Source organism: Phenylobacterium sp. (genome assembly GCF_046463815.1).
GTDB lineage: Bacteria > Pseudomonadota > Alphaproteobacteria > Caulobacterales > Caulobacteraceae > Phenylobacterium.
In genome coordinates this window covers 53841-162607 of record NZ_JBKBRO010000003.1, presented here as the reverse complement: position 1 = coordinate 162607, position 108767 = coordinate 53841, and the positions used below count along the sequence as shown (strand labels likewise).

The 108767-nt window shown below is 70.4% G+C and carries 118 protein-coding genes and 2 pseudogenes (2 of these 120 cut by a window edge); 80 read left to right on the top strand and 40 right to left on the bottom strand.

What is annotated here, in order from left to right; all coding sequences use genetic code 11:
- From ACK4TT_RS03045 to thiS, 4 genes are all read right to left on the bottom strand, one after another.
- Positions 1–183: the start of a TonB-dependent receptor gene (locus ACK4TT_RS03045; protein ID WP_410212377.1), read on the bottom strand. Its footprint begins 1821 nt before the window's first position; the window shows 183 of its 2004 coding nt (coding positions 1–183); its start codon is at positions 181–183; its stop codon lies off the left edge, out of view.
- Between the two features lie 98 nt (positions 184–281).
- Positions 282–1085 (bottom strand): SDR family oxidoreductase, encoded by an 804-nt coding sequence (locus ACK4TT_RS03040; protein ID WP_409638501.1) that lies wholly within the window; start codon positions 1083–1085, stop codon positions 282–284.
- Positions 1085–1873: a thiazole synthase gene (locus ACK4TT_RS03035; protein WP_409638504.1), complete on the bottom strand. Its 789-nt coding sequence runs from the start codon at positions 1871–1873 to the stop codon at positions 1085–1087. The genes ACK4TT_RS03040 and ACK4TT_RS03035 overlap by 1 nt, the downstream gene beginning before the upstream one ends.
- Position 1874: 1 nt before the next feature.
- Positions 1875–2075: a sulfur carrier protein ThiS gene (thiS, locus tag ACK4TT_RS03030; protein ID WP_409638506.1), complete on the bottom strand. Its 201-nt coding sequence runs from the start codon at positions 2073–2075 to the stop codon at positions 1875–1877.
- A gap of 80 nt (positions 2076–2155) precedes the next feature.
- Between thiS and aroQ the strand changes: the two genes are divergently transcribed.
- Genes aroQ through aat form a run of 4 tightly spaced genes read left to right on the top strand, consistent with a single transcriptional unit; the run spans position 2156 to position 5269 of the window.
- Positions 2156–2593: a type II 3-dehydroquinate dehydratase gene (aroQ, locus tag ACK4TT_RS03025; protein ID WP_409638509.1), complete on the top strand. Its 438-nt coding sequence runs from the start codon at positions 2156–2158 to the stop codon at positions 2591–2593.
- Positions 2594–2623: 30 nt separating this feature from the next.
- Positions 2624–3112 carry an acetyl-CoA carboxylase biotin carboxyl carrier protein gene (accB, locus tag ACK4TT_RS03020; RefSeq protein WP_409638512.1) on the top strand — a complete coding sequence of 163 codons (489 nt, stop codon included), beginning with the start codon at positions 2624–2626 and terminating at the stop codon, positions 3110–3112.
- A gap of 4 nt (positions 3113–3116) precedes the next feature.
- Positions 3117–4472: an acetyl-CoA carboxylase biotin carboxylase subunit gene (gene accC / locus ACK4TT_RS03015; RefSeq protein WP_409638515.1), complete on the top strand. Its 1356-nt coding sequence runs from the start codon at positions 3117–3119 to the stop codon at positions 4470–4472.
- 41 nt (positions 4473–4513) lie between these two features.
- On the top strand, positions 4514–5269 hold the full coding sequence (aat, locus tag ACK4TT_RS03010; protein ID WP_410212376.1) for a leucyl/phenylalanyl-tRNA--protein transferase: 756 nt from the start codon (positions 4514–4516) through the stop codon (positions 5267–5269).
- 35 nt (positions 5270–5304) lie between these two features.
- Here aat and ACK4TT_RS03005 read toward each other — a convergent pair.
- Together ACK4TT_RS03005 and ACK4TT_RS03000 are read right to left on the bottom strand one after the other, a co-directional pair.
- A pseudogene (locus tag ACK4TT_RS03005) lies at positions 5305–5577 on the bottom strand (DUF2155 domain-containing protein); the annotation flags it as partial.
- Positions 5578–5843: 266 nt separating this feature from the next.
- Complete coding sequence (locus ACK4TT_RS03000) at positions 5844–6248, bottom strand: NADH:ubiquinone oxidoreductase subunit NDUFA12 (RefSeq protein WP_410212375.1); 405 nt, start codon at positions 6246–6248, stop codon at positions 5844–5846.
- 178 nt (positions 6249–6426) lie between these two features.
- Here ACK4TT_RS03000 and ACK4TT_RS02995 point away from each other — a divergent pair, with 178 nt between their 5' ends.
- Together ACK4TT_RS02995 and ACK4TT_RS02990 are read left to right on the top strand one after the other, a co-directional pair.
- Complete coding sequence (locus ACK4TT_RS02995; protein ID WP_410212374.1) at positions 6427–8892, top strand: ribonucleotide reductase; 2466 nt, start codon at positions 6427–6429, stop codon at positions 8890–8892.
- Between the two features lie 85 nt (positions 8893–8977).
- The gene (locus ACK4TT_RS02990; protein ID WP_410212373.1) at positions 8978–9964 is read left to right on the top strand and encodes a pentapeptide repeat-containing protein; all 987 of its coding nucleotides are present in this window, start codon (positions 8978–8980) and stop codon (positions 9962–9964) included.
- Positions 9965–9970: 6 nt separating this feature from the next.
- Here ACK4TT_RS02990 and aspS read toward each other — a convergent pair whose 3' ends face one another.
- Positions 9971–11749, bottom strand: a complete 1779-nt coding sequence (aspS, locus tag ACK4TT_RS02985; protein WP_410212372.1) for an aspartate--tRNA ligase — start codon at positions 11747–11749, stop codon at positions 9971–9973.
- Between the two features lie 146 nt (positions 11750–11895).
- Between aspS and ACK4TT_RS02980 the strand changes: the two genes are divergently transcribed.
- Positions 11896–13326, top strand: coding sequence for an amidohydrolase (locus ACK4TT_RS02980; protein WP_409638533.1), 1431 nt, complete (start codon positions 11896–11898; stop codon positions 13324–13326).
- Positions 13323–14675 carry an amidohydrolase family protein gene (locus tag ACK4TT_RS02975; protein ID WP_410212371.1) on the top strand — a complete coding sequence of 451 codons (1353 nt, stop codon included), beginning with the start codon at positions 13323–13325 and terminating at the stop codon, positions 14673–14675. The genes ACK4TT_RS02980 and ACK4TT_RS02975 overlap by 4 nt, the downstream gene beginning before the upstream one ends.
- 191 nt (positions 14676–14866) lie before the next feature.
- Here the strand turns inward: ACK4TT_RS02975 and ACK4TT_RS02970 are convergent, their stop codons facing one another.
- Positions 14867–16207: a serine hydrolase domain-containing protein gene (locus ACK4TT_RS02970; RefSeq protein ID WP_409638539.1), complete on the bottom strand. Its 1341-nt coding sequence runs from the start codon at positions 16205–16207 to the stop codon at positions 14867–14869.
- A gap of 110 nt (positions 16208–16317) precedes the next feature.
- On the opposite strand from ACK4TT_RS02970, the gene ACK4TT_RS02965 reads away from it, so the two are divergent.
- Positions 16318–16809 (top strand): NAD(P)H-dependent oxidoreductase, encoded by a 492-nt coding sequence (locus tag ACK4TT_RS02965; RefSeq protein WP_409638542.1) that lies wholly within the window; start codon positions 16318–16320, stop codon positions 16807–16809.
- Here ACK4TT_RS02965 and ACK4TT_RS02960 read toward each other — a convergent pair.
- Positions 16806–17327, bottom strand: coding sequence for a MauE/DoxX family redox-associated membrane protein (locus tag ACK4TT_RS02960; RefSeq protein WP_409638545.1), 522 nt, complete (start codon positions 17325–17327; stop codon positions 16806–16808). The genes ACK4TT_RS02965 and ACK4TT_RS02960 overlap by 4 nt on opposite strands.
- Before the next feature lie 363 nt (positions 17328–17690).
- Here ACK4TT_RS02960 and ACK4TT_RS02955 point away from each other — a divergent pair, with 363 nt between their 5' ends.
- Together ACK4TT_RS02955 and ACK4TT_RS02950 are read left to right on the top strand one after the other, a co-directional pair.
- Positions 17691–18755: a hypothetical protein gene (locus tag ACK4TT_RS02955; protein ID WP_409638548.1), complete on the top strand. Its 1065-nt coding sequence runs from the start codon at positions 17691–17693 to the stop codon at positions 18753–18755.
- A 126-nt stretch (positions 18756–18881) separates the two neighbouring features.
- Positions 18882–20597: a hypothetical protein gene (locus tag ACK4TT_RS02950; protein WP_409638551.1), complete on the top strand. Its 1716-nt coding sequence runs from the start codon at positions 18882–18884 to the stop codon at positions 20595–20597.
- A gap of 4 nt (positions 20598–20601) precedes the next feature.
- On the opposite strand, the gene ACK4TT_RS02945 is transcribed toward ACK4TT_RS02950, so the two are convergent.
- A complete protein-coding gene (locus ACK4TT_RS02945; protein WP_409638554.1) occupies positions 20602–21141 on the bottom strand; it encodes a hypothetical protein in 540 nt (179 codons plus the stop codon).
- A 372-nt stretch (positions 21142–21513) separates the two neighbouring features.
- On the opposite strand from ACK4TT_RS02945, the gene ACK4TT_RS02940 reads away from it, so the two are divergent.
- The 8 genes from ACK4TT_RS02940 (at position 21514) to ACK4TT_RS02905 (ending at position 28680) form a co-directional block, all read left to right on the top strand.
- On the top strand, positions 21514–22935 hold the full coding sequence (locus tag ACK4TT_RS02940) for a circularly permuted type 2 ATP-grasp protein (RefSeq protein ID WP_409638557.1): 1422 nt from the start codon (positions 21514–21516) through the stop codon (positions 22933–22935).
- Positions 22936–22940: 5 nt separating this feature from the next.
- Positions 22941–23882, top strand: coding sequence for an alpha-E domain-containing protein (locus tag ACK4TT_RS02935; protein ID WP_410212370.1), 942 nt, complete (start codon positions 22941–22943; stop codon positions 23880–23882).
- Between the two features lie 6 nt (positions 23883–23888).
- The gene (locus ACK4TT_RS02930) at positions 23889–24704 is read left to right on the top strand and encodes a transglutaminase domain-containing protein (protein ID WP_410212369.1); all 816 of its coding nucleotides are present in this window, start codon (positions 23889–23891) and stop codon (positions 24702–24704) included.
- Positions 24705–24722: 18 nt separating this feature from the next.
- Positions 24723–25457, top strand: coding sequence for a peptidase (locus tag ACK4TT_RS02925; protein WP_410212368.1), 735 nt, complete (start codon positions 24723–24725; stop codon positions 25455–25457).
- Positions 25458–25881: 424 nt separating this feature from the next.
- The gene (locus tag ACK4TT_RS02920) at positions 25882–26322 is read left to right on the top strand and encodes a hypothetical protein (protein ID WP_410212367.1); all 441 of its coding nucleotides are present in this window, start codon (positions 25882–25884) and stop codon (positions 26320–26322) included.
- Positions 26319–26501, top strand: coding sequence for a hypothetical protein (locus ACK4TT_RS02915; RefSeq protein ID WP_409638571.1), 183 nt, complete (start codon positions 26319–26321; stop codon positions 26499–26501). The genes ACK4TT_RS02920 and ACK4TT_RS02915 overlap by 4 nt, the downstream gene beginning before the upstream one ends.
- Before the next feature lie 171 nt (positions 26502–26672).
- Positions 26673–27542 carry a hypothetical protein gene (locus ACK4TT_RS02910; protein ID WP_410212366.1) on the top strand — a complete coding sequence of 290 codons (870 nt, stop codon included), beginning with the start codon at positions 26673–26675 and terminating at the stop codon, positions 27540–27542.
- Between the two features lie 94 nt (positions 27543–27636).
- Positions 27637–28680, top strand: coding sequence for an ETX/MTX2 family pore-forming toxin (locus ACK4TT_RS02905; protein WP_410212365.1), 1044 nt, complete (start codon positions 27637–27639; stop codon positions 28678–28680).
- 62 nt (positions 28681–28742) lie between these two features.
- On the opposite strand, the gene ACK4TT_RS02900 is transcribed toward ACK4TT_RS02905, so the two are convergent.
- Positions 28743–29471 carry a crotonase/enoyl-CoA hydratase family protein gene (locus ACK4TT_RS02900; protein WP_409638580.1) on the bottom strand — a complete coding sequence of 243 codons (729 nt, stop codon included), beginning with the start codon at positions 29469–29471 and terminating at the stop codon, positions 28743–28745.
- Between the two features lie 115 nt (positions 29472–29586).
- Here ACK4TT_RS02900 and ACK4TT_RS02895 point away from each other — a divergent pair, with 115 nt between their 5' ends.
- Positions 29587–30168, top strand: coding sequence for a TetR/AcrR family transcriptional regulator (locus ACK4TT_RS02895; protein ID WP_409638583.1), 582 nt, complete (start codon positions 29587–29589; stop codon positions 30166–30168).
- Positions 30169–30173: 5 nt separating this feature from the next.
- Here ACK4TT_RS02895 and parC read toward each other — a convergent pair whose 3' ends face one another.
- The 7 genes from parC to lepB all read right to left on the bottom strand — a co-directional run bounded on the left by parC (position 30174) and on the right by lepB (position 37181).
- A complete protein-coding gene (gene parC / locus ACK4TT_RS02890; protein WP_410212364.1) occupies positions 30174–32426 on the bottom strand; it encodes a DNA topoisomerase IV subunit A in 2253 nt (750 codons plus the stop codon).
- 149 nt (positions 32427–32575) lie between these two features.
- A complete protein-coding gene (locus tag ACK4TT_RS02885) occupies positions 32576–33001 on the bottom strand; it encodes a hypothetical protein (protein ID WP_410212363.1) in 426 nt (141 codons plus the stop codon).
- A gap of 178 nt (positions 33002–33179) precedes the next feature.
- Complete coding sequence (recO, locus tag ACK4TT_RS02880) at positions 33180–33911, bottom strand: DNA repair protein RecO (protein ID WP_409638592.1); 732 nt, start codon at positions 33909–33911, stop codon at positions 33180–33182.
- A gap of 12 nt (positions 33912–33923) precedes the next feature.
- The gene (locus tag ACK4TT_RS02875) at positions 33924–34727 is read right to left on the bottom strand and encodes an arylamine N-acetyltransferase family protein (protein ID WP_409638595.1); all 804 of its coding nucleotides are present in this window, start codon (positions 34725–34727) and stop codon (positions 33924–33926) included.
- Positions 34728–34745: 18 nt separating this feature from the next.
- Positions 34746–35675, bottom strand: a complete 930-nt coding sequence (gene era, locus ACK4TT_RS02870) for a GTPase Era (protein ID WP_409638598.1) — start codon at positions 35673–35675, stop codon at positions 34746–34748.
- Entirely contained in the window at positions 35672–36388 is a 717-nt protein-coding gene (gene rnc / locus ACK4TT_RS02865; RefSeq protein ID WP_409638601.1) for a ribonuclease III, read from the bottom strand. Before rnc ends, era begins: the two co-directional genes overlap by 4 nt.
- Positions 36389–36401: 13 nt before the next feature.
- On the bottom strand, positions 36402–37181 hold the full coding sequence (gene lepB, locus ACK4TT_RS02860) for a signal peptidase I (RefSeq protein ID WP_410212362.1): 780 nt from the start codon (positions 37179–37181) through the stop codon (positions 36402–36404).
- Positions 37182–37343: 162 nt separating this feature from the next.
- On the opposite strand from lepB, the gene ACK4TT_RS02855 reads away from it, so the two are divergent.
- A complete protein-coding gene (locus ACK4TT_RS02855) occupies positions 37344–38264 on the top strand; it encodes an EamA family transporter (RefSeq protein ID WP_410212361.1) in 921 nt (306 codons plus the stop codon).
- A gap of 65 nt (positions 38265–38329) precedes the next feature.
- Here ACK4TT_RS02855 and acpS read toward each other — a convergent pair whose 3' ends face one another.
- From acpS to pyrE, 3 genes are read right to left on the bottom strand one after another with little or no spacing between them, the layout of a single operon-like run.
- Positions 38330–38728, bottom strand: coding sequence for a holo-ACP synthase (gene acpS / locus ACK4TT_RS02850; protein ID WP_409638609.1), 399 nt, complete (start codon positions 38726–38728; stop codon positions 38330–38332).
- On the bottom strand, positions 38725–39486 hold the full coding sequence (locus tag ACK4TT_RS02845; RefSeq protein ID WP_409638612.1) for a pyridoxine 5'-phosphate synthase: 762 nt from the start codon (positions 39484–39486) through the stop codon (positions 38725–38727). Before ACK4TT_RS02845 ends, acpS begins: the two co-directional genes overlap by 4 nt.
- Complete coding sequence (pyrE, locus tag ACK4TT_RS02840) at positions 39486–40070, bottom strand: orotate phosphoribosyltransferase (RefSeq protein ID WP_409638614.1); 585 nt, start codon at positions 40068–40070, stop codon at positions 39486–39488. The genes ACK4TT_RS02845 and pyrE overlap by 1 nt, the downstream gene beginning before the upstream one ends.
- An 87-nt stretch (positions 40071–40157) precedes the next feature.
- Here pyrE and ACK4TT_RS02835 point away from each other — a divergent pair, with 87 nt between their 5' ends.
- Positions 40158–41075, top strand: a complete 918-nt coding sequence (locus tag ACK4TT_RS02835) for an alpha/beta fold hydrolase (protein WP_410212360.1) — start codon at positions 40158–40160, stop codon at positions 41073–41075.
- On the opposite strand, the gene ACK4TT_RS02830 is transcribed toward ACK4TT_RS02835, so the two are convergent.
- The 4 genes from ACK4TT_RS02830 to folK all read right to left on the bottom strand — a co-directional run bounded on the left by ACK4TT_RS02830 (position 41072) and on the right by folK (position 45057).
- A complete protein-coding gene (locus tag ACK4TT_RS02830) occupies positions 41072–43276 on the bottom strand; it encodes a RelA/SpoT family protein (protein WP_409638620.1) in 2205 nt (734 codons plus the stop codon). The genes ACK4TT_RS02835 and ACK4TT_RS02830 overlap by 4 nt on opposite strands.
- Before the next feature lie 107 nt (positions 43277–43383).
- Entirely contained in the window at positions 43384–43743 is a 360-nt protein-coding gene (rpoZ, locus tag ACK4TT_RS02825) for a DNA-directed RNA polymerase subunit omega (protein ID WP_409638623.1), read from the bottom strand.
- A 300-nt stretch (positions 43744–44043) separates the two neighbouring features.
- Complete coding sequence (locus ACK4TT_RS02820) at positions 44044–44460, bottom strand: YciI family protein (RefSeq protein ID WP_410212359.1); 417 nt, start codon at positions 44458–44460, stop codon at positions 44044–44046.
- 84 nt (positions 44461–44544) lie between these two features.
- Positions 44545–45057 carry a 2-amino-4-hydroxy-6-hydroxymethyldihydropteridine diphosphokinase gene (gene folK, locus ACK4TT_RS02815; RefSeq protein WP_410212382.1) on the bottom strand — a complete coding sequence of 171 codons (513 nt, stop codon included), beginning with the start codon at positions 45055–45057 and terminating at the stop codon, positions 44545–44547.
- Here folK and ACK4TT_RS02810 point away from each other — a divergent pair.
- The 5 genes from ACK4TT_RS02810 to ACK4TT_RS02790 all read left to right on the top strand — a co-directional run bounded on the left by ACK4TT_RS02810 (position 45056) and on the right by ACK4TT_RS02790 (position 48635).
- A complete protein-coding gene (locus ACK4TT_RS02810; protein WP_409638628.1) occupies positions 45056–45661 on the top strand; it encodes an NYN domain-containing protein in 606 nt (201 codons plus the stop codon). The two genes, folK and ACK4TT_RS02810, sit on opposite strands and share 2 nt — an antisense overlap.
- Positions 45648–46307 carry a uracil-DNA glycosylase gene (locus ACK4TT_RS02805; RefSeq protein ID WP_409638630.1) on the top strand — a complete coding sequence of 220 codons (660 nt, stop codon included), beginning with the start codon at positions 45648–45650 and terminating at the stop codon, positions 46305–46307. The genes ACK4TT_RS02810 and ACK4TT_RS02805 overlap by 14 nt, the downstream gene beginning before the upstream one ends.
- A 153-nt stretch (positions 46308–46460) precedes the next feature.
- Entirely contained in the window at positions 46461–46772 is a 312-nt protein-coding gene (locus tag ACK4TT_RS02800) for a hypothetical protein (RefSeq protein WP_409638633.1), read from the top strand.
- 7 nt (positions 46773–46779) lie between these two features.
- A complete protein-coding gene (locus tag ACK4TT_RS02795) occupies positions 46780–47157 on the top strand; it encodes a hypothetical protein (RefSeq protein ID WP_410212358.1) in 378 nt (125 codons plus the stop codon).
- A gap of 95 nt (positions 47158–47252) precedes the next feature.
- Positions 47253–48635, top strand: coding sequence for a M20/M25/M40 family metallo-hydrolase (locus tag ACK4TT_RS02790; protein ID WP_409638639.1), 1383 nt, complete (start codon positions 47253–47255; stop codon positions 48633–48635).
- Positions 48636–48638: 3 nt separating this feature from the next.
- On the opposite strand, the gene ACK4TT_RS02785 is transcribed toward ACK4TT_RS02790, so the two are convergent.
- From ACK4TT_RS02785 to dapA, 3 genes and pseudogenes are all read right to left on the bottom strand, one after another.
- Positions 48639–49370 (bottom strand): GNAT family N-acetyltransferase, encoded by a 732-nt coding sequence (locus ACK4TT_RS02785; RefSeq protein ID WP_410212357.1) that lies wholly within the window; start codon positions 49368–49370, stop codon positions 48639–48641.
- Positions 49366–49825: pseudogene (gene smpB / locus ACK4TT_RS02780) on the bottom strand (SsrA-binding protein SmpB); the annotation flags it as partial. The pseudogene smpB and the gene ACK4TT_RS02785, both read right to left, overlap by 5 nt.
- A 1-nt stretch (position 49826) precedes the next feature.
- Entirely contained in the window at positions 49827–50711 is an 885-nt protein-coding gene (gene dapA, locus ACK4TT_RS02775) for a 4-hydroxy-tetrahydrodipicolinate synthase (protein WP_410212356.1), read from the bottom strand.
- A 159-nt stretch (positions 50712–50870) separates the two neighbouring features.
- Between dapA and ACK4TT_RS02770 the strand changes: the two genes are divergently transcribed.
- A complete protein-coding gene (locus ACK4TT_RS02770) occupies positions 50871–52970 on the top strand; it encodes a transglycosylase SLT domain-containing protein (protein ID WP_409638648.1) in 2100 nt (699 codons plus the stop codon).
- 4 nt (positions 52971–52974) lie between these two features.
- On the opposite strand, the gene ACK4TT_RS02765 is transcribed toward ACK4TT_RS02770, so the two are convergent.
- Genes ACK4TT_RS02765 through ACK4TT_RS02745 form a run of 5 tightly spaced genes read right to left on the bottom strand, consistent with a single transcriptional unit; the run spans position 52975 to position 56525 of the window.
- On the bottom strand, positions 52975–53346 hold the full coding sequence (locus tag ACK4TT_RS02765; protein WP_409638651.1) for a hypothetical protein: 372 nt from the start codon (positions 53344–53346) through the stop codon (positions 52975–52977).
- A gap of 14 nt (positions 53347–53360) precedes the next feature.
- Positions 53361–54122 (bottom strand): ABC transporter ATP-binding protein, encoded by a 762-nt coding sequence (locus ACK4TT_RS02760; protein ID WP_409638654.1) that lies wholly within the window; start codon positions 54120–54122, stop codon positions 53361–53363.
- Positions 54119–55105 carry a FecCD family ABC transporter permease gene (locus tag ACK4TT_RS02755; RefSeq protein ID WP_410212355.1) on the bottom strand — a complete coding sequence of 329 codons (987 nt, stop codon included), beginning with the start codon at positions 55103–55105 and terminating at the stop codon, positions 54119–54121. Before ACK4TT_RS02755 ends, ACK4TT_RS02760 begins: the two co-directional genes overlap by 4 nt.
- Positions 55102–55833, bottom strand: a complete 732-nt coding sequence (locus ACK4TT_RS02750; RefSeq protein WP_409638660.1) for an ABC transporter substrate-binding protein — start codon at positions 55831–55833, stop codon at positions 55102–55104. Before ACK4TT_RS02750 ends, ACK4TT_RS02755 begins: the two co-directional genes overlap by 4 nt.
- Positions 55834–55889: 56 nt before the next feature.
- On the bottom strand, positions 55890–56525 hold the full coding sequence (locus ACK4TT_RS02745; protein ID WP_409638663.1) for a TetR/AcrR family transcriptional regulator: 636 nt from the start codon (positions 56523–56525) through the stop codon (positions 55890–55892).
- Positions 56526–56706: 181 nt separating this feature from the next.
- On the opposite strand from ACK4TT_RS02745, the gene ACK4TT_RS02740 reads away from it, so the two are divergent.
- The 4 genes from ACK4TT_RS02740 (at position 56707) to ACK4TT_RS02725 (ending at position 60583) form a co-directional block, all read left to right on the top strand.
- Positions 56707–57609 (top strand): class I SAM-dependent methyltransferase, encoded by a 903-nt coding sequence (locus tag ACK4TT_RS02740; protein WP_409638666.1) that lies wholly within the window; start codon positions 56707–56709, stop codon positions 57607–57609.
- A complete protein-coding gene (locus ACK4TT_RS02735) occupies positions 57606–58391 on the top strand; it encodes a TrmH family RNA methyltransferase (protein WP_409638669.1) in 786 nt (261 codons plus the stop codon). Before ACK4TT_RS02740 ends, ACK4TT_RS02735 begins: the two co-directional genes overlap by 4 nt.
- Before the next feature lie 162 nt (positions 58392–58553).
- Positions 58554–60146, top strand: a complete 1593-nt coding sequence (locus ACK4TT_RS02730) for a flavin monoamine oxidase family protein (RefSeq protein WP_409638672.1) — start codon at positions 58554–58556, stop codon at positions 60144–60146.
- Positions 60147–60148: 2 nt separating this feature from the next.
- Complete coding sequence (locus tag ACK4TT_RS02725) at positions 60149–60583, top strand: c-type cytochrome (protein ID WP_409638674.1); 435 nt, start codon at positions 60149–60151, stop codon at positions 60581–60583.
- 7 nt (positions 60584–60590) lie between these two features.
- On the opposite strand, the gene hrpB is transcribed toward ACK4TT_RS02725, so the two are convergent.
- Positions 60591–63023, bottom strand: a complete 2433-nt coding sequence (hrpB, locus tag ACK4TT_RS02720; RefSeq protein WP_409638677.1) for an ATP-dependent helicase HrpB — start codon at positions 63021–63023, stop codon at positions 60591–60593.
- Positions 63024–63149: 126 nt separating this feature from the next.
- Here hrpB and ACK4TT_RS02715 point away from each other — a divergent pair, with 126 nt between their 5' ends.
- The 5 genes from ACK4TT_RS02715 to ACK4TT_RS02695 all read left to right on the top strand — a co-directional run bounded on the left by ACK4TT_RS02715 (position 63150) and on the right by ACK4TT_RS02695 (position 68089).
- Positions 63150–64664 carry an amino acid permease gene (locus ACK4TT_RS02715; RefSeq protein WP_409638680.1) on the top strand — a complete coding sequence of 505 codons (1515 nt, stop codon included), beginning with the start codon at positions 63150–63152 and terminating at the stop codon, positions 64662–64664.
- Positions 64665–64737: 73 nt separating this feature from the next.
- Positions 64738–65415, top strand: a complete 678-nt coding sequence (locus ACK4TT_RS02710; protein ID WP_409638683.1) for an MBL fold metallo-hydrolase — start codon at positions 64738–64740, stop codon at positions 65413–65415.
- Positions 65416–65469: 54 nt separating this feature from the next.
- Positions 65470–66219 (top strand): response regulator, encoded by a 750-nt coding sequence (locus ACK4TT_RS02705; RefSeq protein WP_409638686.1) that lies wholly within the window; start codon positions 65470–65472, stop codon positions 66217–66219.
- The gene (locus tag ACK4TT_RS02700) at positions 66216–67553 is read left to right on the top strand and encodes an ATP-binding protein (RefSeq protein WP_410212354.1); all 1338 of its coding nucleotides are present in this window, start codon (positions 66216–66218) and stop codon (positions 67551–67553) included. Before ACK4TT_RS02705 ends, ACK4TT_RS02700 begins: the two co-directional genes overlap by 4 nt.
- Before the next feature lie 302 nt (positions 67554–67855).
- A complete protein-coding gene (locus tag ACK4TT_RS02695) occupies positions 67856–68089 on the top strand; it encodes a general stress protein (RefSeq protein ID WP_409638692.1) in 234 nt (77 codons plus the stop codon).
- On the opposite strand, the gene egtB is transcribed toward ACK4TT_RS02695, so the two are convergent.
- Positions 68086–70293, bottom strand: a complete 2208-nt coding sequence (gene egtB, locus ACK4TT_RS02690) for an ergothioneine biosynthesis protein EgtB (protein WP_410212353.1) — start codon at positions 70291–70293, stop codon at positions 68086–68088. The genes ACK4TT_RS02695 and egtB overlap by 4 nt on opposite strands.
- 269 nt (positions 70294–70562) lie before the next feature.
- On the opposite strand from egtB, the gene ACK4TT_RS02685 reads away from it, so the two are divergent.
- On the top strand, positions 70563–71102 hold the full coding sequence (locus ACK4TT_RS02685; RefSeq protein WP_409638698.1) for a sigma-70 family RNA polymerase sigma factor: 540 nt from the start codon (positions 70563–70565) through the stop codon (positions 71100–71102).
- Between the two features lie 167 nt (positions 71103–71269).
- On the top strand, positions 71270–72829 hold the full coding sequence (locus tag ACK4TT_RS02680) for a long-chain-fatty-acid--CoA ligase (RefSeq protein WP_410212352.1): 1560 nt from the start codon (positions 71270–71272) through the stop codon (positions 72827–72829).
- Here ACK4TT_RS02680 and ACK4TT_RS02675 read toward each other — a convergent pair.
- On the bottom strand, positions 72826–73440 hold the full coding sequence (locus tag ACK4TT_RS02675; RefSeq protein ID WP_410212351.1) for a glutathione S-transferase family protein: 615 nt from the start codon (positions 73438–73440) through the stop codon (positions 72826–72828). The genes ACK4TT_RS02680 and ACK4TT_RS02675 overlap by 4 nt on opposite strands.
- 108 nt (positions 73441–73548) lie before the next feature.
- Here ACK4TT_RS02675 and ACK4TT_RS02670 point away from each other — a divergent pair, with 108 nt between their 5' ends.
- Positions 73549–73779 carry a hypothetical protein gene (locus tag ACK4TT_RS02670; RefSeq protein WP_409638707.1) on the top strand — a complete coding sequence of 77 codons (231 nt, stop codon included), beginning with the start codon at positions 73549–73551 and terminating at the stop codon, positions 73777–73779.
- Between the two features lie 9 nt (positions 73780–73788).
- On the opposite strand, the gene ACK4TT_RS02665 is transcribed toward ACK4TT_RS02670, so the two are convergent.
- From ACK4TT_RS02665 to ACK4TT_RS02655, 3 genes are read right to left on the bottom strand one after another with little or no spacing between them, the layout of a single operon-like run.
- Positions 73789–75276, bottom strand: coding sequence for a flavin-containing monooxygenase (locus ACK4TT_RS02665; RefSeq protein ID WP_409638710.1), 1488 nt, complete (start codon positions 75274–75276; stop codon positions 73789–73791).
- Between the two features lie 51 nt (positions 75277–75327).
- Positions 75328–75903, bottom strand: coding sequence for a TetR/AcrR family transcriptional regulator (locus tag ACK4TT_RS02660; protein ID WP_410212350.1), 576 nt, complete (start codon positions 75901–75903; stop codon positions 75328–75330).
- Between the two features lie 27 nt (positions 75904–75930).
- Complete coding sequence (locus tag ACK4TT_RS02655; protein ID WP_410212349.1) at positions 75931–76335, bottom strand: DUF4442 domain-containing protein; 405 nt, start codon at positions 76333–76335, stop codon at positions 75931–75933.
- Between the two features lie 201 nt (positions 76336–76536).
- Between ACK4TT_RS02655 and ACK4TT_RS02650 the strand changes: the two genes are divergently transcribed.
- Positions 76537–78066: a flavin-containing monooxygenase gene (locus ACK4TT_RS02650; protein WP_409638719.1), complete on the top strand. Its 1530-nt coding sequence runs from the start codon at positions 76537–76539 to the stop codon at positions 78064–78066.
- Positions 78067–78116: 50 nt separating this feature from the next.
- Here ACK4TT_RS02650 and ACK4TT_RS02645 read toward each other — a convergent pair whose 3' ends face one another.
- Positions 78117–78524 (bottom strand): group II truncated hemoglobin, encoded by a 408-nt coding sequence (locus ACK4TT_RS02645; RefSeq protein WP_410212348.1) that lies wholly within the window; start codon positions 78522–78524, stop codon positions 78117–78119.
- 942 nt (positions 78525–79466) lie between these two features.
- On the opposite strand from ACK4TT_RS02645, the gene ACK4TT_RS02640 reads away from it, so the two are divergent.
- The 39 genes from ACK4TT_RS02640 to ACK4TT_RS02450 form a co-directional block, all read left to right on the top strand.
- Complete coding sequence (locus tag ACK4TT_RS02640) at positions 79467–79721, top strand: hypothetical protein (RefSeq protein WP_410212347.1); 255 nt, start codon at positions 79467–79469, stop codon at positions 79719–79721.
- Complete coding sequence (locus ACK4TT_RS02635; RefSeq protein ID WP_410212346.1) at positions 79721–79942, top strand: hypothetical protein; 222 nt, start codon at positions 79721–79723, stop codon at positions 79940–79942. The genes ACK4TT_RS02640 and ACK4TT_RS02635 overlap by 1 nt, the downstream gene beginning before the upstream one ends.
- A gap of 155 nt (positions 79943–80097) precedes the next feature.
- Complete coding sequence (locus ACK4TT_RS02630; RefSeq protein WP_410212345.1) at positions 80098–80424, top strand: hypothetical protein; 327 nt, start codon at positions 80098–80100, stop codon at positions 80422–80424.
- A 429-nt stretch (positions 80425–80853) separates the two neighbouring features.
- Positions 80854–81084 carry a hypothetical protein gene (locus ACK4TT_RS02625; protein ID WP_410212344.1) on the top strand — a complete coding sequence of 77 codons (231 nt, stop codon included), beginning with the start codon at positions 80854–80856 and terminating at the stop codon, positions 81082–81084.
- Positions 81085–81259: 175 nt separating this feature from the next.
- Positions 81260–83785, top strand: a complete 2526-nt coding sequence (locus ACK4TT_RS02620; RefSeq protein WP_410212343.1) for a DNA-directed RNA polymerase — start codon at positions 81260–81262, stop codon at positions 83783–83785.
- A 30-nt stretch (positions 83786–83815) separates the two neighbouring features.
- Positions 83816–84067 (top strand): DUF6440 family protein, encoded by a 252-nt coding sequence (locus tag ACK4TT_RS02615; protein ID WP_410212342.1) that lies wholly within the window; start codon positions 83816–83818, stop codon positions 84065–84067.
- A gap of 174 nt (positions 84068–84241) precedes the next feature.
- A complete protein-coding gene (locus ACK4TT_RS02610; protein ID WP_410212341.1) occupies positions 84242–84820 on the top strand; it encodes a Bro-N domain-containing protein in 579 nt (192 codons plus the stop codon).
- Between the two features lie 83 nt (positions 84821–84903).
- Positions 84904–85095, top strand: coding sequence for a hypothetical protein (locus ACK4TT_RS02605; protein ID WP_410212340.1), 192 nt, complete (start codon positions 84904–84906; stop codon positions 85093–85095).
- A 27-nt stretch (positions 85096–85122) separates the two neighbouring features.
- The gene (locus ACK4TT_RS02600; protein WP_410212339.1) at positions 85123–85404 is read left to right on the top strand and encodes a hypothetical protein; all 282 of its coding nucleotides are present in this window, start codon (positions 85123–85125) and stop codon (positions 85402–85404) included.
- A 33-nt stretch (positions 85405–85437) separates the two neighbouring features.
- On the top strand, positions 85438–85821 hold the full coding sequence (locus ACK4TT_RS02595) for a hypothetical protein (RefSeq protein ID WP_410212338.1): 384 nt from the start codon (positions 85438–85440) through the stop codon (positions 85819–85821).
- Complete coding sequence (locus ACK4TT_RS02590) at positions 85821–85988, top strand: hypothetical protein (protein ID WP_410212337.1); 168 nt, start codon at positions 85821–85823, stop codon at positions 85986–85988. Before ACK4TT_RS02595 ends, ACK4TT_RS02590 begins: the two co-directional genes overlap by 1 nt.
- A gap of 29 nt (positions 85989–86017) precedes the next feature.
- The gene (locus ACK4TT_RS02585) at positions 86018–86698 is read left to right on the top strand and encodes a hypothetical protein (protein ID WP_410212336.1); all 681 of its coding nucleotides are present in this window, start codon (positions 86018–86020) and stop codon (positions 86696–86698) included.
- Positions 86685–87107: a RusA family crossover junction endodeoxyribonuclease gene (locus tag ACK4TT_RS02580; protein ID WP_410212335.1), complete on the top strand. Its 423-nt coding sequence runs from the start codon at positions 86685–86687 to the stop codon at positions 87105–87107. Before ACK4TT_RS02585 ends, ACK4TT_RS02580 begins: the two co-directional genes overlap by 14 nt.
- The gene (locus tag ACK4TT_RS02575) at positions 87104–87586 is read left to right on the top strand and encodes an N-acetylmuramoyl-L-alanine amidase (RefSeq protein ID WP_410212334.1); all 483 of its coding nucleotides are present in this window, start codon (positions 87104–87106) and stop codon (positions 87584–87586) included. The genes ACK4TT_RS02580 and ACK4TT_RS02575 overlap by 4 nt, the downstream gene beginning before the upstream one ends.
- 34 nt (positions 87587–87620) lie before the next feature.
- Positions 87621–87878, top strand: a complete 258-nt coding sequence (locus tag ACK4TT_RS02570) for a hypothetical protein (RefSeq protein WP_410212333.1) — start codon at positions 87621–87623, stop codon at positions 87876–87878.
- Positions 87879–87891: 13 nt separating this feature from the next.
- The gene (locus ACK4TT_RS02565; RefSeq protein WP_410212332.1) at positions 87892–88104 is read left to right on the top strand and encodes a hypothetical protein; all 213 of its coding nucleotides are present in this window, start codon (positions 87892–87894) and stop codon (positions 88102–88104) included.
- Positions 88101–88586 carry a hypothetical protein gene (locus tag ACK4TT_RS02560; RefSeq protein WP_410212331.1) on the top strand — a complete coding sequence of 162 codons (486 nt, stop codon included), beginning with the start codon at positions 88101–88103 and terminating at the stop codon, positions 88584–88586. Before ACK4TT_RS02565 ends, ACK4TT_RS02560 begins: the two co-directional genes overlap by 4 nt.
- On the top strand, positions 88586–90289 hold the full coding sequence (locus ACK4TT_RS02555; RefSeq protein ID WP_410212330.1) for a toprim domain-containing protein: 1704 nt from the start codon (positions 88586–88588) through the stop codon (positions 90287–90289). Before ACK4TT_RS02560 ends, ACK4TT_RS02555 begins: the two co-directional genes overlap by 1 nt.
- The gene (locus ACK4TT_RS02550) at positions 90267–90824 is read left to right on the top strand and encodes an AAA family ATPase (protein ID WP_410212329.1); all 558 of its coding nucleotides are present in this window, start codon (positions 90267–90269) and stop codon (positions 90822–90824) included. The genes ACK4TT_RS02555 and ACK4TT_RS02550 overlap by 23 nt, the downstream gene beginning before the upstream one ends.
- On the top strand, positions 90821–91297 hold the full coding sequence (locus tag ACK4TT_RS02545; RefSeq protein ID WP_410212328.1) for a dATP/dGTP diphosphohydrolase domain-containing protein: 477 nt from the start codon (positions 90821–90823) through the stop codon (positions 91295–91297). Before ACK4TT_RS02550 ends, ACK4TT_RS02545 begins: the two co-directional genes overlap by 4 nt.
- A gap of 49 nt (positions 91298–91346) precedes the next feature.
- A complete protein-coding gene (locus ACK4TT_RS02540) occupies positions 91347–93311 on the top strand; it encodes a DNA polymerase (protein ID WP_410212327.1) in 1965 nt (654 codons plus the stop codon).
- A gap of 16 nt (positions 93312–93327) precedes the next feature.
- Positions 93328–93672 carry a hypothetical protein gene (locus ACK4TT_RS02535; RefSeq protein WP_410212326.1) on the top strand — a complete coding sequence of 115 codons (345 nt, stop codon included), beginning with the start codon at positions 93328–93330 and terminating at the stop codon, positions 93670–93672.
- Positions 93669–93911 (top strand): hypothetical protein, encoded by a 243-nt coding sequence (locus ACK4TT_RS02530; protein ID WP_410212325.1) that lies wholly within the window; start codon positions 93669–93671, stop codon positions 93909–93911. The genes ACK4TT_RS02535 and ACK4TT_RS02530 overlap by 4 nt, the downstream gene beginning before the upstream one ends.
- 12 nt (positions 93912–93923) lie before the next feature.
- Positions 93924–94148 carry a hypothetical protein gene (locus tag ACK4TT_RS02525; RefSeq protein ID WP_410212324.1) on the top strand — a complete coding sequence of 75 codons (225 nt, stop codon included), beginning with the start codon at positions 93924–93926 and terminating at the stop codon, positions 94146–94148.
- Positions 94145–94369, top strand: a complete 225-nt coding sequence (locus ACK4TT_RS02520) for a hypothetical protein (protein ID WP_410212323.1) — start codon at positions 94145–94147, stop codon at positions 94367–94369. The genes ACK4TT_RS02525 and ACK4TT_RS02520 overlap by 4 nt, the downstream gene beginning before the upstream one ends.
- Entirely contained in the window at positions 94354–95181 is an 828-nt protein-coding gene (locus tag ACK4TT_RS02515) for a hypothetical protein (protein ID WP_410212322.1), read from the top strand. Before ACK4TT_RS02520 ends, ACK4TT_RS02515 begins: the two co-directional genes overlap by 16 nt.
- A gap of 121 nt (positions 95182–95302) precedes the next feature.
- A complete protein-coding gene (locus ACK4TT_RS02510; protein WP_410212321.1) occupies positions 95303–95503 on the top strand; it encodes a hypothetical protein in 201 nt (66 codons plus the stop codon).
- Positions 95504–95513: 10 nt separating this feature from the next.
- Positions 95514–95636, top strand: a complete 123-nt coding sequence (locus ACK4TT_RS02505) for a hypothetical protein (RefSeq protein WP_410212320.1) — start codon at positions 95514–95516, stop codon at positions 95634–95636.
- A complete protein-coding gene (locus ACK4TT_RS02500) occupies positions 95629–95820 on the top strand; it encodes a hypothetical protein (RefSeq protein WP_410212319.1) in 192 nt (63 codons plus the stop codon). Before ACK4TT_RS02505 ends, ACK4TT_RS02500 begins: the two co-directional genes overlap by 8 nt.
- Positions 95820–97337 (top strand): portal protein, encoded by a 1518-nt coding sequence (locus ACK4TT_RS02495; protein ID WP_410212318.1) that lies wholly within the window; start codon positions 95820–95822, stop codon positions 97335–97337. Before ACK4TT_RS02500 ends, ACK4TT_RS02495 begins: the two co-directional genes overlap by 1 nt.
- The gene (locus ACK4TT_RS02490; protein WP_410212317.1) at positions 97334–97534 is read left to right on the top strand and encodes a hypothetical protein; all 201 of its coding nucleotides are present in this window, start codon (positions 97334–97336) and stop codon (positions 97532–97534) included. Before ACK4TT_RS02495 ends, ACK4TT_RS02490 begins: the two co-directional genes overlap by 4 nt.
- The gene (locus ACK4TT_RS02485) at positions 97534–98415 is read left to right on the top strand and encodes a capsid assembly protein (RefSeq protein ID WP_410212316.1); all 882 of its coding nucleotides are present in this window, start codon (positions 97534–97536) and stop codon (positions 98413–98415) included. The genes ACK4TT_RS02490 and ACK4TT_RS02485 overlap by 1 nt, the downstream gene beginning before the upstream one ends.
- A 263-nt stretch (positions 98416–98678) precedes the next feature.
- Positions 98679–99629 carry a hypothetical protein gene (locus ACK4TT_RS02480; RefSeq protein WP_410212315.1) on the top strand — a complete coding sequence of 317 codons (951 nt, stop codon included), beginning with the start codon at positions 98679–98681 and terminating at the stop codon, positions 99627–99629.
- A 150-nt stretch (positions 99630–99779) separates the two neighbouring features.
- Entirely contained in the window at positions 99780–100394 is a 615-nt protein-coding gene (locus ACK4TT_RS02475) for a hypothetical protein (protein ID WP_410212314.1), read from the top strand.
- Positions 100391–102589 carry a hypothetical protein gene (locus ACK4TT_RS02470; RefSeq protein ID WP_410212313.1) on the top strand — a complete coding sequence of 733 codons (2199 nt, stop codon included), beginning with the start codon at positions 100391–100393 and terminating at the stop codon, positions 102587–102589. The genes ACK4TT_RS02475 and ACK4TT_RS02470 overlap by 4 nt, the downstream gene beginning before the upstream one ends.
- Positions 102586–103098: a hypothetical protein gene (locus ACK4TT_RS02465; protein WP_410212312.1), complete on the top strand. Its 513-nt coding sequence runs from the start codon at positions 102586–102588 to the stop codon at positions 103096–103098. Before ACK4TT_RS02470 ends, ACK4TT_RS02465 begins: the two co-directional genes overlap by 4 nt.
- The gene (locus tag ACK4TT_RS02460; protein ID WP_410212311.1) at positions 103071–103604 is read left to right on the top strand and encodes a hypothetical protein; all 534 of its coding nucleotides are present in this window, start codon (positions 103071–103073) and stop codon (positions 103602–103604) included. Before ACK4TT_RS02465 ends, ACK4TT_RS02460 begins: the two co-directional genes overlap by 28 nt.
- The gene (locus ACK4TT_RS02455; protein ID WP_410212310.1) at positions 103604–105250 is read left to right on the top strand and encodes a hypothetical protein; all 1647 of its coding nucleotides are present in this window, start codon (positions 103604–103606) and stop codon (positions 105248–105250) included. The genes ACK4TT_RS02460 and ACK4TT_RS02455 overlap by 1 nt, the downstream gene beginning before the upstream one ends.
- A gap of 14 nt (positions 105251–105264) precedes the next feature.
- Positions 105265–108767, top strand: partial view of a hypothetical protein gene (locus tag ACK4TT_RS02450; RefSeq protein ID WP_410212309.1) — the 5' portion only. Its footprint extends 349 nt past the window's final position; the window shows 3503 of its 3852 coding nt (coding positions 1–3503); the start codon lies at positions 105265–105267; the stop codon falls past the right edge of the window.

Below are 108767 nucleotides of genomic sequence, written 5' to 3'. Positions count from 1 at the left end.
CCGCACGGTCAGGTCGGCGCCGGCCAGCGAGCCCTCGCTGGCGGCGGTCGCCTGGCCGATCTTCTGCTCCCCGCGGCCGAAGACGACGACCGCCTCGACCTGATCGGGGGCCGCCTCCTCTGCGGACGCGGCTGCCGCGTGGGCCGCCATGGCCAACGCGAGCAGGCTGATGGGAGCCCTCACGCCATACCCTCCATTCGAAATCGGGAGCTAGGTAGACGACATTGCTCCGCTTCGCGACTGCGAATCGGTTGCAGGACAGTCACGCGGGGTGTGGACGCTCAGTCCGGCTTGCGGTCGGTGGGGCCTGAGAAGAACGCGCCACCGGCCATCTGTTCGCGCACCGCCTCGGGAGCGGCCGCCGAGGCCCTATCGAGCTCCGCCAGCTCCTCGGGCACGTACCAGTGGAGCCTGTCCGAGTGGTAGGCCTCCCAGACCACCTTGGCGACTTCCGACGGATGCATGGCGCGGAACATGCCCTCCTTCGGCGCGGCCTCGACGGCGCCCGGCGGCAGGATGGGCGTGTCGATCAGGCCCGGCAGGACGTCGGCGGCCCGGATGCCCAGGGCCCTGAACTCCACCGATAGGGCCTCGGTCAGCCCCTTCACCGCGTGCTTGGTGGCCGAATAGACGGCGATGCCCGGCATGCCGAAGGTGGCCGACGACGAGGAGGTGGTGAAGCAGAGCGAATTCGGCGTCGCCTTGAGCAGCGGGATGGCCTCGTAGATGCCGTTCAGCACCCCGATGAAGTTCACCTGCACCACCGCCAGGATGTCCTCGAACGGCTGCTGGTCGAAGGGCCCGCCCCGGCCGATGCCGGCGTTGTTGTAGAGGATGTCGAGCCGCCCGCCCGCCGCCGGCGCGAAATCGTCCAGGGCGGCGCGGTAGTCGGCCCGGTCGGTGACGTCCAGGCGGCGGATCAGGCAGTTGTCCGCGCCGAGCTCGTCCTGCAGGTCCTTCAGGCCCTGCTCGTTGACGTCGTAGGCCCCGACGAACCAGCCCTTATCGGCGAACAGCAGGGCCGTCTCGCGCCCCATGCCCGAGGCGGCGCCGGTGATGAAGATGGATTTGCGGCCCTTCGCCATCAGATCAGCCCCGAGAGCGGCGAGGACGCCTCGGCGTACATGCGCTTGGGCATCCGCCCCGCCAGATAGGCCTCGCGGCCGGCGATGACCGCGTGCTTCATGGCCCGGGCCATTCGGATCGGGTCCTGGGCCTGGGCGATGGCGGTGTTCATCAGGACGGCGTCGCAGCCCAACTCCATGGCGACCACGGCGTCCGAGGCCGTGCCGACGCCGGCGTCCACCAGCACCGGGACCTTCGCCTGTTCGATGATGAGCGCCAGGTTGAGCGCGTTCTGGATGCCTCGGCCTGAGCCGATCGGCGCGGCGGCCGGCATGATGGCGGCGGCGCCCGCCTCCTCCAGCTTCACGGCGTACACGGGATCATCCGAGCAGTAGACCATCACCTGGAAGCCGTCGGCCACCAGGAGTTTGAGCGCCCGCAGCGTTTCCTCCATGTCCGGCAGCAGGTGCTTGGTGTTGGAGAGCACCTCGAGCTTCACGAGGTCCCAGCCGCCGGCCTCGCGGGCCAGGCGGAGCGTGCGCACCGCCTCCTCGCCCGTGAAACAGCCCGCCGTGTTCGGCAGGTAGGTGAAGCGGTCGGGCTTCACGTAGTCCACAAGCATGGGCTGGCTGGGGTCGGACAGGTTCACGCGCCTGAGCGCCACCGTGACGATCTCGGCCCCGGCCGCCTCGGCGGCGGCGGCGTTCTGGGCATAGTCCTTGTACTTGCCGGTGCCGACGATCAGGCGCGAGCGAAAGGTGCGACCGGCGACCGTCCACGTGTCCTCGGTCTGGACAGACCCATCCATGTCAGCCGCCTCCAATGAAATGCACGATCTCGATCCGGTCGCCGTCGGCGATCGCCGTGGCCGCGTAGGCGGACTTCGGCACGATCTCCAGGTTGCGCTCCACGGCCACCTTGCGCGCGTCGAGCCCGAGCTCGGCCACCAGCGCCGCCACGTTGGGCGGGCCCTGGAAGCTGCGGGGCTCTCCGTTCACTGTCAGCTGCATGGATGCGTGCGCTCCGGTCGGCTTGCTTGTGGCCTCCGCCGCTGACCGTTACAAGGGCGCGGAATCGACGGCGGAGCCGAATGTCGAAACCGATCTATGTGCTGAGCGGGCCCAACCTCAACCTCCTGGGGACCCGCGAGCCGGAGATTTACGGACATCAGACCCTGGACGACGTCCGCCGTCTCTGCGAGGCCCGGGCGAAATCTCTGGGGCGCGAAGTCGTGTTCCGGCAGTCCAACCACGAGGGCGAGCTGATCGACTGGATCCAGGAGGCGCGCGAAAACGCCTGCGCCCTGGTGATCAATCCGGCTGGCTACGGCCACACCTCGGTCGCCATCCTCGACGCGCTGAAGATGCTGAGCATCCCCGTCGTGGAGTGCCATCTGTCGAACCCCGCCGCGCGCGAGGCGTTCCGCCGCCACACCTACGTTTCCCTCGCCGCCACCGGCGTCGTTTCCGGCTTCGGGGCAGCGAGCTATGAACTGGCCGTCGAGGCCGCCGCGGGCCTCGCCCGCTAATCCGACAATACGAAGAAAAAGGGTCGTTCCATGGCTAGCAGTCCGAAGGCGCCCGCCGATCCGTTCGACGCGCGCCTGGTGCGCAAACTGGCCGACATCCTGACGGAGACGGGCCTCTCGGAGATCGAGGTCGAGCACGGCGAGCTGAAGATCCGGGTCGCCAAGACCCTCACGGCCGCGCCCGTCCACGTGGCGGCGCCGGCCCCGATGGTCCACGCCGCGCCCGCCGCTGCGGCCCCCGCCACAGCCGCCGAGCCCCCTGCCGCCGCCCCGGCCCGCGCCAAGGGCGACGAGGTGAAGTCGCCGATGGTGGGCACCATCTACCTGCAGCCGCAGCCCGGCGCCGATCCGTTCGTCAAGGTGGGCGACACCGTCCAGGCCGGCCAGACCCTGTTCATCGTGGAAGCGATGAAGACCATGAACCCGATCCCGGCCCCGAAGTCCGGCAAGATCGTGGAGATCCTGGTCGAGGACGCCCAGCCGGTGGAGTTCGGCGAACCGCTCGCCATCATCGGGTAGCGCGATGTTCGACAAGATCCTGATCGCCAACCGCGGCGAGATCGCGCTTCGGGTCCACCGGGCCTGCAAGGAGATGGGCATCGCGACCGTGGCGATCCACTCCGAGGCGGACTCCGGCGCCATGTGGGTGCGCCTGGCCGACGAGAGCGTCTGCATCGGCCCCCCGCCGGCCGCCAAGAGCTACCTGAACATCCCGGCCATCATCGCGGCGGCCGAGATCACGGGCGCCCAGGGCATCCATCCGGGCTACGGCTTCCTCTCGGAGAACGCCCGCTTCGCCGAGATCGTGAACGCCCACGGCTTCACCTTCATCGGCCCCAAGCCCGAGCACATCAAGCTGATGGGCGACAAGATCACCGCCAAGCAGGCGGTGAAGGACGCCGGCATTCCCGTCGTTCCGGGCTCCGATGGGGCGGTGACCACCGAGGAGGAGGCCTTCGCTGCGGCGAAGGAGATCGGCTTCCCCGTGCTCATCAAGGCGGCCGCCGGCGGCGGCGGCCGGGGCATGAAGGTCGCCCGCACCGAGGAAGAGCTGATCGAGGCGGTGCAGACCGCCCGTTCGGAGGCCAAGGCGGCCTTCGGCGACGACGCCATCTACATGGAGCGCTACCTCCAGACGCCCCGCCATATCGAGCTCCAGGTCGTCGCCGACAGCCACGGCAACGTCGTCCACTTGGGCGAGCGGGACTGTTCGCTCCAGCGCCGCCACCAGAAGGTGCTGGAAGAGGCCCCCTCGCCCGTCATCGACGCCGCCGCCCGCGCCAAGATCGGCAAGGTCGTCGTCGATGCGGTGAAGGCCATCGGCTACCTCGGCGTCGGCACCATCGAGTTCCTGTACGAGAACGGCGAGTTCTTCTTCATCGAGATGAACACCCGCCTGCAGGTGGAGCACCCGGTCACCGAGGCCATCACCGGCATCGACCTGGTGCGCGAGCAGATCCGCATCGCCGCGGGCGAGCCGCTGTCGTTCCGCCAGGAGGACGTGGTCTTCGAGGGCCACGCCATCGAGTGCCGGATCAACGCCGAGAATCCCAAGACCTTCGCCCCGTCGCCGGGCCTGGTGACCGACTACCACGCCCCCGGCGGCCTGGGGGTGCGCATGGATAGCGCGCTCTACGCCGGCTATTCGATCCCTCCCTACTACGACAGCCTGGTGGGCAAGCTCATCGTCCACGGCCGCGACCGGGAGGAGTGCATCGCCCGCCTCTGCCGCTGCCTGGGCGAGGTGGTGGTCGGCGGCATAGACACGAACATCCCGCTCTTCCAAGAGTTGCTGACCCAGCCGGACATCGTCCGCGGGGACTACAACATCCATTGGCTGGAGCGCTGGATGAAGGCGCAGGCCGAGGCGGCGGCGTAAGGGCCTTCGACCCGCCCGCCTTACTACGCTAGATCGGTCGCATGGCCGATTTCGACGCCCGGGACCTCCTGGACTGCTACGCGCGCGGCGTCTTTCCCATGGCCGACACGCGCGACGACGCGCGGGTCTTCCTGATCGATCCCGAGCGCCGGGGAATCATCCCTCTGGACGCCTTCCATGTGCCCAGGCGCCTGGCGCGCACGGTGCGCGCCGACCCGTTCGAGATTCGCATCGACACCGCCTTCCACGAGGTGGTGCTGGCCTGCGCCGCCTCAAGTCCCGGCCGCACCGAGACCTGGATCAACCGGCCGATCGAGGCGCTCTACCTGCGCCTCCACGAGCTGGGTTTCGCCCACAGCGTCGAGTGCTGGAAGGATGGCAGGCTCGTGGGCGGGCTCTACGGCGTGTCGCTGCAAGGGGCGTTCTTCGGAGAGAGCATGTTCTCGCGGGAGCGGGACGCCTCGAAGGTCGCGCTGGTCCATCTGGTCGCGCGACTGATCGCGGGCGGGTTCGTCCTGCTGGACGCCCAGTTCCTCACCGAACACCTGACGCAGTTCGGAGCCCAGGAGATCCCCCGCCTCGAATACCACCGCCGCCTCGGGCGGGCGCTGGCGGTGGACGCCGACTTCTACGCCTTGGGGGCCGGCGGCGGCGAGATCACCGGGACCGGCGCTGGCGCGGCGGCCTTGGGCGCTGGCGCCTCCACCTTGGGAGCCGGGGTCGCCGCCGGCGCCGGAGCCGTCGGCGCGGCGGTTTCCGGCCGGCTCGCCCTGCAGCTGATCACCCAGGCGTCGTAGGTCGCGTGCTCCAGCGGGTTCAGGCCCGGCGAGGAGGCGTACATCCAGCCCTTGAACGCCTGGCGCGGCGGCGGTGTCGGCTTGCCCGGCTGCGGCCGAGGCTGGGAATCGATGGTGAGGTAGACGATCGAATCATCGACCGGCTCGTCCGGCGCGGAGCGTTCGCAGGCGCGCACGGTGAAGATCAGGCCCTTCCAGCGGACCGGCCGACCCACGGGCGCGGCGAAGGTCAGGGTCTCGGCCGTCACCTTGTCGAGGGCCTGAAGGACAGCGACGTCGTAGCGCGCGCGGCGGGTCGGCGCCTCCATGGACTTCTCGATCACCTTGGCCTTGGGCGGCGCGGCCGGCTCGACCTCCTTCTGGTCTACCGGCGGGACGGGCAACGGCGTCGGCGCGGGCACGACGGCGGGGGGAGCCTCCTCCGAGACCGGCCGCTGGGCAGGCGCATCCTCGAGCAGGATCGGCTGCGCCGGCTGGGCGGCGACCATGGTCGACAGCAGGCCGGCCGCGAGGAATGCGATCGTGGCCGAGCGTCGGACGAAAGGGGGCGCGGACGGGCGGCGGGCCACGGCGCTTATTCCGGGGTCCAGGCCTCGTAATCGCCGGTGGCGCGCTGGCGTTCGCCCCCACGCGCCAGCGAGCCCTTCGGCCGGTAGGCGTGGATGGTGCCCGTCAGGTTCGGACGGTGCTCCTTCTCCCAACGCTTGCGGGGCAGCGGCGCGGAGGTCGGCGGCTCCTCGAAGGTGTGATGCAGCCAGCCGTGCCAGTCGGGCGGGACCTTGGACGCCTCTGCGTAGCCGTTGAACGTCACCCAGCGGCGCTTGCGCTTCGGGTCGTAGCTGTCCCGGGTGTCCTTCGCCTCGTAGTAGCGGTTGCCGAACTCGTCCTGACCGACGAAACGGCCGCGCTTGGCGATGGTGAAGCGGATTCCGTAGGTGGAGCCGTTCCACCAGGTGAAGATGCTTTTGAGGACGGACACTTGGGGCTCTCGGGGCTCCTGAACGCGGGCGGACTATAGGCGGGCGCCCCTGGAGCGTCCAGCGCCCGGAGACGATCCGTCATCCTGCAATATGTTGGGGATGAATCGCGAGCCGACCCCAACATCTATTGGCGCCACCCTCGAACGCCGCCTACCCTTGCCCCGCAGGGAGTCGCTCATGGGCAGTGAAGCGTCGGGCGTGGGAATCGAGGGCCGGATCCTCGAACGCGCCGGAGGGCTGATCGAGGTGGAAGCGCCGACGCATTGGACGGGCGCCAGGACCGAGGCCTGGCTCGATTGGGCTGATGGCCGCACCGACCTGGCCGAATCCATCCGCGAGCATGCCCGAGCGCTCACCGACGCGGCCCAGGCCAAGGGCCTTCTGCCCGACCTGCGGGCCCGCAGGCGCTTCGAGGACGGCCTGGCCGAAGCCCAGCTCCTGGGCGCGCTCGCAATCGGGCGCGGCGGCGAACCGATCCCGGCGCTCGTCGAGCCCGACGCCGCCGCGCTCAACGCCCACGAGGCCGCCCATCGCGCCCGCCAGGCCGCCGAGGCGGCGGCCCAGACCCTCGCGGCCCGGCTGCAGGCCGTGATGGACGCCATCCTGCGGTGCGAGGGCGACGCCGAGGCCTGCGCCGACCCGCGGAAGAACGCCAGCCTGACCCGGGCCGCCGAAGCCGCCCGCGCCGCCGGCGCGCCCGATTCCCTGATCCTGGAGGCGATCGCCCTGGCCCGCGCCGGCGAGACCTCGTGGGCGGAGTGCCCGAGGGAGCCGCCCGCGCCGGGCCTGATCGTCTCGGCGGACGCCGACCTGCTGGCCGGCCCGATGGGGGCGGCGTTCGCGCGCGTCGCCTGGGCCACGGGCGACCTCCGCATCGCGCCCTCGGGGGAAGCCGCCCTCGCCCTCGCCGAAGCGAGCCATGCCGCCCGCGGCGGCGTGGACCTGATGGCCTTCTGGCGCGACGACCGCTTCGACGCCGAGGCCTTCGAAGGCGCCGTCCATCTCGCCGCCCTGGCCCTGGGCGCCCAGGACGGCCCCGCGATCCTCGGTCTCGCCGGCCTGGGCGACTGGCTCGTGGCCCATGGCCTCGACTACGACAGCGACGCCGGCCGCGCGACGGCGCTGGCCCTCTACGAGACGGCCGCCCGGGTGATCGCGGAGACCGGCGCGGATTGCCGCCTCGCCGCGTTCGCCGATCCGGAGCTCGCGCTGCGTCTAGGCGGCCGCCTGGACGCCGGCCCCTGGACTGGTCCCGTGGTTCTGGCCGAGACCTCCGAAGGCGAGGCGGTCCGCACGCTCTCCGAAGCGGCGCTGCGGGGCCTGGCCGCGGCCGGGATCGAGCGGACCGAGGCCGAGGCCTGGCTGCTCGGCCGTCGCAGCCTGGCCGACGCGCCCGGCGTGAACCACCAGACCCTGGCCGCGCGCGGCTTTTCCGAGCACGAGATCGCCGCCGCCGAGGCCGAGCTGCCCTTCGTCACCCGCCTGGCCGACGCCTTCGCGCCGGCGCTGCTGGGCGACGGCTTCCTGCGCGACGTCCTGGGGGCGAGCCCCGAGCAGGTCGCCGACCCCGCCTTCGACGTCCTGGCCTTCGCCGGCTTCACCTCGGACGACGTCGAGGCCGCCGAACGCCACGCCTTGGGCCACGACGCCCTGGCCGGCGCCGAGCACCTGGACGACGCCCGCCAGCGGATATTCCGCACGGCCGCCGAGACGCCGCCCGCGGCAGTCGCCGCCATGCTGGAGGCGATCGCGCCCGTGCTGTGCGTCCCGCCCCTGCTGGAGGTCGCCCTGTCCTGGGACGCCTCGCCCGAGGCGGTGCTGGACGCGCTCCGGGCGACGGCCCTGCCCGTCCGGATCCGCCGGGAGGCCGCGTCCGCCCACGCCGTGCTGGACCTGCCGCCCGTCGCCGACCTGCCGGAACGCCGCGAGGAACCGGTCCAGGCGGACGAGCGCATCGTCGAGCGGATTGTCGAGCGCGACCGCACCCGCCGCAAACTGCCCGACCGCCGCAAGGGCTACATCCAGAAGGCCTCGGTGGGCGGCCACAAGGTCTACATCCACACCGGCGAGTACGACGACGGCGAACTCGGCGAGATCTTCATCGACATGCACAAGGAAGGCGCCGCCTTCCGCTCGCTGATGAACAACTTCGCCATCGCGATCTCCATCGGCCTGCAGTACGGCGTGCCGCTGGACGAGTTCGTGGACGCCTTCGTCTTCACGCGCTTCGAGCCCGCGGGGCCCGTGACGGGCAACGACTCCGTGAAGTCGGCGACCTCGATCCTCGACTACATCTTCCGGGAGCTCGGGATCAGCTACCTGGGCCGCGCGGACCTGGCGAGCGCCGATCCCGGCGAGCTGAACGCCGACGGCCTCGGCCGGGGCAAGGCAGACGGCGATCCCGAGCCCGAGGAGCTGCAGCCGGCGGCGCGCTTCATCTCCCGCGGCTTCTCGCGCGGCGCGACACCCGACAACCTGGTCTTCCTGCCGAGCGCGGGGCGCAAACCGGGACCGGCCGTGCTGGATGCCGCGGACGTCTGCGCCGCCTGCGGCGACATCGCCGTCGTCCGCAAGGGCCAGGCCCTGATCTGCGAGAGCTGCGGCGCGCGGGCGGGGCGCCTCGACGAGGACCGAACCGGCTAAGTCCCTAGAAGTTACCGCGATTTAAGTGGCGCGGCAGGGCCTTACAGAGCAGAGGTGGCCCCCTGAGCTTGCGAGGATTGCCCCAGTGACGTCGCGTATCGCCCGCCTGATCGCCGCCGCGGCCCTCGTGGCCGGCAGCACCGTGGCCGGCCAGGCGCTGGCCTTCGGCGATAAGGAAGTCGCCCGCCAGACCGCCTTCGGCGGGTCCTGTGTGAAATGCGAGCTGTCGGGCCGGAACCTGGCCGGCGCCCGCATCATCGGCGCCAACTTCTCCGGCGCGGCCCTGGTGGGCGCCAATCTGAAGGAGGCCCGCTTCCACGCCTCCAATTTCGTGGGCGCCGACCTCTCCCGCGCCGACCTGAGCGACGCCGGCATGAGCGGCGCCAACTTCCAGGGCGCGAACCTGTCGAGCGCCAAGCTGCGCGCCTCGGACGCGCAGGGGGTGATGTTCGGCGGAGCCAACCTCAGCCGGGCCGACCTGTCGGACGTCAACGCCACCGGCGCCAACTTCAGCAAGGCCACGATGTCGAACGCCGTGCTGCGCGCCGGCGACTTCCGCGGCGGGCAATTCGACGGCGCCGACCTGACCCGGGCCATCCTCAACGACATCGAAGGCACGGCGGCCCAGTTCCGCTCGGCAAGGCTTCAGGGAGCCAGCCTCCGGTCCGCGGACCTGAGGACGGCCAACTTCATAAAGGTCGACGCCCGGGAGGCCAACTTCACCGACGCCGACCTCACCGGCGCCATGCTGGGCTGGGGCCGCTTCGAGCGGGCCTCGTTCCGGTCGGCGGACCTGAGTTCGGCCAACCTGTCGGGCGCGAGTTTCGACGGGGCCGATTTCCGCGACGCCGATCTCCGGCGGGCGATGATCGCCGGCGCCGACTTCTCGGGCGCCCGGGGCCTGACCCAGGACCAGGTGGACGAGGCGTGCAGCGATTCCCGGACCAAGCTGCCGGGCGGCCTCGTCCCCAAGAGCTGCAATGGCGTTCGGGTGATCGTGAAGCCGCCGCGGCCGCCGGCGCCCCCGGCCCCGCCGGAGACGCCGCGCTACTTCGTGTCGCTGGGCGAGTAGCCCCGCCTACGCCTTGATGGGCGGGGCGAGCCGGATGTGCAGCTCCTTGAGCTGCTTGTCGGTCACCTCGGACGGCGCGTTCATCATCAGGTCCTGGCCCTGCTGGTTCAGCGGGAAGGCGATGACCTCGCGGATGGCGGTCTCGCCGGCCAGCAGCATGACGATCCGGTCGATGCCGGGCGCCAGGCCCCCGTGCGGCGGCGCGCCATGGCGGAAGGCGTTGAGCATGCCGCCGAACTGCTCCTCGACCACTTCCGGACCGTAGCCGGCGATCTCGAACGCCTTGATCATGATCTCCGGCAGGTGGTTCCGGATGGCGCCCGAGCACAGCTCGTAGCCGTTGCAGACAATGTCGTACTGGTAGGCCAGGATATCGAGCGGGTCCTTGGTGTTCAGGGCTTCCAGCTCGCCTTGCGGCATCGAGAACGGGTTGTGCGAGAAGTCGACGCGCTTCTCGTCCTCGTTCCACTCGAACATCGGGAAGTCGACGATCCAGACGAACTCGAAGCGGTCCTCGTCGACCAGCTTCAGGTCGGTTCCGACCTTGGTCCGGGCCGAGCCGGCGAACTTGTAGAAGACCTTCGGGTCGCCCGCGACGAAGAACGCCGCGTCGCCCTGGCCCAGGCCCAGGACGCCCATCAGGCCGTCGGTCTTCTCCGGGCCCAGGTTCTTGGCGATCGGGCCGCCCCAGCCTCCCTGGTCGTCGGACCAGAAGATGTAGCCCAGGCCCGGCTGACCCTCGCCCTGCGCCCACGAGTTCATGCGGTCGCAGAAGGCCCGCGAGCCTCCCTTGGGCGCGGGGATCGCCCAGACGGCGTTCTTGGCGTCCTCCAGGATGCGCGCGAAGAGGCCGAAGCCGCCGCCGCGGAAGTGGTCCGAGACGTCCTGCATGACGATCGGGTTGCGCAGGTCGGGCTTGTCCGAGCCGTACTTGGCGATCGCCTCGCGATAGGGGATGCGCGGGAACGGGTACGGCGTCACCGGCTTGCCTTGGCCGAACTCGGTGAAGACCCCGTGCATCACGGGCTCGATGGCCGCGAAGACGTCCTCCTGGGTGACGAAGCTCATCTCCACGTCGAGCTGGTAGAATTCCAGCGAGCGGTCGGCGCGCAGGTCCTCGTCGCGGAAGCAGGGCGCGATCTGGAAGTAGCGGTCGAAGCCCGAGACCATCAGCAGCTGCTTGAACTGCTGGGGCGCCTGGGGCAGCGCGTAGAACTTGGTCGGGTGCAGGCGCGAGGGCACCAGGAAGTCGCGCGCGCCTTCCGGCGAGCTGGCCGTCAGGATCGGCGTCTGGAACTCCAGGAAGCCCTGCTCGATCATCCGGTTGCGGATCGACTGGATGACCTTGGACCGCAGCACGATGTTCCGGTGAAGGGTTTCGCGGCGCAGGTCGAGGTGACGGTTCTTGAGGCGGATGTCCTCGGGGTATTCCGGCTCGCCGAACACCGGCAGCGGCAGCTCGGCGGCTTCCGACAGCACCTCCACCTTGCGCACCGCGATCTCGATCTCGCCGGTCGGCAGGTTCGGATTCCGGGTGTCCGCCGAACGGGCCACCACCTCGCCGTCCACGCGGATCACGCTCTCGGCGCGGACGTGCTCGACAAGGTTGAAGCCGGGAGTGGAAGGGCTGACCACCAGCTGCGTCAGACCGTAGTGGTCGCGCAGGTCGATGAAGATCAGGCCGCCGTGGTCGCGCTTGCGGTGGACCCAGCCCGAAAGGCGCACGGCCTGGCCGGTGTCGGAAGCGCGGAGCTGGCCGCAGGTGTGGGTGCGGTAAAGATGCATGAAATAAGGCGGAAATCGGCTGATTTGCGAGGCGCGGAAGGGCGCATGGGCGTCCCGGCTTGTCAAGCGCGCGGACGGCCGGGCGGGCGCTTGACACCCGCCCCCGGCGGATCGTCAAACTGCCGCCGGACTGTTCGGGGGACTGAGTGTCACACATCTTGAGGGCCGCCCTGGCGGCCGCTGCGGCGGTGAGCCTCGCCGCCTGCGCCACCACCGCGACCGAGAAGCCCAAGCCCGAGACGGCGGCGGCGCCCAAGCCCCTGCCCCGCGGCCTGGAAGCCGATCCGGGCGCCTTCGCCAGCACCTACAAGCCCCTGCCCGGCCGCCCCACGGCGATCGTGGGCGGCACGGTGCTGACCGCCACGGGCGCGCGGATCGAGGGCGGCATGGTGCTGATCCGCGACGGCCGCATCGAGGCCGTAGGCCCCGCCGCGGCCCCGCCCGACGGGTACGAGGTTGTGGACGCCCGCGGCCGCTGGGTGACGCCGGGCGTGATCGACGCCCACTCGCACCTGGGGGTCTATCCCTCGCCGTCCGTGCCGGCCCACTCCGACGGCAACGAGATCAGCGACCCGAACACCGCCCAGGTCTGGGCCGAGCACTCCGTCTGGCCGCAGGATCCGGGCTTCAACCTGGCCCGCGCGGGCGGGGTGACAACGGTCCACATCCTGCCCGGTTCGGCCAACCTGTTCGGCGGTCGGGGCGTCACGCTGCGCAACGTGCCGGCGCGCACGACCCAGGGCATGAAGTTCCCGGCCGCGCCCTACACCCTGAAGATGGCCTGCGGCGAGAACCCCAAGCGGGTCTATGGCGGCAAGGGCCGCTCGCCCTCCACGCGCATGGGCAATGTGGCCGGCTACCGCGCCGCCTGGATCAACGCCGCCGACTACGGCCGCAAGTGGGACGACTACCGCGCCAAGGTGAAGCGCGGCGACAAGGCCGACCCGCCGAAGCGCGACCTCCAGCTCGACACCCTGCTGGGCGTGCTCAAGGGCGAAATCCTCGTCCAGAACCACTGCTACCGGGCCGACGAGATGGCCCAGATGATCGATATCGCCGACGAGTTCGGCTACCGCATCACCTCGTTCCACCACACCATCGAGGGCTACAAGATCGCCGACATCCTCGCCCAGAAGGACATCTGCGCGGCGACCTGGGCGAACTGGTGGGGCGGCAAGCTCGAACAGTTCGACGGCATCGAGGCCAACGCCGCCCTGGTCCACGCCGCTGGCGGGTGCGCCATTATCCACTCGGACGATCCCGACCTGATCCAGCGGCTGAACCAGGAGGCCGCCGAGGCCCTGGCGGCCGGCCGCGCCGCGGGTCTTTCGATCAGCGAGGCCGAGGCGATCAAGTGGATCACCGCCAATCCGGCCAAGGCGCTGGGCATCCTGAAGGAGACCGGCACACTGGAGCCCGGCAAGCGGGCCGACGTGGTGCTGTGGGACAAGGACCCCTTCTCGGTCTACGCCCGCGCCGAACGCGTCTGGATCGACGGCGCGGTGACCTACGACCGGACGAACCCGGCCTTCCAGGCCAAGTCGGACTTCGAGCTCGGCCTGGGAGGCCTGCGATGAGACGTTCCCTCGCCGCCACTGCGGCCGTCCTGGCGCTCGCGGCCGGCTCCGCCCAGGCCGCCACCGTCGCCGTGACCAACGCCCGCATCCTGACCGCCGGTCCCGCCGGCGAGATCGCCAAGGGCACGGTCCTCGTCCGCGACGGCAAGATCGCGGCGGTCGGTCCCTCGGTCGCCGTTCCGGCCGGCGCTCAGGTGGTCGACGCCAAGGGCGGGATCGTCACGCCCGGCTTCGTGGCCGCCAACAGCATCCTGGGCGCGGTCGAGGTGGGCGCCCTGGGCACGGACGCCAGCGTCGACAACGCCGAGCTCAGCGCCGCCTTCGACATCCAGTACGCGTTGAATCCCGACTCCTTCGTGATCCCGGTCGCGCGCCTGGGCGGTATCACGAGCGCGGTCGTCACCCCGCGTCCCGCGTCGCGCGGGAACGGCGACGACGGCCACAGCCACGACGGGGCCGAGGACCTGACCGCCGGCGGCGGCGCTTCGGAGCGCACCCACGGCCTGTTCTCGGGCCAGGCGGCGGTGATCCAGCTCACCCAGGGCGAGGACCCGCTGGTCCGCGCCAAGGTGGCCATGGTCGCGCCGTTCGGCGATCGCGGCGCGAACCTGGCCGGTGGAGCGCGCGGCGCCCAGATCGTCCTGCTGAAGACCGTCATCGAGGACGTGCGCGCCTACGCCCGCAACCGGGCCGCCTACGAACGCGCCGGCTACCGCGACCTGGCCCTCTCCAGGGCCGACCTGGAGGCCCTGGTCCCGGTGGTCGAGGGCCGCATGCCGTTGATCGCCGTGGCCGACCGCGCCTCGGACATCCGGGCGATCCTGCGGTTGGCCCGCGAGGAGAAGCTGAAGGTCATCCTGTCGGGCGCCGCCGAGGGCTGGCGCGTGGCCGACGAGATCGCCCGCGCGGGCGTGCCCGTCATCATCAATCCTATCCGGGACCGCCCCGAGGGCTTCGAGAGCCTGGGTTCCACGCTCGAGAACGCCGCCCGCCTGGAGGCGGCGGGCGTGACGGTGGTCATCGAGGGCCAGGGCGGCGCGCACCGGGCGCACGAGACCCGCTACAACGCCGGCAACGCGGTGGCCTATGGCATGTCGCCGGCCGCGGCGCTCAAGGCGATCACCATCAACCCCGCCAAGGTGTTCGGAGTCGCGAACCGGGTCGGTTCGCTGGAGCCCGGCAAGGACGCCGACCTCGTGCTGTGGTCGGGCGACCCCTTCGAACCGCTCTCGCGGCCCGAGCTGATCCTGGTGCGCGGCGAGGCCCAGCCCCTGACGTCCCGCCAGTTCGAGCTGCGGGATCGCTACAAGGACCTCAACACGGCCTATCCGCCGGCCTATTCGAAGTAGCGCCCGCACGCTCCCTTCCCGCTCGCGGGAAGGTGGGGACCGTCGGCCGAGGCCGGCGCACGCCGGCCGGAGAGCGGACGGTGGGAAGGGCGAGCCGCAGGCGCGGTGCGCGCCGCCTTCCCTCTCCCCCACCCGCTCTGCGGCGGGCGGTCCCCCTCTCCCGCGGATCGGGAGAGGAAAGACTCAGCTCGTCACTTCTCCGGGTGCGTGAGCGCCTGGTAGGTGAGCGTCCGGGCCATGGTCCCGAGGTCGTCGCCGCCCGTGCCGCCCATCCGCTGGATCATGCCCACGAAGACGAGGTCGTTGGTCGGATCCACCCAGAACCAGGTGCCGGCCGCCCCGCCCCAGCTCATAGAGCCCTTGCCTTCGAGCGTCCCGGCGGCGCGGGGATCGTTGACCACCATGAAGTCGAGGCCGAAGCCCACGGCCTCGTTGAAGCGCGCGCCGGTCGTGCCGTTGGACGAGACCAGCACCTCCTTGGGGATCATGTTCGTGCCCATCATCTCCACCGAGGCCGGCGAGAGGATGCGCACGCCGTCGAGTTCGCCCTTGTTGGCGATCATCTGGGCGAAGCGGGCGTAGTCCATGGTTGTCGAGACCAGGCCGCCGCCGCCGGACTCGAAGGGTGGCGGGTCGAGGTAGGTCGGCATGTCGAAGCCGAAGAGCTGCTTGGCCTCCTCGATCCTGCCGGTGTCCTTGTTGCCCATATAGACCGCCGCCAGCCGGTCCGCCTTGTCCTTGGGGACGTAGAAGGCGGTGTCGGTCATCTTCAGCGGCTTGAAGATCCGCTGCTCCATGAACTGGCCCAGCGTCTGACCGGTCAGCTTCTCGACGATGTAGCCCTGGATGTCGACTGAGCTGGAGTAACGCCACTGGGTTCCGGGCTGATAGACCAGCGGGATCTGCGCCGTGCGCTCGATCATCTCGTGGGTGCTGGAGGCTCCCAGAACCTCCTTCTCGCGATAGAGCTTGTCGACAGGATGGTCGTCCTGCAGGCCATAGCCGAAGCCCGCCGTGTGGCTCATGATCTCCCGCATGGTGGGCGGGCGTTTCATGTCCTCCAGGATCGGCTTCCCGTTGCCGTCCACGCCGGTCATGACCTTCAGCGTCTTGAACTCGGGCACGTAGCGGGTGACCGGGTCGTCCAGGCGCCAGCGTCCCTCCTCGAAGAGGATCATCATGGCCACGCCGGTGATCGGCTTGGTCATCGAATAGATGCGGAAGATGGTGTCCTCGGTCATCGGCTTGCCCGTGGCCAGGCTCTGCTGCCCATAGGTCCGGAACGCCACCACCTTGCCGTGGCGCGCCAGCAGCGTCGTCATGCCGGCCACCCGGCCGTCCGCCACCACCTTGGCCATATAGGCGTCTAGCCGCGCGAGCCGCTCGGCGTCGAAGCCCGCCGCCTCGGGCGAGACGCGCTGCGTCAGCGCCGCCGCGGCGGATGGCTTGGGCGCGGCGTAGGAGGCCTGGACAGGCGCCAGGACCAGCGCCACGGCCGTCATGGCCGCGGCGAAACGACGGTTCACCCGCATCGGAATTTCCCCCAAGGATCTTGTTTGAGGCGGAGCTTAGGCCGCCACCGGGCGCACGCAAGCACGGTTGCGTTTCACCTTCGCAACGCCCGCCGGCTAGTCTGCCGCTGATGAAGCGACTCCTGATCGTCTGGCATTCCCGCACCGGCGCGGCCCGGGCCATGGCCGAGGCCGCCGCGCGCGGAGCCGGCGCCGAAGCCGGCGTGGACGTGCTGCTCCGGCGGGCCGAGGATGCGCAGGCCGCCGATCTCCTGGCGGCTGACGGCTATCTCTTCGCCTGCCCGGAGAACCTCGCGGCGATGTCCGGCGAGATGAAGGCGTTCTTCGACCGGACCTATTACACCGTGCTCGACCGCCTGAACGGCCGCCCCTACGCCGCCATGATCGCCGCCGGCAGCGACGGGACGGCGGCCGCGCGTCAGCTCGCCCGCATCGTCACCGGCTGGCGGCTGAAGCCGATCGCCGAACCCCTCATCCTGAACACAGCCGCCCAGACGCCCGAGGCGATCCTGGCGGAAAAGCACCCCACCGACGCCGACCTCGCTCCTTGCGCGGACCTCGGCGCCGCCATGGCCGCCGGCCTGGCCATGGGGCTGTTCTAGGGCCTTCTCTTCCCCCGCGCGCCGAGCATGCGGCCGAGCTGAAGCGTGATCAGGGTGGCGAGGCCCGCGAAGGCCACGAGCGCCGGATCGTGATCCTGCGACGGCGCGACCGCTCGGGGCGCCAGGGCCAGGTAGGCCGCGCAGGCGGCGACCAGCAGGGCGTTGCGCAGGAGATCCCAACGCGAGATCACGTGTCCCGAGGCGCCGAAGCAGCTGCACCGGACCTCGCGCCTGTCGATCAGCCCCTTCGCCACGACCGCCGAGAAGGCCAGGAACAGCGACAGCGCCGCCGCGGCCGCTCCGTAGGCCAGCTCCTGCCCGGCCATCAGCAGGGCCGCCAAAAGCGCCTCGGCCGCCATGACCGCGACGGCGCCGAGCTGGACCAGCGGCCCCCAAGTCGGCAGAAGCTCGCCCAGGCCGCGGCGGAAGGCGCGCCACGACAGCGCCTTGCCCGTGAACGCCAGCACCAGGATGAACAACACATAGAGGCGACAGACCTCGGCGAGATACGCGGTCATCCGCCGCCGTCCGCCGCGGCCTTCTGGCCACGCTCGCCCACCAACGCCCACTCCCCGATTCATCGGCGGGATCGCCCGCCCGCCGAACCGTTGCGCCGCACGCCCCTCATTTGCAACTTTTCCGCGATCCTTACAGTCGACAACCCAGCCGTGTTTTTGGCGGGTGTTGCCCCCATGCCTCAGGAACCTGCCCTCCGCGGACCGTGCAGGGCGCCATTGCCCCGGCTCGCCAAGAATCGTAAGTTCGGTATGCACGCCGCGTGGACTGCGGCGAAACAAATCATCGGGGAGCCCATCGTGAAACGCGCCGCCACTCTCTTGCTCGGAACAGCCCTGCTCGGGACCGCTCTGTGTGGCGCGCCCGTGGCGCTCACCGGAAGCCTGGACGCGGCGGCCCAGGCCAAGGCCGCCAAGGCCGAAGCGTACAAGGCGCCCCGCACCGCCTTCGGCCAGCCAGACCTCAGCGGCTACTGGACCAACAACACCATGACTCCGATGACCCGGCGTCCTGGCGTCTCCTCCCTCGTCTATACCGAGGACGAGGTGAAGAAGATGGAGGCCGAGGCCGAGGCCGAGGTGGAGGAAGGCAACGCCCCCACCGATCCCAACGCCGGCGCCGAGGCGGCCAAGCCCGCGGCCAGCAGCCTGCGTCCGGAGTTCGCCGCGGCCGGCGGCGACGTGGGTGGCTACAACCGCGGCTGGCTCGATCCCGGCCATACGGTGATGCGGGTGCGCGGCGAGCCCCGCTCTTCGCTGATCACCACCCCCAACGGCCAGATCCCGCCCCGCAAGAAGGGCGCGCCGCCGCCGCCCGGCTTCGGTCGCGGTCTGGGCTCGTTCGACAGCTACGAGACCCGCTCCCTGGGCGAGCGCTGCATCATCGGCTTCGGGCGCAACGGCGGCCCGCCGATGTTCCCCAACGGCTTCTACAACAACAACTACCAGTTCATTCAGACGCCCGACCACTTCGTCATCGAGGTGGAGATGAACCACGACCTGCGGATCGTGCGGCTGAACGCCAAGCACCGCACCGACGATGTGCGACCCTATTTCGGCGACTCCATCGGCTGGTGGGAGGGCGACACCCTGGTCGTCGAGACCACCCACATCCCGCAGAGCCAGGGCTTCATGGGCTCGTGGAAGGATCTGAAGGTCACCGAGCGCTTCACGCGCGTCGGGCCCCAGCGCGTGCACTACGCCTTCACCATCGACGACCCAACCGTGTGGGATGCGCCGTGGGGCGGCGAGTACGAGTTCGCCCCCCTGAACGGCCGGATATTCGAATACGCCTGCCACGAGGGCAACTACGCCCTGCCCGGCATCCTGGCCGGCGCCCGGGCCGAGGAGCAGGCCGCCGCCGAAGCCGCAGCGGCCAAGGCCGCCGAGGCCGCAAAGAGCAAGGCCAAGGACAAGAAGGCTGGCGACTGATCGGGGCGATCCGCCCGCGACCTTGACTTTGAACCTCCCGCGCGCCGGAATCCCGGCGTGTGGGAGTCGGGTTTCGGGGGACGATCCAATGGACGGGACGCAGCGGAACGCGGGCGGCGTGCGCGCGTGAGGCGTTTTCCTGCCCTGGCGGCGCTCGCTTGCCTGTCGCTGGCCGCGCCGGCGGCCGCCAACCCCCACATCGGCGAATGGTCCGAAGGCCGCGCGGCCGAGCCGCAGACGGCCCGCGAGCGCGCCGCCCTGATCGCCGAGCTGCGCCTGCGCCCGCAGGACGCCCATCACCACCTCGCCTACGCCCGGCTGCTCGCCAAGGAGTTCCTGGACCGGCGCAACGCCGACTGGCGCCCGGCCGCGGCGGCCTACGAGTTCGCGCTCCAGCTCGACCCCAGCCTCTCGGCGGCGCGCGCCGAGCTCGGCCGTCTTTACGCCGCCGCCGGCCGGCCGCACCTCGCGGTGCAGCTCCTGGCCGAACACGTGGCCGTGGCGCCGAGCGACGCCCAGGCGCTCACCGACCTGTCGCTCACCGCCCTGCGCACGGGCGACCTGGCCCTGGCGCTCTGGGCCGGACGCAAGGCCGCCACGCTCTCGGGCGACATCCCCGCGCTCGAAGCCGCCGCGCTGAGCGCCGGCGCGGCGGCGGCGCCAGACGCCGACAGCCTGCTGGCCCGTCTGCGAGCCGCCCAGCCGGCCAAGGCCGAAGCGGTCGCCCGCGACGCGGCGAGCTGGCGCCAGGCCGCGACCCTGGCCCAGGCTTCGCTTCCCCAGCCGGCCGCAGCGGCGCCGGCAGCCCTCCCGGCTCCCGGGAGCGCGCCAGCCGACTGGCGCGCGTGCCAGGCCGCCAGTCCGTCGGCCTCGTCGGGCTATCCCGCCTATCCCGGCCAGACGACCCAGACCCTGGGCCCGCAGCCCATGGCCGCCCTGCCCGCCCCCTGCGTCGGGGTCGAGCCGCCGATGGCGGTCATCGAGGCGGTGATCGTGCGCCAGCGGGACGAGGCCCAGTCCGCCAGGGGCGTGAACCTTTTGAATTCGCTGGAGCTGGTGGCCCGCGGCCGGCTGCGGATCTCCGAGGAGACCGCGCCCGGCGGTCAGCCGATCAACACCAACTACCTGACCGTCTCCCTGCCGGACAACGGCATCACCTACCTGCTCGACATCCTCGACGACCAGGCCTTCCGCACCGAGGTGCTGGCCAAGCCGTCGCTGGTGGCCCTGGACCGCACGCCCTCGGTGTTCTTCTCGGGCGCCACCATCACCATCCCGATCAGCGGCCAGTACTCGGGCAGCCTGCAGGAGAAGGCGGTGGGCGTGTCGCTGGCGGTGACCCCCACCTTCGTCTCGGACGACGAGATGCTGCTGGCCGTGAACGCCGGCCGCTCGTTCCTGGAACCCGGTCTGGAAGCCGAGCTGGAACAGGGCATCCAGACGACCACCAACAGCGTCAGCGCCAACGTCCGCCTGCGCTTCGGCGAGACCCTGGTGCTGTCAGGCCTGGCCGAGCGCGAGGACTCCCGCGATTCCACCGAGGTCCCCGGCCTGTCGCGCATCCCCGGCCTGAACCTGTTCCTGGCCAGCCGCCAGACCCGCAGGCTGCGCAACAACATGGTGGTCCTGCTGACCCCGCGGCGTCCCAACGAAACCAGCCGCCGCGACTCCGACGACAGTCTGCTCCCGCGCCGCTACGATCGGCGCCTGGCCGAGGCCGTGGGCCGGCTGGCCCGGCAGGAGACGCCCGAGGCCGCCGCCCTCGACACGCTGTCGGCCCAGCTCGCCGCCGCCGACCTCACCGACAAGCTGCCGGTGACGCCGCTCGCGGAGGGGCGCTGAGCCGCTATTCCACCACCGCGCCGGACCCCGCCTGAGACTTCTTCCAGCGCTCCTCGCAGGCGATCAGCGGATTGCGTCGGCCGTCCACGATGCGCTCGGTGATCCGCTCGCCGGCGTAGCCGTCACAGAGGTTTCGCGCCGCGCCGCGGGCCGAGCGGGCCGCGCCGCCGGGAACCAGCTCGATGTGCAGGTGCGGCCCCTGCCCGCCCCGTGCGGGCTCGGCCACCACGCGCCGGAACGGATGGCCGGCGCGCTCCAGCCGGGCCTTGGCAGCCGCGGCCGCCATCCCGTCCACCACGACGTCGTACGCGCCCGGCGCGGCGTGCGAGCCGACGGAATGGGTCGAAAGCCGGCCGGGCCGGACGGTCCCGGCGCCCTGGCGGCGCAGAGCATCCTCGTGGGCGGGGCTCCGGTAGCCGCTGGTCACCCGCCAGCCGCCGGGGCCGAACACCCGGTCCAGCGTCCCGTGGAACGTCTCGGCATGGGCCGGGGTCGAGAGGAAGCCCAGGAGGGCGGCCGCGATCGGTCCGAGGAGGCGGGTCATCGCGTCGCACCCTGGCGGCCCCGGACGTCCTCCGCCTTGAGATGGCGCAATCGCAGCCCCATCTGGACCCGGCGCGAGCGAGCCTCCGCGGGGCAGTACAGCCCGCCTGATCACCGGGCGACCCCGTGGACGAACTCGCGACCGCCAGAACGACACGCAGCGGTGGCCCCGCCCTTGTCCCCGCCCAGGGATGCGTTCGTTCTGGCAAGCGCCCCCTTGGCAAGCGCCCTGCCCAAACAAGAGGCGCCTTCCGCCCGGATTGCGCGCGATACGGGCGTCCGGACGGCGCCGCCTCCCCACGGGGTGAGCGCGGCTGTGCGCGCGGCGCGCCATCGCCTTGGCTGGCCCAAGTGCAGTTAAAAGCGGGTGGCGATGGCGACGCCCTTCGACGAGATGGACGGCTGGCCGGGCGGGGCGCCGCCGGAGGCCTACGCCCAGGTGCGGGCCTGGCTGGAGACGGTCCCGCCCGAGCTGCTCCAGACCCGCAAGGCTCAGGCCGAGCTCCTGTTCCGGCGGACCGGCGTCACCTTCAACGTCTATGGCGATCCCGGCGGGGCCGAGCGACTGATTCCGTTCGACATCGTGCCGCGCGTGCTGACCGGCGCCGAGTGGAGCCGCATCGAGCGCGGGCTGGTGCAGCGGGTCGAGGCGCTGAACGCCCTGCTGCGCGATCTCTATGGCCCACAGGAGATCCTGAAGGCCGGCGTGATCCCCGAGGAGCTGGTGCGGCTCAACCCGCAGCACGAGCTGGCCGTCATGGGCCACCGGCCCAGCAAGGGCGTCTTCGTCCATGTGGCCGGGGTCGACCTGGTGCGCACCGGGCCGGACGAGTTCCACGTGCTGGAGGACAACGCCCGCACGCCATCCGGCGTCTCCTACATGCTCGAGAACCGGGAGATGATGCTCCGGCTGTTCCCGGACCTCGTGGCCCGATCGAACGTGGCGCCGGTCGAGACCTATCCCGACCTGCTGCTGGAGACCCTGCGGTCGGTGGCGCCCGAGGGGCCGGAGGCCGAGCCCACCATCGTCGTCCTGACGCCCGGGCCGTACAACTCGGCCTTCTACGAGCACAGTTTCCTGGCCGACAAGATGGGCGTCGAGCTGGTCGAGGGCGCGGACCTCTTCGTCCGCGACAACCTCGTCTACATGCGCACCACCGAGGGGCCGCGGCGTGTCCACGTGATCTACCGGCGGATCGACGACGCCTTCCTCGACCCGCTGTTCTTCCGCCCGGACTCGACGCTGGGCGTGCCCGGCCTGCTGCAGGCCTACCTGGCGGGCAACGTGGCGCTGGCCAACGCCATCGGCACCGGTGTCGCCGACGACAAGGCCATGTACAGCTACATGCCCGAAGTCATCCGCTTCTACTCGGGCCAGGAGCCGATCCTGGGCAACGTGCCCACCTGGCGCTGCCGCGAGCCCGAGCACCTGGCCTATGTCCTCGACCACCTGGCCGAACTGGTGGTGAAGGAGGTCGACGGCTCGGGCGGCTACGGCATGCTGGTCGGCCCTCACGCCACCCAGGCCCAGGTCGCCGAGTTCGCCGCCAAGCTGCGCGCCGCGCCCGAGGGCTTCATCGCCCAGCCGACGCTGGCGCTCTCCACCTGCCCCACCCTGGACGGCGACCAGCTCGCAAGGCGCCACGTGGACCTGCGGCCCTTCGTACTGACCGGGGCGGACGGGGTGAAGGTGACGCCCGGCGGCCTGACGCGGGTGGCGCTCACCCCCGGCTCGCTGGTGGTCAACTCCAGCCAGGGCGGCGGCACCAAGGACACCTGGGTGGGCGGCTGCTGACGCCCATGCTGTCGCGCACCGCCGCCAACCTCTACTGGACGGGCCGCTACGTGGAGCGGGCCGACTTCCTGTCGCGCCTGCTGGACGCCACCGCGAGGCTGGCCGCCCTGCCCACCACCTACGGCGGCGACCCGGCCGCCTGGTCCGGCGTGCTGGCCGCCGCCGGCGCCGCAGAGGCCTTCGCCGCCGCTCAGGGCGAGGCGAGCGAGGCGGCGGTCGTGCGCTTCCTGACCGTCGATCCGGCCAACCCCTCGGCCATCTGCACCTGCGTCGAGCACGCCCGGGGCAACGCGCGGGCCGTGCGCACCGGCCTGACCCGCGAGGCCTGGGAGGCCATCAACGCCGCCTGGCACGAGGTCCAGCGCCTGCGCCAGCAGGACCCGGTCAAGGCCGAGGTCCGCGAGTTCACCGAGGCCGTCCAGCGGGCGGTCGCGGCCTTCGACGGGGCGGCCCAGCGGACCATGCTGCGCGACGACGCCTACTGGTTCCTGCAGCTCGGCGCGGCGGTGGAGCGGGCCGACAACACCGCCCGCCTGCTGGACGTGAAGTACCACCTGCTGCTGCCCAAGGACGAGCCGGTGGGCGGCAGCCTGGACTACTTCCAGTGGTCGACCATCCTGCGCACCGTCTCGGCGGCCACGGCCTACCGCTGGGTCTATCGCGACGCCATCAAGCCCTGGCTGGTCGCCGACCTGCTGATCTTCAACGACCGGATGCCCCGCTCGCTGGCCTGCTGCTACGACACGGTGGTCGAGCTGCTGGACTACCTGAGCGCCGGCACGGGCCGCCGCGGCCCGGCCCACCGGCTGGCCTCGCGCATCCAGCTCCAGCTCCGCGAGAGCGGCGTCGAGCAGGTCTTCGCCTCGGGCCTGCACGAGTTCATCGAGGCCTTCATCGTCGACAACAACCGGCTGGGCGTGGCCATCGCCGAGCAGTTCGCGTTCTGAAGAGCCATGCGCATCCGGGTCCGCCACGCCACCACCTACGCCTACGACGCCCCGGCCCATGGGGTGATCCAGGCCCTGCGCGTCACGCCCGCCCCGCACGAGGCCCAGGCCGTGCTCGCCTGGCGGGTCGACGTGGACGTGGACGGCCTGCTGCGCGAGACCCGCGACGCCTTCGGCAACGTGCTCCACCTCTTCTACGCCGAGGGGCCGGTGACCGACCTCACCATCCGGGTGACCGGCGAGGTCGAGGTCACGGACGCGGCCGGGGTGGTGCGCGGCGCGCCCGAGCCCTTCGCGCCCGCCGTCTTCCTGCGCCCCACCCCGCTGACGGCGGCCGACGCGGCGATCTGCGCCTGGGCCGACGAGACGCCGGACGGCCCGCCGCTCGACCGCCTGCACCGGCTGATGGACGGCCTGCACCGGCGCCTGCGCTTCGACACCGCCGCGACCGGGGTCGAGACCACGGCGGCCCAGGCCTTCGCCGCCGGCCACGGGGTCTGCCAGGACCACGCCCACATCTTCATCGCCGCAGCCCGCCGCCTGGGCCTGCCCGCCCGCTACGTCTCGGGCCACCTCTCGCGCCCGGAGGCCCACGACCAGGAGGCCGCCCACGCCTGGGCCGAGGCCTTCGTCCCCGACCTGGGCTGGACCGGCTTCGACCCGGCCAACGGCGTCTGTCCCGACCCGCGCTATCTTCGTGTGGCCGTGGGACTCGACTATCTTGACGCCGCCCCGCTGCGGGGCGCGCGGCGCGGCGGCGGCCAGGAGCGGCTCCGCGTGGCGGTGCTGGCCCGCGAGGCGGCGCGGCAGCGGCAAGACTAGGAACGTGAGGAAGACGCCTTGACCTATTGCGTGGGCCTGCTGGTCAAGGAGGGGCTGGCCATGCTGGCCGACACCCGCACCAACGCCGGGGTCGACAACATCTCCACCTACCGCAAGCTGCGGATCCACGGGAACGACGGCCAGCGGCTGATCGCGGTGGCTTCGGCCGGCAGCCTGTCGACCACCCAGGCGGCGCTGGAGCGCGTGCGCCTGGGCTTCACCGCCCCCGACACCGGCGAAACCGAACGCCTCGGCACCGTCCCCTCGATCCACCGCGCCGCCTACCTGCTGGGCCAGGCGGTGCGCTTCACCGCCGACGAGATGGAGGGGCTGAAGCAGGGCGACATCAATTTCGACGCCACCCTGCTGGTGGGCGGCAGCGTGGGCGGCGAGCCCACCCGCCTGTTCCTGGTCTACGGCGCCGGCAACTTCATCGAGTGCGGCCCCGACACACCCTATCTCCAGATCGGCGAGACCAAGTACGGCAAGCCGATCCTCGACCGGGCGCTGACCTACGACACCCCGCTGGACGAGGCGGTGAAGATCGCCCTGATCTCGTTCAGCTCGACCATGCGCTCGAACCTGGCCGTCGGCCTGCCGATCGACATGATGACCGCGCGCGCCGGCGAGAGCCGCGCGACCCTGGTCCACCGCATCGACGACCACGACGCCTACTACCGCGACCTCAACGACCGCTGGTCGGCGGCGCTCCGGGCCGCCCAGGCCTCGATCCCCCAGCCGCCGTACCGGTGAGGTTCTGGCCCCGACGCGTCGTCCTAAGGGCCGCCACGAAAAGCACGAAGGACACGAAAGGCGGGGTGGATCAGACCCGGAGGATCAGGCCGGCGGGTCGGGACCCGACGGGCGGGGTTTAGGGGGTCAGGTCAATCAGCCTCTCCGGGCGTCCCTCCCGGGTCGCGCTCCGCGCGCCCGAGGGCAGGCTCTCCGCCGAACCGTCCCACGGTCGGATCGGATACCGGTTGTGGGGTCGCAATCGGTCGTTCCTCACCCCTCTCCCAATCGCGTGGGAGAGGAAGTTCGGGGGCTTCAACCCTCCACCCGCCTTCGCCCTACGGGCTTCGGACGGTCCCGCCCCGTGTGGGGGAGGATTCATGGGCGCCACACGGACCATCAACCCTGGCGTGGCAGGGTGGCGGCGGGTCCAAAGGAGGCGGCGATGGTCAGGGGTTGGCTGGCGGCGGGCGGGATCGTTCTCGCGCTGATGGCGACGCCGGCGGCGGCGTGCCGGTTGGGCGGGGACGTGCTGATCTTCGAGGCGGCGGCGCCCGAGACGCCGCCGGGCGAGCGGTTCGCCACCGTCGCCAGGGTGCGGCTGGAGGGCGAGCGGCCCGACCTGAAGGCGAACCTTGCGGACCTGGCCGATCCCCGGGGCTTCCCGGTGGGGACGGCGCGGGTGCTGGAGGTGGTGCGCGGGCCCGCGCCGCCGCCCGAGCTTCCGGCCTATATCGCGGCGCTGACCTCCTGCTCGGACCCGTTCGTGGGGCCGCCCGGACCGTTCGTCGTCACAGGCTACGTCGTGGGCCAGGTCATGCGGGACGCGCGCGGCCCCTACCTGCTGCTCGCCGAGCGCAACGACGTGACGGGGCGCTGGAAATGACGCCGGCCCGCCGCCTGGAGGGCCCCGGCGCCGAGGAGCGGCTGCGGACGCTGCGGCGCCGCTTCGCCCGGACGCATCGCGCCGCCGCGCGCGCCGGGCGCTTCTCCTGGCGGCTAGCGCTGATGTGCCTGGCGACATTCGCGGGCGTCGTCGCGGGCGGGTGGATGCTGGTGCGGTAGGGTCAGGGCGACGCCGTGGGGCCGTTCGCCCCCTCCACCACTTCGCGGTCCCCCTCCCCCATGAAGGGGGAGGAAAGGAATGCGGCGGCCCATTGACATACAGACAGTATGCCTGCAACAAGAAGGCGGCTCGCGCTCGGGGTGCAGGCGCACAATCGCAGGGGGTGGTTCATGGGCAAGATTCACAACACGGCCTTCGGGCTGGCCGCCGCGCTGGCGTTGGGGGCGGCGTCGCCGGCGGCGGCGGGGACGGTCATCCAGTTCGGGATCAACGGCGGCCAGCTTCGCGAGCCGGTGTTCATGCTGACCACCGGCGCGGGGACGAGCTGCTGGGAGAAGGGCATCCCGGCCACCACCTTCCAGCCCAATGGGATCAGCGCCCAGCTCGAGACCCAGCCGCTGGAGACCTGCCCCGGCATGGCGGCGTTCTCGCGCCACCAGTTCCAGACGGCCGTCGGGGGCCAGCCCCTGCTGGGCTACATCACCATCACCGTGAAGGTGGTCGACGGCCTGAAGGTGATCAGCGTCGACCAGGACTTCCCCCCGGGGTTCTCGTTCGACGTGTCGGGCAAGCTCGCCATGAAGCCATGGGAGGACGGCGAGCTCGTCCTGACGCCCGAGTGCGGCGCCCTCTGCCCGGCCCGCAGGACGGCCACGGTGGCGGTCTATAACGGCACGTCCCAGCCCCAGACCCTGGGGCTGAACCTGAGCTGCGCGACGGTGACCCAGGGGACGGCTCGACAGGACGTGCCGCCGCGCAGCGAGGCGACCGTGATCCTGGACGCCACGGGACCGGACGGGAGCGCGGCCTGCACCGCCGACCTCAGCACCGCCGCCATCGCCTTCGGGCCGTCCGCAGCGGCCACGCTGCGGTTCGGGTCGGTCCCGGCCCAGACCGCGCTCACCGTCACCGGCCAGGCGCCGGCCGGCCTGAGGATGACCGCCGAGACGGCGTCGCGCGAGAGCAACGCCGCCGTCAACGACGTCCTGGTCAACCTGCGGCTCGACGCCTGCCCGCCCGACGGCTGCGGGGCGCCCTGACGGAGCCGGATATGCATTGACATACCGTCTGTATGTTTGTAACAATGTTCTCAAGGCCCGCACGGGGTGTCGCGGGACAACCGGAGAGAACACCATGGTCAAATCCCGCACCGTCGCCGGCGCGCTGTGCGTCCTGCTGGCGGCCGGCGCCGCCCAGGCCCAGGACCCGAACATCGACCCCGGCCAGAAGTACAGCAACCAGCTGGCCAAGAGCGTCACCAACGTCGACCAGTTCGCGAGCCTGCTCTACGGCCTGAACGGCGACGCCCCGGCCGTGGCGATGACGGGCGGCCAGCCGATGCCCGCCTCCCCGGCCCAGTTCAAGCAGATGGTGGCCCAGGGCCAGATCGCCCACTTCGACGTGCAGGGGGTGTTCATGACCCAGCCGCTGCACGCCGGCCAGATCCAGTACGCGCAGCCGACCCTGACCGACGACATCCTGGCGGTGCCGGCGGGGACGGTGACCAACTGCTCCCAGACGTCGCAGACCTCGGACTTCAACTTCACCCATTCCACGTCGGACACCACCACCCTGACGGTGGCCTCGACGACCGGCGCCAGCATCACCGGCACCTTCGGCTTCTCGCCGCCCTCGCTGACCGGCGGGCCGAGCGGCTCGGTGTCGGTCAACATCAACACGTCCGAGACCGACACCACGGCCACGGCGACGACCAACACCAACACCTGGTCGGTGACGGCCCACCCGGTGGTCCCGGCCCGCTCGGCCGCCGACGTGCAGATGGTGATCATGCAGAAGCGCTACGACGGGGTGCCGTGGTCGGCCGACGTGTTCGCCGATCCGGGCCAGGCGTTCACCGCCCTGCTCTACTTCCGGGGCCCCTACCAGCCGGCCCCGGCGCCCGAGTGGATCGCCCAGCCCAAGCGCACCCGGCTAGGCGCCTACCTGACCCAGGACCAGCTCAAGCTGGGCCAGGTGAGCGGAACGTTCAACGGCGTGGAGGGCTATCGGGCCGAGCTGCGCTACGGCAACGTGCGGCCGGTGACCGACGTGGAGTGCGGCGGCCTGGGGGCTAGTCAGGGCGCGGGCGTCAGGGTCGCCGCCCCGATGCTGGCGGCCGGCGCCAAGGTCGCGCCCATGGCCAACCCGGTGGCGGTGTTCCCGGCCACCCGGCGGTGACGGCCTAAGGGGAGGCCGAAAGGGAGGCGAAGGGGTGACCCGGGCCTCCCCCTGGCTGTCCCCTAAGCCACCGGTTCGGGCCGGTGGCGGGCGGCGTAGGCGGCGGGGGTGAGTTCGGCGTCGATGGCCGCGCGGATCCTGGCGGCCGCCTCGCCGCGCAGACGCTGCTTCACGAGGGCGTGGGACGGTCGATGGACCTGCTTCAGCGCGGCGACGGCGGTCTCGGCCGCCGCATCGAGGTCGGTCGCCGGGACCAGGCGGTCGAGGAAACCCGCCCGCACGGCGTCGGCGGGGCCGTACATCTCGCCGGTCGTCGCGGTGCGGTTCAGCCAGGCCGGATGCAGGCGGGCGCGGGCGAGTTCCAGCGCGAAGCTGGGCACGGCGATGCCGATGGCCACCTCGTTCAGCCCCATGCGGTAGTCCCCCGCCTCGCCCAGGCGCAGGTCCGAGCCAAGCAGCAGGAAGGCGCCCATCGGGAAGGCGTGCCCCCGGCATACGCCCAGGATCGGCTGGGGGAAGGTGAAGAGCTTCAGCGCCAGTTCCGCCCCGGCGCGCACCATGGCGAGGCTGGCCCCCGGATCGCCCGCGGCGAAGACCTTCAGGTCGAACCCGGCGGAGAACACGCCCGGCCGCGCGGAGGAGAGCACCACGATCGCCCGGTCTGCGGCGGCGCGGTCGAAGGCGGCGTCCAGCGCCTGAAGCATGGCCAGCGACATCACGTTGGCCTTGCCATCGTCCATGACGATGCGGGCCACGCCGTCGTTGAGTTCGTAGCTGACGATCCCGGTCATCCCCGCCTCTCCATCCGTTGACGAATGCGATATAGACCGGTCTTTATAATCGATGCAAGTTGCGTCGGCCGCGCGGTTCTGGCGCAAGGGGACGAAGACCTAGGGGGATCGCCGATTGCCGCCGCCGCCCAAGCATCGTGACGCCATCGTCGACGCGGCCGTGCGCCTGTTCCGGCAGAAGGGCTACGCCGCCACGGGTCTGGCCGACATCGTGGCCGCCAGCGGAGCGCCCAAGGGGTCCGTCTACCACTACTTCCCGGGCGGCAAGGCCGAGATCGGGGCCGCCGCCGTGCGGGAAGCCGGACGCCGGGTGGTGGAGACGGTGCGCGAGCTCTCGGCCGCCTCGGCCTCGGCGGGCGAACTGGTGAAGGGCCACGCCCGGCTGCTGGGCGAATGGATGGCGGCCTCGGGCTACCGCGACGGGGCGCCGATGACGACGGTGCTGCTTGAGAACGCGCCGGCCGATGACGCCATCACCCGCGAGGGCCGCGCGGCCCTGGACGCCTGGGCGGGCGAGGTGGCGGGCAGGCTCATGGCCGACGGCGTGGAGGCGACCCGGGCGGCGAGCCTGGCGTCCCTCACCCTCGCGGCCCTGGACGGGGCGCTGGTGCAGGCCCGCGTGGCCCAGTCCTCCCGGCCGCTGGAAACCGCCGCAGAGGAGCTGGTCGCCCTGTTCGCGGCGGCGACGCGGGGCTGACCGCCCTACCCCTTCGGCCGGAACCGCTTGGTCGCGGGGAAGCCCTTCGGGGCGAGCTTGCCGGCGCCGGCCCGGCGGCCCTGCCAGGCCTGCCAGTCCTCCCACGCGCGGGTGCGGCCGGCGGCGTCGATCCAGGCGGCGCCCTCGGCGGCGTTGAACACCAGGGCGTCCCTGAGGCCGCCCTCGCGATACGACTGGAGCTTCACGCCCTTGCCACGCGGCATCTCGGGCAGCTCGGCGGTCGGGAAGATCAGGATCTTGCCGTTGTCGCCCACGACGGCGACCTGGTCGCCCGTCACGGGCAGGCAGACGGCGGCGCCCTCCCCCTTCTTGGCGGGATCGCCGGCGTTCAGCACCTGCTTGCCGGCCCGGCGGAAGGCGATGGCCTCCTCTTCCGGCAGGATGAAGCCGTAGCCCTGCTTGCTGGCCAGCAGGCGCTTGGTCCCCGGCCGGTGCGGGAAGACATCGACGATGCCCACCTTGTCGTCGAGGTCGATCATCAGGCGCAGCGGCTCGCCGTGGCCCCGCGCGCCCGGCAGCTTGTCGCAGCCGAGCGTGAAGAACCGGCCGTCCGAGGCGAAGATCAGGAGCTTGTCCGTGGTCTCGGCGGGGACCAGGAAGGCCAGCTTATCGCCCTCCTTGAACTTCAGTTCCGAGGGGTCCTCGACGCGGCCCTTGGCGGCGCGAATCCAGCCGCGCTCGGACAGGATGATGGTGATCGGCTCGCGCACGATCATGGCTTCCAGCGCCGCCTCGGTGTCGATCTGCGGCGCCTCGGCGAAGGTGGAGCGGCGGTCGTTGAGCTTGCCGAGCTCGGCCTTCACGTGGCGCAGGCCCTCGCCCACCAGCTTCCACTGGGCCTTGTCGGAGGCCAGCATCTGGAGGATGCCGTCGCGCTCCTCCGACAGCTCGGCGTGCTCGCGGCGGATCTCCATCTCCTCCAGCCGGGCGAGCTGGCGCAGGCGGGTGTTGAGGATGGCGTCGGCCTGGATCTCGGAGAGCTCGAAGGCGGCGATCAGCTTGGCCTTGGGCTCGTCCTCGTAGCGGACGATGCGGATCACCTCGTCCAGATTGAGGTAGGCGATCATCAGGCCGTTGAGGATGTGGAGGCGGGCCTCGATCTTGTCCAGGCGGTGGCGGGCCCGGCGGACCAGCACCTCGCGGCGGTGGTCGAGGAAGGCCTTCAGCGCCTGGCGCAGGTTCATCACGCCCGGCGTGCCGCGGGCGTCCAGGACGTTGAGGTTGACGGAAAAGCGGGTCTCGAGGTCGGAGAGCTTGAAGAGGCTCTCCATGAGGACCTCCGGTTCGACGTTCCGGCTCTTGGGCTCAAGGACGAGGCGCACGTCCTCGGCGCTCTCATCGCGCACGTCGCCCAGCAGCGGCGCCTTCTTGCCCTCGATCAGCTCGGCGAGCTGTTCGACCAGATCGGCCTTCTTCACCTGGTAGGGGATCTCGGTGACGACGATCTGGTAGGTCCCCTTGCCGAGGTCCTCCTTCGTCCAGCGGGCCCGCACCCGCACCCCGCCCCGGCCGGTGGCGTAGGTCTCGATCAGGTTGGCGCGCGGCTCGACGATGACGCCGCCGGTGGGGAAGTCGGGGCCCTGGACGTGGGCCATCAGGGCCTCGGTCGAGGCCTCGGGCTGATCCAGCAGCAGCAGGCAGGCGTCGATCAGCTCGCCGGCGTTGTGCGGCGGGATGGAGGTGGCCATGCCGACGGCGATGCCCGTCGAGCCGTTGGCCAGCAGGTTCGGGAAGCCGGCCGGCAGCACCACCGGCTCCTCGTCGGAGCCGTCGTAGGTGGGCTTGAAGTCGACGGCGTTCTCTTCGATCCCGTCCAGCAGGAGGGTCGCGGCCACCGTCAGCTTGGCCTCGGTGTAGCGCATGGCCGCGGCGTTATCGCCGTCGATGTTGCCGAAGTTGCCCTGGCCGTCGACCTGCGGATAGCGCTGGGCGAAGGACTGGGCCATGCGCACCAGGGTGTCGTAGATCGACTGGTCGCCGTGCGGGTGGTAGCCGCCCATCACCTCGCCGACCACCTTGGCGCACTTGCGGGCCGCCGCGTCGGGGTTCAGCCGCATCTCGCGCATGGCGTAGAGCACGCGCCGCTGCACGGGCTTCAGGCCGTCGCGCACGTCGGGCAGCGCCCGGTCGGTGATGACGGACAGCGCATAGGCGAGATAGCGGCGCGACAGGGCCTCGGAGAGCGGCTCCTCGATGATGCGGTCGGGCTCGCCGGGCGGGGCGGTATGGACGGTCATGGGGCCGTCTTAGCGCGCGGCGGGATTCGACGCGACCGCCCGGCGCGCCGCAGGCGATGGAACGAACCGCAGAGAACGCGGAAGGACGCAGAAGGGATTCTGCGTCTTCTGCGTTTTCCGCGGTTATCCGATGGCGCTTCGCCCGGGGGTCAGAACGGCAGGGGCGAAAGGTCCGGATCGAGCCAGGCGCGCCTCGCCTCGGGGCTGAACAGGCGGGGCCTGGACCAGTAGGCCAGCGGCCAGTCCGAGCGGCCGAACGGGCCGGCGAGGAGTTCGGCGAGCGCAGCCGAGAGGCTCGTGTTCGGACGGGCGACCAAGTGGGCGCGGGCGGCCCGGAGCGAGGCGAGCGTGATGGTCTCGTGGTAGCCGCTGGTGTCGGTGTTCGGAACGCCGGTGGCTTCGTTGTAGGCGCGGATCAGCCCCGGCATGTCGCGGAAGGCGTCCACGCCCGGCCGGGTCAGCAGCCAGAACGCCGCGGCCCAGTGGGCGGCGTGGGTCCACTCGGGCTTCGGCAGGGTGCGGTGGGTCACGCCCTCGCCGATGCGGGCGATGTCGAGGTCGGTGTAGGCCGTCACGGTCGAGCTCCTTAAGGGGCTCAGGCGGGGCCGCGCGCAGCAAAAACCCCGCCGGAGCGGGGTCTGCGGGACTGTGCGTGAGGGAAGGCTCAGGAACAGGCGCGCGCAGACACCGCCGCGGGGCGGGCCTGGGTTTGCTGGGCCTGATTGAGCGTCCTGGTCACGGGCGGGGCTTGTATCAGAGCCGCCCCGCCTCGGACAAGCGATCCAGCAGCCAGAGCCTCGCCGGCGGCAGGGGGCGGTTCAGGGGGCCGAAGATGAAGGCTTCCAGGAAGTGGCCGGTGAGCGCGAGCCCCGCGGCCACGTCGCCCGTGTTCAGCCCGTACTGGGCGGCCAGCAGGAACGGCGGCAAGGCCAGCAGCCGGTCCCTGTAGGGCTCGCCCGCCGCGCGGCTGACGGCGCGGCCGGTTCGGGGGCTGACATAGACGAGGTCGTCGGTGGTCCCGGTGGCGGCGCACTTGGAGAGGTCCAGGCCGAAGCCCAGGTCCTGCAGCAGGCCCGCCTCGAAGCGGACGAAGACCGCCGGCCAGACGTCGGGATGGGTGAGCGCGCCGGTCAGGGCCTCGAAGGCCAGGTAGGCGCCGGGATGCGGTTCGCGCTCGGGCAGCGCGCCGGCGGCCACGGCGGCGGCGGCCTGGAGCCCCGACAGCGCCAGGGGATCGTCGAACAGGGCCGCTGGCCCCTCCCCCACCGGCTCGATGGCCGCCGAGCCGAGCTGGTCGGAGACGCGGGCGCGGTAGCGGCAGATCACCCGCGCGCCCGGCTGGAGGAAGGGCCGCGCCTTGCGCGAGCCGCCGCCGGCCACGTGGGCGGCGTACTTGCCGTGGGCCGAGGTCAGGAGTTCGACGATCGCCCCGGACTCGCCGTGGAGGCGGGCCGAGAGCACGAAGGCGTCGTCCTCAAATTCCACGGGGAAAATCCATCAGCGGCTCGCGGCCGCCTCGATGATCGGCCGCCACTCCGGCTCGACCGGCAGTTTGAAGACCTCGCGCAGCACGCGCTCGATGCCGGCGGCGTCGAGCATCTCGTGGGCCGTCTCGCCGCCGCGCGGGCGGATGGTGAGGCGGTTGAACAAGAGGCCGTAGCGCGCCTCGGGGGTCGTCCGCGCCGCCAGCAGGTTGTGCCGGAAGTGGCTGGTCGGATGGGTCGAGGTGAACCAGTTGGCCATCTCGTAGTCGCGCTGGACGCAGGGGCTGAGGCCGATGTCGTAGGCCGGGACCCAGCCCGCCTCGCGCAACACCTCCAGGCGCAACTCCTCGCCCACGGGCGTCAGGCGATAGCGGTCGTGGTCGGTCTGCTGCTCCAGGCCGGGCTCCAGGCGCAGCGGCGCGGTCAGCACGCAGCCGCCGAAGCCCACGTCGACCATCCAGGGCGCGCCCCCGACCAGAACCTTCAGCACCATGTGGGTGCGAGGCTGAGGCGGCGCGTCGTCGGGCATGTTCCAGCGGACCCGGGCGGCCAGCCCCTCGACCGGAAAGCCCAGGGTGGTCAGCACGCGCCGGAAAAGGCCGTTGTGCTCGAAGCAGTACCCGCCTCGGCCGCCGTGGATCAGCTTGGCGTCCACCGCCTCGGGAGAGATGTCGATCCCCCGGTCCAGCAGGCAGTCGATGGCCTCGAACGGAATGGCCGCGGGATGCAGGGCGTGGAGCGCGCGCAGCACCTCCAGGGTGGGCTCGCGGGGCCCCTGGTAGCCGATGCGGGCGAAGTAGGCGTCGAGGTCGACCATGCCCTGAGACCTAGGCGCTCAGGCGTCGTAGTCCAGCCCCAGGGGGCCGTAGAACTCGCGCTTGTCGGCCCATTTCTCGTCGACGGCGACGTGCAGGAAGAGATGGACGGGCTGGCCGAGCAGTTCGGTGAGCTCCTCGCGGGCCTTCTGGCCGATCCACTTCAGGGTCTGGCCTCCCTTGCCCAGGATGATCGGCCGCTGGCTCTCTCGCTCGACGAAGATGGTCTGTTCGATGCGCAGGCCGTTCTTCTGCTCCTCGAACTTCGTGGTCTCGACGGCGGCGGCGTAGGGCAGCTCCTCGTGGACCCGCAGGTAGAGCTTCTCGCGGGTGATCTCGGCGGCGAGCAGCCGGGCCGGCAGGTCGGCGGTCTGGTCCTCGGGGTAGAACCAGGGGTTCTCGGGCATGAGCTGGGCGATGCGCGCCTTGAGGTCGCCCACGCCCGAGCCGTCCTTGGCCGAGATCATGAAGACCTCGGAATAGACCCCGGTCTCGAAGAGGCGCTGGGAGAGACCCAGGAGCTTCTCGCGCTTCAGGCCGTCGATCTTGTTGAGCGCCAGGATGGCCTGCTTGCCGGCCGCCTTCAGCCCCTCGACGATGGACTCCACGTCGATGGCGGCCTTGCGGTCGGCGGCCGATCCGCCCTTCTCGGCGACCGCGATCTCGGCGGCGGAATCGACCAGGTGGACGATGGCGTCGGCGTCCTCGATCCCGCCCCAGGCGGCGCGGACCATGGCGCGGTCGAGGCGGCGCCGCGGCTGGAAGATGCCGGGGGTGTCGACGAGCACGATCTGGGCGTCGCCCGCGATGGCCACGCCGCGCACCGGGAAGCGCGTGGTCTGGACCTTCTGGGTGACGATGGACACCTTGGCCCCCACCAGGCGGTTGGTCAGGGTGGACTTGCCCGCGTTGGGCGCGCCGATGATGGCGCAGAAGCCGGCGCGGCTCATTGTCCGGCCCTCGCGGCGGCGGGGCCCTCGCGCTTGAGCAGCATGGCCAGGGCCGCGGCCTTCTCGGCGGCCTGGCGCGACCCGCCCTCGCCGCGCTCGGCGCCCAGGCCCTTCACCTGCACCTCGACGACGAAGCAGGGCGCGTGCGCCGGCCCCTCGCGGGAAACGATCTCGTATGTCGGCAACGGCAGGCCCATGCCCTGCACCCACTCCTGAAGCTGCGTCTTGGGATCCTTCGCCCGGGGCTCGTCCAGCCGGGCGAACTCCTCCTCCCAGAACTTTTCGAAGAACGCCCGGGCCGTCTCCAGGCCGCCGTCGATGTAGAGCGCCGCGATCAGCGCCTCGCAGGCGTCGCCCAGCACGGCGTCGGACTTCCGCGCGCCGACCTTGGTGGCCGAGGCCGACATGCGCAGCGCCGCCTGCAGGCCCGCCCGATGCGCCGCCCGCGCGCAGGCGTGGTAGTTCACGAGGCTGGCGAGCAGCCGGCTCATCTCCCCTTCCCGCGCGTCCGGGTCGAGGGCCATCAGCCGCTCGGCCGCGCACAGGTTGAGCACCCGGTCGCCCAGGAACTCCAGCCGCTCGTTATGGCGCACGGAACGGGCGCCGTCGCCGACGCTGGCGTGGGTCAGGGCCCGCTCGAGGAGCTCGCGGTCTTGGAACCTGTATCCGATGCGGCGTTCGAGCTCGGCGACCGCCGCCGCCCTCGTGTTCATTGGAGGGCGAGGCTCACTGGAGGATGTTGAAGAACCGGCCAGGCCGGGCGTCGAGGACCCAGGTCCACGGCTTGAAGATCGAGGCCTCGGGCTTCCACGACAGCATGATGATCCGGGCCTTGCCGACCAGGTTCTCGGCCGGGACATAGCCCACCCCGCCGGCGCCGGGCGGCACGCGGCTGTCGGAAGAGTTGTCCCGGTTGTCGCCCATCATGAAGTAGTGGCCTTCCGGCACCACGTAGACGTCGGTGTTGTCGAGGTCCCCGTCGGTCCCGAAGTCCTGGGTGACGTACGACTTGCCGTCGATGGTCTCGCGGTAGCGGGCGACCTCGCGGACGAAGCCGTAGCCGGTGTCCATCTTCACCGGGCTCATCGGCTCGCGCTTCACCGGCTGGCCGTTGAGGTAGAGCAGGCCCCGGCGCATCTGGATGCGGTCGCCCGGCAGGCCGATCACCCGCTTGATGTAGTCGGTGCGGTTGTCGCTGGGCAGCTTGAAGACGACGATGTCGCCCCGATGGGGCTTCTGCTCGAACAGGCGGCCTTCCAGGATCGGCGGGCTGAACGGGACCGAGTGCTTGGAATAGCCATACGACCACTTGGAGACGATGATGTAGTCGCCCTCGTAGAGGTTCGGCTCCATCGAGGCCGAGGGGATGGTGAAGGGCTGGAAGAAGATCACGCGCAGGAACAGCGCGATCAGCAGCGCGTAGACCACCGTCTTGATGATCTCGACGAATTCGTTGGCCGCGCCGGACTTGTCGGGGCTGTGCGCGCTCTGCACGTTCTCGCTCATGGACGATCCCTGGGACCCCGGGCGAACCGGGACGAAGCGTTGGGTTAGACGCTGGATACCCCGGGGGCAAGCGCCGCGCCCGTGAACTCTGCGTCACGGAGGCATGCCCCTTCGTCGCAACTGGACTGGTGACGCCCCCTGGACCGGGCCTATGTAGCCTCCATGACCCGCCCCTCCCTGCCGCCGCTGCACGCCCTGCTGGCCCTCGCGGTGGTGGCCGTGTGGGGGACCAATTTCGTGGTCATCCGCTGGGCGCTGGACGACCTGCCGCCGCTGACCTTCGCGGCCCTGCGGTTCACCTTCGCCCTCCTGCCGGCGGTGTTCTTCCTGAAGCGGCCGAACGTGGCCTGGTGGAACCTGGCGCTATACGGCGTGCTGATCGGGGTCGGCCAGTTCGGCCTGCTCTACATCGCCATGACCCACTGGATCTCGCCGGGCCTGGCCTCCCTGGTGGTGCAGATCCAGGCGTTCTTCACGGTGGGCTTCGCCATGATGCTGGCCGGCGAGAAGATCCGCCGCTTCCAGATCGCCGCCCTGAGCCTGGCGGCGGCCGGCCTCGCCTGGCTGATGGCCCACACCAGCGCCGACGCCACGCCGCTGGGCTTGGCCCTGGTGGTCGGCGCGGCCCTGGGCTGGGCCGGCGGCAACACCGTCGCCCGCACGGCGGGCCCGGTGAACATGCTGGCCTATGTGGTGTGGTCGAGCCTGTTCGCCGCCCCGCCCCTCTTCGCCCTGGCCTTCGTGTTCGAGGGCTGGCCGGCCGTGAGCCAGGGGATCGCGAACGCCGACCTCGGCACCTGGGCCTGCGTGCTCTGGCAGTCGGTGGGCAACACGATCTTCGGCTATGCGAGCTGGGCCTGGCTGCTGGCCCGCCATCCGACCGCCACCATCGCGCCGCTCTCCCTGCTGGTGCCGGTGTTCGGCATGGGCGCCTCGGCCCTGCTGCTGGGCGAGCCCCTGGCGCCCTGGAAGCTGACGGCGGCGGTGCTGGTGCTGGGCGGGCTGGCGCTCAACACCCTCTATCCGGCCTGGGAACGGCGGCGGGCGGCGGCGGCCGCGGCCTCTGCCTCTCCCCCCGCCTAGAGCCTTGAGCGCGATCTGATCGCAAAACCGGCGCCCACTCTTGCGGATCGCGCTCCAGCGGCGAATCAGGCCGGCAGGGCCTCGATGATCACGAAGGCCTGGGCGTAGGGGTGGTCGTCGGTCAGCGACAGGTGGATCACGGCCTTCATGCCGGGCGGGGTGATCTCCTCCAGCCGCTTCAGCGCGCCGCCGGTGAGCGCCATGGTGGGCTGGCCCGAGCGCATGTTGACCACGCCCATGTCGCGCCAGAAGACCCCGCGCCGCATGCCGGTGCCGAGCGCCTTGGCGCAGGCCTCCTTGGCGGCGAAACGCTTGGCGTAGGAGGCCGCGGCGTCGGTCTTGCGGTCCGAGCGCGTGCGTTCGAGGTCGGTGAAGACGCGGTGGCGGAATCGATCGCCGAAGCGGTCCAGGCTCGCCTGGATGCGGCGGATGTCGGACAGGTCCGAGCCGATGCCGACGATCATGCGGCCCGGGTCCGCCGCGCCTCGTCCATCAGGGCCCGCATCCGCTGGATGGCGGGGCCGAGGCCGATGAAGATGGCCTCCCCGATCAGGAAGTGGCCGATGTTGAGCTCCATCACCTCGGGGATGGCGGCGACGGGCTTCACCGTCTCGTAGTCGATGCCGTGGCCGGCGTGGACCTCCAGGTCCAGGCGCGCGGCCTCCGACGCGGCGGCCTTCAGGCCCTCCAGCAGGCGGGCGGCGTCCTCGGCGCGGCCCTGGCGGACGGCCTCGCAGTAGGCGCCGGTGTGCAGCTCGACCACCTGGGCGCCCACGGACTTCGCCGCCGCCACCTGGGCCGGGTCGGCGTCGATGAAGCAGGAGACGCGGATCCCCGCCTCGGCCATCCGCTTCACCACGGGGGCGATGACATTGTGGCCGCGCACGACGTCGAGGCCGCCCTCGGTGGTCACCTCCTCGCGCCGCTCGGGCACCAGGCAGGCGGCGTGCGGGCGGTGGGCCAGCGCGATGGTCTCCATCTCGGGCGTCACGGCGCATTCGAAGTTCAGGGGGCGGCCCCGCTTGCGGCAGGTGGCGGCCAACGCCTCGATGTCGGCGTCCGAGATGTGGCGGCGGTCCTCGCGCAGATGGGCGGTGATGCCGTCGGCCCCGGCGGCCAGCGCGACTTCCGCCGCGCGGACGGGATCGGGATAGCCCTCGCCCCGGGCGTTCCGGACGGTCGCCACATGGTCGATGTTCACGCCGAGGCGCAGCTTGGTCATCAGCCCTTCAGCCTCCGGCTGCCGGGGTCCTCGATGGGGATGGCCGCCAGTTCCGGCGGAAGCTGGTCGGCGGGATAGGCCGGCACGTCCAGGCGGGCCAGCGCCACCAGCGGGGCGCCGGGATCGGCCCGGCCGCCCGAACGGTCCACGATGCAGGCGGCCACGACGACGTTGCCGCCCGCCTTGCGGATGGCCTCGACGCACTCGCGCGACGACAGGCCGGTGGTGACGATGTCCTCGACCATGGCGATGCGGGCGCCCTCGGGGATCGAGAAGGCCCGGCGCAGCTTGAACTCGCCCCCTTCCCGCTCGACGTAGACCGACGGGCAGCCCAGGTGGCGGGCTGTCTCGTAGCCCGGGATGATGCCGCCCACGGCCGGGGAGACGCAGAGGTCCACCTGACCCACCGCCTCGGTGATCTTCGCCGCCAGGGCCTTGCACAGGCGCTCGGTGCGGTCGGGATGCTGGAAGACCAGGTTCTTCTGCAGGAAGACGGGCGAGTGCAGGCCCGACGACAGGACGAAGTGGCCTTCGCGCAGGGCGCCGGCGCCGCGGAACTCGTTGAGGACGTCTTCGGTGTTCATGAGGCCCGGAGATAGTCGCGTTTCGCCACGGGCGGAAGATGCCAGGCGTTGCGGGCTGGCCCCCGGCCCCGCTACGACGGAGCGATGGTGAAGGTGCTGATCGGCCTGGCCCTGGCGCTGGGCGCGTGGATCGCGGCGGGGCTCGTGATCGTGGCGACGGCGGCGAACGCCAAACCGCGCGGCGAGTTCGTCGACATCGGCGGGCGGAAGCTGCGGCTCGTGTGCGATGGCCCGGCGGGCGGCGGGCCCACCGTCTGGCTGGAGCACGGCGCGTTCGGCGCGGCCACCGACTTCGCGGCCATCCAGCGGAAGCTTTCGGCCAAGGGCTTGCGGAGCTGCGCCTACGATCGGGCGGGGATGGGCTATTCCGATCCGGGACCGAAGCCGCGTGACGGCGACGCGGCCCTGGCCGACCTGGAGGCGCTGATGACGGCCGTGGGCGACGACGGCCCCGTGGTCCTCGTGGGCCATTCGATGGCGGGGCTGCACGTCCGGCGCTTCGCCACCGCCCATCCCGAGCGGACGGTGGGCATCGTGCTGGTGGACGCCACCACCCCGGAGGCCATCGACGACCCGGGCACGCGCAAGTTCGTCGGCGTCTTCAAGGCCGTGGCGCGCACGGCGGCGGTGGCGGGGACCCTGGGCCTGACCAAGCCCTTCTACTACGCCGCCGAACGGATCGGCCTGCCGCCCGAGGCGGTGACCGAGAAGCGGCGCATCTGGGTCTCGGGCCGCCACGCCCGGGGGTCGGCCGCCGAGGGGCTGCAATGGGAGCGCGCCGCGCGCCAGGCGATCGCCGCGGGGCCGCTACCGCCGGAGCTGCCGGTTTCGGTGATCGTGGCCGGGGACCGAAGCGAGGACTCGCCGCGCGCCCTGCCCGCCCGGCGCTCGGGCCACGGCTATTTCGAGGCGGTCCCGGGGGCGACGCACACCAGCATCCTGGGCCTCACCCACGGGGACGCCGTGGTGCGCGGGGTCGAGCACGTGCTGGCGGCCGGCGCCTAGCTCTTCGTCCGCTCCACCGTCTCGACGCTGGGATTGGCCCGGAGCGCGGCGGCGATGTGGGTCAGGTGCTTGGCGTCGTTGACGTCGATGTCGAAGTCCACGTCGAAGAAGTCCTGCTGCCGGTGATGCATGCGCAGGTTCATGATGTTGCCGCCGGCCTCGCCGATGATGCCGCAGACTTGGCCCAGCACGCCCGGCGCGTTGCGGATGGTGGCGGTGACCCGGGCCCGGGCGATGGCGTTGCGCTCGGCCTCGGGCGTCCATTGAAGGTCGCGCCAAAGCTCCTCGCGCTCCTCGAATTCGGCCAGCCGCTCGCAGTCGATGGTGTGGACCGTGAGGCCCCGGCCATCGCTCTCCAGGATGCCCACGATGCGGTCGCCGGGGACCGGCGAGCAGCATTCGCCGAAATGGATCGAGACGCCGGGCGTCAGGCCTCCACCGCGCACGTAGAGCTTGGCGCTCGCGCCATCCTCGATGTGGCGGCGGGCGGCGGCGGCCTCGCGCTCGGCGGCCTTGAGGCCCGGGAAGACCGCCTCCAGCACCTGGGCCGGCGGCGCGCGGCCCCGCCCCACGGCCTCGAACAGGTCCTCCTCGGACGTTACGGCGAAGCGGTCGAGGGCGGGCCGGAGCGACACGTCCTTTCGCGTCTTGCCGGCCGCCTCGAACATCTGGTCGACCGTGGCCCGGCCCAGGCGCACGAACTCCTCGCGCTCGGTCTGGCGGATGTGGCGGCGGATGGCCGAGCGGGCCCGGCCCGTGACCGTGAGCGAGCGCCAGTCCGGCGGCACCACGGGCTTGCCTCCGCGGATCACCTCGACCACGTCGCCGTTCTGAAGAACCGTCCGCAAAGGCTTGAGTTCGCCGTTGATTTTGACGCCGATGGTGGTGTCGCCGATGTCGGTGTGGACGGCGTAGGCGAAGTCCAGCGGCATGGCTCCGCGCGGCAGGCTGACCAGCCGGCCCTTGGGCGTGAAGACGAACACCTGGTCGAGGTACATCTCGAGCTTGGCGTGCTCGACCAGTTCCTCGGCGTCGCCGCCATGCTCCAGCACCTGGACAAGGTGGCGCAGGTTGACCAGCGGGTCGCGGCCGCCGGCGGCGGCCTGGTGCTCGGCGTCGAAGCCGTAGCTCTCGTTCTTGTAGCGCCAGTGGGCGGCCACGCCCTCCTCGGCCACGCGGTCCATGGCCTCGGTGCGGATCTGCATCTCGATACGCATGCCCTTGGGCCCCACCACCGTGGTGTGCAGCGAGCGATAGTTGTTCCGCTTGGGCGTCGAGATGAAGTCCTTGAACCGCTCGGGCACGCTGGGCCACGACCGGTGGATGACGCCCAGGGCGCGGTAGCAGTCGTCCTCGGTGTCGACGATCACCCGGAAAGCGTAGATGTCGGAAAGCTGGGAGAACCCGATCGATTTGCGCTGGAGCTTCCGCCAGATCGAGAACGGGTGCTTCTCGCGGCCGAACACGCGGCTGGGGACGCCAGCGGCGTGGAGCCGGCTTGTGATCTCCTGGCTGACCAGGGCGACCGCCCCGCCCTGCTGCTGGCGCAGCACTTCCAGCCGGCGGATGATCGCATCGCGCGCCACCGGGTTCAGGTGGGCGAAGGCGAGTTCCTCCAGCTCGGCGCAGATGCGGTGCACGCCGATGGAGCGCGCCAGCGGGGCGTAGATGTCGAGCGTCTCGCGCGCGATCCGCTCCCGCTTGGCCGGGCTCTTGATGAAGTGGAGCGTGCGCATGTTGTGGAGCCGGTCGGCCAGCTTCACGAGCAGGACGCGCACGTCCCTGGAGATCGCCAGGATGAACTTCCGGAGGTTCTCGGCCTGGCGCAAGTGCTCGGAGGAGAGCTCCAGCTTGGAGAGCTTGGTGACGCCCGCGACCAGTTCGGCCACTTCGGCGCCGAACAGGCGCTCGATATCGGCGGGGGTGGCGTCGGTGTCCTCGATGACGTCGTGCAGCAGCGCCGTGACGATGGTCGCGGTGTCGAGCCGGTAGTCGGTGAGGATGCCCGCCACCTCGATGGGATGGGCGAAATAGGGGTCGCCCGAGGCCCGCTTCTGCGAGCCGTGCTGGCGCATGGCGTAGACGTAGGCCCGGTTCAGCAGCGCCTCGTCGGCGCTGGGATCGTACGAGCGGACCTTCTCGATCAGCTCGAACTGGCGCAGCAGCTTGGGCCGCTTGGCCGAGACGGGCGTCTCGCCCACGGGCGTGGGCGCGGGCTTGAAGTCGGCGGGCTCGACGGGACGAGCTTCCGGTGGGGCGGCGGGGTCGGACGCCGCCTCTTGAAGGAGTGGTTCTGCGCCTTCGGGGCTCAGTACCGCTCCTCCTGACCGCCGTCACGGTCGCTCTGCAGGGCGCGAACCAGCTCCAGCTCGCTCATCTGCATGTGGGTGGGATCGGCCAGCAGGGCGAGGGTTTCGGCCTCTTCCTCGGCTTCCGACCGCTCGTCGACGCGCTGCAGCGTGCCGATGAGGGTTTCCTTCAGTTCCTCGGCGTCGACCACGTCGTCGGCGATCTCGCGAAGGGCCACGACCGGATTCTTGTCGTTGTCGCGGTCGACCATGATCTGCGAGCCCGCCGAAATGGCGCGCGCGCGGTGGGCCGACAGCAGGACGAGCGCAAAGCGGTTCGGGACCTTTTCGATGCAGTCTTCGACGGTGACGCGGGCCATGGAGTCCTCAAAGCGGGGATAGAACCGGTGAAAATAGAGGTTCAGGCCCCATTGTGCAACGCCGCATGGCAAGGGTCGTGGGGTCAGTTTGAAAAACAGCCGACTACATCGCGTCGAGCATGTTCCAGCCGATGTGGAAGAAGAAGCCGATGGCGATCACCAAAACACAGCCAACCGCAATCAAAATCAGCCAGCCGCCGCACCCTATGTCGTCCATGACAAAGCTCCTGGTTGCAGCGACAGCGTATCAGGCCGCGCGTTTCATGTAAGTCGGGGGCCGGTACGGCGTCGCGGCCAGGCTTATTCGCGGACCATCACCCGCTCGGCCTGCTCGCGAAGGTCGCCGGTGAAGACGTCGCCGAAGTCCTCCAGCTCGTAGACCTGGCGGATCTCCAGAGTGGCGTTGGCCTCCTCGAGGATGCAGGGCCACTTCTTCGCCCACTCCAGCACTTGGTCCCAGCCGTCGGCCTCGACCAGGGTGTAGCCGGCCACCAGCTCCTTGGTCTCGGCGAAGGGGCCGTCGATGACCACCGGCTTGCCGTGCTTGAAGGTCACCCGCTTGCCGCGGATCGAGGGATGCAGGCCGTCGCCGCCGAGGATCTTCAGATGGCGGCCCATCTGCTCGTGGTAGTCCATCATCGCCTGGGCGAGTTCGCGGCTGGGCATGACGCCGGCCTCGGTGGCCTCGTCGGCCTTGCGGATGAGCATGAAGCGCATCTGAGGTCTCCTGTCTGCGGGCCGCCGGGAGGGCGGCCTTCCGCCCAAGGACGCGGGGCGCCCCCGCATCCCGACAAAAAATGACTACTGGGGCCGGGCGTCCAGGCCGACGCGGGCCCGGCGGGCGAGCTCGGCGGCGGTCAGGCCCGAGACGGGATGGCGCCACTCCGGCGCGACCTGGGCCAGGGGCCCCATCACGAACAGCCGCTCGTGGGCCCTGGGGTGCGGCAGGACCAGGCCGGGTTCGTCGCGGACCTCGCGGCCGTGGGCGATGAGGTCGAGGTCCACCGTGCGGGGCGCGTTCTTCACCGAGCGACGGCGGCCGAACTCCGCCTCCAGGGCGAGCAACGTGGACAACACCTCTTCGGGTGGCGCGCTCGCCTCGACAAGCGCGACGCCGTTGCGGTACTCAGGCCCCATTGGGTCGGGCCAGGCGGCCGAGCGCCACCAGGACGACCGAACGAGGATTTTCAGACCCGCGTCGGGGAACCGCGCCAGAACCGCCTCCAGCAGCGCCTCGGACGAGCCGTAGCCGGCCGCCACGTTGCTGCCCAGGGCGATGACGACGGCCCGATCGATATCCAGGATTTCGCTGATGACCTTCTACCCCACGGACCGGCTGGCGCTGTTCATCGACGGGGCCAACCTCTACTCGGCCGCCAAGGGCCTCGGCTTCGACATCGACTACCGCAAGCTGCTCGAGGAGTTCCGCAAGCGCAGCGTGCTGGTCAGGGCCTACTATTACACCGCCCTGGTTGAGAACGAGGAATACTCGCCCATCCGGCCGCTCGTCGACTGGCTGGACTACAACGGCTACCGGCTCGTGACGAAATCGGCCCGGGAGTACGTCGACAGCCAGGGCCGCAAGCGCTGGCGCGGCGACATGGACGTGGAGATCGCCGTCGACATGCTGGAGATGGCGGCCCACGCCGACCACCTGGTGCTGTTCTCGGGCGACGGCGACTTCCGCGCGCTGGTCGAGGCGGTGCAGCGCAAGGGCTGCCGGGTGACGGTGGTCTCGACGCTGAAGTCCCAGCCGCCCATGGTCTCGGACGAGCTGCGGCGGCAGGCGGACAGCTTCGTGGATCTCGCCGACCTCGCCGACATCATCGGCCGGCCCTCGCGCCTGCCGCGCTTCATCCAGGAAAGCCACGCCCAGCGCGTGGACCGCGACGCCGACCAGGCCGATGCGGACGCCTGAGGCCGTCGTGGAGATCACGCCCGAACCGCCCCACGACTGCCCGCTCTGCCCCAGGCTCGTGGCCTACCGAGAGGCCAACCGCGCGGCCCATCCCGACTGGTTCAACGGCCCTGCCCCCTCGTTCGGGGACGAGAACGCCCGCCTGCTGGTGGCGGGCCTGGCCCCCGGCCGGACCGGAGCGAACCGGACCGGCCGGCCCTTCACCGGCGATTTCGCGGGCGTGCTGCTCTACGAGACCCTCCTTAAGACCGGGTTCGCGACGGGCCGCTACGAGGCCCGGGCCGACGACGGGCTGACGCTGACGGACTGCATGATCACCAACGCGGTGCGCTGCGCCCCGCCCGGCAACAAGCCCGAGACGGTCGAGGAGGCCAACTGCCGGCCGTTCCTGGCGGCCAGGCTCGCGGCGCTTCCCCGGCTGAAGGTGATCGTGACCCTGGGCGACGTGTCGCGGCGCAACGTGCTCCGGGCCCTGGGGCTGAAGGCTTCGGCCGGGATCGCCGGCCACGGGACCGAGTTCCAGGCCGGACCCTACACGGTGCTGAACAGCTACCACTGCTCCCGGCTCAACACGAACACCGGCCGGCTGACGGCGGCGATGTTCGAGGCGGTGTTCCAGCGGGCCCGGGCGCTGATCGGCGTGTAGAAATGTTTTGATGTTCCTATTTTGTTCTGTTACGAATTAGGTATGATTAGGCGAAACATCTATCCATCCCAGCCCACGACCGATGAACCTTCGGAATGGGCCAAGGCGCAGCCGCTAGATGGCTCCTTCCAGGTGGCGGGGACGGCCGGCTGGATGGCCCGGCGCGCCATGCAGAAGAACCCGGAGATCGAACAGAACCTTCGATCCACGCTGAAAAGCATGTTTCCCTCGTCCTTCACGGATGGGGAGATCACGACCTTGCAGGATCGGGCGTTGGACGCAGCCGAATGGAAGGATCTGCTCGTCCTCCAGGGAATCGAAGCCGGCTCCACTGTGACGCTGACACCCGCCCAAAAGGCGCGTGTCGATCGGCTGGTGAACAAGCTGGGCGACGATGCCCTTGGGCGCCGGGCCCGGGGCGCTTATGGTGACGCCCTCAGCCGAGGGCAGATTCGTGTCGAGTGAGCCGGGCGTGCGTCGCAGTTGGTTCCTGACGCCGCTCCTGGCCAGCCTGGCGGTGGCGCTCATTGAATTGTGGGGAGCTTCACCCTGCGACCATGGCCCCGCGGCGTGCCGTGACGCGTGGGAGTTCCTAGACTGGACTTCCCTGCTCTTCCCGCACGCGTTCGCCTTTCCGCTCATGCTCACGCCGCTGGGCGCGGGCGGGACTGCCGCCGTGCTCGTCGCCCTGGACGTCGCCCTCGTGGCGGGGCTTTGGCTAACCCAGCCGCCACGGATCAGCTTTCGACGGCTGGCGGCATTGCTCGCGGGCTGGCTGCTGCTGTCGGCGGCGGGCGCTTGGGCGGCCCCGGAACTGATGGCGCTGGCCTGGGGGCTTCAACACCGCTAGCGGAGCGCACGCCGCGACGGTACGGCGACGCCGGCTGTGGCGGATGGCGGGCGGCGCATGTAGCGTCGCGGCCCAGCTTGAACCGGAGTCACCGCGTGTCCCTTATTCGCACCCTGGCCGTTTCGGCCGCCGTCCTCGCCATCGCCGCACCCGCTGCGGCCAAGCCGCCGCCGGGCCTGCACGACCAGGCGCTGGAGATCCTGACGAAGGGCATCAGCTACCGGACGGTGGCCGGCGCCGGCCAGACGGTCGCCTATGCTGAGTACATCAAGGGCGTGCTGACGGCGGCCGGCTACAAGGACGGCGAGATCACCATCGAGCCGATGAACGGCACGGCGTTCCTGATCGCCCGCTATCCCGGCAAGGACCCCAAGAAGAAGCCGATCGTCATCTCGGGCCACATGGACGTGGTCGAGGCCAAGGCGGCGGACTGGACCCGCGATCCCTTTACGCCCGTCGTCGAGAACGGCTGGATCTACGGCCGCGGCGCCGTGGACAACAAGTTCGACGTCTCGATGGTGGTCGCCACCCTGGCCGACCTGCGCAAGCAGGGCTGGACGCCGGGCCGCGACGTGGTCCTGGCGCTGTCGGGCGACGAGGAGACCATGATGGCCACCACGGCCGTCCTCGCCGAACGGCTGAAGGACGCCGAGCTGGTGCTGAACTCGGACGGCGGCGGCGGCGGCTTCAAGGACGGCAAGCCGCTGCCCTACGGCGTCCAGGGCGCGGAGAAGACCTACGCCGACTTCCACGTGACCTTCACCGACCCGGGCGGCCACTCCAGCCGGCCGACCGACACCAACCCGATCTACCGGCTCAGCCGGGCGCTGAACCGGCTGTCGGACTACCAGTTCCCGGTGATGTCGAACGACATCACCCGCGCGGCCCTGGGCGCCGAGGGCAAGGAGGTCGGCGGCCCGGTCGGCGCGGCGCTGCGGGCCTTCGCGGCGAACCCGAAGGACGAAGCGGCCATCGCCACCCTGTCGAAGGTCCCGGACTACAATCCGATCCTGCGCACCACCTGCGTGGCAACCATGCTGGAGGGCGGGCACGCGGCCAACGCCCTGCCGCAGAAGGCCCAGGCGACGGTGAACTGCCGCATCTTCCCGGGCGTGTCCTCGGAAAGCGTGCGCCAGACCCTGGTCGAGGTGATGGCCGAACCCACCGCGACCGTCACCCGCATGGACGACGGCTCGATCGACAGTCCCGCCTCGCCGCTGCGCGCCGACGTGATGGCGGCGGTGAAGAAGGCGGTGCACGCCCGCTACCCGGGCCTGGCCATCGTGCCGTGGCAGGAATCGGGGGCCTCGGACTCCATGCACTTCCGGGCCAAGGGCGTGCCGAGCTACGGCGTCTCGGGCCTGTTCATGGAACAGGGCCAGGCCTACGCCCACGGCCTGAACGAGAAGGCCCCGGTGGCGGCCATCGACGGCTCGCTGGACCACTGGAACTCGCTGATCCGCGACCTGGCGAGGTAGGACTCAGCGCCCCCAGTAGCGGTACCGCCACGCGGCCTCGAAACCGGCCTTCCGGTAGAGGCCGCGGGCGGGATTGGCCTCCTCGACCTGCAGGAAGACGCGCCGAATATCGCGCGCCAGGGCCGCCGTGGCGAAGGCGGCCAGGATGGCGCCGGCGCATCCCCGTCCCCGATGCGAGGGGGCCGTGCGCAAGCCGTGAATTCCCGCCCAGCCGTGGCCGAAGCTGACCGCGCCCACGGCCACGGTGCGGCCGTCCTCGCGCACCACGCCGTAGAGGGCGTCGGGCGAGCGGGTGAGCGCCGCCACCCGATGGGCGCCGTCGGCGGGATCGAAGCCCTCGCCCACGAACACCTCGCCCCAGGCGGCGTCGGGCGCCTGCATGAGCTCGGCGGCCGGATCGCGGTAGCCGGCGACGGTGAGCGCGTCGGCCAGCTTCACCCAGGTCGGCTGGCGGCCCACGAAACCCCGGGCCTCCAGGGCGGCGCGGACGGGGGTCAGGCCCTCCTCGTCGGCGATGCGGAAGGCGGGCGGCAGGCCGCGGGCCTCATAGGCGGAGACGATGGCGTCCAAGGCGTCGGGCGTGGCGTCGTGGCTCAGGGGGACGGCGGATTTCGCCCGCCCCACGGTCCCGGCGTCCAGGGGGACCAGCCAGCCGCCGATCTCCAGCACCCGCGGCGGGGCGACGGCCTCGACCGTGGCCCGTTCGATGGACTCGACGTCGGCCGGGTCGATCACCCCTTTTCCCGCATCAGCCGGGCCTTGTCCCGCTGCCAGTCGCGCTGGGCCGCCGTCTCACGCTTGTCGTGGATCTTCTTGCCCTTGGCCAGCGCGATCTCGAGCTTGGCCAGGCCCTTGTCGCTCCAGTAGAGCTTGGTCGGGATCAGCGTCAGGCCCTCGCGCTGGACCGCCCCGATCAGCCGGTCGATCTCGCGGCGCTTGAGGAGCAGCTTCCGGTGGCGCCGGGGCTCGTGGTTGAAGTGCGGGCCGGCCTGGGCGTAGGGCGGGATGTCGGCGTTGACCAGCATGATCTCGTCGCCCTCCACCGCCGCGTAGCTCTCGGCGATGTTGGCCTTGCCGTTGCGCAGCGACTTCACCTCCGAGCCGGTCAGGGCGATGCCGCACTCGAAGATCTGTTCGATGAAGTAGTCGAACCGCGCCCGCCGGTTCTCGGCGATCAGCTTCCCGGCCATGTCAGATCAGGCCCGCGTCCCGCATGGCGGCCAGGACCTCGGTGCGGGCGGGTTCCGAACAGGGGGTGATCGGTAGGCGGGTCTCGTCCGAGCAGAGGCCCAGGTGGGCCAGGGCGAACTTGGTGGGGGCCGGCGAGGCGTCGGCGAACAGCGCCTTGTGCAGTCGCACCAGCCGGTCCTGCCACTGCAGCGCAGCGGGCCAGTCGCCGGCCATCACGGCCTCATAGAAGGCGGAGCACTGTTCCGGCGCCACGTTGGCGGTCACCGAGATGCAGCCGTGGCCGCCATGGGCCATGTAGCCCAGCGCCACCGGGTCGTCGCCCGACAGCATCACCCAGTCCTCGCCGCAGTGCAGGCGCTGGAAGCTGGCGCGCACGAGGTCGGAGGTGGCGTCCTTGACCCCGACGATGTTCGGCAGCTTCGACAGCCGGACCAGGATCTCGTTCGAGATGTCCACGCTGGTGCGGCCGGGGACGTTGTAGACGAGGATCGGCAGCTGCACGGCGTCGTTGATCGCCTTGTAGTGGGCGTAGAGGCCCTCCTGGCTCGGACGATTGTAGTAGGGCGTCACCACCAGGGCCGCCTCGGCGCCCACCGCCTTGGCGTGGCGCACCAGCTCGATGGCCTCGGCCGTGGAGTTGGAGCCCGCACCGGCCACCACGGGCACGCGGCCCCGGGCGGTCTTCACGCAGAGTTCGACGACGCGGCGGTGCTCCTCGTGGCTGAGGGTGGCCGTCTCGCCCGTGGTGCCGACGGGCACGAGGCCATGGACGCCGCCGTCGATCTGGCGCTCGACCAGGGCCACGAAGGCGTCTTCGTCGACCTGGCCGTTGCGGAACGGCGTCACGAGGGCGGGCAGGACCCCCCGGAAAAGAGGTTCGGACATGGTGTGCAAAAAGCCGTGAAGATGCCGCTTGTTGGGGCGACGTTCAGATTTGGGCGGACAATATGTTGGCGCGGGCTTGGCCCGCAATGCGGATTCCGTCCGGATTCCGTTCGTATTTGGCGCCCCGGAGTGTCGGGGAGAAGGGTGTCGAGGGAGAGGTTGGACTCCAAGACCCGCAAAGCGTTCCTCGCCGTGAGCCTCGTGGCCATGGCCGCCGCAGTGGCCCGCGCGCAGCCCGCCGACCCGATCGGCGACCTCCTTTCGCGCCCCGCGCCCGCGACCCAGACGGCGCCCGCGCCCGTTCCGCAGACCGTAACGCGGCCCCTGTCGGCCGCCGACCAGTCGGCCTTCGCCCAGGCGCTGGCTTCCGCCCGGCGCGCGGACATCTCGGGCGCCCGGGTCGCCATCGCGGCGATCTCAGATCCGCTGGCCAAGAAGGCGGCGACCTGGGCGCTCGTCGACGCCTGCGCCGACTCGCTGAGCTTCTTCGAGGTGGACACCGCCCGGCGCGAGCTGGCCGGCTGGCCGCGGGCCTTGCGCCGCCAGGCGGCCGCCGAGAAGCTGCTGGAGACCTCCGGCAAGACCCCGGCCCAGGTCGTCGAGTGGTTCGCCGGCCAGCCGCCGCAGACCGCCTACGGCGCCATGGCGCTCGCCGCCGCCTACCGCATGAGCGGCCGCCACCAGGAGGCCGCCGACCTGATCCGGGCGTGGTGGCGCGGCAAGAGCTTCGAGGCCGACGCCCAGCGGCGCATGCTGGCCCGCTTCTCCGACGTTCTGACCATGGACGACCACGTCCGCCGGGCCGACATCCTGCTCTACGGGCCGCAGGGACCGGCGGCGCGCGAGATGGTGGCCATGCTGCCCGCCGACCAGCAGGCCGCCGCGCTGGCCCGCATCGCCTTCCGCTCGGACGCGGCCAACGCCAACGACCTGTTCGCCGCCCTGCCCCCCGAGGCGCAGACCTCTCCCGGCGTGGCCTTCGAGCGCGCGGCCTACATGCGCCGCAAGGGCCTGGACACCATCGCCCTGACGCAGATCGCCTACTTCCCCAAGACCCTCGTCACCGACGAGCAGGCCCAGAAGATGTGGGACGAGCGCCGCCGGCTGACGCTGGCGGCCATGAAGAACGGCGACTGGCGCGGGGCCTACCAGGCCGCCGCCAACTCCGGCCTGACCGAGGGGACCGACGCCACCGAGGCCGAGTTCTACGCCGGCTGGATCGCGCTGACCCGGCTGAACGACCCGGCTGCGGCGGCGCGCCACTTCGCGGCCATCGAGCGCATCGGCTCCTCGCCCATCACCAAGGGCCGGGCCTTCTACTGGCAGGGCCGCGCCGCCGAGGCGCGGGGCGACCAGAGGGCGGCGGAAGCCTTCTACAGCCAGGGCGCCCAGCACCTGACGACCTTCTACGGCCAGCTTTCGGCCGAGAAGCTGGGCCTGCGGCTCACCCTGCCGGCCGATCCCGTCCCCACCGCCGCCGACCGCGCCCGCTTCGAGGGCCGCGAGGTGGTCCAGGCCGCGCGCCTGTTCGCCGATCAGGGCCAGCGGGACCTGTTCCGGGTCTTCGCCCTGCACATCGACGACATCGTGCCGACGACCCAGGAGGCCGCCCTGCTGGTGGACCTGATCCGCGGCTACGGCGACCAGGACACCTCGATGAAGGCCGTCCGGGCCGCCGCGCAGCGGGGCCTGGTGCTGGCCGACCGGGGCTATCCCTACCGCACGCCGCCCACCGTGGCCGGAGGGCCGGAGCCGGCCCTGGTGCTGGGCATCACCCGCCAGGAGAGCGGTTTCGATCCCCGGGTGCGCTCGGGCGCCGACGCGCGGGGCATGATGCAGCTCCTGCCGGCGACGGCGGCCCACGTGGCCAAGCGCATCGGCGTGAACCATTCCACCGAGATGCTGTGGGACCCGGACCACAACATGCAGTTGGGCTCGGCCTTCCTGGGTCAGCTCGTCGACCGGTTCTCCGGCTCGTACATCATGGCCGCCGCGGGCTACAACGCCGGTCCCGGGCGCCCGCCCCAATGGGCCGCCTACTGCGGCGACCCGCGCGGCGGGAGCACCGATCCCCTCGACTTCATCGAGTGCATCCCCTTCTCGGAGACGCGCAACTACGTGATGCGGGTCATGGAGAACATGCAGGTGTACCGGGCCAAGCTGAACGGCGGCTCGGCCCCGATCACGCTGTCCAGCGACCTGAAGCGCGGGGCCTACGGCTATTCGGCCCCCCAACCCCTGGTGACGGCGAGCCCCTGAAACCTCACGTCGGCAGCTTGCGGACCCGGTCGTAGGCCAGGAAGAACAGCACCGCCCAGACGAGATCGATGGCCGAGAAGCCGGCCACGGTCCAGGGCGTGCGGCCCATCAGGAACAGCGGCAGGACCGCGGCGGGGAAGCTCACCTTCTCGATGATACAGGCGACCATGGCGGGCCAAAGCCGGCCGGGGTCGCGGGAGACGATCAGGAACAACACCTGGAAGGCGAGCGTCACGCCCGCGAAGCCGTACCAGAGTTCCGGGTGGGACACCGGCCGTCCCTGCGCCGCCTGGGCGCCTTCGAGGAAGTACATCGGCGCGATCACCGCGATCCCGTAGATCCCCGCCGCCAGGAACACCCACCGCGCGAACCGCATGGCCTGAATCTCCATCAGCGTCCCCCTCTGCGCGCCGCCACGACCGGCCCGGCGGCGGTCTCCTCCAAACGTCCATCGAGCCGGAAGGCCCGGGCGAGCACCTCGGGCGTTAGCGCGTCCCGGGGTAGGCCCTGGGACTCGATCCGCCCCTCGTTCAGCACAATCAAGCGGTCGCAGAACCTGGCCGCAAGGCCCAGGTCGTGCAGGGTGACGACGACGGCCGCGCCCCGCGCCGCCTCCTCGCGGAACAGCTCCAGCACCAGGAGCTGGGCGTCGGGGTCGAGGCCGGCGATGGGTTCGTCGGCGACCAGCAGCGGCGCCCGGGCGGCCAGCAGGCGGGCCAGCAGCACCCTCGCCCGCTCGCCGCCGGACATCTCGAGCACACCCCGATCCTCCAGGCCGGCCAGCCCCACGCGGGCCAGGGCGGCGAGCGCGCGGCGTCGGGCCTCGGCGGCGGGGACGGACGGCGCGCCCAGGCTCGCCACCCGCCAGGCGGTCATGTTCCAGCCCAAGTGGCGCTCCTGGGGCAGGTAGGCGCAGAGCGCGGCGCGGGCGGGCTCGCTGAGCGCCAGGACCTCGCGGCCCGCGAGTTCGGCCCGCCCCCGCTCCGGGCGCGCGAGGCCGAGCGCCGCGCGCAGGAGGGTGGTCTTGCCGGCTCCGTTGGCGCCCAGGACGCCCAGCACCTCGCCGGGGCGGGCCTCCAGGCTGACGCCGTCGAGCACCAGGGCGCGGCCGCGGCGGACGGCCACGCCGCGGAGGGCGAGCGCCGGGGTCATCCGCGCCAGCTCCGAGCCGCCCGCCAGGCGATCAGCGCGAACAGCGGCGCGCCGAACAGCGCCGTGACGACGCCCAGCTTCAGTTCCAGGTCGGTGGGGATCACCCGCGCGGCGATGTCGGCGGCGGCGAGCAGGCCCGCGCCGGCCAGCGCCGAGGGCAGCAGGATGCGGCCGGGGTCGGCCCCCGCCCCTGCCCGGACGAGGTGCGGGGCGGCCAGGCCCACGAAGCCCACGATGCCGGCCATGGCCACCGAGGCGCCGGCGAGCAGCGAGGCGCCGGCCACGGCGGCGGCCCGCAGCCTCGTCATCGGCAGGCCCGAGAGCGCGGCGGCCTCCTCGCCGAGCGTCAGCATGACGAGGCCCCGGGCGGCGTAGGCGCAGAGCGCGGCTCCGGCGGCGAGGGCCGGGAGCTGGCGGGCGATGTCGCCCCAGTCGCGGTTCTCCACCGAGCCCAGCAGCCAGGCGAACACCTCGGCCAGGGTCACCGGCGAAGGCGAGAAGTTGAACACCAGCGAGGTCAGCGCGCCCGCGAAGGCCGAGAGCGCCACGCCGAACAGGATCAGGGTCTCGGGCTCCCGGAACCGCGCGGCGAGCCAGGTGAGCGCCAGGCCCACGGCCAGCGCCGCCCCCAGCGCCGCGCCCTCGATGGCCCCGGGCGTGGCGGCAAAGCCCAGGGAGATGGCGAGCGCCGCCCCCAGCCCCGCGCCGCCCGAGACGCCAAGCACCCCGGGATCGGCCAGCGGATTGCGCAGCAGGCCCTGCATCACCGCGCCGGCCAGGCCGAGGGCGGCGCCCACCACCAGGGCCGCGGCGGTGCGCGGCAGGCGGATGGCGAACAGCACCTGGCCCGGCCCCGAGGCGGGATCGGCGAAGGCCTGGGCCACCTGGGCGCCCGACAGCCGGGTCTCGCCCAGGAACAGGCCCGCCACGGCGAGCGCGGCCAGAAGGGCGAGAAGGCCCAGGTTGAGGGCGAGCGTCCTCACCGGCGGGCCTCGGCAGCCAGCAGGGCCGCGGCCTCGGCCGCCCCCCAGTCGGGGCAGCCCAGCATGGCGCCCGGAAGGCTGGCGACGGCGCGCTCGCGGGCCAGGCGCTGGAGCACCCGGTGACGGCCCACGCCCCAGGTGTCGCCGGCGAGCTGGAAGGTGTCGAAGAAGCCGAGCACCACCGCCCGCGGCGGGTCGAGGGCGAGTTGTTCGAGCGAGACCATGTGGTAGCCCGGCCGGGTCTCGGCGTTCACCATGCCGGCCGCGCGGAGCACCGCGTCCACCAGGGCGCCGGGGCCGGCCGTGACGCCGGAGGGCGTGAGATAGACGGCGCTCGCGCCCTTCCACGCCCCGCTCGCGGCGGCCAGGCGGGCGTCCATCCGGGCGACCAGGGCCTCCCCGGCCGCGCCGCGACCGAGGCTGGCGGCCACCTTGCGGATGCTTGCGCGGACCTCGTCGAACCCTCGCGCCTCGGGGATGGTCACCACGCGGACGCCGCGCCGTTCCAGGGCCGCGATCAGACGCGGGTCGCCGCCCCAATAGCGGACCACGACGTCGGGCCGGACGGCCAGGGCGCTCTCAAGGTCGACGCGGCGCTTCGGCAGGCCCCTGGCCAGCGCGCGCAGGCGGGAGTCGGCGTCATCCGCGCGGGTGGACAGCCCCACGATCGCCTCGCGTGGGCTCAGCGCCAGGACGTACTGGTCGGCGCACTGGTCGAGGGAGAGCACGCGCGGAGCGGCGGCGGCGGACCCGGCGAACGCCAGGGCCAGGGCCGCGCCCAGGATCAGTCGATGACCAGGCCGTTCAGGACGCCTTCCTGCATCACCTGGATCAGCTCCTCGCTGTCGGCCCATTCGAAGCCGGGCCGCGAGGTCATCAGGGCCACCACGCCGTGGCAAGCCATCCACAGCGCCTGGGCGGCCGAGTCGGCGCCGCCGGTGCGCAGGCGGCCCGTCGCCGCGATCTCGCGGACCACGCCGGAGAAGATCTCGTAGCATTGTCGGCTCAGGTCCGCCGTGCCTTCCGGCCAGGGGACCGCAGATACCGGACGCGGGACGCAATAGACAAGCTGGTAGGCGTTCGGATGCTCCAGCCCCCAGCGCATGTAGGCGTCGAGCATCATCCGCACCCGGACCACGGGGTCCAGCGGCTTGGCGGCGATGTCGCGGTTCCTCTCCAGCAGGTCGCGGATCGTCCGCTCGCAGATCTCGAGGAGGATGCAGCCCTTGTCCGGGAAATGCATGTAGAGGGCGGTCGAGGAGACCCCCACCTCGTCGGCGATCTTGCGGATGGTCGCGCCCTCGTAGCCCTCGGCCACGAAGATGCGTTCGGCGGCCTCCAGGATCTCGGCCCGCCGCAGGTGGCCATCGCCCTTGGCCTTGCGCGCGCTCTTGCGCGTCGTGGTCCCCAAAGCAGTCACTTCACTCACTTCCCCAAGCTCCCCTTGAGCTTTAGGGACCCCAAATCGGCGGCCCTGGCAAGACTCCCGTGGGGGAAGGCGGACGCCAAGTGCTTGACTGGCTTGGGCTTCGCGGCCGGTTTTCATCGGGCGGGCGGGGGCCGGGCTGGACGGCGCGCCCGGCTTGCGCTTCAAGGCGCCCATGAGCCGCCCGATTGTCGCCGACGCGCCCGGCGTGATGCGCACCGAAGGCTGGGCGGACTACGCCCTGCTGGACTCAGGGGGCGGCCGCAAGCTGGAACGCTACGGCTCCTACACCGTCATCCGCCCCGAGCCGCAATGTCTGTGGACGCCGCGCAAGCCCGCCCTGTGGGACAAGGCCGACGCCGTCTTCGACCCCACCGACGAGGAGGACGCCGGACGCTGGCGCTTCCAGGGCAAGCCCAGGGAATCCTGGCCGCTCTCTTGGGGCGAGGCGAGGTTCCTGGGGCGGTTCACGGCCTTCCGGCATCTGGCCTTTTTTCCCGAGCAGGCGGCCAACTGGGCGTTCCTGGACGAGAAGGTTCGGGCGGCGGGACAGCCGAAGGTGCTGAACCTCTTCGGGTACACCGGCGTCGCCAGCCTGGTGATGGCGGCGGCCGGGGCCGCCGTCACCCATGTGGACGCCTCGAAGAAGGCCGTCGCCTGGGCCCGGGAGAACGCCGAGCTCTCCAAGTTGGCCGACCGGCCGATCCGCTGGATCGTCGAGGACGCCCGCCGCTACGTGCAGCGCGAGGTGCGGCGGGGCTCGAAGTACGACGGCGTCATCCTGGACCCGCCGAAGTACGGGCGCGGACCCGACGGGCAGGTTTGGCGGCTGTTCGAGGACCTGCCTGAACTTGCCGGGCTATGCGCCGAACTTCTTTCGGAAAACGCCTCCTTCCTCATCCTCAACGCCTATGCCGAGCGGATCTCGGGCGCCGCGCTCTCGGGCCTGCTGGCCGAGAAGCTCGCGGGCCGCGGCGGACGCATCGACTGGGGCGAACTGGCCCTCGTGGAGGACGGCGGGGAGCGGGCCATCGGCATGAGTTTCTACGGGCGGTGGTCGTCGGGGGGACCGGCATGAGGGCCGTCACCTCGCTCAGCAATCCCACGGTGAAGGCCGTCCGGGCGCTGCACCTGCGCAAGGACCGCGACGAGACGGGCCTGTTCCTGGCCGAGGGCCTGAAGCACGTCATCGAGGGCGTCGACACCGGTCACGCACCGAAGATCCTGATGTACGGCCCGGAGGCGGCCAAGCATCCCCTGCTGAGGCGGGCGGCGGACGCCACGCGGGGCGCAGGCGGCGAGGTCATCGAGGTGACGCAGGACATCCTGGCCAAGATCTCCAAGCGCGACAATCCGCAGGCCGTGGTGGGCGTCTTCCCGCAGATGTTCCGGCCGCTGTCGGCGATCGACCCCAGGGCCGCCGACTGCTGGGTGGCGCTGCACCGGGTGCGCGATCCCGGCAACCTGGGGACCATCGTGCGCACGGCCGATGCGGCCGGCTGCGGCGGGGTGATCCTGGTGGGCGAGTGCTGCGACCCCTATTCGGTGGAGGCCGTGCGGGCGACCATGGGGTCGATCTTCGCCGTGCCGCTGTCGAAGGCGAGCGAGGCCGAGTTCGCCGCCTGGCGGAGGGGCTGGCCGGGCTCGGTGGTGGGGACCCTGCTCACCGCCACCCACAGCCACGCGACCGCCGAGTACCGCAAGCCGGCGCTGATCCTGATGGGCAACGAACAGCAGGGCCTGACGCCCGAGATGGCCGCCCTGCCCGACCTGAATGTGAAGATCCCGATGCGCGGCCGGGCCGACAGCCTCAACCTGTCGGTGGCCACGGGCATCATGATCTACGCCGCCACGGCCTGAGCGGCGCCCGTTCCCTGCGCAGCGGCCGCATGGCGGCGCCGAGAAATTCGCATTCCGGAGAATTGAGGCCGTTCGAACCCCGTTCCCCCTGGGGCGGACGCGGCGGGCCTCGCTACCCCTTGGACGCACGCGCCGGAACGGCCGCAGAGGGGATTTCGACAGATGGGGACAGGCGTCCAGAGGACGACGCGACGACAGTTGCTGTCGGCGATCGCGCTGGCGGGCGGCACGGCCGCGCTCTACCAGGCCATGACCACGCTGGGCCACGCCGCCGAGACGCAGTTCACGGGGCCTCCCAACCTCTCCGGCGCGCGCAAGGGGGCGACGGTGCTGGTGCTGGGCGCGGGGCTGGCCGGGCTGCTGGCGGCCTATGAGCTCACCAAGGCCGGCTACAAGGTCCGCATCCTGGAGTTCCAGAACCGGGCGGGCGGCCGCAACTGGAGCCTGCGCGGCGGCGATACCTACACCGAGCTGGGCGGCGCCACGCAGAAGATCGGCTTCCAGCCCGGCAACTACCTGAACCCCGGCCCCTGGCGCATCCCGCACCACCACCGCACGCTGCTGCACTACTGCCGCCAGTTCGGCGTGGCGCTGGAGCCGTTCATCCAGTTCAACCACAACACCTACATCCACTCCTCGACGGCGTTCGGCGGCAAGCCGGTGCGCTTCAAGGCGGCCAAGGCCGATTTCGAGGGCAACGTCGCCGAACTGCTGGCCAAGTCGATCAACCAGAACGCCCTGGACGAGGCGGTCACGGCCGAGGACCGCGAGCGGCTGCTGGAAGCCCTGCGCGGCTGGGGGATGCTGGACAAGGACTACCGGTATGTCTCCAGCCTCCGGGCGTCGGCGCACCGGGGCTACGAGCGGCCGCCCGGCGGCGGCGTGAACGGCGCGCCGATCCCCTCGCCCCTGCTCGACTTCCACGACGTGCTGGACCCGCAGGTGTGGACCTCGATGAGCTTCTTCATGGGCCACGAGATGCAGACCACCATGTTCCAGCCGGTGGGCGGCATGGACATGATCGGCAAGGCCTTCGCCCGCCAGGTCCAGGACCTGATCACCTACAACGCCAAGGTCAGCAGGATCGCTCAGGACCGGAAGGGCGTGGAGGTCACCTACACCGACACGGCCAGCAACACGGTCCAGACCGCCAAGGCCGACTGGTGCGTCTGCACCATCCCGCTCTCGATCCTCAGCCAGATCGACATGCAGGTGACCGACGAGATGATGGCCGCGATCCGCGCCGTCCCTTACTCGGGCCAGGTGAAGATCGGCCTGGAGATGCGCCGCCGGTTCTGGGAGGAGGACGACTCCATCTACGGCGGCCACAGCTTCACGGACCAGGAGATCGGCCTGATCTCCTATCCCAACAACGACCTCTTCGGCCGGGGGCCCGCCGTGCTCCTGGGCGCCTTCGCCCGCGAGCCCGGGGCCTACTGGCTGGCCGGCATGACGCCCGAGCAGCGGATCGAGGTGGCCCTGGCGCAGGGCTCGGTGATCCACCCCGGCGCCTACCGCAAGGAGTTCATGACCGGGGCGTCGGTGGCGTGGAGCCGGGTGCCCTGGGCGCTGGGCTGCTGCGCCCGCTGGAGCGAGGAGACCCGCAAGGAGCACTACCAGACGCTTGTGGCCATGGACCGGCGGATCGTCCTGGCGGGCGAGCACGCCTCGTACGTCGGCTGCTGGATGGAGGGCGCCCTGCTCTCGTCGCTCGACGCCATCACCCGCCTGCACAAGCGCGCCCTGGAGGCCTGACGATGACGCGATCCCTCCTGTTCGCGGCGGCGCTCGCCGCCGTGGCCGTCCCGGCGGCGGCCCAGGCGCCGGCCCAAGCTTCTGGGGGTGGCGACACCGGCGGCGGCGTGGTCCGCTATCGCCAGCCCACGACGGGCGCCGAGGTCTATGAGCGGATCTGCCAGGCCTGCCACATGGCCGATGGAAAGGGAGGGACGGGCGCCGGGTCCATCCCGGCCCTGGCGGACAATCCGAAGCTGTCGGCGGCGGCCTATCCGATCATGGTGGTGACGCGCGGCGCCGGCGCCATGCCGGGTTTCACGGGCATGCTGAGCAACGCCCAGATGGCCGAGGTGATCGGCTACGTGCGGACCCACTTCGGCAACGCCTATGCGAAGCCGGTGACGGCGGCCGACGTGGCGGCGCTGGCCCCCGCGCCGCCGACGCCCAGCCATTAGAGCGCGATCAGGCCCCGCGCGGCTTGGCCCGGGCCGTGGGGGCGGCCTGGGCCGGGTCTTCCGGCCAGACGTGCTTGGGGTAGCGCCCGCGCATGTCCGAGCGGACGTCCTTCCACGAGCCCCTCCAGAAGCCCGGCAGGTCCTGGGTCGTCTGGATCGGCCGATGGGCCGGCGAGAGCAGGCTGAGCGTCAGCGGGACGCCGCCCACGGTCGGATGCTGGGACAGGCCGAACACCTCCTGCACGCGCACGTCCACGCGAGGGCCCGCCTCGGCGGCGTAGTCGATGGCGAAGCTGTTGCCGGTGGGGGCGGTCCAGCGGGCCGGCGCCTCGGCCTCCAGCCGGCGCTGCAGGTCCCAGGGGACGAGGGTGCGGAGCGCGCCGTCCAGGACGTCCGGCTTCAGGGCGGCGAGCGAGCGGACGCCCGCCAGCAGCGGGGTCAGCCAGTCGTCCAGCGTCTCGACGAGGGCGGCGTCCGACAGGTCCGGCCAGGCGGGGTCGCGGGCGCGCAGGAAGGCCACCCGCTCGCGCAGGCTCTCGGCGGACGCGCTCCAGGGCAGGACGCGCACGCCCTCGCGCCGGACCCGGTCGGCCAGCGCCCGGGCGACGAGCGCCGGGTCGGGATTGTCGTCCACCTCCTCGCGGAGGGTGAGCCGGCCCAGGCGGGTGAGCCGCTTGGCGCGAAGGCGCCCGCCGCCGCTCTCCTCAAGGCGCTCCTCGACCTCGAACTGGTCGGCGAAGGCCGAAAGCTCGGCCTCCTCCAGCGGCGCGGCCAGCAGGATGCGGTCGCGGCGGTCCCCGCCCCCCAGCTCGGCCACCGCCAGCCATTTCTCACGCGCGAGCGCGTCGGTGGGCTCCACGAAGGCGCCGCGGCCGCTGACGAGCTGGAACTCCCCCTGACCGCCGCGCGCCTTGGCCACCCGCTCGGGATAGGCGAAGGCCAGCAGCAGGCCGTCGGACAGCGGCTCGCCCCTGCCCTGTCGGCCCGCCAGCGCGGCCCAGCGATCGGCCAGCGCCCGGGCGTCCCGGCCCCGGGGCGAGCGATCGCGGTCGAGTTGCTCCAGGCGATGGCGCAGGTCGGCGTCGCGGCCGCCCAGGCCCCGCTCGGTGACGAGCGCGGCGATGCGGGCGGCGCGGACCGCCTGGCCGGTGTCGGCGGCCTTCAACACCATGTGGGCCAGCCTGGGCGCGAGCGGCATGTCGGACAGGGCCCGGCCGTGGGCCGTCAGCACGCCCTCGCCGTCCAGGGCCTCAAGCCTCCGCAGCAGGGCCCGGGCCTCGGCGAAGGCGGCGGCCGGCGGCGGATCGAGGAAGGCCAGGTCCCTGGGGTCCTTGGCGCCCCAGCGGGCGAGGTCGAGGGCCAGGCCCGAGAGGTCGGCGTCGAGGATCTCGGGATCGCCATAGGCCGGCAGCGCCCGGGTCTCGGCCTCGTCCCACAGGCGGTAGCAGGCGCCCGGCTCGGTGCGGCCCGCCCGGCCGCGGCGCTGGTCGGCGGCGGCGCGGCTGACGCGGACGGTGGCCAGGCGCGTCAGGCCGCTCGCCGGATCGTAGCGGGGCACGCGGGCCAGGCCGCCGTCGATCACCACGCGCACGCCCTGGATGGTCAGGCTGGTCTCGGCGATGGAGGTGGCCAGCACCACCTTGCGGCGGCCCGGCGGCGCGGGCGCGATGGCCCGGTCCTGGTCCTTCGGATCGAGGGCGCCGTAGAGCGGATCGACGTCCACGTCCGGCCGGCGGAGGCGCTCGCGGAGGCGCTCGGCGGTGCGCAGGATCTCGCCCTGACCGGGCAGGAAGACGAGCAGGCTGCCGGTCTCCTCCGAGAGCGCCCGTTCGACGGCGCGGACGACGCGGTCCTCCAGGCGCTGGGTCTCGTCGCGGCCGAGGTAACGGGTCTCGACCGGGAACACGCGGCCCTGGCTCTCCACCACCGGGGCGTCGTCCAGCAGGCGGGCGACCGCCGCGCCGTCCAGGGTGGCCGACATGACGAGGAGGCGCAGGTCGTCGCGGATCAAGCCCTGCGAATCGCGGGCCAACGCCAGGCCCAGGTCGGCGTCCAGGCTGCGCTCGTGGAACTCGTCGAAGATCACGCAGGCCACGCCCGCCAGCTCCGGGTCGGAGAGGATCATGCGGGTGAAGACGCCCTCGGTGACCACCTCGATGCGCGTGCGGGCCGAGACCTTGGACTGCATCCGCACCCGGTAGCCGACCGTGCCCCCCACCGGCTCGCCCAGCGTCTGGGCCATGCGGTGGGCGGCGGCGCGGGCCGCCAGCCGGCGCGGCTCCAGCACGACGATACGCCCGTCCCCGACCCAGGATTCGCCCAACAGCTCCAGCGGAACCACGGTGGTCTTGCCGGCCCCGGGCGGCGCCACGAGCACGGCGGCGTTCCGCCGGGCGAGCCGCGCCTTCAACTCAGGCAGGATGTCGTGGACCGGAAGCATCCCGGCGGCTCTAGCGAATGGCGCCCGCCCCCGCCAGCCTTGCCGCTTGACCTAGAGGCGCCAAGCACGCAACGGTCCGCGCCAGCTAATTCAACGGCGGCCGGGGGGCCGCTGCTCGGAGGGAATATGTGGCGTGTTAAGCCGCTCGACGCGATCCTGGCGACCGCGGAGAAGAAGTCACTTCACAGATCGCTGGGCGCCTTCCAGCTCACCATGCTGGGCATCGGCGCGGTCATCGGGACCGGGATCTTCGTGCTGACCGCCGAGGCGGCCCAGAAGGCCGGCCCCGGCATGATGCTGTCGTTCGTCATCGCCGGCGTGGTCTGCGCCGTGGCCGCGCTCTGTTACGCGGAAATGGCCTCGATGGTGCCGGTCTCCGGCTCGGCCTACACCTACAGCTACGCCGTGATGGGCGAGCTCGTGGCCTGGATGGTCGGCTGGGCCCTGATCCTGGAATACGCCGTCGCCGCGGGCGCTGTGTCGGTCGGCTGGTCCGGCTATGTGGTGGGGCTGATCGAGGCCTCGTTCGGGATAGACATTCCCGCCCAGCTCACCCTCGGTCCGTTCGACGGCGGCCTGATCAACCTGCCGGCCATGGGCATCGCGGGCCTGGTCACCTGGCTGCTGGTCATCGGCACCAAGGAGAGCGCCACGGTCAACGCCATCCTGGTGGCCATCAAGGTCGCGGCCCTGACCCTGTTCATCGTGCTGGCCGTGCCGGTGATGAAGATGGAGCAGTTCACGCCGTTCGCCCCGCTCGGCTTCGCCGGCATCTCGGCGGCGGCGGCCTCGATCTTCTTCGCCTACGTGGGCTTCGACGCCGTCTCGACGGCGGCCGAGGAGACCAAGAACCCGCAGCGCAACATGCCCATCGGCCTGATCGGCTCGCTCGGCATCTGCACCATCTTCTACCTGCTTGTGGCCGCGGGCGTGATCGGCACCGTGGGCGCTCAGCCGCTGATGGGAGCCAACGGCGCCCACCTCGAGCCGGGCAGCCGCGAGCTGGCCGCCGCCTGCTCGGCCATCGGCGACGGCGCCGTCGTCTGCTCGAAGGAGGCCCTGGCCTGGACCCTGCGCTCCATCGGCTGGCCGCAGATCGGCAACCTGATCGGCCTCGCCGCCGGCCTGGCCCTGCCCTCGGTCATCCTGATGATGATGTTCGGCCAGACCCGCATCTTCTTCGTGATGAGCCGCGACGGCCTGCTGCCGGCCGCGTTCTCCAAGATCCACCCGAAGTTCAACACGCCCCACGTGATCACCATCATCACCGGCGTCGCGGTGGCGCTGTTCGCGGCGTTCTTCCCCGTGGGCCAACTGGCCAACATCTCGAACTCGGGGACGCTGTTCGCCTTCGCGGCCGTGTCGATCGCCGTCATGGTGATCCGCAAGACCGACCCGACGCGCCACCGGCCGTTCAAGACGCCGCTGATCTACCTCACCGCCCCGATCGCCGTGGCCGGCTGCGTCTACCTGTTCTTCAGCCTGGACCCGAAGAGCAAGCTGCTGTTCCTGATCTGGGCGGCGATCGGCCTGCTGGTCTACTTCGGCTACAGCCGCTCGCGCAGCCACGTGGGCCGCGGCCTGGTCGAGACGCACGAGCTCGATCCGGACGCCCCGCCGCCGCCCGTCCCGGGCGAGTGACGAAAGACGGAGAGGCCCGGGCATTGTCCCGGGCCTTTTCTTTAGGGACACGAACCCCGATCATGGGGGCGACATGAACGCTCCCGCTCCGCCCCTGCCCATCCGCGCCCTCATCGCGCCGGTCACGCCCCTCCAGCAGAACTGCACCATCGTCTGGTGCGTGAAGACGATGAAGGCCGCGATCATCGATCCCGGCGGCGAGGTCCCGCGCCTCCTCCAGGCCCTGAAGGACCAGGACCTGACGCTGGAGAAGATCTGGATCACCCACGGCCACCTGGATCACGCGGGCGGGACCGCGGCCCTGAAGGAGGCCACCGGCGCGCCGATCGAAGGCCCCCACCCCGACGACCAGTTCTGGATCGACGACATCGGGACCTCGGGGGCCAAATGGGGCATGCCGGATGCGCGCAGCTTCACCCCCGACCGCTGGCTGCACGACGGGGACACGGTGAGCCTCGGCGAGACCGAGTTCGAGGTCATCCACTGCCCGGGGCATACACCCGGCCACGTGGTCTTCTTCCATCGGCAGGCGCGGTTCGCCCAGGTGGGCGACGTGCTGTTCCAGGGCTCCATCGGGCGGACGGACTTCCCGCGCGGGAACCACGCCGACCTGATCGCCTCGATCACCCAGAAGCTCTGGCCCCTGGGCGACGACGTGCGCTTCGTCCCCGGCCACGGGCCGATGTCGAGCTTCGGCCAGGAGCGGCGCACCAATCCGTTCGTGGCCGACGCGGTGCTGGCCGGCGAGTAAACGCGGTGACACACGCGTTTCAGCCGGGACATTCGCGCGTTACCGCGCCCGCCCATGCTGGGCGCCATGGAGCTTGCTGCTGACATGCCGGGCACGGGCGCCCGCATCCTGATGGTCGACGACGATCCGGGCATCCGCGACGTCGTCTCGGATTTCCTGGGCCGCCACGGCTACAAGGTGGAGACGGCCGGCGATTCCGCCGAGATGGAGCGGGTTCTGGAACGCGGCCCCGTCGACCTGATCGTACTGGACGTCATGCTGCCGGGCGAGGACGGCCTGGCCATCTGCCGCCGCATCACAGCCTCCGAAACCGCGCCGCCGGTCATCATGCTCTCGGCCATGGGCGAGGACACCGACCGCATCGTGGGCCTGGAGCTGGGCGCCGACGACTACCTGGCCAAGCCGTGCAATCCGCGCGAGCTGCTGGCGCGGGTGCGCGCCGTGCTGCGCCGGGCCGAGCAGCGCAGCAGTTCGAGCGCCATGGGCGCCGGGTGCGAGTTCGCCGGCTGGCGGCTCGACCTCGTGCGGCGCGAGCTGCGCTCGCCGGAAGGCGTGGTGGTGAACCTGTCGTCGGGCGAGTTCTCCCTGCTGCGCGCCTTCGTGGAGCGGCCGCAGCGGGTGCTGACCCGCGACCAGCTCCTGGAGTTCGCCCGCGGCCCCGACAGCGACGCCTTCGACCGCGCCATCGACGTCCAGATCAGCCGCCTGCGCCGCAAGCTGGACGACGGCGGCAACGGCAACGACCTGATCCGCACGATCCGCAACGAGGGCTACATGTTCACCGCCAAGGTGAAGCGCGCATGACCCCGGCGGGGCGTCCGACGGCCTCGTTCTTCGTCCAGCTCCTGACGCTGACCGGACTGACCCTGGTGGCCGCCTGGGCCATCAGCATCCTCTTGCTGTTCGCCCTGCCCCCGCCGGTGCCGGACTTCTACCGGCTGGGCGAGATCGAGCGGACGTTCCAGGGGACGCCCCCCGTCTTCACCGAGCGCCGCCCGCTCGTGTTGGGCGAGCAGGCGAAGCCGCCCTCGCCCGAGCTCGAGGGCCGCAACATGCCCCAGATCCGCGCCAAGCTGGCGCGGGACATGGGCGTCGCCGTCGCCGACGTGGTGATCGCCGGCGAGCGCGGCCCGCTTTCGGACCGCCGCGTCGGCCGCATCCTGCGCGACCGCGCCCAGCGGGCCGGTTTCAGCGAAGAGCACTTCCTGATCGAGCCCTTCCGGGTGGGCATCCGCCAGCCGGACGGCCGCTGGAAGGTGGTGGAGCCCCAGGCCGGCGTCGGGCTTTCGGCCTGGCAGCAGCGGCTGGCGCTGTGGTTCGTGCTCTCTGCGCTCGCCATGGCCCCGGTGGCGTGGATCTTCGCCCGGCGGCTCTCGGCGCCGATCACGCTCTTCGCCAAGGCCGCCAAGCGGCTGGGCCGCGACCCGCGGGCCGCTCCGCTGGAGCTCAAGGGCCCCAAGGAGATCGAGGTCGCCGCCCGGGCCTTCAACGACATGCAGGAGCGCCTGCGCCGCTACGTCGAGGACCGCACGGCCATGGTCGGCGCCATCGCCCACGACCTGCGCACGCCGCTCACCCGGCTGCGTTTCCGCATCGAGGGCCTGCCCGAGGAGCAGCGCGGAAAGATCGCCGCCGACCTCGATCAGATGGAGGCCATGATCACGGCCACCCTCGCCTTCGTGCGCGACACGACCCGGGCAGCCGAGCGGACGCCGCTGGAGCTGTCGTCGCTGCTGGAGAGCCTCTGCGACGAGATGGCCGAGACCGGGGCCAAGACCCAGATGGAGGTCGGCGAGAAGGTGGTGGTCGAGGGCGATCCCATGGCCCTGCGCCGCCTGTTCGCCAACCTGCTGGAGAACGCCGTGAAATTCGGCGGCGGGGCGCGGGCCCGCGTCTTCCGCGACGAGGCCAACGCGGTCGTGGAGATCGAGGACGACGGCCCGGGCATTCCCGTCTCCGACATCGAGAGGGTCTTCGAGCCGTTCTACCGCCGCGAACCGTCCCGCAGCCGCAAGACCGGCGGCATCGGCCTGGGCCTGGCCGTCGTCCGCTCCATCGCCCGCGGCCACGGCGGCGACGTGACCCTGGACAACCGCGACGGGGGCGGCCTGAGGGCCCGCGTGCTCCTGCCCCTTTAAGGGGCCGACCCTTCGCGTTTTCGGCGCCGGCGGGCCCCGCGCCCGGACTCCATCGAGGCCCTCAGGCGCGAATAGGGCGCGTTCCCACGCAACCTCTATCGGCTCTCGGTGGTTAGCCTGACCGCAGACCCCGTGAGGCGCCATGTCCGAGCCAGACCACAGTCAGGACAAAGTCCCCCCGCAAGGTGGGCGTGCGGAGGATCCGCCGTCCGCACCCGAAAGGCCGCGCGACGACGAGCGGCCGGCCGGGGGCGCCTCGCTCGACCTCCCCCTCCCGTCGCCCGATTAGGAGAGTTGCCCCCATGCCCACCGTCGAATCCGGCAAGCCGCGGGCCCGCCGAGGCTTCGCCGCCATGAACCCCGAACGTCGCCGCGAGATCGCCCGCAAGGGCGGCGCCAGCGTGCCCGGCGAGAAGCGCAGCTTCGCCAAGGACCGCGACCTGGCCGCCTCGGCCGGCCGCAAGGGCGGCGAAGCCTCGCGCGGCGGCGGCCGCACGCGCGGCCGCGAGTCCCAGGCTCCAGGCCCCAGGCTCTAGGCTCTCAGGAGCACGACGGCGAAGGCGGGGTGGGCGCTGACCCACCGCCGCTGGAGCCGCCATCCCGCCTTCGCCGCCAGCTCGGCCAGGCCATCCAGCGTAAACTTGTGCGAGTTCTCGGTGTGCAGGGTTTCCCCGGCCGCGAACCTGAACGTGCGGCCGGCCGCGGTGACCGCCTGGTCCTTCAGGCTCACCAGATGCATCTCGATGCGGCGCTCGGCCGCGTTCCAAACCGTGCGGTGGGCGAAGGCGTCGAGGTTGAAGTCCCCGGAAAGCTCCCGGTTTATCCGGGCCAGCAGGTTCTTGTTGAACGCCGCCGTGACGCCCAGCGCGTCGTCGTAGGCGGCGACCAGCGTCGCCTCGTCCTTGACGAGGTCGGCGCCGACCAGGAAGGCCGAACCCTCGCCCAGCAGGCGCCGCGCGCCCTTCAGGAAGTCGAGCGCCTCGTCCGGCGTGAAGTTGCCGATGGTGGAGCCCGGGAAGAAGCCCACCACGGGGCGCCCGGCCGTGGCCCGCGGCAGCTCCAGCGCCGTGGTGAAGTCCTCGCGCAACGGCGCCACCGTCAGCCTGGGATAGTCGGCGCGGATGGCGTGGGCGGCCTCGTCGAGCGCCGAGGCGCTGATGTCGATGGGCGCGTAGACGGCCACCTGGGGCGCGGCGTCCAGGAGGATGCGGGTCTTCACGCTGGCCCCGCTGCCGAACTCCACGAGGGCGGCGCCGTCGGGAATTTCCGCCGCGATCTCGCCCGCCGCCTGGCGCAGGAGGCCAACCTCGGTGCGGGTGGGATAGTACTCGCGGAGCTCGGTGATCGCCTCGAACAGGCGCGAGCCCTCGGCGTCGTAGAAGTGCTTGGGCGGGATCTGTTTGCGGGCCTTGGCGAGGCCTTCCAGAACGTCGTCGCGCAGGCTGGCCCCCTCGCCCGCCCCGTCCAGGGCCAGGCGGACGCCCGAGAACATCCAGCGCTGATGGGGATAGAAGAAGTTCCGGTAGCTGGCCCGCACGTGGCCGCCGGGCGTGACGCAGGCGCCGCCCCGCAGCACGAACTGCCCGGACATGAACTTGCCGTTGTACTCGCCCACCGCGCCCCGGGCGGGCCTGAAGCCCGGATAGGGGCCGTAGGCGCTGCGGGTCCACTCCCAGAGGTCGCCGAACATCTGGCGCAGGCCCTGGCCGGCGGACGCCGGCTGCGGGACGAGCCGGCCGGACGACAGGAATTCGCCCTCGTGCCAGGCCTGGGCGGAGGCGTGCTCCCATTCGGCCTCGGTGGGCAGGCGGGCGCCCGCCCAGGACGCGTAGGCGTCGGCCTCGTAGTAGCTGACGTGGCTGACCGGGGCGGCGGGATCGACGGGCCGCAGGCCGCGCAGGGTCATGGCCAGCCAGCCGTCCCCGCCCTCGCGCCAGTAGAGCGGCGCACGCCAGCCCTCCTCCTGGACCCTCGCCCAGCCCTCCGAAAGCCAGAACTCGGGCCGGGCGTAGCCGCCGTCGGCCATGAAGGCCAGCCATTCGCCGTTGGTCACCAGCCGGTCGGCGAGGCGGAATGGCTCCAGCCAGACCTTGTGGCGCGGCCCCTCGTTGTCGAACGCGAAGCCGTCGCCGGCGTGGCCGATCTCCACCAGGCCGCCCTCGAAACCGAGGTAGTCCAGGGGCGCTGCGATCCGGCGCGGCTCGCCGCGCGGCGGCGCATAGGCCGGGCTAAGCGGCGAGGCGGCGAACAGGTGCAGGATGTCCATCAGGATGAGCTCCTGATGCTGCTGCTCGTGGGCGAGGCCCAGGTCGAGGAGCGCGGCGTGCTCGCCCGCTCCATTCTCCAGCAGCCGCGCCATGCCGGCGTCCACGTGGGCGCGGTAGGCCAGGACGTCGTCCACCGAGGGCCGTGTGATCAGGCCGCGGGCGGGCCGCGGCTGCCGCGGGCCCACGGCCTCGTAGTACGAGTTGAAAAGATAGCCGAAGCGGGCGTCGAACACCCGGTAGCCGGGAAGGTTCGGGACCAGCAGGAAGGTCTCGAAGAACCAGCTCGTGTGCGCCAGGTGCCACTTGGTGGGGCTCGCGTCCGGCATCGACTGGACCTGCATGTCCTCGGGCGTCAGCGCGCGGATCAGCGCTTCGCTGGAATGGCGCACGGCGCGGTAGCGGGCCAGGGCCTCGGGAACGGCGGTCCGGGGCCGGTGGGCGCGGGCGCCGGTCGTCGGTTCGGTATCGCCCATGGAGCCTTCCCCTCTCGCTCAGAGCGCTGATGTGGGCGCCGAGGCGCCTGGCCACAACCGGACGTGGCGGGCTTCCCTGGGGAAAACCGCCTCGGCCCCCTTTCTCCGAACGGCGGCGCCCCGGCGAAGTTCCCGGAATCCGGGGGGTTCGGGCGGTGCGATTCCCGGAACGGGATGCAGGGGGGCGCGTTCAACCGACCGCCGAGAAGCAGAGCGCGGCAGGCCCGAACGGCCCACGGTCCCAAGCGGACGGGGCCCGCGAGGACAGCATGAGTTCGACCTTCACCTGGCGGGACGAAGTGGTGAGCCTTATCCCGGCGCTGCGGGCCTTCGCCTGGTCGCTCAGCCACAACGGCTCGGACGCCGACGACCTGGTGCAGGACACCCTCATCAAGGCCTGGTCGAACCGCGACAAGTTCGAGCCGGGCACGAACCTGCGGGCCTGGCTGTTCACGATCCTGCGCAACACCTACTACACCAATGTGATCCGCCGGCGGCGCGAGGTGCGGGACGAGACCGGCGAATACGCCGAGGGCCTGAAGTCGCCGCCGACCCAGGACTGGAGCGTGGCCATGCGCGCCCTCCAGGCGGCGCTCCAGCAGCTTCCGGACGAGCACCGCGAGGCCCTGATCCTGGTGGGCGCGGCCGGCCTTTCATACGAGGAGGCGGCCGAGATCTGCGGCTGTGCGCTTGGGACCATCAAGAGCCGCGTGAACCGGGCGCGCGCGCGCCTCCTGAAGATCATGGACGCCGACGACGCCACCGGCGTGATGGCGCTGGAATCCATGACGGCGGTCGGCTCGGCCTAGGCGCCGCCGCACCCCGGCTATTCCGCCCCTCATCGCCGTCGCGCGGCGCTTCCGCTGCGTCAGCGCGATGCGCGCCGTCGTTGGCGCGGCCGACGCCTTCGGTTAGCTGTGGACGCGCGAGCGGGCGGCCACAAGCCCGCCGCAGGCAACGGAAACGCCGAGGGGCCATGCGCGAGGATCCCATCAAGCTTCTGACCGACATCCCGTCGGTCCACGCCGCGGCGCGCGGCGACCACGTGGCGGTCGAGTTCGAGGGGCGCCGCCTCACCTACGCCGAGCTGGAGCGCCGGTCGGACGGCGTCGCGGGCCTGTTGCAGCAGGCCGGGGTGAAGCCCGGCGACCGGGTGGCGTGGCTCGGCCGCTCGTCCGAGGCCTGGTACGAGATCTTCTTCGGGACGGCCAAGGCCCGCGCCTGCCTCGCGCCGATCAACTCGCGCCTGGCGCCGCCCGAGATCGCCTTCATCCTGCGGGACTCCGGCGCGGACGTGTTCTTCGTCTCGCCCGAATTCTTCGAGTGCGCCCTGGCCGTGGCCGCGCAGGTGGACCGGCCGATCCGCCTGGTCGGCGTGGGCGCCGCCCACGAGGGGTTCGAGGACTACGCCGCCCTGCGCGACGCCGCGCCCGCCCCCGCCCTCTCCCGACCCGCGCTGGAAGACGACGTCCTGCAGCTCTACACCTCGGGAACCACGGGCCTGCCCAAGGGCGTGCGGCTGACGCACCGCAACTACGCCGCGTTCCTGGCGCTGCGGCACGAGGTGGAGGGCTTCGCCTACGCGGCCGAGGACACGGTCCTGATCCTGATGCCGCTGTTCCACGTGGCCGGGACCAACATCAGCTTCTCGGGGCTCGCGTCCGGCGCGCGCCTTGTGCTGATGGCCGAGTTCGACCCGCCGCGCGTGCTGGAGACCATCGGCGCGGCCGGCGTCAACCACGTCTTCATGGCGCCGGTGATGATCAACGTCCTGCTGCAGACGCCGCAGATCGCCGACACGGACTTCTCCAGCCTGAAGACCGTCTGCTACGGCGCCTCGCCCATTTCAGAGGCGGTGCTGAAGGCCGCGACCGAGCGGTTCGGCTGTGGCTTCATCCAGTTCTACGGCATGACCGAGACCACCGGCGCCGGGACGACCCTGGCGCCCGCCGAGCACCGGGGCGAGCTGCTGCGCTCGTGCGGCCGGGCCTGGCCGACCCTGGAGGTGCGGGTCGCCGACGAGACCGGAAATGCGCTGCCGGCGGGCCGGATCGGCGAGATCGAGATCCGCGGCCCGATCGTCATGGCGGGCTACTGGAACCGGCCCGAGGCCACCGCCGAGACCATCCGCCCCGACGGCTGGCTGCGCACCGGCGACGCCGGCTACATGGACGACGACGGCTTCTTCTTCGTCCACGACCGGGTGAAGGACATGATCGTCACCGGCGGCGAAAACGTCTATCCGGCCGAGGTGGAGAACGCGATCCTGGGCTGCCCGGGCGTGGCCGACGCCGCCGTGATCGGCGTGCCCGACGACAAATGGGGCGAGGCCGTGAAGGCCGTGGTCGTGCCCGCGCCGGGCGAGGCGCCGGACCCGGCGGCGATCATCGCCTGGGCCCGCCAGCGGATCGCCGGCTACAAGGCGCCGAAGTCGGTGGACTTCATCGAGGCCCTGCCCCGCAACCCCTCGGGCAAGGTGCTGCGGCGCGAGCTTCGCAAGCCCTACTGGGAGGGGCTTGGCCGCAACGTGGGTTAGGTCGACGCGGCGGCGCTGGGCCGTGCCTTCACCCGGGCGAACCAGTCGGTGAGCTTGCCGAACGCCGGGTCCAGCGGCTGCCCCACCACGGCGCCGAAGTCGAGGAAGCAGAACAGCAGCACGTCGGCCAGGGTGAAGCGTTCACCGGCGATCCACGGGCCCTGGAACTGGCCTTCCAGCCATTCCAGCCCATCGCGGGCGATGGCCTTCAGGCCGGGCGCGGCGGCCGGCAGGCAGCGCATGCGGCTCTCGAACATCGGCAGGCCCTCGCCGAACCGGAAACCGTTGGCCATGGGCTCGCAGATCTTCAGGTCCAGACGGCGGACCCACATGCGGGTCTGGGCCCGCTCCTGCGGCGTCCGGCCGATCAGCGAGGGCTCGGGCTGCACCTCCTCGAGATATTCGCAGATGGCGGTGATCTCGGTGACCCTGGCGCCGTCGTCCAGCTCCAGGGCCGGCGTCTGACCGGCCGGATTGACCTTCAGGTAGGGCTCGCGGCGGTTCTCGCCGCCGCGCAGGTCCACCTCGACGCGCTCCACCTCCAGGCCCTTCTCGGCCAGAAACATCTTCACCACGCGCGGGTTCGGCCCCACGGACGTGTACAATTTCATGTCACCCCCCTTATTTCGCCTTATCCACAAGGGCGCTTGTTGACTTAACTCGAAATTAAGCATTGGCGCGGGCTAGAATCATCGGTCCGATCGGCGTATAACGCCGGTATGAACGAGCGCAGTTTCAGACCCGATCTGACGGGCTCGGGCGAGAGCCTCGACGATTTCCTCACCCGCCTGAAGACCAAGCTGAGCCGGACGAAACCGCGCCCGGGCCGGGACCTGCCGCCGGACGAGGACCACTTCGTCACCTCGCGCTGGCCCCGGGGCGGCGCGGGCGGCGCGGAGGCCCCCCTGCCCCGGCCGGACCGCCCGCTGGCGGACTGCCACGCCCACTGACGGACACCCTCAGGCCGCCAGGCGGGGCTGCTCCTTGGCGGCCGACGCCGGATTGCTGAACCGCAGGACGCCGTCCTCAAGCTTGGCGTAGCGCAGGCTCATCAGGTCCATGGCGTAGTTCTGATAGAGGCGCCACGGCGGCTTGTTCCCCTGCTTGGGGAACTTGGCCATGGCCCGCTGGACGTAGCCCGACGAGAAATCCAGCCACGGCTCGTGCCTCACGGTCGGGTCGTCGTTGACCGGCGTGACCTGGCGCTGGCCGGTCTTCCTCATGTGGTTCAGCACGCGGCTGACGTATTCGCACGTCAGGTCGCACTTCAGGGTCCAGGAGGCGTTGGTGTAGCCGAAGGCCGAGGCGAGGTTCGGTACGCCCTCGTACATCATCCCCTTGTAGGAGAGCGTCTGGGACGCATCGACCTTGCGGCCGTCGACGGTGAGCTCCACGCCGTTCCAGACCTCGAGGACGAGGCCGGTGGCCGAGACGATCACGTCGGCCTCCAGCTCCTGGCCGGACTTCAGCCTGATCCCCTTCTCCGTGAACGTCTCGATGTGGTCGGTGACCACCGACGCGCGGCCGGACCTGATCATCTTGAACATGTCGGAGTCCGGCACCAGGCAGAGGCGCTGGTCCCAGGGATTATAGCTGGGCGTGAAATGGGTCTCGACGTCGTAGTCGGGGCCGAGCTCCTCGCGGACCATCTTCAGGATCCGCGCCTTGACCGCCGCGGGCTTCTCCCGGGCCATCTTGAAGAAGTACATGCCGAACAGGACGTTGCGCCAACGGACGATGTCGTAGGCGAGCTTGCCCGGCAGCACCTTGCGCAGCCAGTTGGCGAACCTGTCCTCGGCCGGGCGCGAGACGACGTAGGTCGGCGAGCGCTGGAGCATGGTGACGTGGGCGGCGTCCTTGGCCATCTCCGGCACCAGGGTGACCGCCGTGGCGCCGGAGCCGATGACGACCACCTTCTTGCCCCGGTAGTCGAGCCCTTCCGGCCACTGTTGCGGATGGACGAAGGCGCCCTTGAAGCGCTCGCGGCCCGGATAGTCCGGCGTGTAGCCGCCGTTGTACGAATAGTAGCCGCCGCACAGGAACAGGAAGCTGCAGGTGAAGCGGACGGTCTTGCCGTCATGCTCGGCCTCGACCGTCCAGGCCGCCGCCTCGGTGGACCACGACGCCCTCTTCACGAGGTGGCGGAAGCGGATATGGCGGTCGATGCCATACTCGGCGGCGGTTTCGCGCACGTACTTCAGGATCGATGGGCCGTCGGCGATGGCCTTGGCCTCGCGCCACGGCTTGAAGGCGTAGCCCAGGGTGTACATGTCGCTGTCGGAACGGATTCCGGGATAGCGGAACAGATCCCAGGTGCCGCCCGAGGCGTCGCGGCCTTCCAGGATCACATAGCTGCGGTCGGGCGCTTCGGTCTTCAGGTGGTAGCCCGCGCCGATCCCCGAGAGCCCGGCCCCCACGATCACCACGTCGAAGTGTTCGACAGCCATTCTTGTTTCCATCCCCAGAGTCCCAGGGCGGGGAAGATAGCTGAACGGCGTTCAGGTACCAGCCGAAAAAGGCCGCCCCTCGGTGAGACGGACGAGGTAGTCGGCGAGCTGGTCGGCGTCGGCCGCCCGGATCAGTCCCGAACGGTAGAGCGCCAGGGCCCCGTGCAGCAGCGACCAGACCGCGATGACCGCGTCGCGCGCTTCGGCGCCGCGCAGGCCGGGCGCGAGGCCGCGCAGGCTGAGCTGGATCACCCGGTCCGACGCCGCCTTCAGCGCCGGCGCAGCGGCGATCTGCCGGCGGTCGCGGCCCATCACCAGGGCGTAGAGGCCAGGCTCCTCCAGGGCGAAGCGCGCGTAGGCCGCCACGAAGGCGCGGCGCGGATCGTCCGCCTCCACGGCGGCCGCCAGGCGATCCGCCAGCAGGTCGTAGCCCCGGGCGGCGACGGCGTTCAGCAGGCCCTCGCGGTCGCCAAAGGGCCGGTAGAGCGCGCGGTGGGCCACGCCGACCTTCCCGGCCACCTCGCGCATGGAGACCGCCTCGGGCCCGCCGGCGCGGACGAGGCCGAAGGCGGCGTCCACTGCCGCCCGCGCCAGGTCTCCATGATGGTAGGACGTCTTCGGCTCCACGCCCCCGGATTAGGTGCGCCGGACGTGCTAGGCAACCGACATGCCGGCCACCGACCGGCCCTCGGCGTCCTGGATATCCACAGCCACGTCGAAGGCCACCTTGCCGTCCGCGTCGAGCCGGGCGCGCAGAGCCTCCGGCGACTCGGCGCAGCGGGCGGTAGCGGTGAGCAGGCCCCGGGCCAGCCGCGTGTAGCGGATGGACGCCTCCGAGGCGACAGGCCGGATCTGGCCAAGCTGGTCGGCGAAGGTTCCCACCATGGCCCCGCCCGAGGCGGCCTCGCCCAGGGTGAACAGGGCGCCGGCGTGCATGCTGCCGATGTGGTTCAAGACCTCCTGGCGCTGGTCAAGGCGGGCGCGGGCCTCGCCGGGCTTCACCTCGACCACCTCGACGCCGGTGTGGGCCGCGTAGGGAACGGAATCGAGCGCGCTCATGGGCGCCTCCTCTCTTGCATGTATCCGATGGATACATGCGGCAGGCGCAGCCTTCATGCAAGCGGCGGCGCAAACGTTATCATTGATTAGTTACCGTTGATCTGGATCAAATAGGCGCCGAGCGGGAGCGGTGATGCTCCCGGCGACTCCAGCAACCGGGCCTCCCACGAGCCCGGACCGAAGGGAAACGACGGAAGGCCCATGAACGACACCTCCACCCTGCCCCGCCCCGCGGCCGCCAAGGTCGAACACTTCGACGTCCTCATCGTGGGCGCCGGCATCTCGGGGGTGGGCGGCGCCTACCACCTGAAACAGCAGTGCCCCGGCAAGAGCTTCGTGGTGCTGGAGGCGCTGGAAAGCTTCGGCGGCACCTGGCTGACCCACAAGTATCCTGGCATCCGGTCGGACAGCGACCTCTACACCTTCGGCTACCGCTTCAAGCCCTGGGTCGGCCCGCCGATCGCCACCGCCGAGGAGATCCTCAGCTACATGGGCGAGGTGATCGAGGAGAACGACCTTTCGCCCCACATCCGCTACCGGCACCGGATCACCACCGCCACCTGGTCCAGCCGCGACAACCTGTGGACCATCGAGGCCGAGCGCCTGGACACCGGCGAGGCGGTGGCCTTCACGGCCAACTTCCTGTGGATGTGCCAAGGCTACTACCGCCAGTCCCAGGGCTACACCCCCGACTGGCCGGGCATGAAGGACTTCAAGGGCCAGATCGTCCACCCGCAGACATGGCCAGAGGACATCCAGCTCAAGGACAAGAAGGTCGTCATCATCGGTTCGGGCGCGACCGCCGCGACCCTGCTGCCGAACATCGCCGACGACTGCGGCCACGTGACCCTGCTGCAGCGCTCGCCGACCTATTTCATCCCCGGCCGCAACGCCAACGAGCTGGCCGACATCCTGCGCGAGCTGAAGATCGACGAGAGCTGGATCCACGAGATCGTCCGCCGGAAGATCCTGCACGACCAGGACATGTTCACCCGCCGCTCCTTCGAGGAGCCCGAGGCCGTGAAGCAGGAGCTGCTCGCCGGCGTCAGCGCCTTCGTGGGGCCCGAGATCACGGCCAAGCACTTCACCCCCACCTACCGCCCCTGGCGCCAGCGGATCGCCTTCGTGCCCGACGGCGACATCTTCCAGGCGGTGAACCAGGGCAAGGCCTCGGTGGTCACCGACGAGATCGAACGCTTCACCGAGAAGGGCATCCTGCTGAAGTCCGGCCAGGAACTGGAGGCGGACATCGTCATCACGGCCACGGGCTTCAACCTGAACGTCCTGGGCGACATCAACTTCGTCGTCGACGGCAAGCCGCTGAACTTCGCCGACACGGTGACCTACCGCGGGATGATGTTCACCGGCGTGCCCAACATGGTCTGGGTGTTCGGCTACTTCCGGGCGAGCTGGACGCTCCGGGCCGACCTGGTCGCCGACTTCGTCTGCCGCCTGCTGAACCACATGGACCAGAAGGGGGCGAAGAAGGTCGAGGTCGCCCTGCGTCCCGAGGACAGGGACATGAAGCTGTCCTCGTGGATCGACCCGGAGAACTTCAATCCCGGCTACCTGATGCGCGGCATGCACCTGCTGCCCAAGCGCGGCGACAAGCCCGAGTGGCAGCACAGCCAGGACTACTGGGCCGAGAAGGACGAGCTGCCGAAGATCGACTTGGACGACGCGGCCTTCGTCTACGGCGGCGTGAAGGCCAAGGCGCCCGAGCCGGCCTGACCGCCCACCAGGTCCGAAGATGACGCGGGGCCCTTCCGGAAGGAGGGCCCCTATGCGTTCCGCATCGCCTTGCACATGCGGGAGAAGGCCTCGTCCAGGGGCCGGATCCAGGCGGGCGGCACGTCGGCGACGCCCATGGCCTTGCGCATGCAGGCGGCCCACTGCTCGGCCTCGGCCTGGCCGATCGGAAAGTCCGCATGGGCCGACATCACGCAGGGCCGCCCCGGATGGCGCGCGGCATAGACCGCAGGCCCGCCCACCCAGCCCGACAGGAAATCCGTCAGCCGGACGCGCATGGGCGCGAGGTCAGGGGCGTGGATGCGCCGCAGCTCCGCGAAGGCGGGATCGCTCTCCATGGCGTCGTAGAAGGCGTCCACGAGGCGCCGGAGCCCCGCCTCCCCGCCCAGGGCTTCGTAAGGGGTGGGAACGCGGGGTTTCGCCTGGGACGCTTCGCTCATGCGCCGAGGTCTAAGGCCGCGCGCGACGGCGCCGCTTGATCGCGATCAAGGCCCGGGATTCGATGGAGAGGCTGGAACATCATGCGCCGCCTGCTGTCCGACGCCGGCAGGCCGGACAAAGCCGGGCCTCTACGTCAGCCGGGGTTGCGAGTATTTCTAGTCAACCGTCCCCTACCTAGTCCGCGACGTGAAGCGGGTTGAGGACGTGGACAGTTCGGGCGCTGACCACGCCGCTGACGCCGTGCGCTACAGGTGCCTGAGGCAGCGCCAGGGCACGTGGCAAGTTGAGATAGTCGGGCTGTACTGCCGAACTAGCGGCGCACTGGCGAAGTCGCTAGCTTCACGATATGGTTGATGGTCGCGGCTACGCCGTGGTTGAGCATGAGCGTGAGGTAAATACCTACGCGGAGCTTTGGCACGCAGCCAATGTCATGTTCGAGAAGGGCCAAGCTGACCGCAAAGGGTCGGCATGGGCATTCCTGAGCTGCCTGACGCTGAGCGCATTTGCGTTCGAGGCATACATGAACCACGTGGGCGACGCGCGGCTTGAGAATTGGGATGACCTTGAGCGTGCCTTGTCGCCGATGGCTAAGCTGAGACACCTAAGTCTCACGTTCAGGGTCGACCTTGGCGGCAGGGGCGAGCGGCCCCTCCAGACGCTGGATGAGCTGACTAAGCTGAGGAACGTCCTGGCGCACGGCCGTTCCCTGACATAGAAGCCCAAACCCAAGCTTGTGCCGTATGACGACCCCGACTTTGAACGCCAACTGAGGGAAGAGCCCACGACCCCCTGGGAAAAGAAGATCAGGGGGCCTGAGTTCGCGGCAAGGGTGCTCGAAGACCTTGAGGCGGTGTTCAGGAAGATCCACGACACGCTGCCTGAGCCAAAGGACGCCCTGTTCAGCTTCGGCTACCACACGTCGAGCAGTGGGCGGGCCTGACATGCGCGCGCCTTGGGACAAGCGCGGCACGGTCCGCCTCCAACAGTTGCCTAACAAGTCACCAGCCACGCTGCGGCGGCTGAGCGATAGCGACCTGCATAAGTTCATCGCTGGCTGGAAGCCCGGAACCACTGACTGGATTGCTGGCGATGCTGAGTTGAAGCGGCGTCAGAACGGGCTCGCGAGATGGGCGCTGGGCGCGAGCATCCTGTCGTTGGTGGTGGCGGTGATCGCGCTTTTCGTGAAGGGCAGTTGATGCCCGCGCCTGCGAGGCTCGCCGTGATCGCCTTGGCCCGCTTGGCCTACTTCTGGGCGTTCGTCGCGGTCTTCACGGCCTTCCTGGCGTTGGCTTTCCAGATGCCCTGGTTGATGAGCTACGTGCCGCGAGCCTTCGGCCAATGGGAATGGTGGTGCGCCGTGGCCGTGGCCGTTGGGCGATTTCCCCTGCTGGATGACTTCCTAGACGAGCGGCTGTAGCCGCTCCGCTGCGCCGTTGTCGCTGCGCCGCCTATAAGGAGAGAGAGGGCGGCGCAGCGACGCGCGCCACCCCATCCCCTCTGTATCTCGGTGCGCCAGGAGCGCTCGGCGCAGCGAACATGTTAGCCTGCCGCTCAGGTTCAGTGGGGGTGGCGATGACTGAGGAAGAAGAGCGGCTAGCTGCTGAGTTGGCCAAGGTTCGGGCTAAGCTCAAGCGTGAGGAACAGAACGACAAGCGAGCGGCCAAACTCCGATCTGCCGCCCTGCGCTGGCTGATTGTTCCGGGGTTCCTGGTCTTTGGCCTGTGGTTTCCGCTGAGCGACGCACCGGCGTGGGCTCAGTCCTTGGGCTTTGGGCTAGGTGGGCTGATCGCCTACGTCGTTTACACCGTTGAGCGGTTAAAGACCCAACTCAACGCCATCGGTGAGATAACCTACCAGAACTGGGAAAGAGCAGGTGGCCCGTACCACCCTGATGACTGAACCCTGCCTGCCTCAATCCCTCCCGAGCCAAAAAGGCGCAGCGAAAGTCGGTCGTCAGGCCGACGTATCTCCTCTCTGGCGCGGCGACGCTCTCCAAGAGGTACACGTAATGCATTCAGCAGCCCTTCTTCGCTGAAGCTACGAAGGGCATCCTGCTTCGACTGCAAGGTTGGTGCTAGTCCTGCGAAGCTCGTAGAGCGAAGCAGGATGGCGGTGACGGGGCCATCGTTCTTCAGGAATGACAAGGACTTATGGCCGTTTCCGAGAGGGGTGCCAACTTTGTCACCCCTCTAGGCCCCCTCAGTTGGCACACTTGGCACGCCCTCAAAACGCTTGCAGAACAAGGAGGTAACCGTGCCTGACGGGGGTGACACGAGGGGTGCCACCGTCGATGGCACTGCCAGCCCCTCGCCCATGGTAAGGAGGCCCATGGACCAGCCTCACGATCTCGTACTCGCAAACCTCGACTTCCTTCGTGACTTCCTGCGGGAGGAACGAGCGGGCACCCAGGACGCCGACCGCCAGGTGGTTCTTGATGGCCACCTCGCCACTGTGGATGATGCCTCCGAGCGGATCATCGCTTTGCAGGAGGAGTTGAAGCAGTGTTCCCCGACCAGTTCGCCGAGAACGTCGGCCGCCTTGTCGGATGGTGGGTCGTAGGTGCCCTGACCCTGACCGCCTTCGTCCGAGCCGGGCGCTGGCTGCACCGCCGCTACTACGACTGGCTGTGGCGTAGCTATCAGCGCCGGTCCCAGGCCGGGTAATTATCCCGCACCCTCGGGGGGCCGAAGGCCACCCACCTCAGGTTCCCCCTGAGGACACACGCCATGAAACCTTGAGAGCCCTCGGCCCAGCGCCGGGGGCTCTTTCGTTTTGGAGAGAGCCCCTGAACACCCTGCGTGATCGCATCGGCCGCCAGCTCGACCTCGAAGCGGAGGCTCGGGCGCTCGGCGTCGAACGCTACCGCCGCCAACGTCCGCTGCCCTGGCGCACCGACACCGCCGGGGTCGAGGACGAGGCTGACCTCCCGCCGGGCCGCCAGCTCCTGAAGCTGACCATCGAGCCTGTGGCCTCGGCGCTCCACGAGTTCATCCAGCGGGTGGCCCACGGCGGCGCTGGCCGTCGCCCCGCTGCCGCCAAGATCCTGGGCCTCGGCCGCCCCGAGGAGGTGGCCTACCTGATCGGTCGGGTGGTCGTGTCCTCGGCCGCCGTGCAGCTGTCGGCCCAGGCCACCGCCTTCCAAGTGGCGGACGCCATCATCGACCACGCCGAGATGCTGCGCCTGAAGGACGCCAACAAGGAAGGCTTCAAGGGCCTCCTCAAGTCCCAGCAGCGGAGCGGCTACTCGGGCAAGAAGCGGAAGGCCGTCCGCAAGATCATGGAGAACGAGGGCGCGAAGCTCGACTTCTCCCTGACCGACCGGCTGCACGCCGGGATGAAGGCCATCGAGCTGTTCTGCGACGCCACCGGGCTGTTCGTGCTGGACCTCCAGCAGAACGCCCGAGGCGAGGCGTACGTCGTGCGTCCGACTGAGACCGCACGGGTCTGGCTGGAGCGCCAGCACGCCCGCTGCGAGGTGCTGGAGCCGGTCCACCTCCCCATGGTGGTCCGCCCCCGCCGCTGGCGGTCGCCCTTCTGGGGCGGCTACCTGACCAAACGGCCGGGCCTGCGCCTCGCGAAGCAGTGGAACTGGCGCTACCACGAGGAGCTGCGTCACGTTGACATGGAGCCCGTCTACCGGGCCGTGAACAACGTCCAGAACACGGCGTGGCGGATCAACCGCCGGGTCCTCGACGTGATGACCCAGGTCTGGGACGGCGGCGGCTCGCTCGGCGGGCTGCCTCGCCGGGACGATCTGCCCCTCCCGCCCAAGCCGGTGGACTTCGAGACCAACGAGACCGCCGCCAAGGAGTGGAAGGCCGAGGCCGCAGCGGTCCACCAGAAGAACGCCCAGACGCTGTCCCGGCGGCTGGCCATGAGCCAGCGCCTGTGGATCGCCGCCAAGTTCGCCGACGAGGAAGCCATCTACTTCCCGCACGAGCTGGACTTCCGGGGTCGCATCTACCCGATCCCGACCGGCGGCCCCCACCCGCAGGGGGAGGACAGCGCCAAGGCCCTGCTGGAGTTCTCCGAGGGCGTGCCCCTCGGGGAGGAAGGTCCGATGTGGCTGGCCATCCACCTGGCTAACCTGTTCGGCGTGGACAAGGTGTCCTTCGCCGACCGGCTGGCCTGGGTCGAGCAGCACATGGACCTGATCCTCGACAGCGCCCGCAACCCGCTCGACGGGGAGCGGTTCTGGGCCACGGCCGACAGCCCGTACTGCGCCCTGGCCGCCTGCTTCGAGTGGGACGGCTACGTGCGCGAGGGGGTGGACTACGTCAGCCACATCCCGGTCGCCCTGGACGGGTCGAACTCGGGGCTGCAGCACTTCAGCGCCATGCTTCGGGACCCCATCGGTGCCGAGGCGGTGAACCTGCTGCCGTGCGGCGCGCCCCAGGACATCTACGCTCGGGTCGCCAAGCGCGCCCAGGAGATCGCCGACGCCACGCCGATCATCGAGATCGAGGTGGGCGGCGAGAAGGTGTCCTTCCCGAACCCGTGGGTGGGCGGCAAGGTCACCCGGAAGATCGCCAAGCGTCCGTGCATGACGTTCTGCTACTCGGCCACCCGGTTCGGGATGCAGGGCATGATCGTGCAGACCCTCCGCGAACTCGACATGGAGAACGCGGAGGCTGGTAAGCCGCCCCACCTCGAAGGGGCGGACAACTACCGGGCTGCGATCTGGCTGTCGCACGTCCTGTGGCAGGTCATCAGCGAGACCGTGAACGCCGCCTCGGCCGCCATGGAGTGGCTGCGGACGGCCGCCAAGGTCGCCGCTGAGTACGGCCTGCCGATCTGGTGGACCACGCCCATGGGCTTCCCGGTTCTCCAGGCGTACCGCTCGGTCAACGCCAAGCGGGTCGATGTCTACTGCAAGGGGAAGCGGCTCACCGTGACCCTGTCCATCGACACCGAGGAGATCGACAAGCGGGGTCAGGCCAACGGCATCGCGCCCAACTTCGTCCACTCGCTCGACGCCGCCCACCTGATGGCGGTCGTCAACCGGATGGCCGACCTGGGGGTGACCCACATGGCCCTGATCCACGACTCCTTCGGCACCCACGCCGCCAACGCCGGGCTCCTGTCCAGGGAGCTGCGGCGCACCTTCATCGAGCAGTACACGCCGAACGTCCTGGCCCGCTTCCGTGACGAGCTGGTCGCCCAGCTGCCGGACGAGCTGGTCGTGAAGCTACCGCCGCTCCCGCGCCTCGGTCCCCTGGACCTGGGGCAGCTGGAGTTCGCCGAGTACATGTTTGCCTGATACCTGCATTAGCCCAGAGAAAGGAGACCCATGCAGAACCCGTTCCTCCCCATGTTCATCGTCCTGATCCTCCTGCCGATCATCCTCGCTGGCTGCGGCCCGGTGCCCGCCGCCCAGGCTGGGACCCCACCCGCCGTCGAGAGCTACTCCGACGTGGACGACGTGGAGACTTGGCGGGACCCGCAGACCGGCTGCCAGTACCTCCTGTTCGCTGACGGCAACCTCGAAGCGGGCGGCATGACCCCGCGCCTGGACGCCAACGGCCTGCCGATCTGCCGCTAAGCGAAACCTGCATTACCCCAGAGGCTCGAATGAACCAGAACGTCCTGACCTTCACCGCTCCCACTGGCCAGCCCATCCGCACGGCGCTGATTCACGGGGAGCCGTGGTTCGTGGCGGCTGACGTGTGCCGCGCGCTCGGCCTCAACGCTGACCACACCACCAAGATCGGGGGGCGTGTTCAAGGACGACGAGGTCCGCACCGTGCGGCGCGAGCAAACTCTGTCTGACGGAGTTAGCTCCTCACTCCTGTTCACCGGCACCGCCGGGCGGCTCCGCATCCTGTCCGAGAGCGGCCTCTACAAGCTGGTGATGAGGTCGGACAAGAAGGAGGCGCTGGTCTTCCAAGACTGGGTCACGCGCGAAGTCCTCCCATCCATCCGTAAGACCGGCGGCTACCAGCTGGCCGACCACGGGCGCACCGAGATGCCCCTCCCGGCCGACCTCGCCGTCGCCATCCAGCAGCTCGCCGCCGCCCAGCGCGAGCTGGCCGACCGGGTGGTGGTGGCGCTGGATGAGTTCCGCCGTCAGATGCAGCAGCAGCGTGACGACCAGCGGATGCTCACGGCCCGCCAGCTGATCCGCTCCAAGGTTGTGACCGGCATCGGCGCCCCTGAGTTGGGCAGGAAGCTGACCACCTACTGCATGAACAACGGCATCCCCATGGGAACCGAGGAGACCGACTACGGCGACGTGAACACGTACCCGGTGTCGGCCGCCCGTGCCTGGGCTGCGGGCCGCAAGCTCGCCGCCTAAAACCTGCATTACCCCAGAGGGTGTCGATTATCCCGCACCCTCGGGGACGTGCGTCCCGATCACCCCTGAACCTGGAGAGAACCATGAACCTGATGCCGCAAGTCGCCCTGCGCCCGACCGAAGATGGCCGCCTCGAAGTGAAGGTGGCTGGCACCCCGGAGCAGCTGGCGTTCGCCTTCAACCCGGTCTTCGCCAAGAGCCTGTTCGTGACCGTGATGGTCCAGGCGGCGCTGCTCGACGAGATGAGCGAGCCCGAGACCGACACCCGCCAATAACCCCGCACCCTCGGAGGCCCGCACCCGATGCAGCTTCACACCCTGCAAGACCGCATCCGCCACGCCTCGACCGTGGCTGAGCTGCGCGAGCCCGCCTTCCGGCTGGCCCACCGCATGCAGGACATCGAGCCTGCCGCCCAGTACCGAGCCCTGATGCTGGCCGCCGTCGTGGCCACCCAGGCGCTGGGCCTGGACCCGCACGAGGAGATCGAGCGCGCCAAGCGCATGGTCGCCTCGGCCGAAGGCCCCTTCACCATCCACGTCCAGGCGCTCCGCGACTACGTGCGCGGTGAGCTGCTGCGGCGCTAACCGAAACCTGCATTAGCCCAGAGAACCACCCGCATGAAGATCATCGTGCCCGCCGTCCGCATCGACGAGTACGGCTACCAGCGGACCATCACGACCACGTTCATCTACGGCGAGACGCCGCGCACTGCAGAGAGCGACCGCTTCCTGCGCCGCCCCGTGGTCTACGCCAAGACGGTCTTCGACTACGACTTCCGGGCCGCGCAGCGGCTCATCGCCACCGGCCGCCTCGCGGTCTACTCGACCGCCATCGTGGCCATCGCCCCGCTGTTCGTGGTGAACCTGGCTGCCGAGCTGCTGACGCTCGGCACTCGCCTCCTGGCTGACGGCGTCGGCGCCGTCGTCCGCTTCGTCGGCGTCCGCCCGGCCCACAGCATCCGCGCCACCATCGGCGGACTGGTGAAGGAGATCGTCGGGTAATGGCGATCTCGACCCCCGCCATCAGGGCGCTGCTCGCCCGAGCCGTCGAGGCCTTCGAGCAGAACAACGGGCTCGTCCCCACCGACATCGAGATGGCCCTCGCCGCCGAGGGCTACGACCTCGACCGCCTGGAGGGTGACATCGAGCTGATCCTCAACAACCGCTGACCGAAACCTGCATTAACCCAGACAACCGCATGAGCAAGAACAAGAAGCTGCCCGAGATCGTCACCGCGAAGGGGATCGCGGTCTACCCGAAGCTCAACGAGCCCGACACCAAGTACAACAAGGAGGGCGTCTACGAGGTGAAGCTCACCTTCGAGAGCGCCGACGACCCGGCCGTCCAGGCCATGGTCAAGCGCATCGAGCAGGAGCGCGACACCTTCTTCGACGCCAAGGTCGCCGAGCTGAAGGGCGAAGGTAAGGGCGCTGCGGCCAAGCAGCTGAAGAAGGCCGACATCCTGAAGCCCGAGCTGGACAAGGAGACCGGCGATGAGACCGGCCGCGTCTACATCAAGGCGAAGATGTCCGCCTCGGGCACCCGCGAAGACGGCACGAAGTGGACCCAGAAGCCGAACTACTTCTCGGCCTCGGGCAAGCAGCTGAAGAACCCGCCCCGCATCGGCGGCGGCTCGGTCCTGAAGCTGGGCGTGGCGCTCAAGCCGTACGTCATCGAGTCCTCCAAGGAGGTCGGCGTCACGCTGCGGCTGAAGGCTGTCCAGATCATCAGCCTCGTGAGCGGCGGCAGCCGGTCCTTCGAGTCCTACGGCTTCCAGGCTGAGGACGGCGACGAGATCGACGACGCCGAGTTCGACGCCAACACCAGCGACGACGACGCCGCTGGCGGTTCGGCGGCCGACGAGGATGACGACCTCTAAGGCCACCACCCACACGTTCTTCATCCCGCTCGATCCGATGCCTGCCCCGCGCCCGCGCTTCGTGGTGCGGGGCAAGTTCGCCTCGGCCTACATGCCGAAGGAGTACGAGGTCTGGAAGGATCGCGCGGTGGAGTGCGTGCGAGGGGTCAACGACATCCCCTCGGCTCCCCTGCTGGGACCCTGCACCGTCACCCTCCAGGTGCTGGTCGCCCGGCCGAAGACCACCAAGCTCACCCACCCTGCACCCGACGTGGACAACTACGCCAAGGCTGTCCTCGACGCGATCACCCAGAGCGAACGCTGGTGGATGGACGACAAGCAAGTCGTCTGCCTCACCGTGGAAAAAGCCTGGGCTAATGCAGACGAGGTGCCGGGGATCGCGGTGACGATCACCCACGAGGCTCCGTGAAGATCATCCCGATGAAGACCATCAAGTACCTTGTCGTCCACTGCAGCGCGACCCCGGCGAACCGGGACATCGGCGCTGCGGAGATCAGGACGATGCACCGCCGCCAGGGCTGGCGAGACATCGGCTACCACTACGTGATCCGCCGCAACGGCGTGATCGAGAAGGGCCGACCCGAGACCGAGCCCGGCGCTCACGTCCAGGGCCACAACAGCCACAGCATCGGCATCTGCATGGTGGGCGGCGTGAAGCCCAACATGACCGCCGAGTGCAACTTCACGGACGAGCAGTTCGCCAGCCTGCGGAAGCTGCTGAACGAGCTGACCGCCAAGTACCCGACCGCCAAGGTCTGCGGCCACCGGGACCTCAGTCCCGACCGGAACGGCGACGGCAAGGTCGCCCCCGGCGAATGGGTCAAGGACTGCCCGACCTTCGAGGCGGGCCACTGGTTCGCGACCGGCGAGCTGAAGCTCCGTCCCTGATCCCTGCATAATCCCAGAGAGTGGAGAGACCCAGATGAAATACGACCCGAAGTGGTCGAAGCCTCGGCTCGTCATCGAACACCTGAAGGTGCTGGGCCGGATCACCGCCGCCACCGCCCACCAGGCCTACGGCTACTTCTGGCTGCCGGGCGCGATCTTCGCGCTCCGCAACAAGCAGAAGCACCTCGTCCCCGAGGGGAAGACCATCATCACCGTCCCGCGCGTGGACGTGAGGGGCAACCCCTTCGCCGAGTACCGCCTCGTCCCCGCCGATCAGGCCCAGGCTGCCTGAGGAGACCCCCGACATGCTGCGTGACAACCAAGGGCGCGCCCTGCTGCGCCTACCCACGACCATGCGCCTCGCCTTCGAGCGCGCCTTCCGTGCCCACGCCGTCAACGGCGAGGTTCTCTGCGAGGTCGGCTCGCCGCTCGACATGGCTGGCGCGGCCATCAGCAACCCCCGCCTGGGCTACCGCAAGGTCCCGGCCTGGACGGTGACCCGGAGGGCGAAGCGATGAGGTCGCCCTTCGACCGCCTCGTCGGCTGGCTGGCCGACCGCCTGGGCTACGTCCCGGCTGCCAGCCTGCATGCCCAGGTCGCCGCCAACGAGCGACTGATCGAGCAGCTGGAGGACGCCGAGCGTGCCGAGATGCGGGCTCGCGCTGATGCCGAAGACCTCGAACGCCAGAACGCCCGCCTTCAGGTGCTGGCCGACGCCGTGCTGACGGCCCGCGCCAACTCCCTGAAGTACGGCCTGCCGCTCGATCAGGCGCTGGAGCTGGAGTTCAACTCCGAGCGGATGCTGGACCGGGACCTCGTGGTCTACCGCCTGTCGATCCGCCCGAAGGCCTCCACGATCCAGTGGGCGGTGACCAGCCAGACGATGGCCGAGCTGCGCGACGCCCCTGAGGTGTTTGCCCGGCGGGTCATGAAGGACCTGATCCCGCGCTTCGAGCGCAGCCTGGGCCGAGCCCTGGCCGGAGCCGCCGCAGCCTTCTGATGCACGACACGGACGAGACGCACCTCGTCCGCAAGGAGCCGTGCCCTGAGTGCGGGTCGAGGGACAACCTCGCCCGCTACTCGGACGGCCACGCCTACTGCTTCACGCCGGGCTGCGGACACTACGAACGCGGCGACAGGGGCGACGACGATCCGCCCCCGCGCCCCAACCAGAACCAGAAACGCATGGACCTGCTGAGTGGGGAGATCACCGCGATCCCCCAGCGCAACCTCACGCGCGAAACCTGCGAGAAGTTCAACTACCGGGTCGGCGAGTACAAGGGCGGCAAGGCCCACCTCGCCAACTACTGCGACGAGAGCGGGCGGCCGGTCGCCCAGAAGGTCCGCTTCAAGCGCGACGGCGAGAAGTCCTTCACCTGGGTCGGCTCGCCCAAGCAGGCGGGCCTGTTCGGGCAGCACCTCTGGCGCGACGGCGGCAAGATGCTGGTCGTCACCGAGGGGGAGATCGACGCGCTGTCGGCCTTCCAGGCGCTCGGCGGGACCTGGCCCGTGGTGTCCGTGCCGAACGGCGCGGGCGGCGCGAAGCGGGACCTGGCCAAGCACACCGGCTGGCTCGCTCGCTTCGAGACCGTCGTCCTCTGCTTCGACATGGACGAGCCCGGCCGCAAGGCCGTCGAGGAGTGCGCGATCCTGCTGCCGCCCGGCAAGCTGAAGGTCGCCCAGCTCCCGCTCAAGGACGCCAACGAGATGGTCAAGGCCAACCGCTCCAAGGAGCTGGCCCGCGCCATCTGGGACGCCAAGGCCTACCGACCTGACGGCATCCGCTCCGTGGCGGACCTCAAGGCCAAGGCCCTGGAGCCCGCCCGGTGGGGCCTGCCGTGGCCCTGGCGGACCATGACGCAGCGGACCTACGGCATCCAGCGCCGGTACATCTACGGCTTCGGCGCGGGCGTCGGCTCGGGCAAGACCACGACCTTCAAGCAGATCATGCTCGCCGCGATGCGGCCTGATCTGATGGAGGACCACAGCGGTCTCGTCGATCACCTGGGCCAGCCGATCCAGATCCCGGCACCCCGTCCGGTCGGCACGATCTTCTTCGAGGAGAACCCGGCCAAGACCCTCCGGTCGCTGGCGGGGATGGCCATCGGGAAGCGGCTGAACAAGCCCGACGTGCCCTACGATCCGGCCGAGGTCGAGGCTGCCATCGACAGCTTCGACGGCCTGTTCTTCCCGGCCGACACGTTCGGGGCGAAGGACTACGGCTCCATCGCCGCGCACATCCGCTACCTCGTGCAAGGCCTGGGCATCCGCGACGTGTTCCTCGACCCGCTCACCGCACTGGTGGCGAACGAGGAGGACGAACGCCGGGCGCTGGACGCCATCATGGCGGACCTGTCCGGTCTCGTGGAGACCCACGACTTCACGCTCTACTACATCTCCCACCTCACCACCCCGCAGGGCACCGCCCACGAGGAAGGTGGCCGGGTGCTGGAGAAGCACTTCACCGGGTCCCGCGCTCTCGCCCGGTGGAGCCACGCCATGATCGGCCTGGAGCGCAACAAGCAGAACCCAGACGAACCCACCCTCGTCCGCGGCCTCAAGGACCGCGAGTTCGGCGAGGCAGTCGGCCCGCTGCTGGCGCTCCGGTTCGACCCGGAGACCGGCCGCATGGTCGAGGTGCCGATCCCGAGCGAGGACGAGGACAGCCCCGCTTTCGAGGATGAGACCCACACCGACATCTAACCCCAAGTCGCCCCGCCTGAAGGTCATCAACCTCTGGGCGGGGCCGGGCGCTGGTAAGTCCACGACCGCCGCCGCCCTGTTCGCCGCCATGAAGGCCAAGGGCCTGCGCGTCGAGCTGGTCCGCGAGTTCGCCAAGGAGCTGACCTACGAGGCCGACTTCATGCGCCTCGGCAACCAGCTCCTGATCCTGGCCGAGCAGCACCGCCGCCTCGACGCCCTGGTGGGCCAGGTGGACTACGCCATCACCGACAGCCCGCTCCCCATCGGCATCGCCTACGCCCGCCCGGCGTGGCGGACCTCAGCCTTCATCGGCGTGGTCAAGGAAGCCTGGAGCCACTTCGACAACCTCAACTACTGGGTGGAGCGCGTGAAGCCGTACCAGACCTACGGACGCAACGAGACGGAGGCCGAGGCCCGCAAGCTGGACGACCGGCTGATGGCGGTGGCCTCGGAGTTCTGCCGCCGGATCGTCCGCGTGAAGGGCGACGAGCGCGCTGGCCAGCTGATCCTCGGGCACCTGGGGGTGACCCAATGAGCGAGGTGCAGCTGTCCCTGTTCCCCGACCTGCACACCGCCCTGGAGGCGGACGGCACGCCGGTCCCCTCAACGACCCGGCTGAAGCTCCTGCCGCCCGCTGACGGCGCGCCCGACACCAACCCGAAGACCCGCTACGGGATGGCGAAGCCGCCCATCGGCCTCGTCCCCGGCACCGCCCTGGTGCAGATCGCGGAGAGCTTCCGGCTCGGCGCGCAGAAGTACGGCCCGGCCAACTGGCGGGTCGATCCGGTGTCGTCCTCGACCTACGTCAACGCCGCCATGCGGCACCTGCTGCAGTGGGTGGACGGCGAGGACACGGACCCCGAGAGCGGCGTGTCGCACCTGGCTCACGTCGCAGCCTGCGTGTGCATCCTGATGGACGCGCAGACGTGCAGCACCCTGCACGACGACCGGCCGCCGAAGGCCCCGACCGGAGACCTGATCCGGTCCCTCACCAAACCCATCAGCTGACCAAGGGGCGGGCCATCGAGCCCGCCCTTTCGTTTCCCCAGGAGACCATATGCTTGTCTACGACCTGGAGACCGATGGTCTCCGGGGCGAGCTGACGCGCGTCCACTGCCTGAACATCCTGAACCGGGCGACGGGCGAACGCTTCCGGTTCAACCGGGGCCACTACGACGACGGCTCCCCCTGCCACCGGCACGGCCCCATCGAGGATGGGGTGCGGATGCTGGAGGAAGCCGAGTGCATCGGCGGTCACAACATCATCCGGTTCGACAACCCGGTCCTGCGGGAGCTGTACGGGTTCAACCCACGGCCCGACCAGAAGGTCCGCGACTCCATGGTCGAGGCGCGGGTCATCTGGACCAACATCTGGGACATCGACGAGCGCGCCCTGCGGAAGGGCAAGCGGCCTGAGTGGTTCGTGAAGTCGGGCCTCAAGGGCACCCACAAGCTGGAGGCTTGGGGGGCGCGCCTCGGCGTCCTGAAGGGCGAGTTCAAGGGGCCGTGGGACGCCTTCACCCCGGCGATGGACGAGTACGCCGACCAAGACCCCGTGGTCACGGCGGCGCTGTTCGACCGGATCGACGCCAAGAACTACTCGCAGGAGTGCCTCGACCTAGAGAACGAGGTCGCCCAGATCATCTTCCTGCAAGAGGAACACGGCTTCCTCTTTGACCGCGACCGCGCCGAGCAGCTGATGATCGAGCTGCAGGTGCGGAAGGCCGAGCTGGAAGACCTCCTGCGGCAGACCTTCCGGCCCTGGTGGGTCCCCGAGCGCGAGAAGGGTCAGCACAAGGTGCTGGTCCCCAAGCGCGACAACAGCAAGCAGGGCTACGTCGCTGGCTGCGCGCTGACGAAGGTCACCCAGGTCGTCTTCAACCCGGCGTCCCGCGACCACATCGCCGACCGGATGATTAAGCTGTTCGGCTGGCGGCCCGTGGAGTTCACGGACACCGGCAAGCCGAAGGTGGACGAAACCACCCTGGCCGGGATCGACGCGCCCGAGGCGCAGCTCCTCGTCGAGTACCTCACCATCGAGAAGCGGCTCGGCCAGGTCGCCACTGGTGAGCAGGCCTGGCTCAAGAAGGTCCGCGACGACGGGCGCATCCACGGCTCCGTCAACACGAACGGGGCGGTGACGGGTCGCATGACCCACGCCAACCCGAACGTCGCCCAGGTGCCGAAGGTGAAGCTGGCGGAGGATGGCTCCATCCTCGTGAGCTACGCGGGCGGCTGGGGCTTCGAGTGCCGCAGCTGCTTCATCGTCCCGCCCGGTTTCCTGCTCGTCGGCTGCGACGCCGAGGGTTTGGAGCTGCGGATGCTGGGCCACTACATGGCCCGGTTCGACGGCGGCGAGTACGCGAACGCGGTCGTCAACGGCAAGAAGGAGGACGGCACCGACGTTCACTCGGTGAACCGCCGGGTCGTCGGCCTGAACAGCCGGGACAACGCCAAGACCTTCATCTACGCCTACCTGTACGGGGCCGGGAACTACAAGCTCGGCACGATCGTGCTGGACGACATGGACGCTGACCGGAAGGCGGCGTTCTACGCCCGCTACCCGGCCGGTGACGCCCGCGACAAGGCCATCGCCCGCCTGGGCATGAAGGCCCGCAGGCGGATCGAGGAAGGCCTGCCCGCCCTCGGGAAGCTCCAGGCGCTCGTGAAGGAGAAGGCCAAGCGGGGCTACCTCAAGGGCCTCGACGGTCGCCTCCTACACGTCCGCTCGCAGCACTCGGCGCTGAACACCCTGCTCCAGGGTGGCGGCGCCATCGTGATGAAGAAGGCCCTGGTCCTCTGCTACCGCGCGTTCCTTGAGCGCGGCTGGCAGCACGGCCGGGAGTTCGCGTTCGTGGCCAACGTCCACGACGAGTTCCAGAAGGAAGTCCAAGAGCAGCACGCTGACACCGCCGGTCAGATCGCGGCGTGGTCCATCGCGCGTGCGGGTGAAGCCTTCGGGCTCAAGTGCCCGCTCGCGGGAGCGTACCAGATCGGCCACTCGTGGGCCGACTCCCACTGACGACCCTCGGCGGATGATGCTGTCGAACGCCCGGTCCCGCGCCAAGCGGGCCGGGGTTCCCTGCACCATCACCGTCGAGGACATCGTCGTCCCCTCTCACTGCCCGGTCCTGGGCATCCCCCTGGCTCGCCGCCTGGGGCGGAAGGGAGGGTGCGATCAGTCCCCTTCGCTGGACCGGATCGTCCCCGAGCTGGGCTACGTGCCCGGCAACATCGTCGTCGTCTCGCGCCGGGCCAACCGGATCAAGAACGACGCCTCCATCGACGAGCTGCGCGCCATCGCCGACTTCTACGAGATCGGGCTCCACAGCCTGAAGCCTCGTCAGGGTCGGCGTGCGCGCGTCCTCAAGGACCCCGCATGAACGTCCTGCTGACCATCCTCAAGCACGTCACCACCACGCGCGACGGCGAGAGCTACGACGTGGTGCGGGTGGGCATGATCCTGTCCGGTGCCGCCCTGATCTTCCTGGCGGGCTGGGACGTAGTCGCCCACCGCGCATCGTTCGACCCGCTCGCCTTCGGCGGCGGGGTGGCCGCCATCCTGTTCGGCGGCGGCGCTGGCATCGCGGCCAAGCGCAAAGACGAACCCGACCCCGAGTAACCCCTGGAGACCATGAAGAAGCTGATCGCCTGCGCCCTGGCGCTGGGCCTGTCGGCCTGCGCCTCGCGTCCGCTCGACTTCGAGCGCACCGACACCGCCCTCAACTACACCGTCGAGCGGTACTGCTCGCTGCACCCGCTGGCCCGCGCCGCGCTCCGCGCGCAGCTGACGGACGGCGTGCCGGTGATCGTCTGCCCGAGCGACATCCCGGCCACGACCACGGCTCCCCAGCGGTGAGCCTCCCGGCCGTCGCTGAGACGGACGGCTGGCGCGTCGAGGTCCGCCGCGTGGACCGCCACTGGATGTTCGACGGCCCGATGCATCGGTTCGACGTCATCAACCGGGCAAACCACCAGCGGCGGCACTTCTTCCTCCCCGCCGAGACGCGCCCCGAGCGTGTCGGGGAGGTCATCCGTGAAGTCATGGAGGACTGCTTCCCCCGATGCGCCGTCTCCTGATCGACGCAGACATCATCGCCTACATGGCGACGGCAGCGAACCAGCAGACCTGGCAGTGGGACGAGGACGTGGTGTCCACGGTCGCGGACTTCCGAGCCGCCAAGCGGCAGGCTCGGGACGTGATCGACGGCTTCATGTCCGCCCTCGATGGGGACGAGCTGGTCGTCTGTCTGTCGGACGACTTCGCCAACTTTCGGCGCGAGGTCTGGCCCGAGTACAAGTCCAACCGCAAGGGCGTCGAGCGCCCGGTCCACCTCTACGACCTGAAGGCCTGGCTGGCTGAGAAGTACCCCGCGCAGTCGCGCCCCCGCCTGGAGGCCGACGACGTGATGGGGATCTTGGCGACCGAGCCTGTCCAGGGCGAGGACCGCATCATGGTCTCGGCCGACAAGGACATGCAGACCGTCCCCGGACTGCTCTACCGACCAAACCTCGAGAACGCCCAGGTCCGCCAGATCACCCCAGAGGAAGCCGACAGGTTCCACCTGTGGCAGACCATCTGCGGGGACCCGACTGACGGCTACCCCGGCTGCCCAGGCGCTGGCCCTGTGGCCGCCGACCTGGCGCTCGACCAGCTGGTCGGCGTCGAGGCCCACGAGCGGGAGATCACCCGAGGCCCCCGCAAGGGGACCGTCGAGGTGAAGTGGAAGCCCGCCCAGTTCGACACCCGCTGGGACGCCATCCTGTCCCTCTACCGCAAGGCGGGGCTCACCGAGCGTGACGCCCTGGCCCAGGCCCGCTGCGCCCGCATCCTCCGACATGGGGAGTGGGACCGGCGGCCGATCCTCTGGAACCCGCCCGCGAAGGCCTAGGCAATTATCCCGCAGCCTAGGAGCCCCAAGCGGGTGCGTTCCCTGGTTCTCTCCTCTCTCCCACTCAGGACCCCCTGTGAGCAATCGCAGGGGGTCTTCTTGCTAGGACCCAAGGACACCCATGGCTCGACTGTTCCCCCGCACGCCCGATGAGTTCATCGCCGAGCTGGAGCGCCGCGCGCCCGAACCTCGGCACGGCCCCGACCGCAGCATCGAGCAGATCATGTTCGACAGCGGCCGACGGGCGCTCGCCCTGGAGATGCGGGACTTCTTCACCGCCTCCTTCAACCGAGCCCCGGATGTGCGTCGTCAAGAAACCTAAGCCTGTCGTGGTGGAGAAGCCGACTGACAGGCCGCTTCCGATCCTCCGCAACCCGTACCTCGACGGGATCGACCCCATCATGCGCGCCCGCAGCACCGGCCTCCGCGCCCTGAGGATCGACCGCAATGTGTAGCGCGATCCTAGGCAAGGTGACGGCCGACGCTGCCGCCAAGCGGCGCGAGCAAGCCCTCGCTGAGGGCGACACCCAAACCGCCAACGCCCTGACCGGCGGCAAAGCCAAGGTCGGGCTGAACTACCTCCTCATCCGCAAGCGCGACCAGAAGCGCGCCGCGTCAGGCATCCAGATCACCCGCTGATGGCCACTGCTGCGGCGCGCTACGGCGCGCTGTCCGCCGCTCGGGACCCTGTCCTGCAGCGTGCGCGTGACGCCGCGCGGCTCACGATCCCTGGCCTGATCCCTGTCGAGGGTCAGAACGAACACACCATCCACGAGCAGCCCTACCAGAGCCTCGGGGCTCGCTGCGTGTCGAGCCTCTCGGCCACGCTGCTGCTCGCCCTGTTCCCCCCGAACCTCCCGTTCTTCCGCCTCAACATCGACGAGGACACCGCGCAGCAGCTGGGCACCCAGCTGGGCGAGGCCAACTCCAAGCTGGCCGTCCTGGCGCGGACCACGTTCTCGCTGATGACCGGGGCGTCCCTCCGGCCGATCCTGATGGAGGTGCTGCGGCACCTCATCGTGGCGGGCAACTGCCTGCTCTACCTCGGCCAGGACAAGGTCCGCTTCTACCGGCTCGACCAGTACGTGGTGAAGCGGGACAGCGCAGGCCGCTGGACCGAGATCATCGTGGTCGAGAAGGTCTACCCCTCGACGCTCCCTGAGGACGTGCGCGCCGCACTCGCCCTGGAGACCCCGCAAGGCGGGGTCGAGCAGATGGTGGACGTGTACACCTACGTCCGCCGCGTGAAGGGCCAGGTGCAGCAGCACCAGGAGATCAAGGGGAAGATCGTCCCCGGCTCCCAAGGGGGCAGTCCCGAGGACGCCTCAGCGTGGATCCCCCTGCGCTGGCTGGTGGTCCCCGGAAGCGACTACGGCCGAGGCCACGTCACCGAGAACATCGGGGACCTGATGTCCCTCGAAGACCTCTCGAAGGCGATGGTCCAGTTCGCCATGGCGGCCGCCCGCATCCTGCACATCGTGGACCCCAACGCGGGGATCGACGTGGAGGAGCTGGCCGACGCCGAGACCGGCGACTTCCTCACCGGCTACATCGACCGCATCAAGACCCTGCAGCTCGACAAGAGCCAGGACTGGTCCGTGATGAACCAGCTGGCCGAGCGACTGGAGCAGCGCGTCGCCGCTGCCTTCCTGCTACGCGCGGGGGTCATGCGGGACGCCGAGCGGGTCACCGCCGAGGAAGTCCGCATCGTCGCCCAGGAGCTGGAGAACGCTCTCGGCGGCACCTACACGGTCCTGTCGGACGAGCTGCAGCTGCCGCTGGTCCGCCGCTACCTCTACCTGGGGGCCAAGACCGGGCGCATCCCGCGTCTCCCCAAGGCCATCCAGCCGGTCATCGTCACCGGCTTCGACGCCCTCGGGCGTGCCCACTCCGTCAACCGCATCCGCGCCTGGGCGCAGGACGCTCAAGCGATCCTCCCCAACTTCGGCGGGCTGGTGAACGGCTCCGAGCTGCTCAAGCGGCTGGGCGAAGGGCACGGCGTGGAGGGCCTGGACGACCTCCTCAAGTCCGACGAGCAGCTGGCGTCGGAACAGCAGGCCCAAGCCCTGACCGAGGTCGGGGTCACCGCTGCTCCCACCATCGCGAAGGTTGGCGCTGAGGCCGCCCTCGCGGCTCAACAGCAGGAACCAGAATGACGAAGGCACCCAACAAGTCGGCGATCTCCGTCACCGACAACACCAAGGCTTCCGCTACCCCGGCCAGCCAGGTCGAGACGACCAAGGCTGCTGGCCCGGCGGGCTTCACGATCCTGACGCGCGTCGGCGTGGCCACGAACGTGGCGTTCGCGGACGCTTCCGCCTCGATCCAACCGAAAGAGGAAGCTGCTGAGTAATGGCGGGTGAGACCGCTACGGTGCTGCCCGAAGGGGTGGCCCCCTCGGCCGAGTACGTGGCCAAGATGACGGGCGCGCAGCACACCGATCCGGTGCCCGCCCAGGTGGCGCAGCAAGCCGCCGCCCCCGAAGTCCCTGAGAAGTTCCGAGCCGCTGACGGCTCGCTGGACAGCGCCAAGCTGCTCGCCTCCTACACGGAGCTGGAGAAGCGCCTGTCCTCGGGCAAGCCCGCTGAGGCTGCCCCTGCCGCCCAAGACGCCCCCAAGGAGGGCGACCAGAAGGCCGATGAGGCCAAGCCCGGCGCGAAGATCGAGCGCCCGAAGCAAGGGGCGGCCCCCGAAACTTCCCCCCTCGCTACCGCTGTGGATGCCCTGAAGACCGCCTACGAGGGCGGCCAGGAGCTGACCGACGATCTCGTGAAGCCGCTGCTCGACGCCGGGCTTCCGCGCGAGGTCATCGACACCTACTTCGCTGGCCTGAAGGCCATCGAGGCGTCCATCGAGCTGACGGCCCATCAGGTCGCCGGCGGCAAGGACAACTTCGAGGCTGCCCGCAAGTGGGCGGTGTCGGCCCTGAGCGATCAGGAGCTGGACTACTACAACGCCCAGGCCACCAACCCGGCGACCGCCAAGCAGGCCGTCGAGTGGCTGATGGCCAAGTACGGCGCGGCGAACCCGTCCGAGGGTCGCATGGTCGAGGCGCAGCCCGCCAACGGCGCTGCTGGCGACGTGTTCAACAGCCAGCACGAGGTGACCGTGGCCATGCAGTCGCCGCAGTACAAGGCGGACCCGGCCTTCCGTAAGTCGGTGGCCGAGAAGCTGCAGCGGTCCATCCGCGCGGGGACCATCCGGTCCACCGCCGAGTGGCACAAGCGCGGCTAACCCTACCCCCCGGCAGCGTGCTGTCGGCGCGACCTGAGGGTCGCATTGAAGACCACCCGCCTCAGTGCGTGGTGGCCGCCCGGCGAGCGGATCGCCAGAGCCCGACTGCAGCGGGCGCGGCCGGTGGAAGCCCGGCCCCCCATCCCTCCAAGCACGCAGACCCGAAGCGGGGGCCGGTTGCGGCCGACAACCCCGCGCGGAGGGGGCTCGCGGGCTGACGGGACCAGTCCTCCCATCAACCCCACACGAGAGACTAACTCGACATGACCGACGCCGTTGTGTCGCGTCCCGGCCAGAACCAACTGGCGGGCGACGAACGTGCGCTGATGCTTGACCTGTTCGGCGGTGAAGTCCTGACGGCCTTCCAGACCGCCACGATCATGCGGGACAAGCACCAAGTGAAGACCCTGGAGAAGGGCAAGCTGTTCAAGTTCCCGGCCATCTGGCGGACGACCGTGGGCTACCACACGCCCGGCCAGGAGATCCTGGGCAACAAGATCCCGCACACCGAGATCGTCGTGACGCCCGACGAGAAGCTGGTCTCCAGCGTCTTCGTCGCGGACATCGACGAGGTGATGCTGCACTACGACGTGCGTGCCCCGTACGCCGAGGAGCTGGGCGCGGCCCTGGCTCGCTTCTACGACAAGAACGTCATCCGCCGGATCGTGCAGTCGGCTCGCGGTGGCGCTCTGTTCGCGGGCGACCAAGGCGGCTCGACCCTGACCAACGCCAACTTCCCGACCGACGCGACCGTCCTGTTCGACGGTGTGTCGCTGGCGAAGGAGACGATGGACTCCAAGGACGTGCCGGTGAACGTCCAGCCGCTGTTCGCGGTCTTCCGCCCGGCCCAGTGGTACCTGATGGCCCGCTCGGATCGGAACCTGAACCGCGACAAGAACGGTGGCTCGGCCAGCGACCGCAAGCACACGCTGGAGACCATCGACGAGGTCCGCATCCTCAAGTCGAACAACACGCCGTTCGGCGTGAACGACACCGCGAACTCGGACATCCCGGCCAAGTACCGCGCCGACTTCTCGAAGACGGTGGGTGTGGTCTGGACGCCGTACGCGGCTGCGACCGCTGAGGTGCAGGGCCTGTCGAGCCAGGTCGTCGACCAGCCCGAGCGTCAGGGCACCCTGATGATCTCGCGCCTGATGGTCGGCACCGACCCGATCCGCACCAAGTGCGCCGTGGAGCTGGGCCTCCCGGCCTAAGCCGCCCCGAGGGGGACTGCAGGGACACCTGTGGTCCCCCTCTGTTTTTTCGCATCCCCCCATCGGCCGCCGCCGGGCGGACGCCGGTCTCCAAAACCGCGCGAGCTGGGTTCGACCCCCAGGGCCGGTGCCATGCACGGAACCTAACCCATGCCCAACCTTGCCTTCACGACGGAGCTGGACGCCGTCAACGAGATGCTCGTGAGCATCGGTCAGGCTCCGGTGAACACCCTGGCCGTCAGCGGCATCCGCGACGTGAACATCGCCAGGGGCGAACTCCTCAAGGTGTCCCGTCAGGTCCAGCTCATCGGCTGGAACTGGAACACCGACGAGGGCTACACCCTCACGCCCGACATCGACGGACACATCTCGCTCCCCGAGGGCCTCCTCAAGTTCGAGCCCATGGACCGCTCGCGGCAGCTGGTGCAGCGCCGCAACCCCGCCAAGGGGCTGGGCCTCTACGACAAGGACCGGCTGTCCTTCGAGTTCGACGAGCCCGTCAAGATCAAGGCCGTCTGGGGCTTCCCCTTCGACGACCTCCCCGAGAGCGCCCGCAACTACGTCGCCATCAGCGCGGCCCGCAAGTTCCAGGCGCAGACCATCGGGTCCCAGGCGCTGGACGGCTTCAAAGCCGAGGATGAGCAGCGCGCCTGGGCGACCCTGCTGCGGGACGAGCGTGGCGGGCGGAACACCAACATGTTCCGCCGGAACCGTGGCCTGCAGCGCCTCTACAACCGCAGCACTCCCACGAGGTCTTATCCTTGAGCCTTGTCACGCAGGCCATCCCGAGCCTGCACAACGGGGTCTCTCAGCAGTCCCCGCTGGTCCGCGCACCGGACCAGTGCGAGGAGATGGTCAACGGCTGGGCTTCGCTCTCGGAGGGCACGGGTAAGCGCCCCCCGACCGAGCAGGTCGCCACCATCCTCCCCAGCGCGCCGACGAACGCCAAGGTCCACGAGATCAACCGCGACGCCAGCGAGCAGTACATCGCCATCGCCACGGACGGCGTGATCCGGGTCTATGACTTCGCCACCGGACAGGAGGTTCCCTGCTCCGCCCCTGCGGGCTGGGGGTACCTGACTGGGGTGACCGATTGGGCGACCGACCTCGCGCTGTACACGGTCGCCGACTACACCTTCGTGGTGAACAAGAAGCGCGTCTGCGCGATGCTCCCGGCCGGGGCCGATCAGGTCCCCCAGGACAGCGAAGCGGCGTGGCTCAACCGCACCTTCGGAGTGGATGCGAACGGCGTGCCCTACGGCCCCGGCGCAGCCTACCAGTACGCGGTGAACCCCGGAGGTACCCTCACGGGCACCGTCCAGGCGTTCAACAAGCTGCCTGAGACGGCGGCTGAGGGCGCGATCTACAAGGTCCAGGGGACCGAGGAGACGGGGTTCGTATCCTACTACGTCCGCTACTCCAGCGGCGTGTGGGATGAGACCGTCGCCCCCGGCCTCCAGAACGCCATCGACCCCGGCACCATGCCGCACGCGCTGATCCGGCAGGCCAACGGCGAGTTCCGCTTCGTGCCGTTCTCCTGGGCTCCCCGCCGGGTGGGCGACACCGAGACGAACCCTAACCCCGGCTTCATCGGCCGCACGATCTCGGGCGTGTTCTTCTACCAGAACCGCCTCGCGTTCCTCTACGACGAGAACTGCGTCCTCTCCTGCGCCGGGGACTTCGGCAACTTCTGGCGCATGACCGTTCTCGACTACATCGACAGCGATGTGATCGACGTGGCGGCGACCAGCACGAGGGTCTCGCTGCTGCGACACGCCGTGCCCTTCAACGACGGCATCGTCCTGTTCTCGGACCAGACGCAGTTCGCCATGAGCAACGGCGAGATGGGCGTCTCCCCGATGAGCGTCGCGATCCGCCCGGTGACCAACTACGAGGTCGCCCACAGGGCACCCCCGGTGGCCCTTGGGACGGAGGTCTACTTCGCCTCCGAGAAGAACGGCTGGGCCACGATCCGCGAGTACAGCCGCATGGCGGACTCCGACGCCACCTCGGCGGCGGACATCACCGCCCACGTCCCCCGCTACATCCCCGCAGGCGTCCACCAGCTGGCCCCTGCGGCCGACCTCAACGCGGTCTTCGTGCTGACCGACGGCGCGCCAAACAGGGTGTTCGTCTACCAGTTCTACTGGGTGGACGCGCAGAACAAGGCGCAGTCCGCGTGGCACGTCTGGGAGATGGGGTGGAACGACCGGGTCATGTCGGCGGCGTACCTCAAGGGGTACCTCTACCTCCTGATCGCACGACCCAACGGCCTGTCCCTGGAGCGCATCAACCTCCAGGCTGGGGCACGGCCCTACGGGGCGTCCCAGCGGGTTCACCTCGACCGCCTGACCCAGGTGGTGGGCGTCTACGATCCGGCCCGCCAGCGCACCTACTTCAACCTGCCCTATCGGCACGAGGAGGTGCTTGCTCCGGTTCGGGTGGTGCGAAGCGACGCCGTCGGTCCTCGCGCCATGTCCCTCATCAGCCCCGACGACTACGTGTTCGAGGCGGACAACATGGTCCTGTCGGTCCCCGGAAACGAGGCGGGCGTCCACCTCGTGGGCGTCCAGTACACGTTCCGGTTCGTCTTCTCGAAGCAGTACCTGCGACGCGGCGACGGCACCCCGGTAACCACCGGGCGGCTCCAGCTGCGGACCTTCACGATCAACTACCGCGAGACTGGCTTCTTCCGCACGGAGGTTCAGCCGTACGGCGCAGCGACCGATCCCCAGGTTGAGGAGGTGCTGCCCGCAAAGCTGGCGGACTTCACGGGCAAGACGCTGGGGGCTGTTGAGCTGCGCCTGGGTACGCCCCAGGTGGCGACCGGCGACTACGCCTTCCAAGTCTACGGGGAAGCGGAGGCGGCGGTGATCGCCCTGACAAACCGCACCCACGTCGCCTCGACCTTCGTGTCGGCCGAGTGGGAAGCCTTCTACTTCAACCGAGCGAGAGCGTGATCGAGTACCTCGATCTTCGCGAGGTGGACGGTGGGACCCTGCTGGGCCTGCTGAGCCACCTCGCGGAGAACCTGAGGCCCTCCGACATCGACGAGATCCAGGCCACGACCGGCACCGGTCCCATGCAAGCCCTCGTGGAGAGCGTGGCGGTGTCCGAGCGGGCCTGGATCATCCGCGTTGACGGAGAGCCCGTGTGCGTCTTCGGGGCTGCCCCGACCGAGTTTCCGGGGGCTGGCTCCGTCTGGATGATGGGGACGTCGCGCATGGATGAGCGCCCGGTGGCGCTGTCCATCTGCCGCAACTTCCGCCCCTACCTGGCTGAGCTGCACAAGCTCTGGCCGATCCTGTTCAACTTCATCGACGCCCGTAACCAGAAGTCCATGGATTGGCTTCTGTGGGGCGGCTTCCAGATCATCGAGGCCCTGCCGAACCACGGACCAGAGGGCCGCCTGTTCTTCACCTTCAGCAGGTACGAACCTCCATGTGTCCACCCGTCCTCCCCGGCCTAGCGGCTGTGGGATCGTTCCTGACCTCCAGTGCGGGGCTGGCGACGCTCGCCGTCGCTGGGACAGCGGCCAGTCTGTACACGCAGGCGAGGTCTGCCGCCGCGCAGGAGGAGGCCATCCGCGAGCAGCTCGCGATGGTCGAGGCGGAAGCCCTCGACACCGAGACCGCCGAGGTCAACGACCGCCTCCGCGCCATGCGGAAGGAACAGGCCCGCACGCGGGTCGCCGCTGGTGAAGCCGGGCTCCAGCTCGGGGGCAGCATCGAGCTGCTCCTGAAGGACAGCCTGATGCAGGCCGCAGTGTCCCGCGAGCGCACCAGCCAGAACGCCGAGCGTGAGCGCATGAGCGCCCGCGCCGAGGCCAACTCGATGCTCTCCCGCGTGGAGCGGCCGACCGCCCTCGGGGCGGGCCTGCAGCTCGTCTCGTCGGGCGTCTCGGGCTGGTCCACCGGCAAGAGCATCGCCATCAGCCGCGAGAACGCGGCCAAGCAGATCGGCAGAGGTAGCTAGTGGCTGACCGCAACCTCGCGACCCTCGGCGGCCGAACCACGGCGCAGAGCCGCATCACCAACAACCGCGACGCCGTCCTTCCGACGCGACGCCTGGACCAAGCGCCCGAGCTGCGGAACCGCATGCAGATGCGCGATGGCTTCCGCGCCGATGGCGAGGTGGATGCCGTCCGCCGGGTCCTCGGCATGGTGGACAGCGCCGTGGACAAGTACGCCGACTACGACAACCAGCGGTTCCTCAAGCGCGAGCGCGAGAACGCGGGCCAGGCCGTAGCCGACGAGGCCATGGGCAAGGCGGACGAGCAGAAGATGTCCACCTCCACCGCGTACCGCACCGCCATCGCCATGAGCCGGGCGCGCAAGCGGGCCGCCGAGGTCGAGCTGATGCTCAAGCCCGAGATCGAAGACCTCCTGTCCAGGGGGGCCGACGCGGACCCGACCAGGGGCGAGCAGCCGGTTGACCTTGAGGACGTGAACGAGCTGATCGAGCGGCGCTTCCGCTCCGTCCTGCTCGACGACGAGGGCCGCCCCGTGGACTTCGGGGACCCGGCCGCGAACATGGAGGCCTACTCCCAGCTGGAGCGCCTGCGTCCCCAGCTGCTGAACTCGGCGCAGGAGATCATCCGCGCCCAGGAGGCCGAGAAGGTCATCCGTGGGTTCGGCGACGAGCTGGAGCTGCAAGCGGCCAAGGAGGGCCGCATCGACGTGGAGTCCTTCATGGGCCGCCTCCCTCCGGGGGTGGACCGGAACAAGGCCCGCGCCGCGCTCCTCGACAGCGCCGTCAACGCGGCCGAGCAGCTCGAAGACCCTGACCTCCTCCTGTCGGTGGCGAACAGCCGCCGGGCTGACGGGACGCCCACCTGGACCCCGCAGCAGGAGGGCCGCCTCCGCGACGAGGCCCGCCGGATCGAACAGGTCCGCGAGCAGCGCGAGGAGGAGCGGTCGAAGGAGACCCTCGGGCTCCTCTCGGTCGAGCTGCGGTCGGGCAAGAAGCTTGACCCGTCGCGCGTCTCGCAGCTCATCAGCGAGGGGAAGCTCCGTCCTGAGGACGCCGAGCTGGCCTTCGCGATCCAAGAGCGGATCGAGGACAACGCCTGGGAAGACCTCCAGCGCAGCCGAGCGAACGTCCGCTGGGGCTGGGAGGTGGCTGACCGGGCGCAGGCCCAGCGCGAGCGGGCCATCGGCACGGCCGGTAGCGCGGCTGCGATGCAGCTCAAGGCCGACATCGTCGGCGGCAACGTGACGCCCAGCGAGGCGCACCGCAGGGCTGCCCAGCTGTTCGCCGCTGGGAAGATCAACCTGAAGACCTTCGAGCATCTGGCGGACGAGGCTCGGAAGATCCCGACCAACGCCAAGGCGGTTCAGAACGCCGGGGCCGCGATCTGGGAGCAGCAGCTCATCCGCGACCTCACCCGGTCGGGACGGCTGGCGGGCAAGCCCGGCCATGCGTCCGTCGCCAAGTACAACCTCCTAGCGGCCACCGTGAAGGAGGCCTTCTACCGTGGCCTGCGGCAGGGAATGGAAGGCGAAGAAGCCTACGCCCGCGCCCTGGCCACCATCCCCGGCGTCTCGAAAGAGGCGATCCGAAACGACGTGCTGCGCGGCCGAGCCGCCAACATGCGCGTCCCAGCCAAGGAACAGCGATAGCGAGAGACCCCTGAGTGTCGAACCTGACTGAAGCCGATCTGGACTACATCCTCGCCGCCGGGCCGACCCCGGCTCCGCTCAGCGCCCCGAGGAAGTCCAGCGCGGCCCCTGCGCCCGCGCCCAAGAAGCGCGTGGGGGTCGCGGACGAAGCCTTCAGGGCCGTCCTCGGGGGTCTCCGTGACAGCGCCCAAGGCACCCTCGACGCCATCGACGACCTGGCTGCGGCTACCGACGAGGCGATCTACCGGCGCACCGGCGTCGGCTCCTACATCCTGACCGGCCGCCATGCCCGCAACGGCGTGATCGAGCTGGTCTCCAAGGCAGAGGCCGAGCGCCGCAGCGGCAAGACCGCAGGCTTCAACGCGAAGACCTGGGTGCCGAAGGTCGAGGAGAACCAAAGCACCGCCGGGCGGATCACCCGCGACATCGTGGAGTTCGGCTCCTCGTTCGCCGGGGGTGCCCGCGCGCTGCGCGGCATGGCCGCCCTCGGCACCGTGGGCCGGTTCTCGCGGCCGGTCGCGGCCGGTGCCGCCGCCGCCTTCGTGGACGTGAAGCCCATGGAGGGGAACCTCGCCAACCTGGCCAAGGAGCTGGGCATCAAGGACAACGTCCTGGCCGAGGCCCTGGCGGTGGACGAGGACGACAGCGCCCTGGAGGCGCGCTTCAAGAACGCCGCCTCGGACGCGGTGACCGGCGTGGCCTTCGACGCCGCGCTCTCCACCCTGGTCAAGGGCGTGCGCTACGTGCGCGGCCTGCGGCAGGCGAAGGAGTCGGTAGAGGCCCAGGCGGCTGTCCCCGAGGAAGCCCTGCGGCACGCCCCCGAGTTCGACGAGCGGGCCGCCCAGGCGGTCGCCACCGAGGCTGACGCGAGCCTCCCCAAGGGTGCGGGAAAAACCGCGCCTGAGGCCGCCCCGAAGGCGGGCGAGCAGCTCTCCCTGTTCGACGACCTCCCGGCAGCCGCCCGGCCTGACCCGGTGGACGAGCTGGAGCAGTCCCTGTTCAACATCCCCTCGAAGGTCCGCAGCCTCGATGAGGCTGGCCTGCGGGCGCTCGCCCAGGCCTACCACCAGGGCAAGGACTTCGAGGTGCTGGATCGCCTGGGGCTCGACCCCACGCGCATCGACTTCGCCAAGGTGCTGGCCGACGACGTGGGCCTGGACCGCGTCCACGAGCTGGTGGCCAGGATCGCTGAGGCGACACAGCCGCTGGCCATGGAGGCGGGCTCGAAGCCGCGCTCCTGGCGCAACACCGCCATGCTCGCCAACATCATCGGCGCGAGCGAGGGCCAGCTGGTCGCCACCTTCAAGGGCAAGACCCAGCTGCTCGACGCCTACGCCTGGGGAGCCCGGCAGCTGCTCGGCGGGTCCGCCGCCCGGCTGACCGCCCTGGCTGAGCAGGCCCGCGCCTTCGTCAACGACCCGACCAGCCCCAAGTACGTCGAGTTCCTCAAGGCGCTCGAAGCGCACGCCGCTCTGCAGGCGCAGTTCAAGGCCGCCACCAGCAACCTGGGTCGCGCCCTGAACAGCCTGAAGGGCACCGCCACCGCCAAGAACGCGGTCGAGCAGGCGGCCCGCATCCGCGCCCTGGCCCCCGACGCCAACGTTGACGGGGTGACCAAGGGGGTGAACTCGGCCGAGGACGCCCTGCGTGCCCTCGGGGACGCCAAGAGCCCGCGCGACCGGCGGCTCCTGATCGAGAAGATCATCCGAGCCAAGGGCGACACCGAGAAGGTGACGAAGCTGGCCGAGCGGTACTCCGGTCCCCAGCGGTGGCAGCGCGCCATCCGCGAGTACGTCACCGGCAACCTGTTCTCGGTCGGCACCGGAGCGGTGAACATCGTCTCCACCGCCGGGCACATGGTCTTCCGCTCGCTGGCCCGCGTCCCGGTCCATGCCCTGGCCTACGCCACCGGCAAGGCTGGGGGCCGCGAGTTCGTCGCCGCCCGCGTGGCTGACACCGCCTACTTCGGCACCATCGTGCCCGCCTTCGGGCGCGGCATGGCCCAGGTCATCCGGCTCCTGTCGGACGACCTCACCGAGGAGGTGCAGGGTCTCGCCGGGTCCTTCGGCAGCAACGCCCTGGAGGGCACGCTCGGGTCCTTCCGCAAGTGGATGGACGACCGCTACGGGGCCTACACGCCCCGGTACGAGCGGGTGGACGCCACGCGCGCCAAGGAGTGGCGGGCCTCGAAGGAGCAGATCGACGCCATCATGGACAACACGGACCAGCTCCCGGCCATCATGCGCCTGGGTCTGCGTGGCCTGATCGGCATCGGCACTGCCTCCTTCAACTTCGCCGGTACGGCGGCCCGGTCCATCCGCCTTGCCACCATCGACGTGGCCGACGAGCTGTTCGGCACCGTCTCCGAGCATGCCACCAAGGCCGCTGAGGCCGCCCGGCTGGCCGCCCTTGAGGCGTACGACCGGGGCCTCCAGGGGGACGAGCTGTCCAAGTACGTCCGCCAGCGCGCCGACGTGCTGCTCAAGCACACCTCCACGGAGCTGATCGAGCGCGCCGAGCGGCTGGTCGCCCTCGGTGCCCGGCCCGACAGCGACGAGGTGTACGAGCTGGCGTCCGAAGCGACCCGCGCTCTGCAGATCGAGACCGTCTCTCGGGACGAAGCCCACAAGCTCCTGTTCCAAGACGACCTCGATTGGGAGCTGAGCCAGAAGGCCGCCCGGCTGCTACCGCACCTCGACGGCCACACCGGCCTGATCTTCCCCTTCATCAAGACCCCGATGAAGATCCTTGAGACGACCCTCGGGGAGTACACGCCCCTCGGGCTGCTCCAGCGGCAGACCCGCGAGCGCCTCACGTCGGGCACCTTCGACGCCCAGGTGGCGATCTCGCAGATGGCCCTCGGCACCATGTCCATCGCCTCGGCGGTGGCCCTGGCGCAGGCGGGCGTGATTGTGGGTCACGACGGCGGGCCGCGCTCCTCCAGCCGGATGGAGCGACCGAGCTACTCGATGAAGGTGGGCGACACCTGGGTCGAGTTCAGCCGCTTCGACCCGGCGGGCATCCTGCTGGGCCTGGGGGCTGACATCTACGAGCAGATGACGGCGGCCGACGGTGAGGACGACGAGCCGAACCGCTGGCAGTGGGAGCGCGCCTTCTCGGCGATGGCTCTCGCGATCAACCGCAACATCCTCTCGAAGACCTGGCTGACCAGCGCCCGCGACCTCGTGGCCGCCGCGTCCGCGCAGAACGACGCCGAGGCGTCCGCCGCTCTCGACCGGCTGAAGACCAACATGGTCCAGAAGTTCGTCCCCGCCGGGGGCGTCATGCGCTGGTGGGAGGGCGAGGACTCGGGCGTCCTGCGGGAAGCCCAGACCATGTGGGAACGGGTCAAGGCCAGCACCGCGTGGTCCGACGAGCTGCCTGTCCGCCGCGACACCCTCCTGGGCCGCCCGGTCACCTACGACCGGGTCCTCGGCATCCAGGCGGGGAGCGACAAGGACGACCCGCTCATCCGCGAGCTGTCCGACCTCCACTTCGACCTCGCGCCGAACACCCG

What these genes read in the sequence shown, in the direction of transcription:
- ACK4TT_RS02585 (WP_410212336.1), top strand. Translation starts at nt 86,018, where the DNA reads ATGAGCAAGAACAAGAAGCTGCCCGAGATCGTCACCGCGAAGGGGATC.
- ACK4TT_RS02800 (WP_409638633.1), top strand. Translation starts at nt 46,461, where the DNA reads ATGGCCCGGCGCGCCATGCAGAAGAACCCGGAGATCGAACAGAACCTT.
- aspS (WP_410212372.1), bottom strand. Translation starts at nt 11,749, where the DNA reads ATGCATCTTTACCGCACCCACACCTGCGGCCAGCTCCGCGCTTCCGAC.
- ACK4TT_RS02975 (WP_410212371.1), top strand. Translation starts at nt 13,323, where the DNA reads ATGAGACGTTCCCTCGCCGCCACTGCGGCCGTCCTGGCGCTCGCGGCC.
- ACK4TT_RS02625 (WP_410212344.1), top strand. Translation starts at nt 80,854, where the DNA reads ATGGACCAGCCTCACGATCTCGTACTCGCAAACCTCGACTTCCTTCGT.
- aroQ (WP_409638509.1), top strand. Translation starts at nt 2,156, where the DNA reads ATGTCGAAACCGATCTATGTGCTGAGCGGGCCCAACCTCAACCTCCTG.
- ACK4TT_RS02735 (WP_409638669.1), top strand. Translation starts at nt 57,606, where the DNA reads ATGAGGGCCGTCACCTCGCTCAGCAATCCCACGGTGAAGGCCGTCCGG.
- ACK4TT_RS02545 (WP_410212328.1), top strand. Translation starts at nt 90,821, where the DNA reads ATGAGCGAGGTGCAGCTGTCCCTGTTCCCCGACCTGCACACCGCCCTG.
- ACK4TT_RS02875 (WP_409638595.1), bottom strand. Translation starts at nt 34,727, where the DNA reads ATGGTCGACCTCGACGCCTACTTCGCCCGCATCGGCTACCAGGGGCCC.
- ACK4TT_RS02495 (WP_410212318.1), top strand. Translation starts at nt 95,820, where the DNA reads ATGGCCACTGCTGCGGCGCGCTACGGCGCGCTGTCCGCCGCTCGGGAC.
- ACK4TT_RS02680 (WP_410212352.1), top strand. Translation starts at nt 71,270, where the DNA reads ATGCGCGAGGATCCCATCAAGCTTCTGACCGACATCCCGTCGGTCCAC.
- ACK4TT_RS02485 (WP_410212316.1), top strand. Translation starts at nt 97,534, where the DNA reads ATGGCGGGTGAGACCGCTACGGTGCTGCCCGAAGGGGTGGCCCCCTCG.
- ACK4TT_RS02500 (WP_410212319.1), top strand. Translation starts at nt 95,629, where the DNA reads ATGTGTAGCGCGATCCTAGGCAAGGTGACGGCCGACGCTGCCGCCAAG.
- ACK4TT_RS02740 (WP_409638666.1), top strand. Translation starts at nt 56,707, where the DNA reads ATGAGCCGCCCGATTGTCGCCGACGCGCCCGGCGTGATGCGCACCGAA.
- rpoZ (WP_409638623.1), bottom strand. Translation starts at nt 43,743, where the DNA reads ATGGCCCGCGTCACCGTCGAAGACTGCATCGAAAAGGTCCCGAACCGC.
- ACK4TT_RS02765 (WP_409638651.1), bottom strand. Translation starts at nt 53,346, where the DNA reads ATGCGGTTCGCGCGGTGGGTGTTCCTGGCGGCGGGGATCTACGGGATC.
- ACK4TT_RS02640 (WP_410212347.1), top strand. Translation starts at nt 79,467, where the DNA reads ATGCGCGCGCCTTGGGACAAGCGCGGCACGGTCCGCCTCCAACAGTTG.
- ACK4TT_RS02515 (WP_410212322.1), top strand. Translation starts at nt 94,354, where the DNA reads ATGCGCCGTCTCCTGATCGACGCAGACATCATCGCCTACATGGCGACG.
- ACK4TT_RS02560 (WP_410212331.1), top strand. Translation starts at nt 88,101, where the DNA reads ATGAGGTCGCCCTTCGACCGCCTCGTCGGCTGGCTGGCCGACCGCCTG.
- ACK4TT_RS02480 (WP_410212315.1), top strand. Translation starts at nt 98,679, where the DNA reads ATGACCGACGCCGTTGTGTCGCGTCCCGGCCAGAACCAACTGGCGGGC.
- ACK4TT_RS02935 (WP_410212370.1), top strand. Translation starts at nt 22,941, where the DNA reads ATGCTGTCGCGCACCGCCGCCAACCTCTACTGGACGGGCCGCTACGTG.
- ACK4TT_RS02615 (WP_410212342.1), top strand. Translation starts at nt 83,816, where the DNA reads ATGCAGAACCCGTTCCTCCCCATGTTCATCGTCCTGATCCTCCTGCCG.
- acpS (WP_409638609.1), bottom strand. Translation starts at nt 38,728, where the DNA reads ATGATCGTCGGCATCGGCTCGGACCTGTCCGACATCCGCCGCATCCAG.
- ACK4TT_RS02670 (WP_409638707.1), top strand. Translation starts at nt 73,549, where the DNA reads ATGAACGAGCGCAGTTTCAGACCCGATCTGACGGGCTCGGGCGAGAGC.
- ACK4TT_RS02855 (WP_410212361.1), top strand. Translation starts at nt 37,344, where the DNA reads ATGACCCGCCCCTCCCTGCCGCCGCTGCACGCCCTGCTGGCCCTCGCG.
- thiS (WP_409638506.1), bottom strand. Translation starts at nt 2,075, where the DNA reads ATGCAGCTGACAGTGAACGGAGAGCCCCGCAGCTTCCAGGGCCCGCCC.
- accB (WP_409638512.1), top strand. Translation starts at nt 2,624, where the DNA reads ATGGCTAGCAGTCCGAAGGCGCCCGCCGATCCGTTCGACGCGCGCCTG.
- ACK4TT_RS02945 (WP_409638554.1), bottom strand. Translation starts at nt 21,141, where the DNA reads ATGACCCGCCTCCTCGGACCGATCGCGGCCGCCCTCCTGGGCTTCCTC.
- ACK4TT_RS02725 (WP_409638674.1), top strand. Translation starts at nt 60,149, where the DNA reads ATGACGCGATCCCTCCTGTTCGCGGCGGCGCTCGCCGCCGTGGCCGTC.
- ACK4TT_RS02960 (WP_409638545.1), bottom strand. Translation starts at nt 17,327, where the DNA reads ATGACCGCGTATCTCGCCGAGGTCTGTCGCCTCTATGTGTTGTTCATC.
- accC (WP_409638515.1), top strand. Translation starts at nt 3,117, where the DNA reads ATGTTCGACAAGATCCTGATCGCCAACCGCGGCGAGATCGCGCTTCGG.
- ACK4TT_RS02685 (WP_409638698.1), top strand. Translation starts at nt 70,563, where the DNA reads ATGAGTTCGACCTTCACCTGGCGGGACGAAGTGGTGAGCCTTATCCCG.
- ACK4TT_RS02650 (WP_409638719.1), top strand. Translation starts at nt 76,537, where the DNA reads ATGAACGACACCTCCACCCTGCCCCGCCCCGCGGCCGCCAAGGTCGAA.
- ACK4TT_RS02905 (WP_410212365.1), top strand. Translation starts at nt 27,637, where the DNA reads ATGGTCAAATCCCGCACCGTCGCCGGCGCGCTGTGCGTCCTGCTGGCG.
- ACK4TT_RS02635 (WP_410212346.1), top strand. Translation starts at nt 79,721, where the DNA reads ATGCCCGCGCCTGCGAGGCTCGCCGTGATCGCCTTGGCCCGCTTGGCC.
- parC (WP_410212364.1), bottom strand. Translation starts at nt 32,426, where the DNA reads ATGACCGTCCATACCGCCCCGCCCGGCGAGCCCGACCGCATCATCGAG.
- ACK4TT_RS02805 (WP_409638630.1), top strand. Translation starts at nt 45,648, where the DNA reads ATGCGGACGCCTGAGGCCGTCGTGGAGATCACGCCCGAACCGCCCCAC.
- ACK4TT_RS02535 (WP_410212326.1), top strand. Translation starts at nt 93,328, where the DNA reads ATGCTGTCGAACGCCCGGTCCCGCGCCAAGCGGGCCGGGGTTCCCTGC.
- ACK4TT_RS02760 (WP_409638654.1), bottom strand. Translation starts at nt 54,122, where the DNA reads ATGACCCCGGCGCTCGCCCTCCGCGGCGTGGCCGTCCGCCGCGGCCGC.
- ACK4TT_RS02900 (WP_409638580.1), bottom strand. Translation starts at nt 29,471, where the DNA reads ATGACCGGGATCGTCAGCTACGAACTCAACGACGGCGTGGCCCGCATC.
- ACK4TT_RS02995 (WP_410212374.1), top strand. Translation starts at nt 6,427, where the DNA reads ATGGGCAGTGAAGCGTCGGGCGTGGGAATCGAGGGCCGGATCCTCGAA.
- ACK4TT_RS02460 (WP_410212311.1), top strand. Translation starts at nt 103,071, where the DNA reads ATGTGTCCACCCGTCCTCCCCGGCCTAGCGGCTGTGGGATCGTTCCTG.
- ACK4TT_RS02845 (WP_409638612.1), bottom strand. Translation starts at nt 39,486, where the DNA reads ATGACCAAGCTGCGCCTCGGCGTGAACATCGACCATGTGGCGACCGTC.
- ACK4TT_RS02970 (WP_409638539.1), bottom strand. Translation starts at nt 16,207, where the DNA reads ATGCGGGTGAACCGTCGTTTCGCCGCGGCCATGACGGCCGTGGCGCTG.
- ACK4TT_RS02940 (WP_409638557.1), top strand. Translation starts at nt 21,514, where the DNA reads ATGGCGACGCCCTTCGACGAGATGGACGGCTGGCCGGGCGGGGCGCCG.
- hrpB (WP_409638677.1), bottom strand. Translation starts at nt 63,023, where the DNA reads ATGCTTCCGGTCCACGACATCCTGCCTGAGTTGAAGGCGCGGCTCGCC.
- ACK4TT_RS02605 (WP_410212340.1), top strand. Translation starts at nt 84,904, where the DNA reads ATGAACCTGATGCCGCAAGTCGCCCTGCGCCCGACCGAAGATGGCCGC.
- ACK4TT_RS02580 (WP_410212335.1), top strand. Translation starts at nt 86,685, where the DNA reads ATGACGACCTCTAAGGCCACCACCCACACGTTCTTCATCCCGCTCGAT.
- ACK4TT_RS02910 (WP_410212366.1), top strand. Translation starts at nt 26,673, where the DNA reads ATGGGCAAGATTCACAACACGGCCTTCGGGCTGGCCGCCGCGCTGGCG.
- ACK4TT_RS02530 (WP_410212325.1), top strand. Translation starts at nt 93,669, where the DNA reads ATGAACGTCCTGCTGACCATCCTCAAGCACGTCACCACCACGCGCGAC.
- era (WP_409638598.1), bottom strand. Translation starts at nt 35,675, where the DNA reads ATGAGCCGCGCCGGCTTCTGCGCCATCATCGGCGCGCCCAACGCGGGC.
- lepB (WP_410212362.1), bottom strand. Translation starts at nt 37,181, where the DNA reads ATGAGCGAGAACGTGCAGAGCGCGCACAGCCCCGACAAGTCCGGCGCG.
- ACK4TT_RS02645 (WP_410212348.1), bottom strand. Translation starts at nt 78,524, where the DNA reads ATGAGCGAAGCGTCCCAGGCGAAACCCCGCGTTCCCACCCCTTACGAA.
- ACK4TT_RS02655 (WP_410212349.1), bottom strand. Translation starts at nt 76,335, where the DNA reads ATGAGCGCGCTCGATTCCGTTCCCTACGCGGCCCACACCGGCGTCGAG.
- ACK4TT_RS02810 (WP_409638628.1), top strand. Translation starts at nt 45,056, where the DNA reads ATGACCTTCTACCCCACGGACCGGCTGGCGCTGTTCATCGACGGGGCC.
- ACK4TT_RS02730 (WP_409638672.1), top strand. Translation starts at nt 58,554, where the DNA reads ATGGGGACAGGCGTCCAGAGGACGACGCGACGACAGTTGCTGTCGGCG.
- ACK4TT_RS02705 (WP_409638686.1), top strand. Translation starts at nt 65,470, where the DNA reads ATGCTGGGCGCCATGGAGCTTGCTGCTGACATGCCGGGCACGGGCGCC.
- ACK4TT_RS02475 (WP_410212314.1), top strand. Translation starts at nt 99,780, where the DNA reads ATGCCCAACCTTGCCTTCACGACGGAGCTGGACGCCGTCAACGAGATG.
- ACK4TT_RS02675 (WP_410212351.1), bottom strand. Translation starts at nt 73,440, where the DNA reads ATGAAATTGTACACGTCCGTGGGGCCGAACCCGCGCGTGGTGAAGATG.
- rnc (WP_409638601.1), bottom strand. Translation starts at nt 36,388, where the DNA reads ATGAACACGAGGGCGGCGGCGGTCGCCGAGCTCGAACGCCGCATCGGA.
- ACK4TT_RS03035 (WP_409638504.1), bottom strand. Translation starts at nt 1,873, where the DNA reads ATGGATGGGTCTGTCCAGACCGAGGACACGTGGACGGTCGCCGGTCGC.
- ACK4TT_RS02630 (WP_410212345.1), top strand. Translation starts at nt 80,098, where the DNA reads ATGACTGAGGAAGAAGAGCGGCTAGCTGCTGAGTTGGCCAAGGTTCGG.
- ACK4TT_RS02920 (WP_410212367.1), top strand. Translation starts at nt 25,882, where the DNA reads ATGGTCAGGGGTTGGCTGGCGGCGGGCGGGATCGTTCTCGCGCTGATG.
- ACK4TT_RS02965 (WP_409638542.1), top strand. Translation starts at nt 16,318, where the DNA reads ATGAAGCGACTCCTGATCGTCTGGCATTCCCGCACCGGCGCGGCCCGG.
- ACK4TT_RS02595 (WP_410212338.1), top strand. Translation starts at nt 85,438, where the DNA reads ATGAAGATCATCGTGCCCGCCGTCCGCATCGACGAGTACGGCTACCAG.
- ACK4TT_RS02600 (WP_410212339.1), top strand. Translation starts at nt 85,123, where the DNA reads ATGCAGCTTCACACCCTGCAAGACCGCATCCGCCACGCCTCGACCGTG.
- ACK4TT_RS02540 (WP_410212327.1), top strand. Translation starts at nt 91,347, where the DNA reads ATGCTTGTCTACGACCTGGAGACCGATGGTCTCCGGGGCGAGCTGACG.
- ACK4TT_RS02710 (WP_409638683.1), top strand. Translation starts at nt 64,738, where the DNA reads ATGAACGCTCCCGCTCCGCCCCTGCCCATCCGCGCCCTCATCGCGCCG.
- ACK4TT_RS02930 (WP_410212369.1), top strand. Translation starts at nt 23,889, where the DNA reads ATGCGCATCCGGGTCCGCCACGCCACCACCTACGCCTACGACGCCCCG.
- ACK4TT_RS02565 (WP_410212332.1), top strand. Translation starts at nt 87,892, where the DNA reads ATGCTGCGTGACAACCAAGGGCGCGCCCTGCTGCGCCTACCCACGACC.
- egtB (WP_410212353.1), bottom strand. Translation starts at nt 70,293, where the DNA reads ATGGGCGATACCGAACCGACGACCGGCGCCCGCGCCCACCGGCCCCGG.
- ACK4TT_RS02590 (WP_410212337.1), top strand. Translation starts at nt 85,821, where the DNA reads ATGGCGATCTCGACCCCCGCCATCAGGGCGCTGCTCGCCCGAGCCGTC.
- ACK4TT_RS02550 (WP_410212329.1), top strand. Translation starts at nt 90,267, where the DNA reads ATGAGACCCACACCGACATCTAACCCCAAGTCGCCCCGCCTGAAGGTC.
- ACK4TT_RS02570 (WP_410212333.1), top strand. Translation starts at nt 87,621, where the DNA reads ATGAAATACGACCCGAAGTGGTCGAAGCCTCGGCTCGTCATCGAACAC.
- aat (WP_410212376.1), top strand. Translation starts at nt 4,514, where the DNA reads ATGGCCGATTTCGACGCCCGGGACCTCCTGGACTGCTACGCGCGCGGC.
- ACK4TT_RS02700 (WP_410212354.1), top strand. Translation starts at nt 66,216, where the DNA reads ATGACCCCGGCGGGGCGTCCGACGGCCTCGTTCTTCGTCCAGCTCCTG.
- ACK4TT_RS02695 (WP_409638692.1), top strand. Translation starts at nt 67,856, where the DNA reads ATGCCCACCGTCGAATCCGGCAAGCCGCGGGCCCGCCGAGGCTTCGCC.
- ACK4TT_RS02525 (WP_410212324.1), top strand. Translation starts at nt 93,924, where the DNA reads ATGAAGAAGCTGATCGCCTGCGCCCTGGCGCTGGGCCTGTCGGCCTGC.
- ACK4TT_RS02555 (WP_410212330.1), top strand. Translation starts at nt 88,586, where the DNA reads ATGCACGACACGGACGAGACGCACCTCGTCCGCAAGGAGCCGTGCCCT.
- ACK4TT_RS02915 (WP_409638571.1), top strand. Translation starts at nt 26,319, where the DNA reads ATGACGCCGGCCCGCCGCCTGGAGGGCCCCGGCGCCGAGGAGCGGCTG.
- ACK4TT_RS02820 (WP_410212359.1), bottom strand. Translation starts at nt 44,460, where the DNA reads ATGCGCTTCATGCTCATCCGCAAGGCCGACGAGGCCACCGAGGCCGGC.
- ACK4TT_RS02715 (WP_409638680.1), top strand. Translation starts at nt 63,150, where the DNA reads ATGTGGCGTGTTAAGCCGCTCGACGCGATCCTGGCGACCGCGGAGAAG.
- ACK4TT_RS02490 (WP_410212317.1), top strand. Translation starts at nt 97,334, where the DNA reads ATGACGAAGGCACCCAACAAGTCGGCGATCTCCGTCACCGACAACACC.
- ACK4TT_RS02510 (WP_410212321.1), top strand. Translation starts at nt 95,303, where the DNA reads ATGGCTCGACTGTTCCCCCGCACGCCCGATGAGTTCATCGCCGAGCTG.
- ACK4TT_RS02665 (WP_409638710.1), bottom strand. Translation starts at nt 75,276, where the DNA reads ATGGCTGTCGAACACTTCGACGTGGTGATCGTGGGGGCCGGGCTCTCG.
- pyrE (WP_409638614.1), bottom strand. Translation starts at nt 40,070, where the DNA reads ATGAACACCGAAGACGTCCTCAACGAGTTCCGCGGCGCCGGCGCCCTG.
- ACK4TT_RS03040 (WP_409638501.1), bottom strand. Translation starts at nt 1,085, where the DNA reads ATGGCGAAGGGCCGCAAATCCATCTTCATCACCGGCGCCGCCTCGGGC.
- dapA (WP_410212356.1), bottom strand. Translation starts at nt 50,711, where the DNA reads ATGTCCGAACCTCTTTTCCGGGGGGTCCTGCCCGCCCTCGTGACGCCG.